This is a genomic window from Amycolatopsis sp. NBC_00348 (assembly GCF_036114655.1).
Taxonomy (GTDB): Bacteria; Actinomycetota; Actinomycetes; order Mycobacteriales; family Pseudonocardiaceae; genus Amycolatopsis.
This window is the reverse complement of record NZ_CP107994.1, coordinates 2143604-2258946: the sequence shown is the minus strand read 5'-3', so window position 1 is coordinate 2258946 and position 115343 is coordinate 2143604. Positions and strand designations below refer to the sequence as shown.

At 69.8% G+C, this 115343-nt stretch carries 109 protein-coding genes and 1 pseudogene (2 of these 110 running past the window's edge); 53 read left to right on the top strand and 57 right to left on the bottom strand.

Annotation, left to right across the window (positions count from 1 at the left end):
- Positions 1-361 carry the beginning of a hypothetical protein gene (locus OHS58_RS10160; protein WP_442875559.1) on the bottom strand. The gene continues 380 nt to the left of window position 1, outside the view, so only the first 361 of its 741 coding nucleotides appear in the window; the start codon lies at positions 359-361; its stop codon lies off the left edge, out of view.
- A gap of 476 nt (positions 362-837) precedes the next feature.
- On the opposite strand from OHS58_RS10160, the gene OHS58_RS10155 reads away from it, so the two are divergent.
- Positions 838-1218 (top strand): hypothetical protein, encoded by a 381-nt coding sequence (locus OHS58_RS10155; RefSeq protein WP_328648038.1) that lies wholly within the window; start codon positions 838-840, stop codon positions 1216-1218.
- Between the two features lie 474 nt (positions 1219-1692).
- Here the strand turns inward: OHS58_RS10155 and OHS58_RS10150 are convergent, their stop codons facing one another.
- The 7 genes from OHS58_RS10150 to OHS58_RS10120 form a co-directional block, all read right to left on the bottom strand.
- On the bottom strand, positions 1693-2475 hold the full coding sequence (locus OHS58_RS10150) for a helix-turn-helix domain-containing protein (RefSeq protein ID WP_328648037.1): 783 nt from the start codon (positions 2473-2475) through the stop codon (positions 1693-1695).
- A 267-nt stretch (positions 2476-2742) separates the two neighbouring features.
- On the bottom strand, positions 2743-3786 hold the full coding sequence (locus tag OHS58_RS10145; protein WP_328648036.1) for an FAD-dependent monooxygenase: 1044 nt from the start codon (positions 3784-3786) through the stop codon (positions 2743-2745).
- Positions 3787-3813: 27 nt separating this feature from the next.
- Complete coding sequence (locus OHS58_RS10140; protein ID WP_328648035.1) at positions 3814-5634, bottom strand: hypothetical protein; 1821 nt, start codon at positions 5632-5634, stop codon at positions 3814-3816.
- A 6-nt stretch (positions 5635-5640) separates the two neighbouring features.
- The gene (locus tag OHS58_RS10135; protein WP_328648034.1) at positions 5641-6981 is read right to left on the bottom strand and encodes a condensation domain-containing protein; all 1341 of its coding nucleotides are present in this window, start codon (positions 6979-6981) and stop codon (positions 5641-5643) included.
- On the bottom strand, positions 6978-8285 hold the full coding sequence (locus OHS58_RS10130) for a peptide ligase PGM1-related protein (protein ID WP_328648033.1): 1308 nt from the start codon (positions 8283-8285) through the stop codon (positions 6978-6980). Before OHS58_RS10130 ends, OHS58_RS10135 begins: the two co-directional genes overlap by 4 nt.
- A gap of 1 nt (position 8286) precedes the next feature.
- Positions 8287-8826, bottom strand: a complete 540-nt coding sequence (locus OHS58_RS10125; RefSeq protein WP_326950059.1) for a phosphopantetheine-binding protein — start codon at positions 8824-8826, stop codon at positions 8287-8289.
- A gap of 154 nt (positions 8827-8980) precedes the next feature.
- Positions 8981-10096: a cytochrome P450 gene (locus OHS58_RS10120; protein ID WP_326952950.1), complete on the bottom strand. Its 1116-nt coding sequence runs from the start codon at positions 10094-10096 to the stop codon at positions 8981-8983.
- 517 nt (positions 10097-10613) lie between these two features.
- On the opposite strand from OHS58_RS10120, the gene OHS58_RS10115 reads away from it, so the two are divergent.
- The 8 genes from OHS58_RS10115 to OHS58_RS10080 all read left to right on the top strand — a co-directional run bounded on the left by OHS58_RS10115 (position 10614) and on the right by OHS58_RS10080 (position 22827).
- Positions 10614-12218, top strand: coding sequence for an AMP-binding protein (locus OHS58_RS10115; RefSeq protein WP_328648032.1), 1605 nt, complete (start codon positions 10614-10616; stop codon positions 12216-12218).
- A gap of 1546 nt (positions 12219-13764) precedes the next feature.
- Positions 13765-14058, top strand: coding sequence for a phosphopantetheine-binding protein (locus OHS58_RS48725; protein ID WP_442788207.1), 294 nt, complete (start codon positions 13765-13767; stop codon positions 14056-14058).
- Entirely contained in the window at positions 14055-15713 is a 1659-nt protein-coding gene (locus tag OHS58_RS10105; RefSeq protein ID WP_328648031.1) for an amino acid adenylation domain-containing protein, read from the top strand. The genes OHS58_RS48725 and OHS58_RS10105 overlap by 4 nt, the downstream gene beginning before the upstream one ends.
- 17 nt (positions 15714-15730) lie before the next feature.
- The gene (locus OHS58_RS10100) at positions 15731-17014 is read left to right on the top strand and encodes an MFS transporter (RefSeq protein WP_328648030.1); all 1284 of its coding nucleotides are present in this window, start codon (positions 15731-15733) and stop codon (positions 17012-17014) included.
- Between the two features lie 120 nt (positions 17015-17134).
- Positions 17135-18283, top strand: coding sequence for a glycine amidinotransferase (locus OHS58_RS10095; protein ID WP_326950065.1), 1149 nt, complete (start codon positions 17135-17137; stop codon positions 18281-18283).
- Between the two features lie 12 nt (positions 18284-18295).
- A complete protein-coding gene (locus tag OHS58_RS10090) occupies positions 18296-19270 on the top strand; it encodes an aldo/keto reductase (protein WP_328648029.1) in 975 nt (324 codons plus the stop codon).
- Positions 19271-19338: 68 nt separating this feature from the next.
- Positions 19339-20262 (top strand): phytanoyl-CoA dioxygenase family protein, encoded by a 924-nt coding sequence (locus tag OHS58_RS10085; RefSeq protein ID WP_328648028.1) that lies wholly within the window; start codon positions 19339-19341, stop codon positions 20260-20262.
- 1860 nt (positions 20263-22122) lie between these two features.
- Complete coding sequence (locus OHS58_RS10080) at positions 22123-22827, top strand: FadR/GntR family transcriptional regulator (protein ID WP_326950068.1); 705 nt, start codon at positions 22123-22125, stop codon at positions 22825-22827.
- A gap of 4 nt (positions 22828-22831) precedes the next feature.
- Here the strand turns inward: OHS58_RS10080 and OHS58_RS10075 are convergent, their stop codons facing one another.
- Genes OHS58_RS10075 through OHS58_RS10060 form a run of 4 tightly spaced genes read right to left on the bottom strand, consistent with a single transcriptional unit; the run spans position 22832 to position 27788 of the window.
- Entirely contained in the window at positions 22832-23857 is a 1026-nt protein-coding gene (locus OHS58_RS10075) for an ABC transporter permease (RefSeq protein ID WP_326950069.1), read from the bottom strand.
- Positions 23847-25349, bottom strand: coding sequence for a sugar ABC transporter ATP-binding protein (locus OHS58_RS10070; protein WP_328648027.1), 1503 nt, complete (start codon positions 25347-25349; stop codon positions 23847-23849). Before OHS58_RS10070 ends, OHS58_RS10075 begins: the two co-directional genes overlap by 11 nt.
- A gap of 23 nt (positions 25350-25372) precedes the next feature.
- Entirely contained in the window at positions 25373-26419 is a 1047-nt protein-coding gene (locus tag OHS58_RS10065; RefSeq protein WP_328648026.1) for a sugar ABC transporter substrate-binding protein, read from the bottom strand.
- 46 nt (positions 26420-26465) lie between these two features.
- Positions 26466-27788, bottom strand: coding sequence for an enolase C-terminal domain-like protein (locus OHS58_RS10060; protein ID WP_442875527.1), 1323 nt, complete (start codon positions 27786-27788; stop codon positions 26466-26468).
- Between the two features lie 185 nt (positions 27789-27973).
- Here OHS58_RS10060 and OHS58_RS10055 point away from each other — a divergent pair, with 185 nt between their 5' ends.
- The 3 genes from OHS58_RS10055 to OHS58_RS10045 are packed head-to-tail and all read left to right on the top strand — an operon-like array spanning position 27974 to position 30804.
- Positions 27974-29071, top strand: a complete 1098-nt coding sequence (locus OHS58_RS10055; protein WP_328648024.1) for a substrate-binding domain-containing protein — start codon at positions 27974-27976, stop codon at positions 29069-29071.
- Between the two features lie 12 nt (positions 29072-29083).
- A complete protein-coding gene (locus OHS58_RS10050; protein ID WP_328648023.1) occupies positions 29084-30052 on the top strand; it encodes an ABC transporter permease in 969 nt (322 codons plus the stop codon).
- The gene (locus tag OHS58_RS10045; protein WP_326950075.1) at positions 30049-30804 is read left to right on the top strand and encodes an ATP-binding cassette domain-containing protein; all 756 of its coding nucleotides are present in this window, start codon (positions 30049-30051) and stop codon (positions 30802-30804) included. Before OHS58_RS10050 ends, OHS58_RS10045 begins: the two co-directional genes overlap by 4 nt.
- Before the next feature lie 7 nt (positions 30805-30811).
- Here the strand turns inward: OHS58_RS10045 and OHS58_RS10040 are convergent, their stop codons facing one another.
- Positions 30812-31132, bottom strand: a complete 321-nt coding sequence (locus OHS58_RS10040; RefSeq protein ID WP_328648022.1) for a hypothetical protein — start codon at positions 31130-31132, stop codon at positions 30812-30814.
- Between the two features lie 422 nt (positions 31133-31554).
- Complete coding sequence (locus tag OHS58_RS10035) at positions 31555-32355, bottom strand: helix-turn-helix transcriptional regulator (protein ID WP_326950077.1); 801 nt, start codon at positions 32353-32355, stop codon at positions 31555-31557.
- A 207-nt stretch (positions 32356-32562) separates the two neighbouring features.
- Between OHS58_RS10035 and OHS58_RS10030 the strand changes: the two genes are divergently transcribed.
- The 4 genes from OHS58_RS10030 (at position 32563) to OHS58_RS10015 (ending at position 37957) form a co-directional block, all read left to right on the top strand.
- Positions 32563-33441 (top strand): NmrA/HSCARG family protein, encoded by an 879-nt coding sequence (locus OHS58_RS10030; RefSeq protein ID WP_328648021.1) that lies wholly within the window; start codon positions 32563-32565, stop codon positions 33439-33441.
- Positions 33442-33537: 96 nt separating this feature from the next.
- A complete protein-coding gene (locus OHS58_RS10025; RefSeq protein WP_326952938.1) occupies positions 33538-34437 on the top strand; it encodes an NADP-dependent oxidoreductase in 900 nt (299 codons plus the stop codon).
- Between the two features lie 293 nt (positions 34438-34730).
- A complete protein-coding gene (locus OHS58_RS10020; RefSeq protein WP_328648020.1) occupies positions 34731-35015 on the top strand; it encodes a hypothetical protein in 285 nt (94 codons plus the stop codon).
- Positions 35016-35626: 611 nt separating this feature from the next.
- Positions 35627-37957 (top strand): beta-L-arabinofuranosidase domain-containing protein, encoded by a 2331-nt coding sequence (locus OHS58_RS10015; protein ID WP_328648019.1) that lies wholly within the window; start codon positions 35627-35629, stop codon positions 37955-37957.
- 481 nt (positions 37958-38438) lie between these two features.
- On the opposite strand, the pseudogene OHS58_RS48720 reads toward OHS58_RS10015, so the two are convergent.
- The 4 genes and pseudogenes from OHS58_RS48720 to OHS58_RS09995 all read right to left on the bottom strand — a co-directional run.
- Positions 38439-38855, bottom strand: a pseudogene (locus tag OHS58_RS48720) (protein kinase domain-containing protein); the annotation flags it as partial.
- 96 nt (positions 38856-38951) lie between these two features.
- Positions 38952-39863 carry a TIGR01777 family oxidoreductase gene (locus OHS58_RS10005; protein ID WP_328648017.1) on the bottom strand — a complete coding sequence of 304 codons (912 nt, stop codon included), beginning with the start codon at positions 39861-39863 and terminating at the stop codon, positions 38952-38954.
- 32 nt (positions 39864-39895) lie between these two features.
- Positions 39896-40543 carry a DUF998 domain-containing protein gene (locus OHS58_RS10000; RefSeq protein ID WP_328648016.1) on the bottom strand — a complete coding sequence of 216 codons (648 nt, stop codon included), beginning with the start codon at positions 40541-40543 and terminating at the stop codon, positions 39896-39898.
- A gap of 68 nt (positions 40544-40611) precedes the next feature.
- On the bottom strand, positions 40612-41691 hold the full coding sequence (locus OHS58_RS09995; protein ID WP_328648015.1) for a medium chain dehydrogenase/reductase family protein: 1080 nt from the start codon (positions 41689-41691) through the stop codon (positions 40612-40614).
- A gap of 109 nt (positions 41692-41800) precedes the next feature.
- Between OHS58_RS09995 and OHS58_RS09990 the strand changes: the two genes are divergently transcribed.
- The 4 genes from OHS58_RS09990 to OHS58_RS09975 all read left to right on the top strand — a co-directional run bounded on the left by OHS58_RS09990 (position 41801) and on the right by OHS58_RS09975 (position 46571).
- Entirely contained in the window at positions 41801-42496 is a 696-nt protein-coding gene (locus OHS58_RS09990; protein ID WP_328648014.1) for a TetR/AcrR family transcriptional regulator, read from the top strand.
- A gap of 58 nt (positions 42497-42554) precedes the next feature.
- Positions 42555-43256: a TetR/AcrR family transcriptional regulator gene (locus tag OHS58_RS09985; RefSeq protein ID WP_328648013.1), complete on the top strand. Its 702-nt coding sequence runs from the start codon at positions 42555-42557 to the stop codon at positions 43254-43256.
- Between the two features lie 1179 nt (positions 43257-44435).
- Positions 44436-45689 carry a sigma-70 family RNA polymerase sigma factor gene (locus OHS58_RS09980; RefSeq protein ID WP_328648012.1) on the top strand — a complete coding sequence of 418 codons (1254 nt, stop codon included), beginning with the start codon at positions 44436-44438 and terminating at the stop codon, positions 45687-45689.
- 702 nt (positions 45690-46391) lie between these two features.
- Positions 46392-46571: a hypothetical protein gene (locus tag OHS58_RS09975; protein ID WP_328648011.1), complete on the top strand. Its 180-nt coding sequence runs from the start codon at positions 46392-46394 to the stop codon at positions 46569-46571.
- Positions 46572-46769: 198 nt separating this feature from the next.
- Here OHS58_RS09975 and OHS58_RS09970 read toward each other — a convergent pair whose 3' ends face one another.
- Positions 46770-47138, bottom strand: coding sequence for a hypothetical protein (locus OHS58_RS09970; protein ID WP_328648010.1), 369 nt, complete (start codon positions 47136-47138; stop codon positions 46770-46772).
- A 346-nt stretch (positions 47139-47484) separates the two neighbouring features.
- On the opposite strand from OHS58_RS09970, the gene OHS58_RS09965 reads away from it, so the two are divergent.
- The 4 genes from OHS58_RS09965 (at position 47485) to OHS58_RS09950 (ending at position 51591) form a co-directional block, all read left to right on the top strand.
- Positions 47485-48120, top strand: coding sequence for a GntR family transcriptional regulator (locus OHS58_RS09965; RefSeq protein WP_328648009.1), 636 nt, complete (start codon positions 47485-47487; stop codon positions 48118-48120).
- Positions 48121-48252: 132 nt separating this feature from the next.
- Positions 48253-49674 carry an MFS transporter gene (locus OHS58_RS09960; RefSeq protein ID WP_326950090.1) on the top strand — a complete coding sequence of 474 codons (1422 nt, stop codon included), beginning with the start codon at positions 48253-48255 and terminating at the stop codon, positions 49672-49674.
- Positions 49675-49693: 19 nt separating this feature from the next.
- A complete protein-coding gene (locus tag OHS58_RS09955) occupies positions 49694-50593 on the top strand; it encodes an ABC transporter substrate-binding protein (RefSeq protein WP_328648008.1) in 900 nt (299 codons plus the stop codon).
- Positions 50590-51591, top strand: a complete 1002-nt coding sequence (locus OHS58_RS09950) for an ornithine cyclodeaminase family protein (RefSeq protein ID WP_328648007.1) — start codon at positions 50590-50592, stop codon at positions 51589-51591. Before OHS58_RS09955 ends, OHS58_RS09950 begins: the two co-directional genes overlap by 4 nt.
- 657 nt (positions 51592-52248) lie before the next feature.
- On the opposite strand, the gene OHS58_RS09945 is transcribed toward OHS58_RS09950, so the two are convergent.
- Positions 52249-52605, bottom strand: a complete 357-nt coding sequence (locus OHS58_RS09945) for a hypothetical protein (protein ID WP_328648006.1) — start codon at positions 52603-52605, stop codon at positions 52249-52251.
- An 86-nt stretch (positions 52606-52691) separates the two neighbouring features.
- On the opposite strand from OHS58_RS09945, the gene OHS58_RS09940 reads away from it, so the two are divergent.
- The 10 genes from OHS58_RS09940 to OHS58_RS09895 all read left to right on the top strand — a co-directional run bounded on the left by OHS58_RS09940 (position 52692) and on the right by OHS58_RS09895 (position 58993).
- Positions 52692-52988, top strand: coding sequence for a PadR family transcriptional regulator (locus OHS58_RS09940; protein WP_328648005.1), 297 nt, complete (start codon positions 52692-52694; stop codon positions 52986-52988).
- A gap of 326 nt (positions 52989-53314) precedes the next feature.
- Positions 53315-53509: an undecaprenyl diphosphate synthase family protein gene (locus OHS58_RS09935; RefSeq protein ID WP_328649786.1), complete on the top strand. Its 195-nt coding sequence runs from the start codon at positions 53315-53317 to the stop codon at positions 53507-53509.
- Positions 53510-53662: 153 nt separating this feature from the next.
- The gene (locus tag OHS58_RS09930; RefSeq protein ID WP_326952919.1) at positions 53663-54601 is read left to right on the top strand and encodes an ABC transporter ATP-binding protein; all 939 of its coding nucleotides are present in this window, start codon (positions 53663-53665) and stop codon (positions 54599-54601) included.
- Complete coding sequence (locus OHS58_RS09925; RefSeq protein ID WP_328648004.1) at positions 54598-55431, top strand: ABC transporter permease; 834 nt, start codon at positions 54598-54600, stop codon at positions 55429-55431. The genes OHS58_RS09930 and OHS58_RS09925 overlap by 4 nt, the downstream gene beginning before the upstream one ends.
- Before the next feature lie 68 nt (positions 55432-55499).
- The gene (locus OHS58_RS09920; protein ID WP_328648003.1) at positions 55500-56798 is read left to right on the top strand and encodes a sensor histidine kinase; all 1299 of its coding nucleotides are present in this window, start codon (positions 55500-55502) and stop codon (positions 56796-56798) included.
- Entirely contained in the window at positions 56795-57472 is a 678-nt protein-coding gene (locus OHS58_RS09915) for a response regulator transcription factor (RefSeq protein WP_328648002.1), read from the top strand. Before OHS58_RS09920 ends, OHS58_RS09915 begins: the two co-directional genes overlap by 4 nt.
- A gap of 117 nt (positions 57473-57589) precedes the next feature.
- Positions 57590-57916, top strand: coding sequence for an ArsR/SmtB family transcription factor (locus OHS58_RS09910; RefSeq protein ID WP_326952916.1), 327 nt, complete (start codon positions 57590-57592; stop codon positions 57914-57916).
- A gap of 44 nt (positions 57917-57960) precedes the next feature.
- Positions 57961-58401, top strand: a complete 441-nt coding sequence (locus tag OHS58_RS09905; protein WP_328648001.1) for an SRPBCC family protein — start codon at positions 57961-57963, stop codon at positions 58399-58401.
- Complete coding sequence (locus OHS58_RS09900) at positions 58398-58850, top strand: VOC family protein (protein ID WP_328648000.1); 453 nt, start codon at positions 58398-58400, stop codon at positions 58848-58850. The genes OHS58_RS09905 and OHS58_RS09900 overlap by 4 nt, the downstream gene beginning before the upstream one ends.
- Positions 58823-58993: a hypothetical protein gene (locus OHS58_RS09895; protein ID WP_328649986.1), complete on the top strand. Its 171-nt coding sequence runs from the start codon at positions 58823-58825 to the stop codon at positions 58991-58993. The genes OHS58_RS09900 and OHS58_RS09895 overlap by 28 nt, the downstream gene beginning before the upstream one ends.
- A 393-nt stretch (positions 58994-59386) precedes the next feature.
- On the opposite strand, the gene OHS58_RS09890 is transcribed toward OHS58_RS09895, so the two are convergent.
- The 11 genes from OHS58_RS09890 to dgoD all read right to left on the bottom strand — a co-directional run bounded on the left by OHS58_RS09890 (position 59387) and on the right by dgoD (position 72383).
- On the bottom strand, positions 59387-60964 hold the full coding sequence (locus tag OHS58_RS09890) for a hypothetical protein (RefSeq protein WP_328647999.1): 1578 nt from the start codon (positions 60962-60964) through the stop codon (positions 59387-59389).
- The gene (locus OHS58_RS09885) at positions 60964-61575 is read right to left on the bottom strand and encodes a bifunctional 4-hydroxy-2-oxoglutarate aldolase/2-dehydro-3-deoxy-phosphogluconate aldolase (RefSeq protein ID WP_328647998.1); all 612 of its coding nucleotides are present in this window, start codon (positions 61573-61575) and stop codon (positions 60964-60966) included. The genes OHS58_RS09890 and OHS58_RS09885 overlap by 1 nt, the downstream gene beginning before the upstream one ends.
- Complete coding sequence (locus tag OHS58_RS09880) at positions 61565-62335, bottom strand: IclR family transcriptional regulator (RefSeq protein WP_326950106.1); 771 nt, start codon at positions 62333-62335, stop codon at positions 61565-61567. Before OHS58_RS09880 ends, OHS58_RS09885 begins: the two co-directional genes overlap by 11 nt.
- 1 nt (position 62336) lies before the next feature.
- On the bottom strand, positions 62337-63269 hold the full coding sequence (locus tag OHS58_RS09875) for a sugar kinase (RefSeq protein ID WP_328647997.1): 933 nt from the start codon (positions 63267-63269) through the stop codon (positions 62337-62339).
- Positions 63266-64234: a Gfo/Idh/MocA family protein gene (locus OHS58_RS09870; RefSeq protein WP_328647996.1), complete on the bottom strand. Its 969-nt coding sequence runs from the start codon at positions 64232-64234 to the stop codon at positions 63266-63268. The genes OHS58_RS09875 and OHS58_RS09870 overlap by 4 nt, the downstream gene beginning before the upstream one ends.
- Positions 64231-65109, bottom strand: coding sequence for an SMP-30/gluconolactonase/LRE family protein (locus OHS58_RS09865; protein ID WP_328647995.1), 879 nt, complete (start codon positions 65107-65109; stop codon positions 64231-64233). Before OHS58_RS09865 ends, OHS58_RS09870 begins: the two co-directional genes overlap by 4 nt.
- Positions 65109-67460, bottom strand: a complete 2352-nt coding sequence (locus tag OHS58_RS09860) for an RICIN domain-containing protein (RefSeq protein ID WP_328647994.1) — start codon at positions 67458-67460, stop codon at positions 65109-65111. The genes OHS58_RS09865 and OHS58_RS09860 overlap by 1 nt, the downstream gene beginning before the upstream one ends.
- Before the next feature lie 9 nt (positions 67461-67469).
- Positions 67470-68474, bottom strand: a complete 1005-nt coding sequence (locus OHS58_RS09855; RefSeq protein WP_326952906.1) for an ABC transporter permease — start codon at positions 68472-68474, stop codon at positions 67470-67472.
- Positions 68471-69979: a sugar ABC transporter ATP-binding protein gene (locus tag OHS58_RS09850; RefSeq protein WP_328647993.1), complete on the bottom strand. Its 1509-nt coding sequence runs from the start codon at positions 69977-69979 to the stop codon at positions 68471-68473. Before OHS58_RS09850 ends, OHS58_RS09855 begins: the two co-directional genes overlap by 4 nt.
- On the bottom strand, positions 69976-71100 hold the full coding sequence (locus OHS58_RS09845; protein ID WP_328647992.1) for a substrate-binding domain-containing protein: 1125 nt from the start codon (positions 71098-71100) through the stop codon (positions 69976-69978). The genes OHS58_RS09850 and OHS58_RS09845 overlap by 4 nt, the downstream gene beginning before the upstream one ends.
- A gap of 134 nt (positions 71101-71234) precedes the next feature.
- Positions 71235-72383, bottom strand: a complete 1149-nt coding sequence (gene dgoD / locus OHS58_RS09840) for a galactonate dehydratase (protein ID WP_328647991.1) — start codon at positions 72381-72383, stop codon at positions 71235-71237.
- A gap of 38 nt (positions 72384-72421) precedes the next feature.
- On the opposite strand from dgoD, the gene OHS58_RS09835 reads away from it, so the two are divergent.
- From OHS58_RS09835 to OHS58_RS09825, 3 genes are read left to right on the top strand one after another with little or no spacing between them, the layout of a single operon-like run.
- Entirely contained in the window at positions 72422-73153 is a 732-nt protein-coding gene (locus tag OHS58_RS09835; protein ID WP_328647990.1) for a FadR/GntR family transcriptional regulator, read from the top strand.
- Position 73154: 1 nt separating this feature from the next.
- Positions 73155-73907 carry an SDR family oxidoreductase gene (locus tag OHS58_RS09830; RefSeq protein ID WP_328647989.1) on the top strand — a complete coding sequence of 251 codons (753 nt, stop codon included), beginning with the start codon at positions 73155-73157 and terminating at the stop codon, positions 73905-73907.
- On the top strand, positions 73908-74954 hold the full coding sequence (locus OHS58_RS09825; RefSeq protein ID WP_328647988.1) for an alcohol dehydrogenase catalytic domain-containing protein: 1047 nt from the start codon (positions 73908-73910) through the stop codon (positions 74952-74954).
- Between the two features lie 113 nt (positions 74955-75067).
- Here the strand turns inward: OHS58_RS09825 and OHS58_RS09820 are convergent, their stop codons facing one another.
- The gene (locus OHS58_RS09820) at positions 75068-75568 is read right to left on the bottom strand and encodes a MarR family winged helix-turn-helix transcriptional regulator (protein WP_326952899.1); all 501 of its coding nucleotides are present in this window, start codon (positions 75566-75568) and stop codon (positions 75068-75070) included.
- A gap of 59 nt (positions 75569-75627) precedes the next feature.
- Here OHS58_RS09820 and OHS58_RS09815 point away from each other — a divergent pair, with 59 nt between their 5' ends.
- From OHS58_RS09815 to OHS58_RS09805, 3 genes are all read left to right on the top strand, one after another.
- Positions 75628-76818, top strand: a complete 1191-nt coding sequence (locus OHS58_RS09815; RefSeq protein WP_328647987.1) for an FAD-dependent monooxygenase — start codon at positions 75628-75630, stop codon at positions 76816-76818.
- Positions 76819-76867: 49 nt separating this feature from the next.
- A complete protein-coding gene (locus tag OHS58_RS09810; protein WP_328647986.1) occupies positions 76868-77575 on the top strand; it encodes a GAF and ANTAR domain-containing protein in 708 nt (235 codons plus the stop codon).
- Between the two features lie 207 nt (positions 77576-77782).
- A complete protein-coding gene (locus OHS58_RS09805) occupies positions 77783-78130 on the top strand; it encodes an STAS domain-containing protein (protein ID WP_328647985.1) in 348 nt (115 codons plus the stop codon).
- Between the two features lie 99 nt (positions 78131-78229).
- Here the strand turns inward: OHS58_RS09805 and OHS58_RS09800 are convergent, their stop codons facing one another.
- The 8 genes from OHS58_RS09800 to OHS58_RS09765 all read right to left on the bottom strand — a co-directional run bounded on the left by OHS58_RS09800 (position 78230) and on the right by OHS58_RS09765 (position 85748).
- Positions 78230-78790, bottom strand: coding sequence for a hypothetical protein (locus OHS58_RS09800; protein ID WP_326950122.1), 561 nt, complete (start codon positions 78788-78790; stop codon positions 78230-78232).
- 86 nt (positions 78791-78876) lie between these two features.
- The gene (locus tag OHS58_RS09795; protein ID WP_328647984.1) at positions 78877-79578 is read right to left on the bottom strand and encodes an anti-sigma factor domain-containing protein; all 702 of its coding nucleotides are present in this window, start codon (positions 79576-79578) and stop codon (positions 78877-78879) included.
- Positions 79535-80149, bottom strand: coding sequence for an RNA polymerase sigma factor (locus OHS58_RS09790; RefSeq protein ID WP_328647983.1), 615 nt, complete (start codon positions 80147-80149; stop codon positions 79535-79537). The genes OHS58_RS09795 and OHS58_RS09790 overlap by 44 nt, the downstream gene beginning before the upstream one ends.
- Positions 80150-80534: 385 nt before the next feature.
- Positions 80535-81680, bottom strand: a complete 1146-nt coding sequence (locus OHS58_RS09785) for an alpha/beta hydrolase family protein (protein WP_328647982.1) — start codon at positions 81678-81680, stop codon at positions 80535-80537.
- 34 nt (positions 81681-81714) lie between these two features.
- Positions 81715-82671, bottom strand: coding sequence for a fumarylacetoacetate hydrolase family protein (locus OHS58_RS09780; RefSeq protein ID WP_328647981.1), 957 nt, complete (start codon positions 82669-82671; stop codon positions 81715-81717).
- A 7-nt stretch (positions 82672-82678) separates the two neighbouring features.
- Entirely contained in the window at positions 82679-83617 is a 939-nt protein-coding gene (locus OHS58_RS09775) for a VOC family protein (protein WP_328647980.1), read from the bottom strand.
- Positions 83618-83633: 16 nt separating this feature from the next.
- Positions 83634-84758 carry an FAD-dependent oxidoreductase gene (locus tag OHS58_RS09770; protein ID WP_328647979.1) on the bottom strand — a complete coding sequence of 375 codons (1125 nt, stop codon included), beginning with the start codon at positions 84756-84758 and terminating at the stop codon, positions 83634-83636.
- A 27-nt stretch (positions 84759-84785) separates the two neighbouring features.
- On the bottom strand, positions 84786-85748 hold the full coding sequence (locus OHS58_RS09765; protein ID WP_328647978.1) for a cyclase family protein: 963 nt from the start codon (positions 85746-85748) through the stop codon (positions 84786-84788).
- A gap of 84 nt (positions 85749-85832) precedes the next feature.
- Here OHS58_RS09765 and OHS58_RS09760 point away from each other — a divergent pair, with 84 nt between their 5' ends.
- The 4 genes from OHS58_RS09760 to OHS58_RS09745 all read left to right on the top strand — a co-directional run bounded on the left by OHS58_RS09760 (position 85833) and on the right by OHS58_RS09745 (position 89521).
- Positions 85833-86744: a LysR family transcriptional regulator gene (locus OHS58_RS09760; protein WP_328647977.1), complete on the top strand. Its 912-nt coding sequence runs from the start codon at positions 85833-85835 to the stop codon at positions 86742-86744.
- Between the two features lie 162 nt (positions 86745-86906).
- Positions 86907-88403 carry a cryptochrome/photolyase family protein gene (locus OHS58_RS09755; RefSeq protein ID WP_328647976.1) on the top strand — a complete coding sequence of 499 codons (1497 nt, stop codon included), beginning with the start codon at positions 86907-86909 and terminating at the stop codon, positions 88401-88403.
- Positions 88404-88581: 178 nt separating this feature from the next.
- Positions 88582-89034, top strand: a complete 453-nt coding sequence (locus OHS58_RS09750) for an ATP-binding protein (protein WP_328647975.1) — start codon at positions 88582-88584, stop codon at positions 89032-89034.
- Between the two features lies 1 nt (position 89035).
- Entirely contained in the window at positions 89036-89521 is a 486-nt protein-coding gene (locus OHS58_RS09745; protein ID WP_328647974.1) for an STAS domain-containing protein, read from the top strand.
- Between the two features lie 1765 nt (positions 89522-91286).
- Here the strand turns inward: OHS58_RS09745 and OHS58_RS09740 are convergent.
- Complete coding sequence (locus OHS58_RS09740; protein ID WP_328647973.1) at positions 91287-91439, bottom strand: hypothetical protein; 153 nt, start codon at positions 91437-91439, stop codon at positions 91287-91289.
- A 360-nt stretch (positions 91440-91799) separates the two neighbouring features.
- Between OHS58_RS09740 and OHS58_RS09735 the strand changes: the two genes are divergently transcribed.
- Positions 91800-92393, top strand: coding sequence for a hypothetical protein (locus OHS58_RS09735; protein WP_328647972.1), 594 nt, complete (start codon positions 91800-91802; stop codon positions 92391-92393).
- A 57-nt stretch (positions 92394-92450) separates the two neighbouring features.
- Here the strand turns inward: OHS58_RS09735 and OHS58_RS09730 are convergent, their stop codons facing one another.
- Together OHS58_RS09730 and OHS58_RS09725 are read right to left on the bottom strand one after the other, a co-directional pair.
- Entirely contained in the window at positions 92451-92885 is a 435-nt protein-coding gene (locus OHS58_RS09730) for a hypothetical protein (protein ID WP_328647971.1), read from the bottom strand.
- A complete protein-coding gene (locus OHS58_RS09725) occupies positions 92866-93069 on the bottom strand; it encodes a hypothetical protein (protein ID WP_328647970.1) in 204 nt (67 codons plus the stop codon). The genes OHS58_RS09730 and OHS58_RS09725 overlap by 20 nt, the downstream gene beginning before the upstream one ends.
- Positions 93070-93330: 261 nt before the next feature.
- Between OHS58_RS09725 and OHS58_RS09720 the strand changes: the two genes are divergently transcribed.
- Positions 93331-95994, top strand: coding sequence for a cation-translocating P-type ATPase (locus tag OHS58_RS09720; protein WP_328647969.1), 2664 nt, complete (start codon positions 93331-93333; stop codon positions 95992-95994).
- Positions 95995-96017: 23 nt separating this feature from the next.
- Here OHS58_RS09720 and OHS58_RS09715 read toward each other — a convergent pair whose 3' ends face one another.
- Entirely contained in the window at positions 96018-96908 is an 891-nt protein-coding gene (locus OHS58_RS09715) for a universal stress protein (protein ID WP_328647968.1), read from the bottom strand.
- Between the two features lie 227 nt (positions 96909-97135).
- On the opposite strand from OHS58_RS09715, the gene OHS58_RS09710 reads away from it, so the two are divergent.
- A complete protein-coding gene (locus OHS58_RS09710; protein WP_328647967.1) occupies positions 97136-97741 on the top strand; it encodes a DoxX family membrane protein in 606 nt (201 codons plus the stop codon).
- A 60-nt stretch (positions 97742-97801) separates the two neighbouring features.
- Positions 97802-98476: a CBS domain-containing protein gene (locus OHS58_RS09705; RefSeq protein ID WP_328647966.1), complete on the top strand. Its 675-nt coding sequence runs from the start codon at positions 97802-97804 to the stop codon at positions 98474-98476.
- A 374-nt stretch (positions 98477-98850) separates the two neighbouring features.
- On the opposite strand, the gene OHS58_RS09700 is transcribed toward OHS58_RS09705, so the two are convergent.
- Positions 98851-99027: a hypothetical protein gene (locus tag OHS58_RS09700; protein ID WP_328647965.1), complete on the bottom strand. Its 177-nt coding sequence runs from the start codon at positions 99025-99027 to the stop codon at positions 98851-98853.
- Positions 99028-99242: 215 nt separating this feature from the next.
- Between OHS58_RS09700 and OHS58_RS09695 the strand changes: the two genes are divergently transcribed.
- Positions 99243-99377: a hypothetical protein gene (locus OHS58_RS09695; protein ID WP_328647964.1), complete on the top strand. Its 135-nt coding sequence runs from the start codon at positions 99243-99245 to the stop codon at positions 99375-99377.
- Between the two features lie 16 nt (positions 99378-99393).
- Positions 99394-99918, top strand: coding sequence for a hypothetical protein (locus tag OHS58_RS09690; protein ID WP_328647963.1), 525 nt, complete (start codon positions 99394-99396; stop codon positions 99916-99918).
- On the opposite strand, the gene OHS58_RS09685 is transcribed toward OHS58_RS09690, so the two are convergent.
- On the bottom strand, positions 99839-100816 hold the full coding sequence (locus OHS58_RS09685) for an Acg family FMN-binding oxidoreductase (RefSeq protein ID WP_328647962.1): 978 nt from the start codon (positions 100814-100816) through the stop codon (positions 99839-99841). The two genes, OHS58_RS09690 and OHS58_RS09685, sit on opposite strands and share 80 nt — an antisense overlap.
- Positions 100817-100832: 16 nt before the next feature.
- Here OHS58_RS09685 and OHS58_RS09680 point away from each other — a divergent pair, with 16 nt between their 5' ends.
- A complete protein-coding gene (locus OHS58_RS09680) occupies positions 100833-101114 on the top strand; it encodes a hypothetical protein (protein ID WP_328647961.1) in 282 nt (93 codons plus the stop codon).
- A 1-nt stretch (position 101115) separates the two neighbouring features.
- Here OHS58_RS09680 and OHS58_RS09675 read toward each other — a convergent pair whose 3' ends face one another.
- The 3 genes from OHS58_RS09675 to OHS58_RS09665 all read right to left on the bottom strand — a co-directional run bounded on the left by OHS58_RS09675 (position 101116) and on the right by OHS58_RS09665 (position 105935).
- A complete protein-coding gene (locus OHS58_RS09675; protein WP_328647960.1) occupies positions 101116-101349 on the bottom strand; it encodes a hypothetical protein in 234 nt (77 codons plus the stop codon).
- A 17-nt stretch (positions 101350-101366) separates the two neighbouring features.
- Positions 101367-104054 carry a GNAT family N-acetyltransferase gene (locus tag OHS58_RS09670; protein WP_328647959.1) on the bottom strand — a complete coding sequence of 896 codons (2688 nt, stop codon included), beginning with the start codon at positions 104052-104054 and terminating at the stop codon, positions 101367-101369.
- Positions 104055-104183: 129 nt separating this feature from the next.
- A complete protein-coding gene (locus OHS58_RS09665; RefSeq protein ID WP_328649785.1) occupies positions 104184-105935 on the bottom strand; it encodes a sensor histidine kinase in 1752 nt (583 codons plus the stop codon).
- A gap of 133 nt (positions 105936-106068) precedes the next feature.
- On the opposite strand from OHS58_RS09665, the gene OHS58_RS09660 reads away from it, so the two are divergent.
- On the top strand, positions 106069-107046 hold the full coding sequence (locus tag OHS58_RS09660) for an Acg family FMN-binding oxidoreductase (protein ID WP_328647958.1): 978 nt from the start codon (positions 106069-106071) through the stop codon (positions 107044-107046).
- On the opposite strand, the gene OHS58_RS09655 is transcribed toward OHS58_RS09660, so the two are convergent.
- From OHS58_RS09655 to OHS58_RS09625, 7 genes are all read right to left on the bottom strand, one after another.
- The gene (locus OHS58_RS09655) at positions 107036-107680 is read right to left on the bottom strand and encodes a response regulator transcription factor (protein WP_326950149.1); all 645 of its coding nucleotides are present in this window, start codon (positions 107678-107680) and stop codon (positions 107036-107038) included. The two genes, OHS58_RS09660 and OHS58_RS09655, sit on opposite strands and share 11 nt — an antisense overlap.
- A gap of 197 nt (positions 107681-107877) precedes the next feature.
- A complete protein-coding gene (locus tag OHS58_RS09650) occupies positions 107878-108783 on the bottom strand; it encodes a universal stress protein (RefSeq protein WP_328647957.1) in 906 nt (301 codons plus the stop codon).
- The gene (locus OHS58_RS09645) at positions 108780-108917 is read right to left on the bottom strand and encodes a hypothetical protein (RefSeq protein ID WP_328647956.1); all 138 of its coding nucleotides are present in this window, start codon (positions 108915-108917) and stop codon (positions 108780-108782) included. Before OHS58_RS09645 ends, OHS58_RS09650 begins: the two co-directional genes overlap by 4 nt.
- A gap of 201 nt (positions 108918-109118) precedes the next feature.
- Entirely contained in the window at positions 109119-110030 is a 912-nt protein-coding gene (locus tag OHS58_RS09640) for a universal stress protein (protein ID WP_328647955.1), read from the bottom strand.
- A gap of 34 nt (positions 110031-110064) precedes the next feature.
- Complete coding sequence (locus tag OHS58_RS09635) at positions 110065-111483, bottom strand: DUF4389 domain-containing protein (protein ID WP_328647954.1); 1419 nt, start codon at positions 111481-111483, stop codon at positions 110065-110067.
- The gene (locus tag OHS58_RS09630) at positions 111480-112010 is read right to left on the bottom strand and encodes a flavodoxin domain-containing protein (protein ID WP_326950153.1); all 531 of its coding nucleotides are present in this window, start codon (positions 112008-112010) and stop codon (positions 111480-111482) included. Before OHS58_RS09630 ends, OHS58_RS09635 begins: the two co-directional genes overlap by 4 nt.
- Before the next feature lie 238 nt (positions 112011-112248).
- On the bottom strand, positions 112249-112845 hold the full coding sequence (locus OHS58_RS09625) for a hypothetical protein (protein ID WP_326950154.1): 597 nt from the start codon (positions 112843-112845) through the stop codon (positions 112249-112251).
- A gap of 288 nt (positions 112846-113133) precedes the next feature.
- Here OHS58_RS09625 and OHS58_RS09620 point away from each other — a divergent pair, with 288 nt between their 5' ends.
- Positions 113134-114357: a PP2C family protein-serine/threonine phosphatase gene (locus OHS58_RS09620; RefSeq protein WP_326950155.1), complete on the top strand. Its 1224-nt coding sequence runs from the start codon at positions 113134-113136 to the stop codon at positions 114355-114357.
- 38 nt (positions 114358-114395) lie between these two features.
- Here OHS58_RS09620 and OHS58_RS09615 read toward each other — a convergent pair whose 3' ends face one another.
- Positions 114396-115343, bottom strand: partial view of a low temperature requirement protein A gene (locus OHS58_RS09615; RefSeq protein WP_328647953.1) — the 3' portion only. 282 nt of this gene lie beyond the right edge of the window; 948 of the gene's 1230 nt are visible here — the last part of the coding sequence; the start codon falls outside the window, past its right edge; its stop codon occupies positions 114396-114398.

Here is a 115343-nt window from a genome sequence, read left to right as displayed (position 1 = left end):
GACCAACGGCATCGAACGCCGCCTTGCCGTACTCCCCCGCCACGAGTGGTTCCGCCACGTTCAGCGCCAGCGTGACTGCGCTCGCAAAGATCAACAGCCGGCGAGCCGGACGTAGCACATCAGGCAACGTGCCGGTGAGGGCCAGATGCCTGATACCCAGCAGAAGCCCGAGGATCGAGAGGTCGACCGCAGGCGCGACGAGCGGCGCCACCCAGGCCGGCACACCCAAACGGAGTGCGAGGCTGAGGACGTTGCCAAAGCCGAACAGGAACGTCAGCCCAACCACCGTCCCCATGATCACCAATACAGCTCGGACGACGACCGCCGAATCGGACAGCGAGCCGCGGGCAGGGACGGTCATCATGGCCGCCCACCCTGACCCTCGAGCCAGAAACTGCCCTCAACGACCAACGTCTCAACGCAAACCCACCGCTCAAGGGCCCGACCGCATGGGTGGCACCCCGCCGAAAACTCCAAGCTGCCCACCGCGCTCACCGCGCACTCCCCCGCGGCCGACGCTCCATCACCAGCTGCAAGTCGGCCCGGATCAGCAGTCCGTCGGGCAGGACGATTGGTGTGATTGCCGCCGGAATCTCACCGGGGGTATCAACTCCCACAAGCCAACACGCGATTAGCGAGTCTTTGCCAACCAGCCCAGACCCGGGGCAGGTGACCTGTGGCTTACCGACGGCACCCCCGCACGCTCTCAGAGGTCGTCATCCCGGCGGTAACCTCCGCCGCCTCGCCCCCGCACCAGCCCCGGTCACGGCCAGCGACGCCCGGCACGACCGCCAGACCCGCCTGTTCGGCGACCGAGGTCAGCCAGCATTCGCGCGGATGCGGGTCGCCGTGGTCGGGCTCGCCGGAGTCGGATCCATCGTCACCGGACTCCCTCGACTCGGCGTGGGGCACCTCGTCGTCGACGACGACGAGAGCAACCTGCCGCGGCTCATCGCGGTGGAGTTGGACGATGTCGACGCCCGCAAGACCGAGCTCGCCGGCCGCAACGCCCGCCGGGGCCAATCCCGGCGGCTGGATACAGTCGTGACGGCCTCGAAGTTGAGAACCGTGGCCTCCACCTGGCTTCATCTGGCGATCACCCGGCGACGGCAACCGGAAGCAACGGCACCGAGCCCGCCCCTCCGAAGAGGAACAGAAGCCTGTTACCTGCGGCGTTGCACGTTTTACCTGGTCAACCAATGTGCCGCACTTCCCTGACACGGAAGAGGTCACTGGTTCAATCCCAGTATCGCGCACCACCTGAAACTGCAGGTCAGAAGCCCTGTCCCTCCCCGGAGGGGCAGGGCTTCTACTCGTCAGTCGGCGATAATCCGGCGACGACACCCAGCGCCGGTACGGCCCTCCCGGACCGCAGGTGCGGGAACCAGGACACCAGCTTCGCCCGCTCCCCCGGATACAGCGACGCCAGTGACCGCAGCCAGCGCTCCTCCAGGACATCCTGTGGGGTTCCAAAGGCAGTCACCTGCCCTGACCAGTAGCTTTACGCGGCCCGTTCGTACTCGCTAATCAGGCCTCCGAGGAGTCGCTGTCGCTTGATCCGCTGAGAGCCGAGGTTCGCCATGGGGTAGGTCGGGCGGGGTGGGCGAAGCTCGCGGGACCGGTGCGGCCGTCGACCGTTGTAGTGCCGGAGGTACTCGGCAAGCGCGGCGCGCAGATGCCGCTCGCTCACGATCAACATGCGACGTCGGCCAGGACAGTGTCGAACGAGGCCGCGAACTGACCAGCCCGATCGCGGACAAGAAACCTGAACTCGCCGACTCGATCGCCGAGATCCATCACCAGGTTGCGGATCTGCTGCGTAGTCCACGCGCCGTCCGGATTCGTGGTCGTTCCCAGGATGTGGACGTAGCGGCTGCCGACCTCCAGCACGAAGAACACGTAGATCCGCTTCAGGGTGAACGCGCAGTCGACGTGGAAGAAGTCGCACGCCAGCGCCGTCGCCGCCTGCGTGCGCAAGAACTGCCGCCAGGTCGTGTTGTTCTGCCGGTCCGGAGCGGGTGGTATCCGCGCACGCTTCAGGATCCGCCGGATCGTCGAGGAACCGACCCGGTGACCAAGCTTGGCCAGCTCACCCTGAATTCTCTTGTATCCCCAGTGGTGATTCTCCCTGGCCATCCGTTCGATCAGCTCGGTGAGCGCCTCGTCGACGGGCGGACGGCCGGCTCGGTATGGGTAGGGCCACTTCCCGGCGACGAGGCGCCGGTGCCAGCGCAGGATCGTGCCCGGGGTGACCAACCGGTGTGCCCGCAGCCCGGTGGGCAGCAGCCGAACCAGCGCGGCGAGAACAGCCCGGTCAGCCCAGTTCAGGCGAGGTTTCGGGTTGCCTCGGCGCAGCACGGCCACCTCGTGGCGTAACACGAGCAGCTCGACGTCCTTCGACGCCGACGAGCGCCCAAGCAACACCAGCAGGCTCACCAGCCGGAGGAAGATCAGGTAGAGCAAACGCAGCGCCATGGCTGGCGATCATGCTCTGCCCATTGAACGCGCCCGCCACCGCAGGTCAGATCCACGAACCGACTTATGGAACCCCACAGGGCCTGGGCCGACCAACTACGCCCCGGCGACCTCCGGCTGACCGACCTCAAACGCACCATCCACGCCTGGACCCGGCTCGGCCGACCAGGCCGGGAGCGACTCGGCCTCACCGTGTACCCCAGCCGCCCGCACCGCGTCTGGCTCGACCAGCCCGACAACCACAACCATTGGGACATGCACGTCAAGTCAACGGACGCCGCGGGTCAACAGGCCGAAAGCGAACTCGTCGATGTCCTGACCCCAGTGGTCAGCGACGTTCTCAAACCATTCCTGGCTGGCCCGGGCCACCTGCTGCGCACTGGCGACGACCCGACGTCGCAGCGTCTCGTAGTCGGCCAGACCGGCCGAAATGTCGCCGTGCTCTTTCAGGCAGTACGCCAGAGTGCGTGCATCCGCCATCGCCAGATGTGTTCCGGACCCGACGGAATAGTGCGTGGTGTGCGCCGCATCCCCCAGCAGTACGATGTTGCCGTCCCGCCACGTACGGTTGGCAACTGTCGCGAAGTCGAGCCATCGCGAGTTTCCGAGAACGATTCGATGGCCTCTCAGCACCGCCCCGAACGTGTCCGAGATCCAATCGGCATCGGGCAGGCCCACGTCTTTCCACAGCGACCTGGGTATCTCCACGATAATCGACGAGGCGGATTCACCGTACGGGTATCCGTGCAAGTGCACGATCCCGCGCGGAGTACGGACGAAAGCGAATTGAAACGCCCTGAACTCGCGGTCGGTACCCAGCCAGATGTATTTGTTGCACCCCCACGACAGGTGCGTGCCGAAAGCGTCCGCGCGTGCCTTTCTGACCGCCGAGTTCGCACCGTCCGCGGCGACCACAACATCGTACCTTTCGGAAAGAAAATCGATCGACGCGGCGTCCCGATTCAGATGCAGCGTGACCCCGAGCGTTGCACAACGCTCCCGCAGAGTGTCCAACAGCCGTCGCCGACCCATCGCCGCAAAGCTGTGACCATGCGACGTGACCTGCCGGTCGTCGACACGGATATCGATGTCCGAGCAACACGACATTCGTGCCTCAGGCGCCGAAAACGACGACCCGTCGGTGCCGCCTACGTCACCGAGAAGACCAGCAGGCAACACAACACCGAAGCCGTCCCTTCCCCCAACGGGCCCGCGATCCCACAGGTCGATATGCCAGTGCGGATCCAACTTCTTCCCCACAGCGGCGAAGAAGAGACCACCCGGACCACCCCCGACAACAGCGATGCGCATCCTCTTCACCACGTCAACCTCCCGAGATTAGGAGCACGGGGTTACCACATCGATCGGACGCAGTAGCGTGCCGAGCATCCGCAGAGAGAACGTCGTCTCGAAATGTTCTCTACGCAGTCCAGCCAACCCGCGCAGCCGCAATCGCTCCACGACTGCCGGCGCCCTTCGGAGGCGCCCTCCCGCACCAAGATACGTGAGAGCCAGGTTCGAGACCTTCTCCTGGTGCAGCTCGCCCATGACCTCGACTAGGACCTCTTCGTTCCTCGTCCGGCACGGCAGGCGCGGCACCGCACCGCTGCCGGGAAACCATTCATCCGAAACCTGACACTGCGCCGTCCTCCATCGATAGACATCCGGTGCGCAAATCCTGCGGTCCGCGAAGACGTGCGCCGTGATGAACTCGTGTACATCGAATACAGCTGCGCCGTCGGCGAGAACGATATCGGCACGGACCCTGTCCTCCGTCACCGTCACGGTGGCGTCCAGGACGCCCGGGGCATCCACCAGGCACGACCGCAGTACATCGGTCTGCACCCACCTGTTCGCGACGAGCCGGCTGCCTACATGAAGCCGGTCCCTGTCGCGGAACAACTCCCGCGCGGTCGCCACCCGCATCGACAGCCGCCTGGCCAGCCGCACAAACCGATACACAATGAACGGCAATTCCAGCGCCAAATCACGGGAAATCACCTTGTCGTCCGCCAGGATATTCATTCGAACATCACTGTCGTTGAGTTGCTCCAAGATGAACACCGGGGACAGGCAGTCGACCATGTTCTGGCCAATGGAGCTGACAGCTTGTTTCTGCCCCTCCACAATTTCGGTCACCTCGGCCGCCATCTGTTGCAGTGGGATATAGTCAAAATATGTCGGAGCGGCACCGCCGATTCCGCGCCGCTGCAGGATCAGCGCATCGCGATCGATGTCGGACGAGAAGCCACACTCCATCAAGGCCATGTAGGCGTCCAATGAATTTCGGCGCATTTCCCGCAGTGCGGACAGGAACGTGTCCTCGGCTCGAATGCTGATCGATTCTCGAACATTGAAGGTCCGGCAGGCGATCTCCCTGCTTTCGAAGCTGTCCGTGTACACCACATTGGCCAGAAGTACATTCGACTGGCCGGACAACTGCGACATTGCCCACGCTACCGCGAACTTCGCGCAGACTGTGCTACCGACACCCGCGTCATCTCCGAGGACCTCGAGTTCAGTGCCCAGCCCCGGCACCGCCGTAGCGGCGCAGTAGTGGGAATGAGGTACCGTTGACCGGACAACGGGCACCACGGCCTGCGGCGCATGGGCCCACCCGGCCGTACGTTGCTCGTTGCCGGTCCGGCCGGTCTCCCCCGTCAACGTGAACTGACGACCGACCACCGGTAGCGGCGGATCCCACTCCGGGTCAAGGATCGCCGAGCTCAGATCCGTGCGCCACACCGCCATTCCGAACGCGTCCGCCAGGATATGTCGCAGATACAACCGCACCGACGACACGGCCCCGCCGTCGACGGCCAACACCATTTGCCACAAGTAGCGACCGTCCGATACCGCGCCGCCGATTTCCGGGGCGAACTCCGGCGAGCCGCTGTCGACGATGGTGACCGGTGGCGTGAAGTCGATCGGGTCCGTCACCATCCGCACCGGATCACCGGAGGAATCGATGCCGAAATTCGAGCGTAGAATCTCGTGGCGCGCGCATAGTCTCGCTACCCCGTCGAGCACGTCCGACGCACTGGACCGTACATCCAGGTCCCATTCCTCCCGCAGCACGACATCCTGACCGTCCTGCCCCATCCAGAACAGTGTCAGCCAGCCCTGGAGCTCGATGTCGGTGAGATGCTCGACCCGCACTACCGGCTACCTCTCCCACCGCAACTCGACAGGCCATTCACGTACGAGCGAGCCGAGGTGCGTGTTGAGCCACCGGAGAGTTCGGTCGATCTCGTTGAGAAGTGACGCGACGTGGGAATCCCCCAGAGCGTTGCACCAGTAGAGCCTGACGACCAACTCCTCGGCAGTGAGTGTGCATGCGCACTCGAGGTCGAACTCCAACGCGGACCCGGTGACCGGAATGTTCTCACTGCTCACACCCTCGATCGAGATCCGATGGTTCCGGTCGGATGCGTCGTCGACGCCGAAGACGACCTGCACGATCGGCGGTCGGCCGACCGGCCGCAACTCCGGCAGCGACGCCACGAGTTCCTCGAACGGGATCGACCGCACCATAATGCCCGACATCACGCTGTCGCTCGTCGACAACAAGAGATCCTCTGCTGTCATGTCCTCGTCGAAGGACAGTGCTACCGGAACCAGATTGACGAAATATCCGAATTGGTTCTCGACAGATTCGTCGCGAGTGCTCATCGCCAGTCCGACGATGTACTTGTCCTTCCCGGAGACCCGGTACAACACGCCGGACACTACCGTGAGCAGTGTGCTGAAGGGCGTTACGCCCATGCTTTGAGCGTGCTCCAGAAGCGCGCCGACCTGCCGGCGCGGAATGGAAATGACGGAGCTGCCCACGAGCGGACTCTCATCCGTCGGCGCCGGGAACTCGATGATGTCGGCCCGCCTCAGTTCCGCGAGGCGATGAGTCAGCGCCTCAACGTACTCCTTTGACCCCAGCCAGCGTCGCTCTTGTTCGACTCGGCGCATCGGCAGTGCGTAGGTGGCGGCAGTACTCCGTCTGCCCGCTGCACAGTCCCGGTACAGGCGAGTCAGTTCTGTGCACAGCATTCTGTGGCTTTCTCCGTCCGTCACGGCATGATGCAGCCGAACCGCCAGTACGGCACGCTGTGCGTCGAGCCGCAGCAGGGCAGCGCGGACGAGTGGGGGGTCCGAAAGGTCGAAGGGTGTATTTCGCTGTTCAGAGATCCAAGTGTCGATATCCGCCGCTGTCACCGGTCGCCGGCTCCAGTCCTCGACGTCCAAGGCGGATTCGTCGGTCGGCGCCTTGGTGTACTGAACGACGGAACCCTCAACCTGGAGCAGTCCGGTGCGCAGCACCTCGTGTTCCAGCAGCAGATCGCGAAAGGCTTCATCCAGCACCCGGATGTCGATCGGTCCGGACAGCAGATAAGCATACACGTTGACGTACATCGACTTGTCGGGCTTCAACGTCCAGCTGAGCCACATGCCTCGTTGTGCCGGGGATGCCGGCCGGTAGAACGCGCTGTCGGCCGGCGGCACGACGCTCATCTCCCGAACACCTTCTTGAGGGACCGATCGAGATCGTATGATCGGTCGACGTCCTCGGCCACCACGGAATAGATCAGGCCGCCTCGCCCATCGAACGCGGTGTTGAGAACGACACCTTCCCTGGATCGGTCGTCATACGCCAGCCCGGAGGCTTCCAGGCGCTGGCTGGCGTCGCTGAACGAGGTCACCGACCAACCAGATGGCCAGAGTCTCTCCATGACCAACCTGTCCTTGCCGAAGGCGTCGCCCACCACTCTCCGACCTATTCCGGCGTGGACGTGCGTCGACCCCGTGATGCGCGCATTCCATTCCGTGAAGATGACTTCGCGGTGGTCGTTGACAATGGCGTCGGGCGACACCGTTCCGCGATAGCCGAGCGCTTGCAGAGCATGCGCCAGACGGTCGGCCCCATCGAACAGATCCGCACGCACGGAGTCTTCGAGGTCTTGCGCCGGCAGTACCTGTCCGGCCATCAGCGGAGCCAGGAGCAGCTCTCCGTCACAGTCGAATCGAACGCCCTCATCGGTACACTCGAACTCGGCGATCAAAGTGGTACTTCCCGGATAGTACCGCTCGACAATCGAGCGGGCCCGTCCTCCGCTGCTCAGCCAGTCCCATCTTTGCGCGACGTACGCGTCGATCTCGGAATCGTGGGACAGCTCCACGACTCGCGGAGCTCCGATGGGCTGGATCCGCTTTCCCAGACTGACTATCTCATTTCCTCTGCCCGCCTGGATCAACTCGTGTTTGAACATGACCACGCCGTACTGTTCCAACAACCGGCGTGCTTCACGGATCATGTCGGTGCGCGTCGTGCAGATCGCACCGGGCGCGATCGGGACTCCGCAGCCGGCGGCAGCGGCGCGAAACAGAGCTTTGCTGGAGCCGTACCGGCCTCCGGACTGCCTGATGAATCCATAGCCCGGCAGTGCATGTTCAAGACCCAGAATCTCGGCCAGCACGCCGACCGCCGGATCGGGCCACACCGGCACCACCCGGTCGACCCCGGCCCGCTCGACGGCGGTCCGCAACGCCGCGACGACGTCTGGATGCAGCAGGGTTTCGCCGGAGACCTCTGCCGTGCCCGGCAGGTAGTCCTGTACCACGACAATTGTCCACGAGCGCGGCTCGACACGAAGCATCCGCCCCACATACCGCAGGAAGTCCCAGTCGGGAGGTTCGCCCAGCACGAGCACGTCACCGTGCTCGGCGAACCACGCTATACGCTGTACCCACCAACCGGTGGACGCGTCGTCGCTTCTGATCTCGTCGATGAAGTCGTTTCCGATGAGGAGTTTCGTCATGTCAGGGCGTGGCCTCAGCGGCGTCTTTCAGCAATTGTCCGACGTTTCGGATCGTTGGCTCCCGAAGCACATCTTCAACCTTCAGCCGTTGTCCGAACTCCTCGCGAACGAGGGTGATCATCCGCAACATCTGCAACGAGTCGCCCCCCAGCCGGACGAAGTTCTCGTCGAGGCCCACGTTGGATCGACGGAGGAGTGACTCCCAGATCCTGGTCAACCGCTCCTCGACATCCGTCCGGATGTCGGGTATTTCGTCGACCGGCGCCGTCGACTGCACATGGCGCTCGAGCGCTTCCCAGTCGATGTGGCCTGATTCGTCGCGCTGCAGCAGATCGACGACGTGTATCCGAGATGGGACATGTCCGGGTTGCAGGCGCTCCCGCAGGTACCGGTACAATTCTTCGGTATCGACGCCTTGCTCTACGACCGGCACCACATAGGCCTTGAGTTCGGAGGCCTGCCCGCTGCCGGAAGAGGACTTGACCGTCACCGCCGCCTGCGCCACGGTCGGATGGCGGCGAAGCTGGGTCTGGATCTCCACTGCGAGGGACGATCGGGCGTCGGAATGATCGACCATTCGGGGATTCCTTCCTTAATGCTCATCGATCAGCGCCAGGGGTACGCCGTCGACCCGGCTGGTGTCCCGTAGTCTCCGTTTCGCATACTTGACGTTGTTGTCGACGGATGCCGATCCACTAGCCACGGCTCACATGGGATATGGGCGGAGAAAAGCTCGTCGTCACATGCGGGCGGCGGCCGATTTGGGAGACCTTCAGGTGCTCCCTGCGCAGCATGGACACGGCGGCGGTGAGCCATTCGGTGGCGAACCGCGCACCGACGCAGGATCCTGGCCCACTCCCGAAGGCCAGCAGCTCTCGCGGAGAAGTATCCTGCCAGCGAGCAGGCTTGAACGAATGAGGGTCAGCCCAGAAGTCCGAGTGACGCTGAATCGCATACAAGAGTACGTGGAGATTATCGCCGGCCAAGGCGGAGATTGGCCCGATCGCCTGATCACTCGTCACATTGCGTCGGAGCCGCCACGAAGGGGGCCACAGCCGTAGGCACTCCAGCGCAATCCACTGGGGGTCGACTTCGTCAAGCTCCGAGCGCGGCAGCGGCCCGCGCAGAGATACTTGGTCCTGCGAGAACAACACTGTCAACAGCCAGGCCAGGGCGATGGACGTGGAAGCCACGAATGCCGCCGTCCGGCGCAGGTACAGGTCTCCGATTCTAGCCAGAAAGTCCGGCTCGTCTTCGAAGCCCAGATTCGCTGGAAAAAGTTCGGGCCAGGAGTTCGCTATACACTTTCCTGCTGCTACCGAGCAGTTCTCGAACAGTCGCTCGTTCCGGCGTTTCGTGATGGTGCCCAGGATCGTCGGCAGGAACACGCTCTCAAAGAAGGTGCGTACGACACGCTCGAGTTCTGGATCTTCCCCGCAACCCATGGGAACCTTGAGACCGTCAACCAGGCTCTGAACGCAGGTCGCATGCAGATCCCCGTCGGCAGAAAGGACACGCCGCAGGGCGATCTCTGCAGACTCCACCGGATCCTGCTCGTAGAGCCGCTGCACCACCCACCGGTTCAGTGCCCTCCGAGCCTCGTCAGGAAGTGGCCCCAGACCGCTACGCCAGAAGGGCGGCGTGCGCGCCACCGACTCCCCTCGTTCGGCCAACACCGAGCGAGCAAGTTCCGGATGACACACGACAATCTCGCCGGAGATGGTGCGATATGCCATCTTGCCGTAGCATTTTTTCTCGATCCTAACCATCTCTTTCCAGAGGTTGTCAGGATGGGAAAGCAGGCGCACCATCTAGTCGCTGACCCTTGCCAGTCGAAGCCTGCTCGCCCTAGGAGTATCGACAGGAAACAGTGGCACCAGATTCCAGCGCAGACTCTGGTCGCCCCCCATGATGGGAGCCATGAAACGAATCGACCGCATGACCCATTCCCCCATTTAACCTGGCACTGATATCTCTTTTTACTTTAGACTGAACAATTTTGTGTGTCAAGAGTGGCCCTCCTCTACGCATTAGTCCGACCTAGTGACTCTTCTCGTAACCTCGATGCGGTGAGTGATCTTCGCTGTCGGCAGGAGAGGCTGGTCCCGCGATGAAGTTGCGTGACAAGCCCGAGGGCGGCGGCTCGGCCGGATGGGGTCGCCTGCGGGTGCGGGTGGACAGGCCGATCCCGAACGGGTAGGACATCATCGAAGGTCCGCGCCGAAACGTGGGGTTCACGGCCGCTTCCCACGTGCTTGGATCGGGCTGGATGGCCAGATCGCAGTTCGCCGCACACACACCTCCTGTATCCCGTTGAGGATGGTAGCTATGGCCTATGGCCACTCCGCTCACGTCGATTCGTTCTCCCGAGACCACCTGCCGGCCCGGGAAACTTGGCCGGAGCTACTCGACACCTCGCCGTCGTACCCGGACGTCCTCAATTGTGCGAGCGTCCTCCTGACCGAAGCGGTGGAGCGGTTCGGGGCTGAGCAAGTGTGCATGGTGGACGATGCCGGGACGTGGACCTATGGCGAGCTCGCCGACACCGTCGACCGGCTCGCCCGGGTACTGACCGAGGTCTACGAATTGGTTCCGGGAAATCGCGTTCTACTCTACGGATCCAACTCGCCTTGGCTGGTCGCGTGCTGGTTCGCGACCGTGATGGCAGGCGGGGTGGCCGTGACGGTCGCGCCGGACCTCCGGAGCAAGGAGCTGGCCACGATCGCCGGGCTCAGTTCGGCTGGCCTTGCCCTGTGCGACGCAGGGGGCAGGTCCGAAGTGCTCGCGGCCGGTGTCGCCGGAATGACCCTCGCCTGCTTCGGCGACGACGACCCAGAGAACCTGTGTGGCTTGGCTCGCCGCGCGGAGCCCGGATTTGCCGGCGTTCCGACCGCGGCTGACGACGTTGCCCTCATCGCATTCACCTCGGGCACGACCGGTTCGCCCAAAGGATGCATGCACTTTCACCGAGACGTGCTGGCCGTCTGCGACACCTTCAGCACCCAGGTGCTGGCGCCGAGGTCGAGCGATGTGTTCGCCGGCACGCCACCACTAGGTTTCACCTACGGCCTGGGCGGCCTGGTACTGTTCCCCTTTCGGGCCGGAGCGCGCACCGTCTTCCCGAGTTACCCCGGGCCGGCCGGCCTGCTGGAGGCCATTCCCAAGCACCGCATCTCGGTACTGTTCACGGCACCATCGGCCTACCGCGCACTGCTCGACCACATCGCGGACGTGGATCTGAGCTCCCTGCGCCGATGCGTCTCGGCTGGTGAGCATCTACCCGTGCGGACCTGGCAATCATGGTACGAAGCAACCGGTCTCCGCATCATCGACGGGTTGGGCGCAACCGAACTGCTGCACATCTTCATCTCGGCCGCCGACGACGACATCCGGCCCGGCGCAACCGGACGGGTGGTCCCCGGCTGGCTGGCCAAGGTCGTGGACGAGAACGGGCAAGAGGTGCCCGACGGGACGCCGGGTCGGCTCGCCGTTCGCGGCCCGATCGGCTGCCGCTACCTGTATGGCGACCGTCAGTCCGAGTACGTCAAGTACGGCTGGAACATCACGGGCGACACCTACGTCCGGGACGCCGGCGGATACTTCTGGTACCAGGGCCGGTCGGACGACATGATCATCTCCGCCGGTCACAACATCTCCGCCGTCGAGGTCGAGTCCGTCCTGCTCACTCATCCGGCAGTCGCCGAGGCTGCGGTGGTCGGTAAACCCGACGATGAGCTCGGCCAGGTGGTGGCCGCCTACATTGTCATCCGGACCGGCCACCTTCCTGGCGCGGAGCTGGCGACGGAACTGCAGGACCACGTCAAGCGCTCCATCGCCGCCTACAAGCACCCGCGGCACATCGACTTCATCAAGAAGCTACCGCGGACCGCCACGAACAAGCTGCAGCGGTACAGGCTGCGGGAAGGCGAATGAGTTCACTCGCCGTCCGTCCCCTCCATCGCGTCGAGCTCACCGCCCGATGACCCGGACGCAGCCGCCGTGGCGGCGGTGTCTGCCGGCGTAGCACCGACGGTCGGCCTGGCCGGTGGGCGCCACGGCACCGGCAACGACGGCGTAGTTCGGCGCCGCCATGCGGGTCGTGACCCGGGTGAGGGTGGCTTCGGCGAGCGTAACGGATGCCCCGAAATCGCGCGGCGAGCCGGAAACAGGCTGCTCGACGCTGGAGAAACAAGCTGCTCGACGGCAGGTGGGACGGCGTACGAGAGGCTCCGACGCGGGCCGTCCGAGCCTGGTCGACAGTCGCGAAGTACCACCCGATTTCGTGCATGGCTGTGGCCACCCGGTGGAATGATCTTTTGCTGGAGCAATCCACCGTGGTCACGGAGTGGCGAGTCGAAGGCTTGTCATCGAGGTGGCTACGGCCCGTGGTGGCCGAGTTCGATTCGCCCCGGGGTCCACCGGCGACACGGCCGGTCGACTCCGGCAAGGCCATGAGCTGCGGGTGATGGCCACCCTGGTGGGCCCGCGTCGGTGTCACCGGTAGCCCTGTGATTGGTGGCATTGGTTCACTGCGTGGACCGGTCGCACTACGCGCACCGCAACGACATCTGCCCCTTGCCGGCAACCCATGGAGGTCGAGCGCGATACCGCGCGCACCTGAAGAAGTGGCGGGGCCCGGTCTGTCGTCACGGCCACTGCGAACCATCGACGCAGGACACACCGCCGCCGGATCGCTGCCCGGCCATCCCCCACCGACCGCGAAACATCTTTCACGGCTGTACTGTCGAGATGACCCCCGAACGAATTCCCTGGGCACCCGCCACCCTGTCGCCGACCACGCAGGACTTCGCTGACGACCTGCCATCCCGTCGTGCAGTTAATCAAAAACGAAGCACACTCAGGCGTCGCACTTCGTCAGCCGAAAGCAAGAGTGGCCTAACTGTAGTGGTAGTGGAAACGACCAGTGGGGTTCTTGCGCATAAGACGACCAAACCCCGCAGCACGAGCGATAAAACGAATCGACCGCATGGTCCACCTCCTCCCTCACCGTTCATATTACTGCTTAAGGAGCATTTTTGACGGTATAGCAGTCAACTTTGCATGTCAAGAGGATCACTCGCAGAGTAGTTGCGTTCCCGCACAGTCAATAGTCCATCACGATGATTTTCCGAACGACGCTCCGGCCGGAATGCGCGGCCCATTGGCGCTATGCGGCTACAGAAAGTGCTCCCCGTGGTGGCCGTGGTCACCCAGGGTGGCCAGAACGCAGCCGGTCCACGCCTGCAGGAACCTTCACGGACGTTTACGTCCCAGCATGGGCGCGATTGGCTCGCCCTTCTATCAACAGACCGAAATCCTGCTGGTCACGGGTATGCTCCTCGGGCAGACTCCGGGTACACTCCCCGGATAGACACATCGCTGGGGCTTGACGGATCGTCGAGTGTGGATCGACAGACAGTCGGACAGCGCGCTCGTCGTCGGCACACGGTAGCTGCGTAGCGACAGGGGGTACGTAACCGTGGTGTACAACCGCCAACAATTGGAGACGCTCGTCGGACAGGAGTTTGCCCGGGTGTTACGGGTGGACACGGTGCGCGGCGACGATGATTTCTTCTTGCTCGGAGGGCATTCCCTGCTCGTCGTACAACTGGCCCAAGCCATACAAGCCCAAGGCATAGATTTCGACTATGACTTCGTATTCCATGGGAGGAGTGTGCGGGGTGTCGTGGAGTGCATCCTTAACTCGTGTGACGCAACCGTCCAGCAGGCGTCCCCCCACCCCGCGCAGACTGATACCTCTCCGCGCCTGTGAGCACCGCAGAAGTCGATGCGTCGACGGTCACCGACGGATTTGCCGCTTCCGAGCCAAGAACCAAAATCGCGAGTATGGAATCTCTGACAGACCTGCTGCGCCGCCGTGCCGTCGAGGCGCCCGCCTCGATCGCCGTGGTCAGCGGCGACGACCAGGCGACCTACAGTGATCTGGACCGGGCGAGTGACGCCGCGGCACGTCGCCTGCTTCGTGCCGGGGTGCGCCCAGGCGAACTCGTCGGCTTGCTGGCGGATCGAGACATGGACACAATCGTTCTTCTCCTGGCCATTCTGAAGTGCGGCGCGGCGTATGTCCCCCTTGATCCGGGCTATCCCCGGCGTCGGTTGAACTTCATCGCCGAAGACGCCCAGATGACCCACATCGTGGGTGCACGGCGCACCGCGATAGCGGTGGGACTGCATGACCATCGGTTCACTGACTGCGACGCGGACGCCGCCGCCGACGATCCGACCTGTGTCGACCGATTCGACCGCCCGGCGGGTGACAGCGCAGCATACGTCATATACACCAGCGGTTCCACCGGAACACCCAAGGGGTGCGTGGTGACCCACCGCAACGTCCTCGCCATGCTCGACGGTGCACTGAACCTGTTCGACTTCTCACCGCACGACCGATGGGCGGTGGTCCACTCGTTCTGCTTCGACTTCTCGGTGTGGGAGCTTTGGGGGGCACTGTCCACGGGCGCGACCGCCGTACTGGCGCCGTGGAAGACGATCCTCGCCCCTGGGACGTTCGTCAGCTTCCTGAAGGAGAATCGGATAACGATCCTCAATCAGGTCCCCTCGGTCTTCCGCTACTTGGCGCAGGAGTGGATGGCGACCGATGATCGCCCGGCGGACGTTCGATACCTGATCTTCGGCGGCGAGAAGGTCTCCATGGATGTCGTCGACGCCTTCGTCGCGCGGCTCGGCCCCGCCGCTCCCTCGATGATCAACATGTACGGGATCACCGAGAACACGGTGCACTCGACCTTCAAACGGCTGGATGCGGGCACCCTGGCGGGTGCTGCGGCATCCCCGATCGGAGGTGGCCTGCCACATGTTGGCGTGCACGTACTGGATGCACGCCAACGGCCGACCGGTCGGGGGACGGTCGGCGAGTTGTGGCTGTCGGGTCCGAGCGTCATCACCGGCTACCTCAACCGGGAGGACCTGACCCGCGAACGCTTTCGGAAGCTGCCCGTCGGTGGCGGCGGCCAACCCACCCGCTGCTACCACACCGGCGACTTGGTCAGGGTGCTGCCCGATGGCGAGCTCGACTATGTGGGGCGAGTCGACCAGCAGGTCAAAGTACGTGGATATCGGATCGAACTGCAGGAGGTCGAGACCATTCTCCAGATGAACCCGTTGGTGCGCGAGGCAGCGGTCGTTGCGGTGGAGACCCACTTGGGAACAACCTTGGCCGCCATGATCGTGGCGGCCGAGCCGGTGGCCACCGACGTGGTCGCACGGGTCGCCGACGACCTGCGACAGACGGCACCTGCGTACATGGTCCCTGGACTCTATCGCGTAGTGGACCAGCTCCCGTTGACGTTGTCGGGCAAGCGGGACTCGGCAGCCATCATCGCCGAGTTCGCATCGGACGCGCCGTCGGCGACGTCGCCGAGCCCACTGCCCAGGTTGCAACAGCCATGAGCGATGGGAATGGTCGAATGACTCAGCTCGTTCCGTTGCGCCGCAACACCACGTTCCAGCTGCTGTGGGCGGGTAGTGCGATCTCCTCGGTGGGCACGGAACTGACCCGCCTGGCCACGCCACTGCTGGTGTTGGCGACGACGGGGTCCGCGGTGTTGGCAGCCGTGGTCGCCGGAACACGTAGTGCGGCGGCTCTCCTCGCACAGATCCCCGCCGGCGTGTGGGTGGATCGATGGGACCGCCGCAGAACGCTGGTAACCAGCCAGGCGGTTCAGGCCGGCACGGCCGCAGTCCTGGCAGTGGCGGTCCTTGGTGGCGAGAAATGGATCTGGGCGTTCGTTCCGCTCGCGGTGGTGGACGGGATCTGCAGCTGCTTCGTTGGGCCGGTTCGGACTACCGCAATCGGTAGCGTGGTGCCTCCGCCGCAGCTCCGCCAGGCATTCGCGCAGGAAGAGGCGCGCAGCCTCGCCGCCCGGCTCGTCGGGCCGCCCTTGGGCGGGCTCCTGTACAGTTTCGGGCGCACGATACCCTTCCTCGTCGACGCGGTCACGTTCCTCGCCGCCACAATCTGTGCCGTACTTGCCAAAGTACCCCGGCGCCCGGTTCTGACATCCGAACCTTCCTCCGCCAGCTCCGCCGAGGAAGCCAGGAAGCCGAGCATGCGAGCGGAACTCGGCGAAGCGTTCACCTGGATCTGGCGGCAGCGCGGTCTGCGCAACATCACCGGCGCGGTGCTGATCCTCAACCTGATCGGCGGCGCGTTCCTGCTTCCGGTCATCGTGCTCGTCCAGGAACGCGGCGGCAGTGACGTGGCCACGGGGATCGTGCTGGCCGGGATCGGGATCGGGGGGCTGGTGGGCGCGATCGCAGCGCCCCGCACCGGCAACATCCTGCCGCCCGGGAAGTTGCTGCTGGCAGTCCTGGGGACGTTCGGCGCCTGCCTTGCCACGATGGCGCTGCCGCTGGGACCCTGGTGGCCAACGATCCCGCTGATCTGTCTGTCGCTGGCAACACCGGCGCTCAATGTCGTGATGGGCGCAGTGTTCGTTCAACTGGTGCCCAAGGAAATGCTCGGCCGGATGGATGCCGTGCTCACCGTGTGCGAACGGTCGCTGGCACCTCTTGGCCCACCCCTCGGCGGCTTCCTCGCGGCGGCCATCGGCGGGGCGAACGCACTGATCATCCTCGGCTGCGTGCTCGTGCTGACCGCAGTCGTCGCCGCGCTCAGCCGCGAACTGCGCGATTTCACCGGCGATGATCGCCCCGTCGACGCCCCGGGCGAGGCGGCAGAGCACAGCTGACACCGACATCGTTCGGCGGCCAGAATGCATATGTGAACGCTGCCGTGATGTTGGTAACCATCATCGAGAAAACACGGGACGAACCTCCGGACACAGTCACCAGCATGCAAATGGAGAAATATGAAGCTCAATAGCTTTGACGAATGGTCCCCACTCAAAGAAGTTGTCCTGGGTTCTGCCCAGAACTACACCATGCATGAGCGAGACCTGTCCTTCGACATGTTCTTCTACGATCAGCTGGCCGATCAGAAGTCCTTCTACGACCACATGTACTACCCCCGGCTGACGCCCTTGTCCGGGCAAGCCGAGTCCGAAGCGCCCCCTCGCTTCCCCATCAAGAGGCAGTACGTCGAAGAGCTCAACGAAGACGTCGAGGGGATGGCAGACCTGTTGACAGGGTTGGGTGTCACGGTGCACCGTCCGCTGGCAGTGGACGACAATATCGAGGTCCGGACACCAGCCTGGACGGCGTCCGTAGTACCTCCGCTCAACGTCCGCGACAATACCCTGGTTCTCGGCGACGAGATCATCGAAACTCCCCCCATGCTGCGGTCGCGATATTTCGAGACCCAGTTCCTCAAGCCGATCTTCCACAAGTACTTCAACGAGGGGGCGCGCTGGACGGTGATGCCTCGACCGTTGATGACCGACTCGTCGTTCGATCCCTCCTATGTCAAGGGTGGCCTGGTCGAACTGGTGCGCGATCCCCAACCAGGCCCGCTCGACGTTGGTTTCGAGATGATGTTCGACGCCGCACAGTGCGTGCGACTGGGCAAACACATCCTGGTCAATATGACCACAGCGAACCACCGCATGGCCGGCGATTGGCTCCGTCGTCACCTGGCCGATCGCTTCACGATCCTGCCGGTCTACGCACTGGCCGACAGTCACATCGACAGCATGATTCTTCCACTTCGGCCTGGCCTGTTACTGGTGCGAACCCCGGCAATTTTCAACGCGCTCCCAGATGAGTTGCAGAAATGGGATGTCATTTATGCACCTGAACCTCAGGAGAACAACTTCCCGACGTACGACGACGACGACCTCGTACTCACCACCAAGTACATCGACCTCAACGTCCTGTCGGTCGGCCCGGACACGGTTCTGGCCAACGAGGCCAACCCGGAACTCGTCCGCACACTTGAAAGGCACGGTTTCACTGTCGGCACGTTCCGGCACCGGCATCGACGCCTCTTCGGCGGTGGGCTGCACTGCTTCACACTCGACACGGTTCGCGAAGGCTCCGAGGCCGCGGACTACCTCTCCTGAGCGGGTGCGAAATTGAGGACCACCATCCTGGGGTCAGGACTGTCCACGTCAGCTCTCGGGCTCGGCTGTGCCGGCCTTGCCGCTCGAGGAATCGCCGGCGCGCGCAGCGTCCGGCGGTATGTCGCTCGGGCGGTCGAGCTAGGTGTCACAATGCTGGACACCGCCGATGTCTACGGTGCCCAGCTCGGCGAAAACGAACGTCTCGTCGGCCGCGCAATCACACGGCGTAGCGATATCGTCGTGGCTACCAAGTTTGGGCTTCGTTTCGGACAGCAGGGCGCCATCCGCGTCGACAGCAGCGCCGAATGGGCGCGACAGGCCTGCCACGATTCTCTGCAGCGCTTGGGCACGGATTATTTGGATCTCTACTATCTGCACCGGCGGAACGCCGACATTCCGATCGAGGAAACGGTGAGCGCGATGGCAGAACTCGTGCGGCGCGGTGACGTCCGGCACATCGGTCTGTCCGAGGTCAATAGCCAGACCGTGCGCTCCGCGCACGCCATCCACCCCATCAGCGTGGTCCAGATCGAGTACTCTCTGCTTACCCGCTTCGCCGAACGGGAACTGCTGGGCGTGTGCCGGCAGTTGAACATTGGAATCGCCGCCTATCGTCCATTCGGCGCCGGTCTTCTCACGGGGCAGTTCTCCACACCATCAGCCTTGCGCCCGTCTGATTATCGCCGTCAAAGTCCACGGTGGAGCGAAGACAACCTGCGCATGAATCTCAAGCTGTCCGAGCGCGTCCGCTCGATCGCCGAGGCTGCGGGGTGCACGCCCGCCCAGTTGGCGTTGGCATGGCTGTGGAGCCGAGATCGGGACATCGTCCCGATCTCCGGTACCACGAAGTTCAAGCATCTTCGCGACAACGTCCAGGCCGCACAGCTGACCGTTCCGGCGGAGCTCCTCGCCCAGCTCGAGGACCTCGACCAGTACGTACTGGGAGATCGCTACTCCGCAGCACAGATGAAACTGCTCGACCTCTGACCCGATCTGATGAAGCGGGGTCGGTGCCAGGTACCGGAATTCCGTCGAAGGGATCATGGTGAAGCCCAATGATCGATCATAAGTACGTGTCGCATTTCAAGGCCTTCGGGTTCGTCGTACTCCGCGGGCTGCTGACCGAGGCCGAGGCGGCGCAGCTTCGCGCCGAATCCGTCGAGGCCCTGACGGGCGGGTACGGCGATCAAGTCTGGCAGGGCGGCACCGAGGCCGAGGTCGCCGCGGTGCCCGCTTATGTGATTCCCACCATGAACGCCGATACTCCGTTGGCCGCGAGTCTCGTGGCCGACGACCCCAGGTTCTGGCAGGCATCGCACTATCTGTTGGGAGGGCCAACCGTCCCGACCAACAGCGCAGCGGTGTGCTACCGCGCCAACACGAGGTGGCACGCCGACATGGCCGCCGATGTGCAGGGCGTCAAGTTCATGATTTACCTGGATGCGTGCTCTCCTGAATCGGGTCAACTCCAGGTGATGCCCGGATCGCACCTGATTCCGACAAAGGCCGCCTTCTGGGAGCACATGAGCCAGGACCCGGACCGGCAGGGCTTGCCGATAGGGTGGCGCGATTGGCCCGTACCCTCCTATTCGATTGGAACGGAGCCGGGCGACGTGGTCGCCTTTCACTCGGGTTTGTTGCATGCGTCCGCAGGAGGAAACCTCAGGTTGGCGTGGGACACCTCCTACTTCCTCAATCCCGCCCTGAGCGGCACTGAACAGGGCGAGATGGTACGGGACGCCATCTTGTTCACCGGTGACTACTCAGGACACTCCTACGACCACGAGAAGTGGACGACATGGCGGGACTGGGTCGCCTCGGCGGACACCGATCCACGAAGGACCGCCATCCGGCGGCTGGAGCGACTCGGCGTACTGGGAGTGGACGGGGCAGACGTCGGTACTCCCCACTGGCAACCCAGGCTTACCAATCCCGTCCCGTTCTTCTCCGGCGCGCCGTACAAGCCGCGACCAAATTAGGGCAGCCGTGAATCAGGGCGTCCCAGCCTCGATGATTCGCGCTTGACGTCGGTCCGTCCCGCCCGGCTGCCTTGGTCGGTGCTGATCGGTGGGGTGGGGTTCCGGCTGTCGCGGCGGTGGGCGTGGTCTCCTTGGTCTTCCGGCCGTCGGACGGCGGCTGGGCTGGGCCGGCCGCGGCGGGCAGGGCCCCGCGAAGTCGATCCTGTGGGTGCCGAAAACTTTGTCACATCATGCGACCTGCTGATATTCGTGGATCAGTCCACCGAGCCGATCACGCCGACGAACCCGCCCGACGCCAGCCATCCGCACGGGAACCAGCACCTGGTCGGGCGGTCGTCGGCCCAACGAGCGATGAGGTCGATGCCGGTTGAAGTGATCGACGTACTCGGGCCAGCACCTGCTCCAGATGACGCCCGTTGACGAGCGTCCACAGAGAGCCTCGAGGACCTAGCCCGCTGGTCGAGTTACTTCGGTGACCAGTTCAACACGTGGCCGGCGATCGCCCGACAATGGTTGGAGCTTTGGACGGGGCAGACCATCGCGCCCGACTTGATCAACAGGGTGGAGACCGAAGGTCACATCGCGCGAAGCGACGGCGCCGGCTTCCTCTCGGGTTGGGTTCGCCCGCTCGGCCCGATTTACATCCAGCACCTCAAAGCTGCGATCGGAAGCCGGCATCTGCCGTCGGCATGCGCTTACGCCAGTGAGTCTTCAGGACCTCCGGACGAGTGGGCCTTCCTCCTTCGGTCGACACGAGCAACCGATGGTCGGATCGCTCGATGCTGAAGGCGGTGCAGGGGCGCGGTGGAAGCAAGCTGCCGACCGATTGGCTCGTCCCCGTAATCTTGCTGTTCACGGGGGCAGGAGACCGACACGGGATGAATTGTCGTGACGGACGGTACGCGCAGACCCGAGTTCCGAGCCAGATCTGGTATCGCCGCCCAACTCGACCAGGCGTGCGGAGGGAACCGCGTTCACCACATTGAGCTTGGACTACACACCCTACGACTTGTCGTCATTTGGGCGGCACGTCGACGCTCGGCGGCGACGCGGACATCGTTGGTCGCCGCAGAATTCCGAAGAGTCGCCGCGCCGCCCTTACGCGGAGTGTCGCCGCCGAGCCCATCGGGCACTAGTCCATCTGTGTGATGTTCCGGCCGGCGACTCAACCAGCCTGTTTCCGATGGAGTGAACGCCGTGCAGCTGTCCTTACGCCAGAAGGCAGGAACGATGAAATCCTGGACCGCAAAGATCATGATCGCCGCGACACTCACGACTGCCGGGTTGTCCCTTCCCCTGGCGTCGCCGGCATCCGCAGCTCCCAACTACTGCAGCGCCTTGAAGTACAACAACGGGACGACGGCCTACTGCTACGCGTCAGCTTCGGGGACGCAGTTCCGAGCAGTTGCCCGCTGTCGGTACCTGACTCCCAGTGGCAGCTTCGACTACTCCAACTACTACGGACCTTGGCGGACACAGGGCGACCCCCTTTCATCCATCGCAGTTTGTGCTGCCGGGTGGAACTTCTTCGAGCCCAACGCCCAACTGAAATGATGATGCTCACCGGGACGGTCCAGTCGCCGGGATTGCGGAGCCGGCCGGCGTGAAGCTGCTGATCCGATACCAGACCCTGGTCGCGACGATCAACGGCGTGCCCGTGCCGGACGCGGACCCGGACAAGGCGGCGGCACTCCGCGAGTGGATCGCCACAGCGCCGGCTTGATGGAACATCACATGTCTCGGCAACCGTGAGCGAGCCAGTCGCCTTGTTCTCGTCGAATCAGGCGAAAACTCACTACTCTCGCGACATTCATCATATGGCTGTTAGGATCTCGGGCAGTTCACTGCCCGAGGAGCACCATGGCGAGGTCTCTGACCGACGACGCGATCGACCGGATCCGGGAGTTCGTCCGGTCCGGGCGGTTCCCCGCGGGCTCCCGGCTGCCGCCCGAGCACGAACTGGCCACCGAACTGGGCATCTCCCGCAGCCCCACCCGGGAAGCCGTGAAGGCACTGGAGCTGGCCCGGGTCCTCGAAGTCCGGCGCGGTGACGGCACCTACGTCACCAGCCTCGCGCCCAGCCTGCTGCTGGAAGGCCTGGGCAACGCGGTGTCGCTGATGGAAGGCAGCGTGCTCGAGCTGACCGAGGTGCGCCGCCTCCTGGAGCCCGCCGCGACCGGCGTCGCCGCCACCAGGATCACCGACGCCCAGCTCCGCACCGTCGCCGAACTGCTCGACGCGATGCAGGAGGCGGTCGAGGACGTCGAGCGCCTGACGGTGCTCGACGCCGCGTTCCACCGAGCGGTGGTCACCGCGTCGGGCAACGAAACCCTGACCGCGCTGCTGGACGGCATCTCCTCGCGCACGCTGCGGGCGAGGATCTGGCGCGGCACCGTCGACCGAGGCGTCACGCACGTGACCCTGGCGCAGCACAAGGCGATCTACGACGCCCTGGCCGGGCGCGACCCCGCCGTGGCCACCGCGGCCGCGCTGATGCACGTGGACACGTCCGAACGCTGGCTGCGCGCCCACCTGGCCGAGCTGCCGATCCTCGGCGAGCAGTAGCGGCTCAGCTCTGCCGCTTGCCGCTGGTGATCCGGGACATCACCAGCGCGACCAGGATGATCGTGCCGTTGAGCGCCCCGATCCACTGCGCGGGCACCCCGGCCAGCGTCAGCACGTTCTGGATCATGTACAGCAGCAGGATCCCGGTGAAAGCCCCGAAAAGCGTGCCTCGGCCGCCGTTCAGGCTGACCCCGCCGATCACCGCCGCGGCGAAGACGGTGAAGATGTAGCCGTTGCCCTGCCCCGCGGCCACGGACGCGAGCCGGCCCGAGAGCAGCAGCCCGCCGAGCGCGGCCAGCACACTCGCCCCGATCAGGACGATCCACACGACCCGATCGGTCCGGATGCCCGCCGCCTTCGCCGCGTCTTCGTTGCCGCCGATCGCGTAGAGGCTGCGGCCGAACCGGGTGTGGCCGAGCAGGACGACGCCGCCGGCGAACAGCAGCACGCAGATCCAGATGGACGCCGGAATCCCGGCCCACAACGTGGTTCCGAGGTAGAGCATCGCATCGGGCATGCCGAAGAACGTCTGGCCGCCGGAGATCCCGGTCAGCAGGCCGCGCAGCACGATCAGCATGCCGAGGGTGACCACGAACCCGCTCAGCCCGAACCGGACGATCAGCAGGGCGTTGAGCGCACCCACCAGCACTCCGACCACGAGCACCAGCGGCACCGCCGTCCACGCGGGCAGGAGGCCGAGCGAATGGCCGCCGTCGATCGTCAGCCAGGCCGCCACGCCGGGAGCCAGGCCGAACGTGGACTCCAGCGACAGGTCCATCCGGCCGACGACCAGGACCAGCGTCTGGGCCAGCACGAGCAGGGCGATCTCCGACATGGTCTGCAGGATGTTGATCACGTTGTCGTACTGGAGGAACACGGGGTTCACCAGCTGGCCGACCACGGCGATCGCGACGATCCCGGGTACCAGCGCGAAGTCGCGCACACGGGCCAGCGCGATCCGCCGCGGCGGCCGGGTGGCGGCGGGTTCGGTCCGTGCCTCGGCACGCACGGCGACAGGGCTATCCGGCATCGAGATCGACTCCTTCCATGGCGGCCACGACCTCGTGGTCCGGCCGGCCGGCGGGGATTTCCGCGGTGAGCCGCCCGCGGACCAGCACGAGCACGCGGTCGCAGAGGCGCAGGTCGTCCAGCTCGTCCGAGGCGATCAGCACCGCGGTGCCCCCGGCGGCGGCCTCGGCCACCTTGCCGAGCAGGAACTCCTTCGACCGCACGTCCACCCCCGCGGTCGGGGTGATCAGCACGAGCACCCGGGGATCGCCGGCCAGGGCCCGGGCCATGACGACCTTCTGCTGGTTGCCGCCGGAGAGCGCCGACACCGCCAGTTCCGGCCCGGGCGTCTTCACCTCCAGCCGGTCGATCAGCGCCCCGGCCAGCCGGTCGCGAAGACCGGCCCGGACGAAGACGCCGGGACCGAGCCGGTCCATGACGGACAGGGTGGTGTTGTCCGCGACCGACATCTCGGGCACGAGTCCCTGGTGGTGGCGGTCTTCCGGGACGAAGCCGATCCCGGCGGCGAGCGCCGCCGGGACGTCGCCGGGGCGAGGACGGTGTTCCCCGACGAGGATGGTTCCCGAACCGGCCTTTCGCAGCCCGGTCAGCGTTTCGGCGACCTCGGTCTTACCACTGCCGCCGGCCCCGGCCAGGCCGACGATCTCCCCCGGCGCGACGTCGAAGGAGACGTCCTCGTACGTGGGAGCGAGGCTCAGCCCGCGCACCCGGAGCACCGGCGGCACCCCGAGCCGGGCCGAGGACGCGCGTTCTTGGGCCACGACGGCGTTCTCCCCCGTCATCGCCGCGACGAGGGCGGCCTTCGGCAGCTCGGCGACGGGCGCGGTCAGGACGTGCCGGGCGTCGCGGAAGACCGTGACCGTGTCGCAGATCTCGTACACCTCCTGCAGGTGGTGGCTGATGAACAGGAACGTCACGCCCTGGCGCTGCAGGTCGGCGATGTGCCCGAACAGCCGGGTGATGGCGCCGCCGTCCAGCTGCGCGGTCGGCTCGTCGAGGATGACGAACCGCGCGCCGAAGGACAACGCCCGCGCGATCTCGACGAACTGCCGCTGCTCGACCCCGAGCTCACCCGCGGGCCGGCGGACGTCGACGTCGACCGACCAGCGTTCGAGCAGCTGGGTGGCCGCCCGACGCACCGCGGACCAGCGGACGAATCCGCGCACGGTCTCTTGCCGGTTCAGGAACAGGTTCTCCGCCACCGACAGGTCCGGGATGATCGTCGAGTGCTGGTACACGCAGGCGACCAGCGACCGCCAGGCGTCCCGCTCGGACCGTCCCGGCGCGGGCTCGCCGTTCATCTTCAACGAGCCGGAATCCGGTTGACCCAGGCCCGTGAGGACGGAGACGAGCGTCGACTTCCCGGCACCGTTGCGGCCGACGAGCGCGTGCGTCTGTCCCGGTAGGACGGTGAGGTCGGCGTGGTCCAGCGCGACGGTGGCGCCGTAGCGCTTGACCACCTGCCGCGCTTCGACGACCGGCACGGTACCCATGTCCACCTCCACTTCGAAGCCGGTCAGCTCTTGCTGTTGCCCCACAGGGACTTGTCGTCGACCTTGACGCTCGCGACCGGGCCGAAGGTGGCCCCGTCCGCGGTGACCAGCGGCGCGGCCAGCTGGTCCTCCGTCAGGCCGTCGCGGATGGCCACGATGGTGCTGTCGTGGTCGGTCTTGCCCGGCACCGGCTTCTTGCCCGCGATGGCGTCCTTGACGTACTGCAGCGCGTACTTGGCGAACAGGTCCGCGGGCTGGGAGACCGTCGCGTCCATCTCGCCGGCGCGGATCTTCTCGAGCTCCTCGGGAATCCCGTCGTTGGACACGATGAACACGTGCTTCGGGTCGGCGGCCGGCACGAGCAGGCCCCGTTGCTTCAGCAACTGCAACGTCCCCGCGAGAGCGAAGCTGGACTGCATGTAGACGCCCTTGATGTCCGGGTTCGCGGTCAGCCTGGTCTGGAGTTTCTGGGCCGCGGTGCCGGCGTCCCAGTTGGTGGCCTCACCGAAGACCGTGATGCCGGGGAAGTTCTGCTTCATGCAGTCGTTGAAGGCCTCGGTGCGGTCCCGCCCGTTGATCGACGCGAGGTCGCCCTGCAGCATCACGACCTTCCCCTGGCCGGCGAGCTTCGTGCCGAGGAACCGGCACGCCTTCTCCCCGTAGGCGCGGTTGTCCGCCCGCACGACCATGTAGACGTCACCCTGGTCGGGGCGGGTGTCGACGGACACGACCGGGATCTTCTTCCCGGCCAGCTGCTGCAGCGTCGGGATGATCGCCGCGGTGTCCTGCGGCGCCATGACGACACCTTTGACGCCCTGGCTGATCATCGTCTGCACGTTGGCGGTCAGGGTGGCGACGTCGTTCTGCGAGTTCGTGGTCTTGAGTTCCAGTCCCAGCTGACCGGCCAGCTGGGGCACGTACTTGATGTAGGCGTTCCAGAAGTCGGTGTCCGAGCGGGGGTAGTCGACGCCGATGACGGTGCCGCCGGACGCGGTGGTGCCCCCGCCGCTGCAACCGGCGAGCACGCCGGCCGCGACGAGCGCGGCCGAGCACAGGTAGCGGATCTTCATGACCTCTCCTCATTGACAGGCTGCGGAAGGACTCTCGGGCCGGTGGTCACGCGACCACCACCGCTCCCGCGCGCCAGACCGGACCGTCGGGGTACCGGTAGCGCGCCAGGGACTCGGGGTGCAGGCGGGCGCCGAGGCCCGGCCGGGACGGCGCCAGGTACCTCCCCCGCTCGACGCGTGCCGGGTCGACGAAGTGCTCGTGCAGGTGGTCCACGTATTCGATGACCCGGTCGGCCCGGGTCCCGCTCACCGCGACGAAGTCGAACATCGCCAGGTGCTGCACCATCTCGCAGAGCCCGACCCCACCGGCGTGCGGGCACACCGGCACGCCGAACTTCGCGGCCAGCAAGAGGATCGCGATGTTCTCGGTGACGCCGGCGACCCGGCTCGCGTCGAGCTGGAGGATGTCGATCGCCTCCGCCTGCAGCAGCTGCTTGAACATCACCGCGTTGTGCGTGTGCTCGCCGGTGGCGACCTTGATCGGCGCCACGGCACGGCGGATCGCGGCGTGGCCGAGCACGTCGTCGGGCGAGGTCGGTTCTTCGATCCAGTACGGGTCGAACTCCGCCAGCGGCCGCATCCACGCGATGGCCTGCTCGACGCCCCACGCCTGGTTGGCGTCGATCGCGATCCGCACGTCCGGGCCGACGGTCTCGCGCGCAAGCCGCAGCCGCCGGACGTCCTCGTCGAGATCGGCCCCGACCTTGAGCTTGATCTGGGTGAACCCGTCCGCGACCGCCGCCGATGCGAGCGCAGCCAGCTTCTCCGGCGAGTAACCGAGCCAGCCGGGAGTCGTGGTGTAGGCCGGATAGCCCGACGCGAGCAGGTCCGCCTGGCGAGCCGCCCGGCCCGGTTCGGCGCGCCGGAGGATGTCCAGCGCTTCGTCGCGGGTAAGCGCTTCCTTCAGGTACCGGAAGTCGACCAGGTCGACCAGCTCGGCCGGCGGCAGCTCGGCGAGCAGCCGCCAGACCGGCTTGCCTTCCCTGCGGGCCCGCAGATCCCACACGGCGTTGACGATCGCGGCCGCCGCCATGTGGATCGCGCCCTTGTCAGGACCCAGCCACCGGAGCTGGCTGTCGCCGGTCAGCCGGCGCGAGAAGCCGCCGAGATCGGCGAGGACCTCGTCCACCGGCATGCCCGCGACCAGGGGCACCAGCGCCCGGACGGCGGCGACCTGCACGTCGTTGCCGCGCCCGACGGTGAACGCGAGGCCGTACCCCTCCGCCCCCGCGCTCGTGCGGATGGTGACGTACGCGGCGGAGTAGTCGGGTTCCGGGTTCATCGCGTCCGAACCGTCCAGGTCCAGCGACGTCGGAAAGCGGACGTCGAGCGCCTCGATCGCGCTGATCACTTCGGGCAAGTCCGCCACCTCTCACCAAGCGAACGATGAGACAACATACGTATGGCTACGCTTTTGCCGCCGAAAAGTCCAGAAGCGGGGTCAGATCCGCGAGAACCTAGTCGAGACATCATACGTCTGCTACCGTCGTTGATGCCGCACCACGAGAGACCCGTCGTACGAAGCACTGCCGCTGCGATGAATGCGGGGTCACGATGAGAGCTGGAACCGGCACCACTTCCCGGAGGACCGCGCTCAGGTACCTGGGCGCGGGCGGCGCGACGATCACCGCGAGCACGCTGCTCGCGGCGTGCACCGGCGTCCAGGAAGCCCAGAACGGCGGTCACGCCGGCCCCTTCCCGGGCACGCCGGGCTGGCGGTTCGTGTTCGTCAACCACGTCACCACGAACTCGTTCTTCGTGCCGACGCGGACCGGGCTCGCCGACGCCGCGGCCCTGCTCGGGGTCCCCGAGCCACAGTGGACCGGCTCCGAAAACGGCAACGTCGCCCAGATGGCGAGCGCCATGGAGACCGCGATCACCGGCAAGGCCGACGGGATCGCGGTCGCGCTGACCGACGACAACGCGTTCGTCGACCTCACCAAGCGGGCACTGGGCCAGGGCATTCCCGTGCTCGCGTACAACGCCGACGCCGCCGGCAACTACCCGCTCACCTACGTCGGCCAGGACCTGTACCTGTCCGGTTTCCGGATGGGACAGCGCATCGGGCAGAAGGTCACCTCCGGCGACATCCTGGTCGGCATCTCCCAGCCGGGCGGCAACAACGTCCAGCCGCGGCTCGACGGCATCACGGACGCGCTCAAGCAGGCCGCGCCGGGCGTGCGCGTCCGGTCGGTCAACACCGGCGCCGAGCAGGCGGGCGAGCTCAACGCGATGACCGCCGCGTACACCGGGAACACCGGGGTCAAAGGGATCTACGCGGTCGACGCCGGCAGCACCGCCGCGTGCGCGAAGCTGATCGCCGACCGCGGCCTGTCCGGCAAGATCGGCGGCGGCGGGTTCGACCTGCTCGACGACACGGTCACCGGGGTGAAAAGCGGCGCGCTCGACTTCACCATCGACCAGTCCCCGTACCTGCAAGGGTTCCTGTCGGTGCTCTACCTCTACCTGTTCCGGCTGTCCGGCACGCTGGTCGCGCCGCCGGTCACCGACACCGGCCTCACGTTCGTCACGAAGGAGAACGTCGGCCCGTACGCGACGGCTCGCAGCAGGTTCGAAGGCGGCGACAACAAGGACGTGATCGCCATGCCGGGTTCGATCCCGCTGCCGCCGGCGTCGGTGCCGAGCCGGTAGCGGGCGATACCGGTGAGGTCATTGCTGCTCGGTGTGATGCGGGTCAAGGAGCTGAGCATCCTGCTGGTCACGATCGCCGCGGGGATCTACTTCACGGCGACCAGCGACGCGTTCAACTCCCTGGACAACTACCAGACGATCGCGCAGTACGTCGCGCCGTGGTCGATCATCGCCGCGGGGCAGGTGATGCTGCTGATCTGCGGGGAGATCGACCTGTCCGCGGGCTTCGTGTTCACCCTCTCCCCGTTCCTGCTGACGCTGTTCTCCGTCAACGGCTGGCCGCTGTGGCTCGCGCTGCTCGGCGCGATCGTGGTGAGCGCGCTGATCGGCGTGGTGAACGGGCTGATCCGGACGGTGCTGACGATCCCCTCGTTCATCACCACCCTCGGCATGGCGTTCCTGTTGCAGGGCCTGGTTCTCATCATCTCGAACGCCCGCCCGGTCGGTGCGCCGAAGGACGGCTGGGTGGTCGAGGTGTTCGGCGGGGCGCGCTGGAGCGAGTTCCTGTGGGCCGTCGGTGTGGTCGTCCTCATGCAGGTGGTGCTCTCGGCGACCCGGTTCGGCATCCACACCCAGGCCACCGGCGGGAACCCGGTCGGTGCCGCGGAGTCCGGCATCGCGGTCAACCGGGTGAAGGTGGTCAACTTCGCGGTCACCAGCACCCTGGCCGGGCTCGCCGGCATCCTGCAGGGCACCCGGGTCGGCTCGTACGACCCGACGAACGGCGGGTTCACCACGATGTTCTTCGCGGTGGCGGCGGCCGTGATCGGCGGCACGGCGCTGCTCGGCGGGTCCGGCACGGCGGTCGGCGCGTTCCTCGGCGCGCTGCTGCTCGGCATCGTGTTCGACGGGTTCAACCTCACCGGCGTCAGCGCGAACGCGTTCAACCTGGTGCTCGGCGCCGCCATCCTCGGTGCCATGGTGCTGAACGTGACGCTGATCGTCGCCCGCAACCGCGTCGGATCCCGGGAGCTGACATGACCGGCGAGGTCATCCGGATCGAGGGCGTCAGCAAGAGGTTCGGCCCGGTCGACGCGCTCACCGACGTCACCCTGCGCGTGCGGCGGGGCGAGATCCTCGGGCTCATCGGGGACAACGGTGCCGGCAAGTCGACGCTGATCAAGATCCTCACCGGTTACCACCAGCCGGACGGCGGGCGGATCCTGTTCGAGGACGAACCGATCACGCTGAAGTCGGTGGTGCACGCGAGGTCCCTGGGCATCGAGACGGTGTTCCAGGACCTGGCGATGGTCAACGACCTGCCCGTCTACCTGAACCTGCACCTGAACCGCGAACTGACGCACCGTCCGCTGCCGTTCCTGCGCCGCCGCGAGATGAAGCGCCGCGCCCGGGAGACCCTGGATTCGATCGGCATCAACATCCCGTCGGTGACCGCCGAAGTCGGCATGCTGTCCGGTGGCCAGCGGCAGGCAATCGCGGTGGCCCGGTCGGTGTACTCGAACGCGAAGCTGCTGCTGCTCGACGAGCCGCTCGCCGCGATGGGGGCCAAGGAGAGCGCGGTGATCCTGCGCCTGCTGCGGGAACTGAAGCAGCGGGGCGACATCGCGATCATCCTCATCGCCCACAACTACGGGCAGGTGATGGACGTCTGCGACCGGGTGAACCTGTTGCAGCACGGGGAAATCACCTTCGACCGGCGGTCCGCGGACACCTCGGTGGCCGAGCTCCTCGAGCTGGTGAACGCGGAGTACCGCCTCGACGGCGAGTCCTAGTTCCCGGTCACGGCAGCGGGTAGCGCACGCCGGTGAGCTGTTCGCACCGCTCCCACAGCGTCGCGCCCGCCACCTCGTCGCGGGCCGCGGCGAACACCTCGACCTGTTCCGGCCGGCCCTTGACGCCGTGCACTCCGGCGGGCCCGTACAGGTGGCCACCTCGCGCCTCGGGATCGACCGCGGCCCGCAGGGTGGGCAACGCGCCCTCGGCCGCGGTGTTGACGAGCGGCGCCGGCACCCACCGCAGGGGTGGCGCGGACAGCACCCGCATGAGACCCCCGCTGTCGCGGCCGAATTCGGTGGCCGCGGCACCGGCGTGCGCGGCCACCGCGATCGCGAGTGCTCCCGCGGCCGCCGCCGCTGGAGTTCGACCGTGAAAGCTTCGTCTGCGGGTAGGCGCGCCAGCGGCGGTAGCGCCGGTTCGCGAAGGCGAGGTCGTCGAGGTGCAGCCGCCCCATCTCGTGGCCACCGCTGGTCACCGTGACGATCCGCCCGGCCGGCGACTTCCCGCCCGCCGCACCGGTCCCCGGACGGGGAGACGCCCCGCCTGCACGTCACCCCCGTCCAAGACGTCGAACTCCTCGTGGCGGCCTCGGCGAGCGGCTCGTTCGCCGGACGCACGTCCGTGCAGGTCAACGAGCCTGGCGGGGCGAGCGCGCGTCGTGCACAGCGCGCGGGACCGGCTGACCGCATTGCGCGTCGAGGGCGCTCCGCCCGAGATCCGCCGGGTGCTGGTGCCAGGAACTGCGGCTACCCCGCCAACCTCTCCCCCGTGGGAGCTGCGGAGGACCGAGCCGATGAGCGATAGCCCCCGGGTGTCTGACCGACCAGCTCGGTGAAGGCGTCGATGAAGCTGCTGGGGTTCGACCAGCCCAGCCGGATCGCCGTGGCGGTGACCGAGGCGCCGTCGCTGAGCTCGACCAGCGCCCGTTGGATGCGCAGCAGGGTGCGCCACTGGTGGAAGCTCATCGACAGCTCGCTGCCGAACAGCCGGCTCAGGGTGCGTTCGCCGGCGCCGGTGCGGCGGCCCAGCTCGGCCAGGGTCGCCGGGCTTGCCGGGTCCACGTGGAGCAGGTCGGTGACCGCCTTGAGGCGCCGGTCGCTCGGCTCCGGGAGGCGCAGCGGCTCCTGTGCGGCGCGGGCGAGCTCGGCGAGTACGACGTCGATCAGCAGCCGCGCACGGGGGCTCTCCAGCGGCTCGCCCTCGCTCATCAGCGCCAGATAGGCCTCGCGCAGCAACGCGCTCGCCACGAAGACCGACGGCTCGGCCGGCAGCTGTCCGGTCAGCGTCACGGGCAGCGACAGCACCCGGATCTCCGTCTCGCCGTACGCCTTGCTGCTGTGCACCGCGAAGGGCGGCACCCACATGATCCGGCTGGCCGGCGCCACCCAGGTGCCCACCTGGGTGGCTGTGACCAGGGCCCCACGCGCGGCGTAGCGGAGCTGGCCGTGGTCGTGGAAGTGCGCGGTCACCTCGGAGCCATGGGCCAGCGGCGCCGACAACGGCGCATCGTCGGTGCAGAAGCTCGGCTCGCCGCTGGGGTCGGACACGCGATCGACGCTACCCGACACTGGCGGGTTATCGGGAGAACCTGGCGCGATACCGGTGGTAAGCCTGGGGTCGCAGACGCATCGTGGAGACATGGCACAACAGATCAAGCTCGAGGACGCCGCGCCCGCGTCGTCCTCCCCCGACCGCCGAGGTCAACACCGGACTCGTGCTCACTTCGCTCACGCCCTGAGTGAAGGGTGGCAGCGATGAGCGCACAGACGACCGGCACGATCGCGGTCTTCGGCGCGACGGGGCGACAGGGCGGGGCGGTGCTCGACGCGCTGCTGGCCCACAAGGCCCCGGTGCGAGCCCTGGTCCGCAACCCGCAGTCCGACCGGGCTCAGGCGCTGGCCGCCCGCGGCGTCGAGCTGGCGGCCATCCGGACCGACGACCCGGCGTCGTTGGCCGCCGCGCTGACGGCGGTCGAGGGGTTCTCCTTCATGACCCCGGAGGCGAACAGCCTCGAAGAGGTCGAGGCGGAGATCCGCGTCGGCACCGCGCTCGTCGACGCGGCGGTCGAGGCACGCGTCCCGCGTGTCGTGTTCAACTCGGTCTTCGGCGCGGACCGGGAGCGGGGTGTGCCACACCATGACTCGAAGCACTCGATCGAGGAGCACCTGAGGAAGTCCGGCCTCAGGGCCGCGATGGTTCGCCCAACCCCCTTCATGGAGGAAGTGGTACCGAGCCTGGAGCACGGCGAGATCGTGGTGAAGCTGCCGCTGCCGGAGGACGTCGCCCTGAAGATGATCTCGCTCAGGGACGTCGGCCGGGTTGCCGCCGCGCTCCTGCTCGACACCGCGGAGGCACCCGGCGGAGCCGTCGAGCTCGTCGGCGACGAGCTGACGGGCCCTCAGATCGCCGCGGCGTTCGGCGCGCGCGCCGGGCTCCCGGCACGGTACGAGGCCATCCCGTTGAGCGTGCTTCCCAGCGACCTCGACAGGGCGATGTTCCGCCAGTTCGCGAAGGCGGCGGAACACCCGTCGGACCTCGCGGTGGTGCGGGCGATCGAGCCGGCCACCCTCGACCTGGCCGCGTGGATCCGATCCACCGGCTGGACCGCGCCCGCGAACGTGGCGGGTTCCTGAGCCTCCGAGCCGGAACTGGCCGAAGTGCCGGTGCGGCCGCCGCCGGTCCCGGCCAAGTTGATCTTCCACCTAGAGCGACGAGCACTGGAGCAGGACATGAAGGCGATCACCTACACCGAGTTCGGCGGCCCGGAAGTCCTCCGCCTCCAGGAGGTCGACGAGCCGCACGCCGGACCCGGGCAGGTGCGGCTGAAGGTCGTGGCGGCAGGGGTCAACCCGCTCGACTCCAAGATCCGCAACGGGTGGCGGCCGCAGGTGACGCCGCCGTTCCCGGTGATCCCCGGCCTGGAGGCGGCCGGCGTCGTCGACGAGGTCGGCGAAGGCGTGACCGGCGTCGCGGTGGGTGACGAGGTCCTGGGCTGGACCGTCACCGGCGCGTACGCCGAGCACGCGCTGGCCGTCGACTTCGGCCCGAAGCCCGCAGACCTCGGCTGGGACCTCGCCGCGGCAGTGCCCGTCGCCGTCGAGACCTCGGTCCGTGTGCTCGACGCCCTCGGCGTCGGGGAAGGCGACACGCTCCTGCTGCACGGAGCCGCGGGTGTGACCGGCGCCGTCGGTGTTCAGCTCGCGGTCACCCGCGGCGCCACGGTCATCGGCACCGCCTCCCCCGGCAACCACGGCTACCTGCGCTCGCTGGGCGCGATCCCGGTCGCCTATGGCGCCGGCCTCGCCGACCGGGTCCGCGAGGCCGCACCGCAGGGCATCGACGCCGTGTACGACGCCGCGGGGGCAGGCGACCTGGAGGTGTCGATCGACCTGCGCGGCGGCACCGACCGGATCATCACCATCGCCGATACGAAGGCCGCCGAGCTGGGCGTCACCTTCTCCGGCCCCGGCGCCCCGTTCGGTTCCCGCCTCGGCGAGTACGCCCGCCTCACAGCCGACGGCAAGCTCACGGTGCGCGTCGCGCAGAGCCTTCCGCTGGAGGACGCCGCGAAGGCGCAGGAGCTGAGCGCGAGCGGTCACGCCGGCGGGAAGCTCGTCCTGCGGCCGTAGCTCAGCGCCCGGCCGGCCGGGGAGGCACGACGGCAGCGCGTCACGGTCCTGGCGCTACCGTTTCATCGAGGTCACCGAGGCCGTCCCACAGCACCTGCTGCCAGCCGAACGGCCTGCTACCACGCTTGTCACCGAGCGCGGGTGCTGACCGGCAGACCTTCCCGTCGTGTGATCAACGGCGGCAATCCGTCAAGCCGAGCACGTGCACGCCCGAGAGTCGGCGTACCGGCCGCGGTGTCATCGGCCCCGGAGCGGCACCGCGCCGGCCGGGTACGCGAACCGGTGCAGGAAAGGTGCTCGCAGTTTCCGCCGGCTCCCGTTCCGGCAAAAGGAGATCAAGAACGATCTGCGGTGCGCCGTCCAGTCGTTCGGACAGGTTCAACAGTTCTTCCTGCGTGGCTCCGTTCGCAACGGAGATTCTCGAAGCGGGCGGCTTTCGTTTCACCGGAAAGCACTACCGGTCGCGGCTGGACGGGAAGCTGGTCGTCATCGCCGAAACCGACCCGATCAAAGGCCGCCCATCCGACGCGTTCCTCAAGCAGGTCGCCGACGTTGCGGACGTCCTCCCACCGCCGTGACGACGTGGGCTGGTCCTGTGAACGCGGACCAGCCCCGACGGCGTCCGGCCTGGGGGCCTCGCACGAACTCGTAGCGCCTCCCGCGACCCTGCTTATCGTGCCCGGGCGCGCATGCCGCCGATCCTCACACCGTGCCCGCTCCAGCAACTCAGCGTCTACCTTCACATCTTCTGACTGCTCCGCCGAAGCGCTGGCCACTGCGGTCCTCGACAAGGCGGGCAGTCTGCTGCTGGGCGGGAGCGTCCGCACGCTCACCGACGGGCAACCGGCGTCTGCCCCGCGGCACCGGGTGAACCCGCGCCGACGCGCGGCGGGCGGGCGGGCGTCGACCACGAAGCAGCGACGGGGTGAGCTGGATCGACAGCCGGTCCCGCGGACCGTGCACGCCCGCCGGAGCGGAGGCGGGCGTGCGGTGGGCAGCGCCTGCTTCGGCCCGGGTAAGTTTCACCCGCCGCCGCGGACCTGTCCTGCCGTGGTCACCGCGCCTGAACAGCGAACGAGCCGGTAATCGTCGGCCCGCAGGAGCACGAGCGGCCGCGCAGTGTGTGACAGACACGAATGTCAGCGCTAACGTCCGCCTCCGTTCCCATGCCTGCCGAACGGAGAACCCGGTGACCTCATCCTTCACCCGGCGGCGGTTGCTGCAAGCCGCCGGCGCCGGCGCCCTCGTTTCCGCGGCCGGCTCCGCCTTCGGGTGGGCTCCCGCCGCCGCCGGCGCCGCCACCGGTCCGGTCCGATCGGAGGCCGGGGTGTCCGCGTTCCCGTTCGAGCTCGGTCAGGTGCGGCTGACCGCGAGCCGGTGGCTGGACAACCAGAACCGGACGCAGAACTACCTGCGGTTCGTCGATGTCGGCCGGCTGCTCTACAACTTCCGGGCCAACCACCGGCTCTCCACCGGCGGCGCCGCCACCAACGGGGGCTGGGACGCGCCGAACTTCCCGTTCCGCGGCCACGTGCAGGGGCATTTCCTCACGGCGTGGGCGCAGCTGTGGGCGGTCACCGGGGACACGACGTGCCGGGACAAGGCCACCTCCATGGTCGCCGAACTGGCCAAGTGCCAGGCCAACAACGGCGCCGCCGGGTTCACCGCCGGGTACCTGTCCGGCTTCCCCGAGTCGGACTTCGACAACCTCGAGGCCGGGCGCCTGTCGAACGGCAACGTGCCGTACTACTGCATCCACAAGACGATGGCGGGCCTGCTCGACGTCTGGCGGTACGTCGACAGCACCCAAGCCCGTGACGTGCTGCTGAGCCTGGCGGCGTGGGTCGACCGGCGTACCGGCCGGCTCAGCTACGCGCAGCAGCAATCCGTGCTGGGCACCGAGTTCGGCGGCATGAACGCGGTGCTGACCGACCTCTACCAGTACACCGGCGACGCACGATGGCTGACCGTCGCGCAGCGGTTCGACCACGCCGCCGTGTTCGACCCGCTGGCGGCGAACCGGGATCAGCTCAGCGGCCTGCACGCCAACACCCAGATTCCCAAGTGGATCGGCGCGGCGCGGGAGTACAAGGCCACGGGCACCACGCGCTACCGCGACATCGCCACCAACGCGTGGAACATCACCGTCGGCGCGCACACCTACGCCATCGGCGGCAACAGCCAGGCCGAGCACTTCCGCGCGCCCAACGCCATCGCCGGGTACCTCAACCAGGACACGTGCGAGAGCTGCAACACCTACAACATGCTCAAGCTGACCCGGGAACTGATCGCGCTCTACCCGGATCGCGCCGACCTGGCCGACTACTACGAGCGGGCACTGCTCAACCAGATGATCGGCCAGCAGAACCCGGCCGACAGCCACGGCCACGTCACCTACTTCAGCTCCCTCAACCCGGGCGGCCGGCGCGGTCTCGGCCCGGCGTGGGGCGGCGGCACGTGGAGCACCGACTACAACTCGTTCTGGTGCTGCCAGGGCAGCGGGCTGGAAACCCAGACGAAGCTGGCGGACTCGATCTACTTCTACAGCGACACGACGTTGATCGTGAACCTGTTCCTGCCTTCGGTGCTCACCTGGACCCAGCGCGGCATCACCGTCACGCAGACGACGTCGTACCCGGCCAGTGACATCACCACGCTGACGGTCGGCGGGAGCGTGAGTGGCACCTGGGCCATGCGCATCCGCATTCCGGCCTGGGCCACCGGAGCGACCATCTCCGTCAACGGCGTCGCGCAGAACGTGACCGCCACGCCCGGCAGTTACGCGACGTTGTCGCGGTCGTGGGCCTCGGGGGACACGGTCACCGTCCGGCTGCCCATGAAGGTCGTCCTGAAGGCGGCCGACGACAACGCGAACGTCGCCGCGGTGACCTACGGCCCGGTGGTCCTCGCCGGCAACTACGGCAGCAGCACGCTCGGCGCGTTGCCGTCCCTCGACCCGAACTCGGTCACGCGGACGAGCACCACCGCGCTCGCTTTCAGCGCGAAGGCCAACGGCTCGTCGGTCAACCTGGTGCCGTTCCACGACGCGCAGGGCTTCAACTACACGGTCTACTGGAACACCGGGGGCGGCTCCGGCGGGACGACGAGCCGGCTGGTCAACGTGGGCAGCGGGCTGGTGCTGGGCATCGAGAACATGTCCACCGCGGACGGCGGCCGCGCGCTGCAGTGGTCGGACAGCGGCACAGCGGACCACAACTGGGACGTCATCACGGACGGGACAACCGTCCGGTTCCGCAACGCCAACAGCGGCAAGGTGCTCGGCGTCCTGGACATGTCGACGGCGGACAACGCCCGCGTCCTGCAGTGGTCGGACAACGGCACGGCCGACCACCGCTGGACCGTCCTCGACCAGGGCGACGGGACGGCGAAGATCCGCAACGTCAACAGCGGCAAGCTGCTGACCATCGAGAACAACTCGACGGCCACCGGCGCGTTCGCCGTCCAAGGCCCCGACAACGGCGCGGCCGCCACCCGCTGGCGAATCGTGCGCAACGGCTGAAGCCGCGCAGGCGGCGAAGCGCCGATCCCGGCCGGACGGCCCGCACCGCGCGTCCATCGCCACCGACCCGCAAACCGCGCGGCGAAAGGGAATGAGTGGGTCGGATTGCGCGCGTGCTGCGCGGAGCCACACCGCACGGCAGTGGTCGTCAGTTCGCCGAAAGGAACAGGCGCAGACGGTCGACCCGGCCTTCGCGGTGCGACATCAACCAAACCACGGTCGGCGGGCAGTGCCGCGGATGCCGATGGGCCTCTACAGCTCGCAGTCTCCGGTCGCCGACGCCCGCCGCCACGGCGTCCACATCCGCGAACCGGACATCAACGCCAGCCTCGCCCACGCCACCCTCGAACCCGGCCCCGCCGGCACCGGCGGCGTCGCGCTGTGCCTCGGACTCGCGAACGGCCACCGGGACGTCCTCGCGGTGGATCGCCGGCACCGGCTCGCGCAGCACCCACAGCACCCGCTCGCCCTGCCGCTCCCCCAGCTTGCCCGGGTGCGGCGAACCGCCCGTCAGCGCGAAGTGCACCACCGCGCCCAGGCCGTACATGTCGTTCGCCTCGTCGAACACCTCGGTGCGCGCCGCCTCGGGCGCGCGGAACTCGATGGCGTGCAACGGATCACGGGGGAACGTGTGCCGCAGCACCAGGCCGCCGTCGACCAGGACCGGCTCGCCCGAGGCGCGGAACAGCACGTTGTGCGGGCTCACACCGCCGTGGACGACGCCCGCCTTGTGCATGCCGGCCAGCGCCGTCGCCAGCGTCCGGCCCAGGACGACCGCGTCCGCCGCGGACAGCGGACCGCCGCGGGTGACCAGCTCGGCCAGCGACTGCGGGCACTGCTCACGCCGCAGCACCTGGCTGCCGTCCGAGCGGGTCTCGACCGCGTCGATCGCCAGCACCGACGGGATGTGCCGCACCGCCGCCTGCTCGCGGTCGAACGCCGCCTTCGTGCGCTTGTCGAGAAGGGGTCGATGACGTCTGAAGCGCGGCGGTCGTCATGACTTTTCCTTCGGAGGGTTCAACGCCGCCGTCAACGCCGCGTCCAACTGCGGGTACGCGTAGACGTAACCGCCATCGAGTGCCCGGCGGGGAACGGCGCGCTGGCCCGTGGTCACCATGTCCGCCATCTCGCCGAGCGCCATCCTGAGCGCGAATCCGGGCATCGGCACCACGGCGGGCCGGTGCAGTGCCCGTCCCAGCGCCTTCGAGAACTCCCGCTGGGTGACCGGTTCGGGTGCCGTGCCGTTGTAGGCGCCGCTCCACGACGCGTCGTCGATCGCCTTGATGTACAACCCCACGATGTCGTCGAGGTGGATCCACGGCACAGCGAACGCACCTCCCGCGATCGGCCCACCCAAACCGGCGCGGTAGGTCGCGAGCAGTGACTTCAGGGTCCCGCCCGAGGCGTCGAGGACGACACCGGTGCGCATCCTCACCACGCGGACACCGAACTCGGCCGCCTTGGCCGCTTCGCGCTCCCACTCGAGGGAAACCTTCGAGAGGAACGTCTCCCCCGCCGGCGCCTCCTCGGTGACCTCCTCATCGCCGCGCGGACCGTAGTAGGCGACGCCCGAGCTGGAGACGAGGACCCGGGGCCGTTCCGATTCGGGAGTGGCCCGCAGGCCTTCGACCAGGTTGCGGGTGCCGGACACGCGCGAGCGCCGGACACGGTCCTTGACCTCGTCGGTCAGGCGCTGGCCGAGGGGTTCGCCCGCCAGGTGGACGACGGCGTCCCGGCCGGCGAGCGCCTCGATCGGGGCGGGTCCGGAAAGCGGATCCCACTGTGACACGGACGGGACGGTGCTCGCGGAACGGGAAAGCGTCGTCACGTCGTCGCCGCGCGCTCGCAGGCGCGCGACGAGCCGGCCGCCGATGAGACCGGACGCGCCGGACACGATGATCTTCATGGTACTGGATTCCTTGCGGGTGAAGGGAAAGGTCAGCTGTCAGCACGCGATGGCCGGGAGAGCAGGGCGCGAAACGGTTGGGTGACGTGCAGGAGAAACCCGCCGACCAGGAGCTGCCACAGCACGAAGGCGTACACGGCGGTCCGTTCCGGGATGCCTGGTGGAACCACACCGAACGTCGCCAACCACGTCAAGGCGGCAACGATGCCCGCGGCACCCAGCACGACGCCCGCCACGCCGACGGCCCTGGGGATCCTCAGCTGGCGCCGTTGACGGCTGAGGACGATCGCCAGCACGTTGCCGCCGAGGATCGCCATCGTCGCGCCCGCGTAGTGCAGCCACAACGTGCCCTGCGCCACCGCATCGGGGGAACTGTGCGTGGCTCCGGTCAGCACGAAGCCCGCGGTGGTCGCCGCGCCGATGCCGAGCACCACCGCTCGCGTCCGGCCCCGAACCACCCGGCCGACCAGCAGCACGGCACAGGCCAGCAGCAGTCCCTGGGCGACGAACCCCCAGTTCATCAGTGCGTGCAACGGAGAACAGACTGTCCGCCCGTCGTACAGAGCACATTGCGGGTTTCCCAAGTCGCTGATGTAGTTCGCGCTGTAGCTGTAGACCGGTGTTGACCAGGCGCGAGCGGTGACGGTCTCGCTGATCGCGTACACCAGCGCACTGAGCACGAGCGTGACGGCAACCCCCGCCGGCGCCGCTGACGTTCTGGTCCGCTGCCGCGTGACTACGGGCTCTTTCACGGCACGAGGACGATCTTGCCGAGGGTGGTCCGGCCGGAGGACTCGGAGAGTTCCATGGCCGTCGCCACTTCGGTGAGCGGATAGCGGGCGGCGATCTTCGCGGTGAGCACCCCGTCGCGCAGAAGCCCGAAGACGTGGGTGAGATCGGTGCGGATCCGGATCCGGATGCGGAACGCCTCGCGCTTCGCCGAGTCCGGCTTGCCCGCGCCCGCCCACACGTCGAAGAAGCTCGCGTGCTTGCGGGTGGGCAAGTAGTTCCAGAACGTCAGTTTCGTCAGCACGTGCAGGAAGCTGAGCACCACGGGAGTACTGTCGTCGAGCTTGCTCGCGATGCTGTAACAGATGAGGGTCCCGGTGCTGTTGAGCAATCGGTAGGAGCGGGAGATGCTCGCCCCGCCGAGGTGGTCGAACACGGCGTCCACACCGTCGGGAACGAGTTCGCGGATCCGGGCGGACACGTCGGGATCCCGGTAGTCGACCGGCTCGACACCCAGTTCACGCAGGGCCTCGTGGTGACGGGGGCTCGCCGTGCCGATCACCCGCGCTCCCGCGTGGCGGGCGAGCTGGGCGAGCAGGGTGCCGACGCCTCCGCCGACGCCCAGCACGAGCACGGTCTGCCCGGCTTTCACCTTCGCGACGTGGTGCAGCATCTGGTAGGCGGTCAGCCCGTTGACCGTCAGTGTCTCCGCCTCGTCGGCGCTCACGCCGTCGGGGACCGGCACCAGGTCGGCGGCGGGCAGCAGGACGGCGGTGGCCCAGGCGCCGGTCTTGGTCAGGGCAGCGAATCGCTTGCCGATCAGGGCGCGGTCCACGTCCGGGCCGACCGCCTCGACGACGCCGACGAGGTCGTACCCGGGCACGAACGGGAATTCCGGCTGGCCGTAGTAGCGGCCGCGGCGCATCGCGCTCTCGGCGAAGGAAACCGCAGTGGATTCGACGCGCATCAGGGCCTGGCCGGCCGCGGGCGCCGGCAGTGAGCGCTGGAGCACCTGGAACCCGGACGGGTCGACCTTGCCCGGCAGCACCACTTCGGTGGTGGTCACGGTGGCCTCGATGGGGATGTTCGTCTCGGTCATGGCTGACTCCTGAAGGTAGTGCGACGCTCAGTTGCTCTGTTAATGGTCGTAACTATGCATTGCTATGTCATACTGCGTCAACCCATAGCATGAGACGAGGTGCTGCACGATGCCCGAGCAGGAGCCGACCCGGCGCGAGCGATACCGGCTCCAGACGGTGGCCGAGATCAAGGCCGCCGCCATGGACCAGCTGCGCGAGGGTGGCGCGGAGGCGGTGTCGCTCAACGCGATCGCGCGCAGCATGGCGATGTCCGCGCCGGCGCTGTACCGCTACTTCGCCGGCCGCGACGAACTCCTGGCCGACCTGGCGGTCGATATCCACCTGGCCCTCGCGGATGCCCTCGAAGCCGCCTCCGCCCGGGAGAGGTGCGCTTCGGCGCGGGTCGGCGCGGTCGCCGACGCCTACCGTGACTGGGCGCTGGCCCAGCCTCACGCCTACCACCTGGCCTATGAGACGACCTACGGCTCGGCCCGCGATCAGGCCGCCGACCGCATCGCGTCAGCCGCGCAACGGTGCATGGACGTGTTCCTGGGCGTCGTGGCCGAAGCCGGGGAGCCACCCGCTTTGCCGCTCCCGGCCGCACTGGACCAGCAGATCCGGCGCTGGAACGGCGGCGACCAGCGCTCCCTCCCGGCCGGCATCCTGCACTTCGGGCTGGTCTGGTGGAGTCGGCTGCACGGCCTGATCAGCCTCGAACTGGGCGGGCACCTGGCCGCCACCGGGATCGACACCGCGTTGCTCTACCGGACCGAGATCGAAGCGATGCTGGGCAGCCTGCGCCACCGGTACGGCGCCACAGCGTGACTACCCATAACAGATTGGACTACCCGTCGACCTAGATACGGTCCGTTACGATGCGATGATGACCAACCAGCCGCCGGCGCTGAACCGGCGTGAACGTCTCCGGGCCCAGACGTTCCAGGAGATCGAGGACTCCTCGTTCGCGATCATCGACGCCGAGGGCGTACACGCGCTGACCATCGCCGCGCTGGCCCGCAGCATGGCGATGTCCGCTCCGGCGGTGTACCGCTACTTCCCCTCACGGGACGCGCTGATCGCGCACCTGGTCACCTTGTCCTACCAGCAGCTCGCCACCGCGATGAGCCAGGCCGCCGAGGGCACCCGGCGAGCACCGCGCACACGAGTACGGCTCCTGATCGCCGCCTACCGCGACTGGGCACTGAGCCACCGACGACGCTACGGAATGCTCTTCGCCGAGCGCACTGACGACGTGCCCGGGAAGACACCCGCACAGACTCCGCTGGACCAGGCGATGGCCCTGCTCGTCGACCTGCTGGTGGCCATCCAGGACACCGCACCGGCCGAAAGCACCACCGGTGACCGCACCCTCGACGGGCAGCTGCGGCAATGGGCGCAGGCGCAGGAGAGGCCGGACACCGCACCCCGCGCCGCGATCGCCGCCATCGTGATCTGGACGCGGATCCACGGGATCGTCAGTCTCGAGCTCACCGGGATCTTCGACAACCGCACCATCGAGGCGCAGCGGTTGATCGACCTGGAGATCGACAACGCCATCCACTTCCTGACGGCCACCATTCCCTGATCCGTGCCGCCGAACCTGTTGCAGACGGAGTTGGTGAAGCGCAAGTTCCGCTCGCGTCCTCGACTTCGGTATACCCGGACAGTGTGTACGCGCCGAGCGAGGCCTGTTCCGTAGAGCACCTACGCCATCGACTGCTGGGCTCGATGCCGCCAGGGCACGCTGACGTGGTCGGCGGCTCTGGTAGCGCTCAGCGCCCGGCGGCGACGCTCCCCTTGTAGCGGGCAGTCGCGCCCGTCGTCGATCGCTGGGGGCCGGTGACCACAGCTCCTTGAGCGGCAACTACGACACGGCAACGGCGGGCGGACCGCCCGCCGTAGCCGTGACTTCGCCGCCGCCGGCCGCTTCCGGCCACGCGCGTTCAGCGGGTGCAGGTGGCGCCGCGGACGGCCTTCGGCAGGCTTTCGTAGACCCCGCGCGCAGTGGCGGCGCGGACGAGAAAGCAGTTGCCGTTCCGCCTGTTGTAGCTGAGCGGCCACGGGGACGAACAGGGCCACGAGTACGGCGGCGAGCGCGAAGCTGATGCCGTCGACGAGCACGACCGTCGGTGCGCCGAGGACAGTGACCAAGACCCCGGCCGCCAGGGCGCCTACGAACAGGCCGGTCTGGCTCACGCTGCCGTGCAGCCCGGCGGCGCGTTCCAGGGGTATCGCCCGAGACCTGCAGTGCCGGGCACCAGGACCTGCCCAGCGCAGTCGGCGAGGCCCCGAACCGCGCCGGCGGCGGCCACCAAACCGGCGAGCGCACCCAAGGGGACAAGGTCGACGGCGTAAAGCGCCGGAATGGCGCATATCGCGACGGCTGCGGCGGCGTTGCCCAGTACGTAGATTCGCCGGGCTCCGAGTTGAGGTGAGCACCAGCCAGGGGATCGCCAACGCCGACATCGACGTGCCCAGCACCGAGATGAGCTGAGCGGCCAACAGGCCGGACAACGGCCGCCGACGTCGCGCCAACGAACACGTGCGCGGTGGTCACCGCACTGCGTCTCTACCCGCCCGGTCACGACGGGCAACGACACGGCGGAAACCGCGCCGGAGTGCTCGGTCACCTGACAAGACACGGGTCAGGGGCCCTCGCCGCGGAAGAAACGGGACTTCCACGGCCGAGACCTTGCGCGGGGGCTCCCGTTGTACGACGATCGCGGATCGTTGTGCACGTGCAAGCGCACGAGCGAGGCTGGGGGTGACCGAGGTGGCACCGGCGACCGCTGGGACGGTGGACGTCCCGAGTGACGCGGTCTTGATCCGGGCGGTGCGCGGCGGGGACAACGCCGCGTACGGCCGGCTCTATGACCGGCACCTGGTCGCGGCCCGCCGGGTGGCGGCCACGATCGCGTCGGGCGAGGCGGAGCGGGACGACCTCGTCGCCGAAGGATTCACCCGCGTGCTGCGGATCCTGCGGTCGGGAGAGGGCCCGGACGAGGAATTCCGGTCGTATCTGCTCACGACCATCCGGAACACGCTGATCAGCTGGCGGCGGCGCGACTCCGTGCTCTCGCTGGTCGCCGAGGTGCCGGACGTTCTGCCGAGCGAAGGCAGTGACGAGCCGGTGGACAGCCGGATGCACGGCACCGTCGCCGCGGGGGCGTTCGCGAGCTTGCCGGAACGGTGGCGGGCGGTGCTGTGGCGAACCGAGATCGAGGGCGAGTCGCTGGCCAAGATCGCCGAAGAATTCGGGATGACGCCCAACGGCGTCGCCGCGCTGGCCTACCGCGCCCGGGAAGGACTGCGGCAGGCGTACCTGGGCCAGCACCTCCCCGAGGTGCGGCGGCGCACCTGCCGGGTCGTCTCCGGCCAGCTCGCCCGCTGGGTGCGCGACGCCGTCGGCGACCGCAAGGCGCACCGGATCACGACCCATCTGGATCGCTGCCCGGACTGCCGGAAGCTGGCCGCCGGCCTCCGGGAGCTCAATCAGGAACTGCCCGTCGCCGTCGCGCCGCTCATCTTGGGTATCCCGGTCGTAACGCACTGGCTGACGGCTTCCGGCTCCGTCGCCTCGTCCGGAGCGGCTGCGAGCACCGGGGCCTCCGCGCTTTCGTGGGCCACGGCGACGAAGATGGCGGCCGCGAGCGCGGCGCTCGTCACGACGGTCGCGATCGGCGCGAGCACGTCCGACATCGCGCCCGCGCCTCCGGCGACTGGTGCCGAAGGCTCGACCTCGCAACCGGTGGGAACGCGGCCCGCGGTGGACGTACCGGCCGGCGGTGAACGGCGGTCCTCGTCGGAGGCGCAGCTCACCTCGGTGCCACCCACGCCGGAGTCGTCGTCCGTGGGCGACGCGGCGGCAGGGCGACAGACCGGGACCACCAGCGCCGGTGGGACAGCCGCGACGGACAAGCAAGCAGCGAAGCGGGCAGCAAAGCAGGCTGCGAAAGAATCAAAGCAGGCTGCGAAAGAATCGAAAAAGGCGGAGAAACCCAAGCAACCTCGGCGGTAGCCACTCCCGAGCAAGGTGCGCCCGGCGCCGGTGAGTTTCGCCAGAGACCTGGGACCGGCTTTGCCGACCTGCGCTCGATGCCCCCGGCGGGCCGGACGCCGCCCCTTGTATCAACCTCGTCCTCGGGTTTCCTGGGCCATCGCCGTGGCCCTGCACCGCATCCTGTCCCCCATCAGTAACCGCCCGCCAAATCCTGCTGGCCTGTGTGGACGGTGAACGGCACACACTGCGCTGGAATTACCGCGCGCGGTGCTGGCCGAACCCAGCCACTCGGCGTTGTTCTTGGGCGCGTCGATTCCGGAAGCCGCTCGTCAAGACGCCGGCGACCGGACGGTCGAGCCCGGCTGGCCGATGAAGCCAGGAAAGGTTCCGCACCCGGCATCGTCCGCGATGCCGTGGCTCTGCCGACCGCCGGCTTGAGAAGACCTGGTCTTCAGCCCCCTACCGTCTCTGACGCGTGCCCCAGGTGCTCTTCGGGTAGTCCCCCTCCATGACCGAAACAGACGACGGACCCATCACCCCCGACGTACCCCGCACTCCCGGCAGCCCTGACGTCGACTTGGACGTCGACGTACCGGGAGCCGAACGCAAAGAGCCCGACTCCCAGGATGTCGAGGAGAGTGCCGGGGAGACGGAACCACCCAGCTGAGCGAACGTTGCCGGCGCAACACCGGTGAGAGCCTCGTGACTCAAGTTTGGTGGTTGCGACGAATGATCGGCGGCCTCCCGCCGCACGCTGTCGGTGTCCTCACCGACAGCGCCGAGCCGGTCCGCCAAGGCGGAGTGGCCGGGTGCCCAGTCCGCGACCGCGCGGTCACCGGCACCTCGGTCGCGCTCGGCGTCAACTCGTCCCTCCCGGTCGCGCTCAGGAGGTGCCTGTGACCAGCGACAGCGTCATGCCCTCTGGTCTTCGGGCGCGCCACTGGCGTGGAGGGGCAGTGTCGACGGGCACGCGCTGCCGGCCGACAGCATGACCCGCGCCACCTCCCGAGACGGTTGACGCGATGCGGCGCACCCGTGGCGGGCCCGCCGGGTCAACCGTCTCGGGAGGTGGGGTGCGGGGTCTCACGCGAGGTGAGATCAGACCACGGTGGCGAGGTAGCGCATGACGCGGGAGGTCCGCGCGGCTTTCATACGAAGGACCACGCCGCCCGAGACCTCAAGGTAAGGGCGAAGGTCACTTTTGTTGACCGGGTCGCCAGGGTTTTCCGACGGCGCAATTTCGGCGAACCACAGCTCAGCGCCGCTGACCTCGTTGTCCTGGAGACACTCGTCGAGTGCCATCCAGTCCACCTCGGGGAAGCGCGTGTGGAAGTCCTCGATCTCACCGTCTTCACTCAGTGCGACGTAGGGCAGGTACATCAGCGTGTCGGTGTTCGCCTCAACGTCTTTACGTGCGTCGTTGAAGTTGGCCGCATTGACACTGACCCACCACTTGTGTTCAGCCACTGGGGGAATCTCCTCGTTGTGCTCATCGGGAATCGTGGACATAGACCTTCGATCAGCCACCAACTCTACGCAACTGATCGACTACCACTTTGCCCCGACCTGATCACCCCCACCCTCGCCGCGATCACGACCGGCCTCATGGCGACCGTGCTGCCGGCCCGCATCAACCCCGCCAATGGCGACACCAGACTCGCCAACGGCGGCCACTCCGAACCCGTCCTGGTCGACGCCTCAGGCGGTCGAACCGGATCACTCGTGCGGGACCTTTCTCCTGGCCAACGCAACCACGAACGACGCTGCACCTGGACCGGCAGCGCGAGTTCACCGGTTCCCCTATCCTCGTTTCGTGGTCGCCAAGTCGAATTCGGTCGTGACGGTGCTGCGTGCGGAGATCATCGACGGCACGATCGCCGCGGGGACGCGCCTGAAGGAAGAGGCCATCGCCACCCGCTTCGGGGTCTCCCGCGTCCCGATCCGCGAAGCCCTGCTCCAGCTCGAGAGCGAAGGCTTCATCAACACCGAGAAGTACAAGGGCGCGACCGTCTCCGCCCGGTCCCAGCACGACGTCGTCGAGCTGATGCAGGTCCGGCGCGGCCTGGAAGTCCTCGCCGCCACCCTCGCGGCGGAAGCCCGGGGCGGGGATCAGGCCGAGCACCTGCGGGCGGTCGTGGCGCGCGGGCGCCAGGCCGGCGAGGACGGCGCCGTGAATGAGCTCCCACCGCTGATCATGGAGTTCCACGAGGTGGTCGCCCGCGCGTCGGGCAACGCCGAGCTGGCCCGCATGCTCGACGAGCTGCTGCGCCGGATCTCGTGGGGATTCGAGCTCGAGATCGAGGACCGCATCGACACGTCGTGGGCCGACCACGCCGCGATCGCCACCGCGATCCTCGGCGGGTCCCCGGTCCAGGCGGGCTACCTGATGGGCGAGCACATCCTCAAGGACGAGATGATCTACCGCCGTCAGAGCATCTCGTCAGACTGACTCGTATACAAAAGATCTCCACAGCTCGACTAGTTCACGTCGCTGGCACGCGTGGTAACGTCGCGGCAATAAGTCTCGTATACAAAACAGGGGTTCGTTGCTTGGCCGTCTCTCCCGATGGGAGCTCAGCCCATGACCTCGACCCACACCCCGGAGCGCGCCACCCCCGGCACCCTCGCCCTGCACCTCGACCGCATCGGCTTCAGCCGCGCCCAGTTCTGGGTGCTCATGCTCATCCTCGCCGGGATGTTCTTCGACACCCTCGAACAGAACTCCGTCGGCGCGATGGGCGCCAACCTCAAGCTCGCGCTCGGGATCACCGACACCCAGCTGACCGCGATCAACACCGCCACCGTGCTCGGCGGGCTCGTCGGCAGGCTCGCCGGCGGGTGGCTCGCCGACCGGTACGGCCGCCGCGCGGCGCTGTCGCTGAACCTGCTGCTCTACACCCTCGGCGGGCTGCTCAGCGCGGCCGCCGTGAACTACGAGATGATGCTGGCCAGCCGTTTCGTCGTCGGCATCGGACTGGGCGGCGAGTTCACCATCGGCATCGCGATGCTCGCCGAGATGGTCGCCACCCGGCACCGGGGCGCGCTGGTCGCGACGCTCAACATCGGCTCCGGCGGCGTCGGCAACTTCCTGTCCTACGGGCTGTTCTTCCTGCTCCTCGGCCCGCTCGCCCCGGCACTCGGCGGCGACCACCTCGTGTGGCGCTGGACCTTCCTGTTCCTCGCGCTCCCCGCGCTGCTGGTGGTCCTCTACCGGCGCCGCCTCCCGGAGACGCCGCGGTTCCTGCTCGCCAAGGGCCGCGTCGAGGACGCCAACCACTCGCTCGCGATCTTGGCTTCCCGCTCTCTGAAGCGCACCGCGGCGACGCCGGTCGGCGGCCCGCTGACCATGGCGGACGTGCCCGCTCGCCAGCTCAAGTCCTCCCCCGCGGCCGTGTTCGCCCGCGCCGTCCTGCCCCGCACGCTCTCGATCGGCGCCGCGTCCTGGATGGCCTTCGGCGCGCAGGTCACCCTCAACTTCCTGATGCCGACGCTGCTCGTGGAGCGCGGATACTCCATTTCGGACAGCCTGCTCTTCACCATGATCATGAACGTCGGGTCGCTGCTCGGCGCCTGCGCCGCCGCGTTGCTGGCCGGACGGGTCGGCCGGCGCTCTGCCGTCGGCGGCGCGGGCGCGCTCGGCTGCGTCACCGCCGCGGCGTTCGCGGCCTTCGGGGACTCGACGGTCCTGATCCTCGTTCTCGGCGCCCTGTTCCAGTTCTTCACGATGATCACCAACACGACGCTCGCGGTCTGGTCGCCCGAGCTGTACCCGACGTCGATCCGCGCGACCGGCACCTCGATCGTCAACGGCATCGGCAACATCGCCGGCGCGGTCATGCCGTTCCTCGCCGTCGCCCTCTTCGCCGCGTTCGGCCTCGCCGGGGTCTTCGGCATGGTCGCGGTGATGTACGCCCTGCTCGTCCTGGCTTCCCGGTTCGCGCCCGAGACCCGGGACCGGACGCTGGAAGAGATCAACGAAGACGTCCCCGCCGCCGTCGCCTGACCCGAAAAGGAGAAATCCCTTGGACACCCTGCGCATCTCCGCGACCGCCAACGGTCTCAACTACCTGCCCGAGTACCTCGCCGGCACGACCGGCCTGTTCCGCGACGCGGGCCTGGCGGTGACCGCCCGCGCCTGCGACCCGTGGACCGGGGTGCTGGACGACCTGGCTTCCGGCGACGCCGACCTCGCGCTGGGCGGGCTGTGGGTGCCCGGCATGTACACCGGCAGCAGCCGCGCGCTGACCGTGGTCTGCCAGCTCAACCACCAAGCGCCCAAGGCCATCGTGCACCGCGGCGCGCCCGAAAGCTTCACCCTGGCCGACCTGACCGGCAAGGTCGTCCTCGCACCCGGCATCGGCGGCAGCGCGCCCTACGCGGTCACCGCCGGGCTGATCCGGGAGGCGGGCACCGACCCGGACGACGTCACCTTCGTCCGGGACCTCTCGACACCGATGCTGGTCGAGCTGTTCGGCGCCGGGCTGGGCGACGCGATCATCCTCGACCTCGTCTCGGCACTCGAACTCGAAGCCACCGGCCAGGGACGGATCGTGTTCCGCAACCTCGACCAGGGCGGGATCATGCCCAACAGCGTCTACTACTGCCGCACCGACCGGGTCGAGGAGCTGCGAGAGCGGTTCACCCGTTTCGTCGGCTGCATCGACGCGGCCATGAAGAACCTTCCCTCGACACCGGCGGCGACGATCGACGGGATCCTCACCGCGCGCTGGCCGGGCAAGGAACTCGGGATCCTGCGCGACGCCACCCGGCAGATGACGGCGAGCGCGGTCTGGGAAACGGTCGCGATCGACCCCGCGGGCAGCGACCGGTGGATGCGGATGCTCGCCGAAAGCGCGATGCTCACCCGGGTCCCGGCCTACGACGACCTGGCCGACGACAGCTTCATGAAGGCCTACCGGTGACCGCGGTCCTGCCGGACGACGACCTGGCCGGGCTCGTCGACCTCGGCGACCTGATCGACGCCGTCCGCACCGCGCACCTCGACCTGGCTCTCGGGCTCGCCGAACAGCCGATCCCGGCGATCAGCACCACGGCAGGCGCCACCATCGTGCTCCCGATGGTGGCGACCTCCCACCGCCTCGGGCTGACCGTCGTCAAGGTCCTCACCGACGCACCCGGCAACCGGGACGGCGACGGTCCGGCCCAGCAGTCCACCGTGGTGGTGCTGGACTCCCGGACCGGCGCCCGCCTGGCCGTCATGAACGGCGGGACCGGCACCCGGATGCGGACCGCGGCCGCCAGCGCCGTGGCCACGGACACGCTGGCCCGCAACGATTCCCGCGTACTCGGACTCGTCGGCGCCGGGCCCCTCGCGGTCGAGCACGTCGCCGCCATCCGCACGGTCCGGGCGATCGACACCGTCGTCGTCTGGTCCCGCTCCGCGGCCCGGGTCGCCGAGTTCCGCCGCGCGCTGCTCCGGCGGGAACACGCGGACGGCGTTCCGGCCCTCGACGTGATCACGGCTTCGGGGGCGCGCCAGGTTGTCGAAACAGCCGACGTGCTCTGCACCCTGACGCCGTCCCGGGTCCCCGTCGTCGAAGGCGCGTGGTTCCGGCCGGGGCTGCACGTCAACGCCGTCGGCGCGCCACCCCGGCCCGACCACCGGGAGATCGACTCCGAGGGCATGGCCCGCGCGGACGTCTTCGTCGACAGCACCGCCATCCAGCTGCACAAGTCCGGCGAAGCCCTGCTGTCGCTGCGCGACGGCACGACGACCGAGGAGGACTTCCAGCACGAACTCGGCGCGGTACTGGCCGGACTGGCACCCGGACGGACGGGCCACGAGCAGATCACCCTGTTCAACTCGGTCGGCATCGCCCTGCAAGACCTCGCCTACGCCGCCCTAGCCCTGCAGCCGTATCCGACGGAACACAGCGCCCGACGGTCTCACACTGACTGAATTGGGAGGAACGGCCGTAACGCGTCCCGACCGCGAGACTGGTGCTGCCACTCCTTCGGCTGAGCACAACTCCCCGACGCTGCTGTCCTGGCTGGGATGCGAGTACCTGGTCCCGGCACGCGTGATCCGGCCGGCCCGGTGACCATGGTGAAACGGGTCGCCCACGCCCTTGAGCAGGCACACCCAGAATTTCGCTCTCGGCGTCGGGCGGCCCACACGCGCGCGATCTACACGGCCCGCTACCTCACCGATCCGGTCTACCGGCGCGTGCCCCCGCACCCAGCCGGTCACATGTCGATGTTGCGGATAGGCGTGGAATCACCGTGGCGCGGCTAGCTTGAGTTTCAACCCGTTCGACGGGGGCGTGGGTTGCTCGACTTGGTGTTCTTGCTGCGCCTAGGTTTTCGGGTGTTCGTACTGGTGACGGTATGGACGTCATGGCGTGACGCGGGCCGTTGGTTGGGTGTTCCGGCGGGACGGCCGGGGCCGGGCTGTGAAGGTTTCGGACACCGGCCGGACAGGCGAGCGGTGGACGCAGGTTCCGAAACCCTCGGCGGACCCGCGCTGGGGTGAGCCGGTGGGCTGGTCGGGGTTTCTCCCAGGAGCGGCGCAGATCCGCTGTGAGATCACGGGCCAGGCGGAGCTGGGTGTAGGCGGTCAGCAGCAGCCAGGTCCAGCGGTCGGCCGCCTCGGGCGAGCGAAGTTTCGGGATGGTCCAGGGTTCGGGAGTGCCAAAGCCACACGGGTTTCGCCGGTCGCGCCGGAGGGCAGGCGCTCGACCTGCAGCCGGATCACGGTGCCTTCGATGATCGGCAGGGCACCGTCGTGGCCGGCCCAGGCGATGCGGTGGGTCAGCCGCGGGTGAAGTCGGTCCCAGGCCCGGATCAGCGCGGGACCGTAGAGCCGGGTCGTGGTGTCGGTGACGACGTCGGATTGCCCCCAGGTGGCCGAATCACCGAAGGCGAACTCGTCGCCGTGGCGGCGGGGCCTGCCCAACGTGGCGGGCAGCACCATCGAATCGGCGCAGACGGGGCACCAGTCCGACTGATCCCCCATTACTACGTTGCGCGTACTACTCGACGCGTAGCAGTGTGCCGTGGATGCCGAACGACGCCCAGATCCTCGTGCTCTACGCGCTGACCGACGGCCCGCTGCACGGCTACGCCATCAACACCGCGATCGGCGACCTGACCGGAGAACGGCTGGGGCCGGGCAGCCTCTACGGCGCCCTCGCCCGCCTGGAGGCGAAAGGGCTGATCGAAGCCCTCGACGGGGAAGGGCGTCAGCGCCCGGTGCAGATCACCGATCAGGGACGCACCGTCCTGGAGCGCGAACTGCGCGCCATGGCCAGGGTCGCCGACGCCGGACTCCGGCGGCTCGGCATCCGGCCGGCATGACCGTCGCCCAGTGGCTGGTCCGGCTCTACCCGCGAGCGTTTCGGGACCGCTGGGGGCCGACCTGACGGCGGAGGTCCGGAACCACCCCCGGTCGTGGCCGAACCTGCTCACGAGCGCGGCCGACGTGTGGCTGCACCCCGCCGTCCGGCCCGCTCGCTCGGTCGCCCAGCGCCAGGCCCGGGTGGCCGCGATGGCGGTGATCGTGACCGGTATCGGCTGGTTCGCCGCACACCTGACGGTCGAGGACACCCGCGGCCCGCCACCGCTCCCCTCTACGACCTGTACACCCGACGCCTGCGCAAGCAGGCTACGGCGGCCGCCAGGAGATCGTCGACGGCCTCCGCGACCTCCTCATCGAACGCGCGACCTCGGGCAGCACGCTCACGCAGGTCGCGGACACTCTGACCGTCGATGACGTCACCGCCCACTTCTGCGACGCCTACTGGCCGGCCTTCCGCGAGATCGACTTCCTCCGTGCCCTGCGCGACTACGCGGGGCGGCAACGCCGGTTCGGTGCCTGACGTCGCACAGCCGGCGGTGCGGCGCTGTCGTACCGCGGTACTACTCGCCGCGCCGGATTGCCTCCCGCGGTACCACGTCGCGGCCCGAGTCCCCTCCTACCGTTGAGGAAGTACGGCCCGGGGCGACCGGTCCGCGGATCCAGGGGATGAACGATGATCGAGGCACACCAGCTGACCAAGCGGTACGGGGAGAAGACGGCGGTCGACCACCTCGACTTCACCGTCCGGCCGGGCACCGTCACCGGGTTCCTGGGGCCCAACGGCGCGGGCAAGTCCACCACGATGCGGATGATCGTCGGACTGGACGCGCCGACCAGCGGTTCGGTCAAGGTCAACGGCCGCCGCTACGCCGAGCACACCTCGCCGCTGCAGGAGGTCGGGGTCCTGCTCGAAGCGAAATCCGTCCACAGTGGACGTTCGGCGTTCGACCACCTGCTCGCCCAGGCCCAAACCCACGGCATTCCGCGACGGCGGGTCGACGACGTGATCGAGATGACCGGACTGCAGTCCGTGGCGAAGAAGCGCGCGGGGAGCTTCTCCCTCGGCATGGGCCAGCGGCTCGGGATCGCCGCGGCCCTGCTCGGCGACCCGGCCACGATCATGCTCGACGAGCCGGTCAACGGCCTGGACCCCGAGGGCGTCCTCTGGATCCGCAACCTGCTCAGCGGGCTCGCGGCCGACGGGCGCACCGTGTTCGTCTCCTCGCACCTGATGAGCGAGATGGCGCTGGTCGCGGAGCACCTCATCGTCGTCGGCCGGGGCCGGCTGCTCGCCGACACCACCGTGCACGACCTCGTCCGCGACGCCGGCGGCGACACCGTCCAGGTGGCCACCGCGGACCCGGCGCGCCTGCGCGAGGTCCTGGCCGGTCCCGGCGTCGAGATCGCCGGCCGCACCGGTTCCGAGGAGCTGCAGGTGAAGGGCCTCTCGGCGCGCGTCATCGGCACCAAGGCCGCCGAACACGGCATCACACTGTTCGAGCTGTCCGCTCGGACCGTCTCCCTCGAGGAGGCCTTCATGGACCTGACCCGCGACGCCGTCGAGTACCACGGCGTCACCACCGGCATCGACGCGCTCGGGAGGGCGGCATGACCACCTTGACCCCGGAAGCCCCCGCCCGCACCGTCCGCCCGGTCTACCGGGTCACCGGGCGCCACGTCCTGCGCTCGGAGTGGACCAAGCTCTGGTCCCTGCGCTCCACCTGGATCACCCTGGGCCTCGGCCTGGTGTTCCTGGTCGCGTTCGGGCTGATCTCCGCCGCGCGGTACAAGTCGAACATCGGCTCGGGCCAGCCGATGGACCCGGACTTCGCCGGCGCCACCGCGTTGAGCCTGTCGCTCTTCGGCACGAACTTCGCGCAGCTGGCGCTGGGTGTGCTCGGCGTGCTCGTGACCGCCGGCGAGTACTCCACCGGCATGATCCGCTCGACGCTGACCGGGGTCCCGCGCCGGCTGCCGGTGCTGTGGTCCAAGTCGGCCGTGTTCGGCGTCGTCGCGCTGCTCGTCGGCACGGTCGGCGCGTTCCTCGCCTTCGTCTTCGGCAACGCCATCGTGACCGGGACGCCCGCGGCGATGTCGCTGTCGGACCCGGGCGTGCTGCGCAGCCTGCTGGGCACCGGGCTCTACCTGGGTCTGGTCGGCGTGATCGGGGTGGCGCTCGGTGCGCTCCTGCGCTCGGTCGCCGGTGGCATCTCGGTCCTCGTCGCCGCGCTGATGCTGATCCCGGGCCTGATCTCGCTGCTGCCGAAGTCGTGGCAGGGCGACATCAGCCCGTACCTGCCCAGCAACGCGGGGCAGGCGATGTTCGCGCTGACCCGCGACGCCACCACGCTGGCGCCGACGGCCGGGATGCTGGTCTTCGTCGGCTGGACGGTCCTCGCGCTGGGCGGCGCCGCCTACCGGCTGGCGCGGTCCGACGCCTGATGCCTCACCGCCGGTGCGGCCTTGGTGCCGCGCCGGCGGTTTTCCGCGACGATGAGCAGGTGAGACCCGTGCCCGACGACCAAGCCGCGACGCCGTCGTGGACCGGATCCCCGCTGGTCGCCCGGTTGACGGGGTACGGCCAGCGGCTGCGGCAGTGGGACCGGCGCCACCCGTGGGTCCTGGACCTGGCGGTGATCGCCGGGCTGTTCCTGCTGTTCTGCGCGCCGGACCTGGTCCCGGACGGCGACGACGGGCACGGTCCCGAGGAGCTGCTGCTCACGTTCACCCACCTGCCGACGGCCGGCACGCTGGCGCTGCAGGCCGGGTTGCTGCTGCCGCTGTTCTGGCGGCGCCGGGCCCCCTCGGTCGCGCTGGCCCTGACCGCGGCGGCGTTCGTCGTCCAGTGGTCGCTCGACGTCTTCCTGCGCGCCGACGTCGCCCTGCTCGTCGCGCTCTACAGCGTCACCCTGCACGCCCGGCTGCGACACCTGCCCTGGGCGGGTGCCGGGGTGGTCACGCTCCTGCTCCCCGTGGCGGCCCGGGTCTCGCGCGCGGTGTCCTTCTGGGAGGCCTTGTTCTTCCTGCTCACCGCCGTCACTGCGGCCGTCGCGCTCGGGCTGGCCGTCCGGATCCGCCGGGCCCAGCTGGCGAGCCTGCGCGACCGCGCGCGGCAGCTGGAGATCGAGCGGGACCAGCGCAGCAAGCTGGCCGCCGTCACCGAACGCACCCGGATGGCCCGCGAGATGCACGACATCATCGGCCACAACCTGTCCGTCATCATCACCCTGGCCGACGGCGGCGCCTACGCGGCCGACCGCACCCCCGAACGCAGCAAGCAAGCACTCGAGCTGGTCGGCGACACCGGCCGCCAGGCCCTGGGTGAACTGCGGCGCATGCTGGGTGTCCTGCGGGAGAAAGCCGACGCCCCGGAGCTGACCCCGCAACCGGGAATCGGCGACGTCGAGGCGTTGTGCACGCGGATCCGCGCCGCCGGACCGGAGATCCTCCTCCGGTCCGCCGGTGAGCTGGACACCCTCGATCGCGGGGTGCAGCTGATGACCTACCGGATCGTCCAAGAGGCACTCACCAACACGCTCAAGCACGCCGGTCCGCGCACCCGGGTCGACGTGCTGATCGCCGTCGAGGGTCCGGCGCTGCGCATCCGCGTCCAGGACACCGGCCCGCCCGACGCCGTCACGCCGCCCGAGCCGCCTGTCGAGGAGGGGCACGGGATCGCCGGGATGCGGGAACGCGCGGCCCTCTACGGCGGCACGGTCTCCGTCGGCCCCACCGCCGGCGGCGGGTGGGCCGTACAGGCCGTCCTGGACCTCACCCCGATCCCCGTCTCGCCCGGCGGTGCGCTGTGACGACCGTCCTCATCGTCGACGACCAGCCCCTGCAACGGTTCGGCTTCCGGATGCTGCTCGACGCGACGCCCGACACCGACGTCGTCGGCGAAGCCGCGCACGGTGCCGAAGCCGTGCGCCGGACCGCGGAACTGCGGCCCGACGTCGTCCTCATGGACATCCGCATGCCCGGCATGGACGGCATCGAAGCCACCCGGCAGATCCTCGCCACCGGCGGCCGATCCCGCGTCCTCGTCCTCACCACCTTCGACCTGGACGAATACGCCCACGCCGCACTCCGCGCCGGAGCCAGCGGGTTCCTCCTCAAAGACGCCCACCCCGAAGAACTGCTCGCCGGCATCAGGGCGGTCGCGGGCGGCGACGCCGTCATCGCACCCGCGCTGACCCGGCGGCTCCTCGACACCTATGCCCAGCGGCTCCCGGCCGACGCGCCCGATCCGCCGACCCGGACGGATCCGCGCTGGCTGTCCTTGACCGAACGGGAGCAGGAAATCCTCGTGGCCATCGGCAACGGGTGGACCAACGGCGAGATCGCCGAACGCCTGGTGCTGTCCGAGTCCACGGTCAAAACCCACGTCGGCCGGGTGCTGGCGAAGCTGGGCGCCCGGGACCGCGTCCAGGCGGTGATCTTCGCCTACGACCTGGGCCTGACAGAGCCGAGGCCCCCGACCTGACCGGCGGGTTTCATGTCGGCGACGCCAGGTCCGTGGTCGAAGTGGCGGACGAGGCCGCTTGACGCGGCCCTGAACAGCCTATATAAACCACATGGTTACAGAACCAGGAGGTTATGCATGGGCACGAGCAGCACCCTGGACGCGACGTTCGCCGCACTCGCGGACCCCACCCGGCGGGCCATCCTCGCCCGGCTCGCGACCGGCGACGCCACCGTCACGGAGCTGGCCGTCCCGTTCGCGATGAGCCAGCCCGCCGTGTCGAAACACCTCCGCGTGCTCGAGCGGGCCGGACTGGTGAAACGCGGCCGGGACGCCCAGCGGCGGCCGTGCCACCTGGTGGCCGAACCACTCAAGGCCGCCACAGCCTGGCTGGCCGGCTACCGCGACTACTGGGAAGCCAGCTACCAGCAACTCGACGACCTCCTGAAAGACCTGCAACCATGACCCTCCCGGGACTTCAGGTCATTGAGACGGGCACCGCCGGGCTCGTGCTCACCCGGAAATTCGCCGCTCCCGCCGACCTCGTCTTCGCCGCTCTCACCCAGCCCGAGCTGCTACGCCGCTGGCACGGCGCCCACGGCTGGCACCTGACCGGCTGCGACGTCGACCTCCGCCCCGGGGGCGCCTGGCGCTTCGTCTCCCACGGCCCCGACGGCGCGGAAATGGAGATGTACGGCGTGTTCCGCGAAGTCGAGCCACCCGGTCGTCTCGTACAGACCGAGATCCACCGCGGCTGGCCCGAAGGCGCCGCGCTCGTCACCACCGTCCTGACCGAGACCGGCGGCCACACCACGATGACCGTCACCGCGCAGTACCCGTCAAAGGAAATCCGCGACCAGGTCGTGCGCAGCCCGATGCGGCGCGGCGCCGGCGAAGCGTACGACCGCCTCGCATCCTTGCTCGACCACGAGAAACGAGACCACTCATGAACGACCCCGTCACCGAAATCCCCGCCGACCCGACTGCTGTCGCCGCCGATCCCGGCAACCCGCCCGTGCTCCCCGGCGCGTACCTGCTCGAACTCGTCTCCGTGCCGGTCACGGACATCGACCGCGCCATCGTCTTCTACCGCGACGCACTCGGCTTCGCCCTCGACGTGGACGTCCGCCCGGTGGACGGCGTGCGCATCGTCCAGCTCACCCCGCCCGGTTCGGCCTGCTCGATCTCCCTCACCGAAGGCGTGCAGACCATGACCATGCCGCCGGGCACGGTCCGCGGGCTGCACCTGGTGGTCGCCGACATCGAGCAGGCACGCGCCCAGCTCGTCGAACGTGGCGTCGAGGTCGGCGCCGTCGAGGACATGGGCGGCGTGTTCTACGCCTACTTCGCCGACCCCGACGGCAACACCTGGTGCCTGCAGCACATGCCCTGGCGCTGACCACGGTCTCCGCCGTCCGCGCCATCGTCGAGAACCTCACTTCGGTCGCGGCCGCCAGAGCCAGCTCCCCGGCGTCGGGACGGATCGCGTCCGGCCAGTACGGCGGCAGCCCGAAGAAGCGCCCGGGACCTTCCCGGACGTAGCCGGGGTGACCGGGGCAGCACGCCGCCCAGACCGTGGATCGCCAGGGTGACGGCGTAGGCCGGCTGGTCCACAAGGTACCGATCCGGCCGTAACCGGTCGTCGAAACTTCCGCGCCGACGCCGGCACCGCGCCGGGGTCGGGCAACACATCGGCAAGCCGGGCCGCTCCGACAGCTTCCTACCGGGTGCCGGTGTCGGCGTTGTCCCCGAACGCGAGCGCGGCGCCGACCGTCGCGGGTGGACGCGCGTGCGACGCGAACGGCGGGCTCACCACCGCGATCCGGGTCTCGTGGACGCGTTCTTGCTCCGGCGGAGCCGACGCCGTTCTGCCTCTGTTTCGCCGACACGCACGCTGACCGCCGCTCCCCGTCCGGTATCGGTACCGGGCTCGACTCACAAAGCGTGTACGGACACGTTCCCGAACGAGGTCTTCCCCGTCGCCGTCGAACTCTGCAGGCCTACGAAGCTCTCCGCCGGGACCAGCGTCGGGTCCACCACCGACAGCACCTCCCGGCCGCTGTCGTAGAGGGTCAGCTTCGAGCCCTGGACGGCGAAGCGCAGTGCGTGCGTCTCCTCCGGCTTGATGTCCGCCGCCGCGCCCGTGCCCGCCAGTTTCGTGTTGACGCCGGCGTCCACGACGCCGATCGCGTACTTCTGGCCCCAGGACGCGATGCCCGCGTAGTAGTAGCTGTCGCGGGTGGTGAACCTCGTCATCAGGACCGCGTCGCGGTCGTTCAGCGCCGTGCTGTGCGGAGTCACCTCGGCCGCCAGGTCGTAGTCCAGCGTGCGGATCGGCACGTTGCCCTGCAACGTCTGGGTCGCGACCGCGTTGCCCAGCGTCGTCGCGCGGCCGCCGCTGACCTGGAACGACGCGCCGTTCGGGATCTCCGTGCCTTGGGTCATCGTCCACTTCGCCGGGTCCACTGTCTGCAGCCCGGTGCGCCGGATCGCCAGCTCGATCGTCTCGTTCCAGCCGGGGCGGTTGTTCTTGGCGTTGAAGAAGACGTGGTCGGCGCCGTTGTGGGTGACGACGAACTGGCGGTACACCATCGCGTCCTCGGGGCCGCCGGCCACGCCGAGGTCCAGCTCCAGGTTCGCCCGCGTCAGCTCCCAGTGGATCCCGTCGCGGGAGAGCAGCTTCCCGCCGCGGGACGGGTAGTCGGCCTGCCAGCCGACGACGCGCATCTCGTAGCCGCCGTCGGCGGTGCGGCGGATGTTCGGGCCGCCGATGCCGAGGGACGCCCAGCCGCCGTCGCGCATCGGGCGCAGGATCGGGTTGCCCGCGTACTTCGTCCACGGCCCGGCCGGGTTCTTCGCGGTGGCGTAGCAGATGTACTCCGGTTCCCCGCCCGCCGACGCGATCTTCCCGGCGGTGTACCAGATCTTCCACGTGCGCTCGGCCGCGTCGTAGTACAGCGCGGAGTTGTAGATGTAGTCGTCCTCCCACGGCATCGTCGATTCGAGGATGACGCCGTGCTTGGTCCACGGCCCGGCCGGCGCACTCGCGGTCGCGTAGTGGACGCGGCCCTTGCCCGCGGCGTCGATGCCGAAGTACGTCATGTGCCAGGTGCCGTCGAGGTAGACGACGCTGGGCTGGTTGAGGTTGTTGTGGTCGGTGTCGATCGAGCGGCTGAGCACCGGGTCCGGCGTCTTGGTCCAGGTGACGCCGTCCTCGCTGGTGGCGTACCCGACGTAGTACAGCGAGCCGTACCACATCTTGAACCGCGGGCCGCCGCCCTGGTTGTAGACCAGGCACGGGTCCTGCAGCAGCGAGGTCTCCCACGACAACGTCTGGGTCATCACCGTCCCGCGGCGCTCCCAGCCGCTGATCGGGCCGAACGTGTCGCGCAGGAGCTCGGCACCGGCCCGGGGCCGGGACGCCGGTCCGGCCGCGGCCACACCCGGGAGCAGCGGCACCGCGGCCAACGCCGCGCCGGCACCGAGGAAGACACGACGAGAGTGCTGGGACATCATTGTTCTCCGTTCTCGTGGGTCGAAACCGAGCGGACGGCCGCCGCGGTGAAGGAACTGCCGAAGGAGACGGCGCGGGCTCCCGCGCCGAGGAACGCCGCCGCGTTGCCGGCGTCGACCCCGCCGGTCGCGACGAACCGCACGCCGGGGAAGGGCGCCCGCAACGCGGAGATCCAGCCGGGTGTCAGCACGCTCGCGGGAAACACCTTCTGCCAGCGGAAACCGGCGGCGAGCGCGGCCCCCACCTCGGTGCCGGTGGCGACGCCGGGCAGGTGCGGCAGGCCGTGCCCGACGCTCGTCCGGGCCACGCGCGCGTCGAAGCCCGGCGCGACGGTGAACCCGGCGCCCAGGCTCCGCACGGCGTCGAGCGCGTCGAGCGTGGTGACGGTCCCCGCGCCGACGCACGCGCCCGGCTCGTCGCGCGCCCACGCGACGGCGGCCGCCAGCGACGGCGCGGATTCCTCACCGTGCCACGGGACTTCGATCAGCTCGACGCCCAGCGACCGGGCGTCGCGGCAGAGCCGCACGGTGGCGGCGGGATCGTGGCCGCGCAGGATCACCATGACCGGCAGTGTGGTGAAGCGCCGGGCGAAGAAGTCGTCAGCCGGCATGGCGGCGCACCCCCGAAGTGCCGTCCCAGCCGAGGTTCTGCGAGATCTCCGAGGCCAGTTCCCACAGCAGCGGCAGGTGCCGGCGAAGGCGCTCCAGCGGTTCGATCGCGCACAACGCCGTGATCGACACGCCGGCGTGCACGGCGCCGGTGTGGTCGCGCACCGGGACCGCGATGCAGGCCAGGAAGCTTTCGTACTCGCCGTCGTCGACGGCGTAACCCTGCTTGCGCACCCGGGCCAGCTCGGCGGCGAAGTCGCCGGGGCCGGTGATCGTCGAGGCGGTGAACTTCTCGAACGTCGTGGTCGCCAGGATAGCGTCACGCCGGTCGGGCGCGAGGCCGGCCAGGATGGCCTTCGCGACGCCCGCGGTGTGCACCGGGACCGGCGCGCCGATCCGCGAGGCCATCCGGACCGCGCCGTGGCCTTCGACCTTGTCGACGTAGACGATGTCGGTGCCGGCGAGCTCGGCCAGGTGGATCGTGTGGCCGGCTTCGCGGGCGAGCCGTTCCAGCCGGGGCCGGGCGGCGGTGCGCAGGTCCATCGCGTCGAGGCACTCCAGTGCCATCCCGATCAGGCCGAACCCGATGCCCCAGGTGAGGTCGTCGAGCCGGCGCACCAGCCGGTGCCGCTCCATCGTCTGCAGCAGCCGCAGCACGGTAGAGCGGTGCACGTCGAGTTCCTGCGCGAGCTCGGAGAGCCGGCGTGGCCCGCGGGCGCAGGCGTCGAGGATGACGGCGGCCCGGTCGACGGACTGGGACATCTCAGCTCCCTGGGGTCGGCGCGACGGCGGCCCGGATCAGGTCGGCGGGCGGGCGTGGGAGGGGGAAGTGGTCGGACAGCGACGTCAGCGCGGCGCCGGCCAGCAGGTGCCCGAGGCGCAGCCGGGCCGGGTGCGGCAGGCCGGTCAGCATCCCGTGCAGCCAGCCGGCGGCGAACGCGTCGCCCGCGCCGACCGGCTCGACGACGTCCACCGGCAGCGCGGGCTCGGTGCACGAGGTGTCCGCCGCGAAGCTCGTCGCCGCGGTGCCGCCGTCCTTGACGACCACGACACGCGGCTCGGGCAGCAGCTCGCGCACGTCGGCGGCGGTCTCGGCGCCCCACAGCGCCGCCGCTTCGTCGAGCCCGGTGAACACGACGTCCGCGCGGCGCGCCAGTCCACGAAGGACAGTCGCGGCTTCGCCGGTGTCCGGCCAGAGCGCGGGACGGTGGTTGACGTCGAAGCTGGTCACGACGTCGCGATCGAGCGCGTACCCGACCGCGTCGCGGCACGACGCCGACAGCGCGGGCGTGACCCCGGACAGGTGCAGGTGCCGCGGCCGCGCGGTCAGCGCCCGGTCGACGTCGGCGCGGCCGAGCCGGGAGGCCGCCGAGCCGTCGCGGTAGTAGGTGACCGCGGAGCCGCCCGGGTGCGGGTCCTTGACGAAGAAGCCGGTCCGTCCGGGGCGGCGCCGGGTCAGCGAGACGTCGACGCCGGCCGCGGCGACGTCGTCGAGCAGCCGGGCGCCGAGGGCGTCGTCGCCGACCAGGCTCACCCAGGACGCCGTGGTGCCGAGCTGGACGAGCGCCCGGGCCACGTTGGACTCCGCGCCCGCGGTGGTGAGGGTGAACCGCGTCGCGTGGCGCAGCGGTTCGCCGTCGGCGGGCAGCAGCTGGGCCATGCTTTCGCCGAAGCAGACGACGTCCGGCCGCGTCACGGGACCTCCACGAAGCCGCCGCCGCGCTCCAGGGACTCCGTGGCGGCGAGCACCACGGCGAGGTCGGCGCGGCCTTCCCGGCCGGGCACCACGGGTTCGGCGCCGGTGCGGATCGCGGCGAGCCAGTCCTCGACCATCAGGCGGTGGCTGTCGTAGTAGTTCTCCTTGCCCGTGTGCTCGCTCCCCGCCGGGGTCCAGACGTGGCAGCCGCCTTCGTCGGTTTCGTAGTCGACGACGACGTCGAGCCGGCCGCCGGTGCCGAGCACGGTGGCCTCGGCCTGGGCGGCGGTCCCTGGGACCGACCAGGTGAGCAGGGATTGGGCGGTGACGCCGCTCGCCATCCGCAGTGTGAGGGCGACGGTGTCGTCGTCCCCGGCGGCCGCGACCGCCGCGACGGGTCCGCCGAGGCGGCGCAGCAGGCTCACCTGGTGGGTGCCCTGGTCGAGCAGGATGCCGCCGGACGGGCCGCCGCCGTGGCGCCAGCCGTCGCGCACCCACACCCCGCTCACCTGGTACGCGCGGGTGGAGCGCAGCGCGACGACGTCGCCGATCCGGCCCGCGGCCAAGGCCGTCCGGGCGTCGAGCACCGCACGCAGGTGCGGGTAGTTCTCGGCGACGGCCAGGACGAGCCCGGCGTCGTCGGCCGCCGCGACCATGGCGTGGGCGTCGGACAGCGTGGTGGCGAACGGCTTCTCGACGAGGACGTGACACCCGGCCTCGAGCGCCTCGAGCACCACGGCCGCGTGCAGGTGGTGGGGCACGCGGACGTCGACCGCGTCGATCCCGGCTTCCCGCCGTGCTTCGGCCAGCGAGGTGAACGGCCGGGCGCCGGTCAGCTCGGCGACCGCGGCGGCGCGCGCCGGGTCGGGGTCGATCGCGGCGGCGAGGCCGCCGAGGGCCGGGTAGACGGTGCGGGCGACGATCTCGCCCATCGCCCCGCACCCGGCCAGTGCCACTCGGGTCACGGACGTTCTCCTTCCGGGCGGTACCGGTCCGCGGGCAGTCCGGTGGCGTCGGTTTCGACGGCGAAGAGCTTGCCCGCGTGGGGTTCCGCGGCGGACTGCTCGGGCGTGAAACCTTCCTGGGACGTCGTGACGAACAACGTCGTCAGGTCGGGGCCGCCGAAGCAGCAGCTGCTCACCTGGGTGGCCGGGACGTCAACGCGGGCGAGCACCTCGCCGCGCGGGCTGAACCGGACGACGGCCGAGCCGTCCCACAGCGCCACCCAGAGCGCGCCTTCGGCGTCGATGGTCATCCCGTCCGGTGCGCCCAGCCCCGGGTCGACGGCGAACGCGGGCTCACGGCGGCCGTCCGCGGTCACCAGGTCGACGCGCTGGGTGGGCGTGTCGATGTAGTACAACTCGTCCGGGTTCCGCCAGGCGAGGCCGTTCGAGATCGTCACGTCCGCCAGCACCCGGACGGCTTCGGTCCCCTCCAGGCGGTACAGCGACGCCGCACCCGGCGCGCGGTCCCGGGCCATGCTGCCCGCCCAGAACCGGCCACGGGGGTCGGCCGCGCCGTCGTTCATCCGGGCATGGCGGCCGCGTTCGGGCTCGGCGAGTTTCCGCAGCGAGCCGTCCGTGCCCAGCCGGGCGAAGCCGAACTCGCTCGCCACGACCCAGCCGTCGGCCGGGTCGGCGCACGGCACGACCGCGCCGGCCGCCTCCCCCAGCGAATACGTCGCCACCACGGAAAGACGAGGAGAATCCCAGCTCGCGCGGCGGACGAGCCCCGCGTCGAGGTCGACCCACAGCAGCTCGCCGCGGACGTCGTCCCAGAGCGGGCCCTCCGCGTGGTCGGCGCGCTCGTCGAACGCGACCTGAGCTTGATAGGTACGCATCAGCCGATCCGGAAGGAGGTGTAGGAATGGGCGGGAAATGCCCGGGTCACCGAGCCAGCTGACAGGTCCACAGTGGACTCTTCCGGGAGGGTGTTCCGCGGGTTGCCGGCGGTGTTCACGGCGTTCGGCCGTCCTTCCAGGACGCTCACCGCCGCCTTGCCCCGGGTCCCGTCGAGGCGCAGGGTGTAGGTCAGCGGCGCGTCCGACGCGTTGACGACGTCGATCGACAGCTTGGGGCCGCCCGCCAGCGCGGTGACGTCGAACAGCTCGTCGCCGCCGGTGACATCGGTGCGCAGGACGCCGGGCCGCCACGACGCCGCCTTCATCCGGTGGACGTAGTACGGCGGCTGGCCCCAGACCTGGTTCTGGTTCAGGAACACCAGGCCCTGGTCCCAGCCGTTGTCGTTCTGGCCGTCCACCTGCAGCGCGTTGGCCGAGGAGACGACGTCGACCTTCGGCCGGCGTTGCAGGGCGTTGATCGCGTAGGCGTTGCCGATGGCCCGGGCGAGGTCGTGGCTGTCGGCGTTCAGCTCGAAGACGACGACCTTGTAGTCCGCACCCGGGGCGATCCGGCCGAGCTGGTCGACGTAGCTGTCGAGCGCCCGGAGCTGGGACGGCACGCCGGCGGCGTCCTGGGTCCACAGGTGGATGTCGAACTGGACCTGGGACCCGTACTGCTTCGCCAGGTTGAGGATCTTCTGGTGCGCGGCCAGGGTGTTCACCTTGCCGCCGCCGGTGAAGTGGAACGGGTCGGTGATCACGTCGCTGTAGGTGAAGTCGCCGACGACGAGCTTGATCGTCGGGTCGTAGGCCCAGATGACGTCGGCCAGGGCCTTGAACTTCGTCCAGTACGTCTCGTCGACGGCGTTCTCGTTGCCGAGTTCGAGACGGTGCACGGTGTACGGCGCGGGATGGCCGTCAGCGACGCGTTTCGCGCCCCACGCTGTGGTCTTGGCCCCGTACAGGTACTGCATCAGGTCGGCGATGTCCTGCGGGGTCTCGTCGATGTTCAGCGACGGGACGGCGTCGATGCCCATCGCCTCGCCGAGGCGCAGGAAGTCGAAGATGCCCCAGCCGTTGGACTCGTACGGGTACCAGAAGCCCCGCGTGACCGGCCGCGTGACCGGGTCGCCGATCATCGTCTTCCACTTGTAGTCCGAGACGTCGCCGCAGCCGCTGTTGGCGCAGCCACCGAACCGGATCGCCCGCAGGCCCTGCTGCACCATCGCGTCGGCGACGTCCTTGCGGACGGGCAGGCCCTGGAACCGGCCCCACGCGCCGGGCTGCAGGAACGCGTACCCGACGTCGGCGCTGCCGGGCGCGGTGAGGTCGACGGTGAACCGCGCGTGCGCGTCGGTCGCCGACGGCGTCATCGCGAAGGAGTAGGTCCGCCAGCCGGCGCCCTGCGCATGAATCGACGTCCGGGCGTAGGTCTTGGTGCCGTCCGCGTTCTGCAGGGCGAGGCTCACGGGCTGCGTCGTCCGCAGGGTGATCTTGCCTTCGTACGGCTTGCCGCCCACGACCCCGATGCCCTGCCGGTTGAGGCCGCTGTTCTCGACACCGACGCTGCCGCGACCGGAGACGAAGGTGATCCGCTGGTCCTGGCGGCCCTTGAACGGCGCGCTTGTGTCGAGGGCGTACGTCCCCCGCGATCCCCCGGACGCGATGGGTCGCCACATCCCGCTGACGCCGGCGTCGTGCTCGGGTTCCTGGAACGCCTCACCGAACAGCAGCTGGCTGTAGATGCCGCCGTAGATCTCGTGGTTGACGTCCTCCAGACCGGTCGCGACGTCGGTGCGCGGCGCCTGGCTCACGACGTCGGCGTGCACGGTGACGACGCGCTGAACCGTGGTCGGGACCAGCTTCCACGTCTGCCCGGCGCGGCCGCCGACCGGGCTCCACAGCTGCGTTTCGGTGCCGGCCGCCGTCTGACCGTCCTTGGTGGACAGGGTACGGTTTCCGGTGCCCTGGTTGGCGATGGTGACCGTGCCGCCACCCGCGTCGGCGACGCGCCAGTGCTGGTCGGGGTAGCTGCCCAGGTAGTCCCACAGGTGCACGACGGCGCCGTCGTCGGCGTGACCGTCCACTGTCGACAAGGCCTTTCCGGTCCCGTCGTTGACGATCTCGGAGTAGCCGTCACCGAGGTCGACCTGCCGCCACAGCTGGTTGCGGTTCCCGGCGTAGGGGTCGACGGTGACGACCGGGTCGGTCCCGGTGCGCGTCAGGCCCAGCGCGTTGCCGCTCTGCGCCTCGACGATGGTGAACGTGGTGTCCGCGGCTTCGGCGCGGACGGCAGTGGGGACGGTCGCGGCCAGCGCGAGCGCCAGCGCCGCGGACAGGAGACGTCTCATGGTGGCTCCTCAGCTCTGGTTCCGCTCGGACCGGCGGGCCCGCAACCGGTCGGTGACGACGGCGACGGCGAGCACCGCGCCGAGCACGATCTGCTGGTAGTAGGGCGAAACGTGCAGGATCACCAAGCCGCTGTTGATGCAGACCAGCAGGATCGCGCCGAACGCGACGCCGATCACCCGGCCCACTCCCCCGCTCAGGCTGATCCCGCCGATGACCGCGGCCGCGATCGCGTTGAGCTCCCAGCCGGTGGCGACACTGGGCTGGCCGACGGTGAGCCGCGCGGTGACCAGGACGCCGACCGCCGAGGCGAGGACGCTGCTGACGACGTAGGCCAGCACCACGCGCCGCCGCGTCCGGATCCCCGCGAGGCGGGACGCTTCGGCGTTGCCACCGACCGCGTAGAGCTGACGGCCGACGTGGGTGCGTTCGAGGAAGAACCACGCGAGCACACACGCTCCGACGAACAGCAGCGCCGGCACCGGGATCGCGGCGATCCGGTACTGCGCGACGCTCGTGAAGGTCGCGCCGACGCCGTCGATCGGGAAGCCCTGGGTCAGCGCGAGCGCCGCACCGCGGGCCGCGACGAGCGTGACCAGCGTCGTCACGAACGGCGGTACACCCAGGATGGTCACCGAAAAGCCGTGCACCAGCCCGATCGCCGCGCCGGTCACCAGCGTGACGGCGATGGCGACGACGTCGGGCAGGCCCGCGTGGACGTTCAGCCACGCCGACCACACCCCCGACAGCGCCACCACCGAGCCGACCGACAGGTCGATGCCGCCGGTGATGATGACGAAGCTGACGCCGAGCGCGAGCAGGCCGTACTGGGCCAGGTCGACGCCCATGGTCTGCAGGTTCGACAGGCCGGCGAAGTTGGCGTTGCCGAGTGCGAACACGGCGAACACCACCACGACGGCGCCGACGACGCCGATCTCCTTGCCGCGCAGGAACGAGGGACCGCCCCGCTCGGGCACGGTGTCCGGCGGGGCCGGTTCGGTTTGCGTGGCGGTCACGAGGCCGCTCCTTCCGGGACGTCGTTGGCGGCGGTCATCAGGGCCTGCTTGCTGTAGGCCGAACGCGGGACGGTCGCGGCGAGCCGGCCGCCGGCGAGCACGACGGTCCGGTGCGTCAGCCGCATCAGCTCCTCCAGCTCGGAGGAGGCGATCACGACGGCCATGCCCTGCGCGGCGAAGGACTCGACCAGGTGGTAGATCTCGGCCTTCGCGCCGACGTCGACGCCGCGGGTGGGCTCGTCGAGCAGCAGCAGCTTCGGGCGGGTGGCGAACCAGCGGCCGAAGATCGCGCGCTGCTGGTTGCCACCCGAGAGCGTGCCGATCGGCTGTTCCTGGGTGGCGCAGCGGACCCGCACCGAGCGCCGCACTTCGTCGGTGAACGCCTTTTCGGCGCGTGGGCGGAGGTAGAAGCCGTGCTTCGCCAGCCGGGGCAGCGAGGCGAGCGAGATGTTCCAGCGGACCGGGGCGTCGAGCAACAGCCCTTGGTGCTTCCGGTCTTCCGGGACCAGGCCGACGCCCGCGCGGACGGCGTCGGCGGGGTGCTTCGGCGCGTACGGGCGGCCGAGTAGGCGCATCGAGCCCGCGGTGACCGGGGTGGCACCCATCAGGGCGTGCACCAGGCGGCTGCGCCCGGAGCCCATCAGGCCGGCGACGCCGAGGATCTCGCCGCGGCGCACCTCGAAGTCGACGGGCCCGATCCCGGCGGCTTCCAGGGCCCGCACGGTCAGCACCGGCTCGTCACCCGGCGGCGGCGGGTCGCCGTCGACCAGGACCTCCGCTTCGTCGCCGGCCATCGCGCGGATCATCGCCTCGTGCGTCGCCTGCTCCGGCGTCAGGTCCGCGACGAGCCGGCCGTTGCGCAGCACGAGGACGCGGTCGGCGATCTCGCGCACCTCGTCGAGCCGGTGGCCGATGAAGAGCACGACCTTGCCCTGCGCGGCCAGGTCCCGCGCGCACTGCAGCACGCGGCGCGCCTCGACCGGGCCGAGCGCCGAGGTCGGCTCGTCGAGCACCAGCACCGACGGGTCCCGGCCCAGCGCCTTCGCGATCTCCACGAGCTGGCGTTGCGCCACCGACAGCCGGACGACCGGCCGGCGCACCGGGATGTCGGCGTTGATGCGGGCGAGCATCGCGCGGGCGGCACGTTCGGTCCCGCGGCGGTCGAACACGACACGTCCGCTGCCGGCGCGCCGGCCCAGCATGAGGTTCTCCGCCGCCGACAGCTCGGGCACGAGCGGGAACTCCTGCGACACGGTCGCGACGCCGAGGTCCTGGGCGTGGGCCGGGTCGCCGTTGCGCAACGGCGTACCGCCGATGGTCACCCGGCCTTCGTCGGCGGCGGTGGCGCCGGTCAGCACCCGGATCAGCGTCGACTTGCCGGCGCCGTTCTCGCCGAGCACGGCGACGACCTCGCCGCCGCGCAACGCGAGCCGGTCGACGTTGAGCACTTCGACGGTGCCGTACCGCTTGCGCAGACCGGCCGCCTCGACGTGGACGGCGGTCACTGCGTGACCCCCAGCTTCTTGAGGTCGTCCAGGTAGGTCTGCAGGTTGTCGCCGGTGACCAGGCCGATGCCGGAGCTGAGCGTGCTGACGCCGTCCTTCTCGGCCAGGTACGGCCGCAGGAGCTGGTCCGTCGCGTCCTTGCCGAGCACCTTCAGCGCGGTCAGCAGGTACACGCCGAGGTAGCCCTGCTGGTAGGGCCGCTGCAGCACCATCGCCTGGACGACGCCGTCGCGCACGAACTCCACGGTCTTCGGCTCGGCGTCGTCGGCGACGACCTTCACCGCGCCGGCCTTGCCCGCCGCCTTGACCGCCTGCCCGGCCGCCGGGCCGTCGTAGGACCACACGGTGTAGATCCCGGCGAGGTCCGGATTCGCCTGCAGCACGGTCTGCGCGTTCGACAACGCTTTCGACGGGTCGGAATCGTCGTTGAGCGTGTCGACGACCTGGATACCGGATCCCTCGATCGCTTTCTTGAATCCGGCAATGCGCTGCGTCGCGTTCGCGGCGGTCAGCGAACCGGTGAGGATGGCGACCTTTCCGGAACCGCCGAGCAGCGTTTTCATCGATTCGCCGGCCTTTTGCCCGGCGTCGGTGTTGGGGGTGCCGAGGTAGGTGACCGGATCCGGCGTCCCGGACAGCGGGGAGTCGATCGCGACGACGCCGATCCCGGCCTTCTGCGCGGCGCCGACCGAGCCGACGACGGCCTTGGGGTCGACGGCCGAGACCGTGTAGCCGTCCACCTTGTCCGAGCGCAGGGTGTCCAGGATGGACAACTGGGCGCTGAGGTCACCGCCCGCCGGAGCCTGGAAGTTCGCTTGCACACCAAGCTCTTTCGCTGCGTTCTCCATGCCGGTGCGACCTTCGGTCCAGTACGCCGACGGGCTGTTGATCACCATGGCGACGCGCACGCCGCCGGCGCCCTTGGCCTGCACAGCTTGCTTGATCTTACTGGCGAGTTCGCCCAGCTTCGCGTCGTTGAACTCGGTCGAGCCGGCCAGTTTCGCGGCCGCCTGGCCGGACTGCTGTTTCGCGTCGCCGGTCGCCGACGTGCAGCCGGAAAGGGTGAGTGCCGTCGCGGCGGCGAGTGCGGTCGTGGTGATGAGGACGCGGCTGACGGTCATGGCGAACTCCTTTGTTGCGCGATTTGCACACCCGTGTGCGCAGTGAGCACGTCTAGCGCGGAAGACTGCGCCGGGCCCCCTTTCCTGTCAAGATTTCCGGGCCGAATCGGTGGCTTTGTTGCGCCCTCTGCACATCACCATTCCGCGAACGAGCCGTCCGCGTGCGTCCACACGGGCGTGCGCCAGCGCATCCCGTGCTCGTGGGCCTTCCGGACGGCGTCTTCGTCGATCTCCACGCCGAGGCCGGGACCGGGCGGGCGTTCGACGTACCCGCCGGTGAACGTGAAGACCTCCCGGTCGACGACGTAGTCGAGCAGCTCGGCGGTGCGGTTGTAGTGGATCCCCAGCGACTGTTCCTGGATCAGGAAGTTGGGGGTGGCGAAGTCGACCTGCAGGCACGCGGCCAGCGCCAGGGGCCCGAGTGGACGGTGCGGCGCGAGGACCGCGCCGAACGTCTCGGCGAGGGCGGCGATCCGGCGCACCTCCGAAATGCCCCCGGCGTGGGCCAGGTCGGGCTGCACCACCCGGACGCCGGCCTCCAGCACCGGGAGGAAGTCGCCGCGGGAGAAGAGGCGTTCGCCGGTGGCGATCGGGCGGCTGGTGCTCTCGACGAGCCGTCGCAGGTTCGTGTGGTTGTGCTCCGGCACCACGGGTTCCTCGATGAACAGCGGGTCGAACGGTTCCAGCGCTTCGATCAAGCGTGGTGCGGCGGCCGCGCTCACCCGGCCGTGGAAGTCGACGGCGAAGTCGCGGTCCGGGCCGAGCGCTTCCCGCACCTGCCGAGCCCGGTCGACCGCTGCCGCGACGTCGCGCGCGCTCGGGATCGGCGGGAACTGCGCGGTGGCGTTCATCTTCACCGCCGTCATCCCGGCCTCGCGCTGCGCGGTGGCCGCGGCGGCGACGTCGTGCGGCGAGTCGCCGCCGATCCAGCCGTACACCCGGACGCGGTCGCGCACCGGACCGCCGAGCAGCTCGTACACCGGCACGCCCAGCCGCCGGCCGGCGATGTCCCACAGGGCCTGGTCGAGCGCCGCGATCGCCGACGACCGTTCCGGGCCGCCGCGGTAGAACCCGCCCTTGGTGAGCCGCTGCCAGAGGTCTTCGATGCGGCGGGGGTCCTCGCCGACGACCCGCTCGGCCAGGGCCGTGACCGCCGCCGCGGTGACGTCGGCCGAACCTTCGAGCCCGCCCTCGCCCCAGCCGTGGATCCCGGCGTCCGTCGAGACCTTGACGAACATCCACCGCGGCGCGACGAGAAAAGTCTCGACGTCGGTCACCCGCATACCCGCTCCTTCGCTAGAGTATGATTTATCATACTCAAATGGGAGGCGAAGTGAACCCGCTGAGCGGACCGGGCGGCCTGCACGCACAGGTGGTCGACGCGATCGGCAGCCGGATCGCCACGGGCGAGCTGGCCCCCGGATCGGTGCTGTCCACGGAACGGATCGAGCAGGAGCACGGGGTGTCGCGCTCGGTGGTGCGGGAGGTCCTGCGCACGCTCACCGGGCTCGGGATGGTCCAGCCGCGCCACCGCGTCGGCACCACCGTGCTGCCCGTCGCGGCGTGGAACCTGCTCGACCCGCGCGTGATCACCTGGCGCGCGGCCGGACCCGACTCCCGGCGCCAGCTCGGCGAGCTGCTCACCCTGCGCGAGGCCCTCGAACCGATGGCCGCGCGCAGCGCCGCGGCCGGCCGGGACGACGAGACCACGGCGACCCTGCGCGAAGCGCTGGCCGGGATGACGACCGCGTTCGAGGACGGCAAACCGCACGACTTCGCCACCGCGGACACCGCGTTCCACGAAGCCCTGCTGCGCGGCGCGCACAACGACGTGCTCAGCCAGCTCGTGCAGACCGTGCTGGCCACCCTGCACGCCCGGTACACCGGGCACCGCTCGTTCAACGACGAGACGGCGGTGTCGCTCGACCGGCACCGCGAGCTGGTCGACGCGGTGGCGGCCGGCGACCAGGCCGCGGCGGAGGCGGCGTCCCGCGCGCTCGTGCGCGAGGCGCGGGCCGAGGTCCTCGGCACTGCTTCCGAAGAGGAGAACTGACGTGACGTCCTTCGACCTGACCGGGAAGCTCGCGCTGGTCACCGGCTCTCGACGCGGCATCGGCCGGGCCATCGCCGAGGCCTACCTCGCCGCCGGTGCCCGCGTGGTGCTCAACAGCCCGGACGCCGATCAGCTCGCCACGGCGGCCGCCGAGCTGGGCGACGGCGTCCTCACCTGCGCCTTCGACGTCTCCGACAGCGACGCGGCGGAGGCGGCCCTCGAGCAGCTGGTGGCCGAGCACGGCTGCCCGGACATCCTGGTGAACAACGCCGGGATCCAGATCCGCGGCCCGCTCACCGAGCTGCCGGTCGAGGACTGGCGCCGGGTCGTCGACGTCGACCTGACGAGCGCGTTCGTCGTCGGCCGGACACTGGCGCGCGGGATGATCGCGCGCGGCAGCGGGAAGATCGTCAACATCTGCTCGGTGCAGACGCACCTGGTCCGGCCGACGACGGCGCCGTACGCCGCGGCCAAGACCGGGCTCGCCGGGCTGACCCGGTCGATGTGCGCGGAGTGGGCTGGCCACGGGATCCAGGTGAACGGCCTGGCGCCGGGTTACCTCGACACCGAGCTCAACGCGTCCCTGGTGGCGGACCCCGAGTTCTCGGCGTGGATCACCCAGCGCACCCCGGCCGGCCGGTGGGGCCGCCCCGAGGACGTCACCGGCCCGGCGGTGTGGCTCGCGTCGGCCGCGTCGGACTTCGTGAACGGCCAGGTCGTCTACGTCGACGGCGGCCTGACGGCGGTGATCTGAGTGACCGTGCTCCCGATGGGCCGGGCCGTGATGGTGCTCGGCGCGGGCCGGCTGTCCACACAGGACTTCCCGGACGTCTCCCCCGGCGCGGGCGACGCGGTGGTCGACGTCTCCTACGGCGGCGTCTGCGGCTCCGACGTCCACTACTGGCAGCGGGGCGAGGTCGGCGAGTCCGTGCTGGCCGACCCGATGGTGCTGGGCCATGAGGTCGTCGGCACGGTCCGCACCGCGGCCGCCGACGGCTCGGGCCCGGCCGCCGGCACGCCGGTCGCCGTTCACCCGGCCCAGACCTGCGGGGAGTGCCCGCGCTGCCGCGAAGGCCGGGACAACCTGTGCCCGCACCTGCGCTACCTGGGCAGCGCGGCCCGCCGCCCGCACACCCACGGCGGTTTCGCCGAGCGGCTGCTGGTGCCCGGCCATCGTCTCGTCCCGGTGCCGGCGGGGCTCCCGTTGCGCACGGCGGCACTGGCCGAACCGGCGTCCGTCGCCCGGCACGCACTGACCCGCATGACCGCGCTGGCCGGCGGGGTGCGCGGCCGCCACGTCCTGGTGACCGGCGCGGGCCCGATCGGCCTGCTGGTGGTCGCCCTGGCGCACCTCGAGGGTGCGGCGGCGGTGACGGTCACCGATCTGCACCCCCAGCCCCTGGCGGTGGCGCGGCGAGTCGGCGCGACCGGCACCCTGACCGCCGGCGAGCCCTTGCCTCAGGTGGACGTCGCGTTCGAGTCGTCGGGCGCCCCGGTGGCGGTGGCGACGGCACTGGGCGCCCTGCTCCCCGGCGGCACCCTGGTCCAGGTGGGCCAGCTGCCCGGTGACGGCGTCGCGGGGCCGTGGCACCTCACGGTCCCCCGCGAGCTGACGTTCGCCGGCTCCAGCCGGTTCGCGGGCGGGATGGCCGAAACCCTGGCCACGATCGCGGCGCACCCGGCGTTGTTCGCCCCGATCGTCTCCGCGGAGTACACAGTGGACGAAGCGGAGGAGGCGCTGGCCGTCGCGAGCCGTCCGGAGCGGTCGAGCAAGGTCCTGCTGCGGTTCGGGACCCCCTGAGCGATGCCGCCCCGGCTCCGCCGTCCTGACCGACGTGGCCGGACATCGGTACGCTCCTCCGAGCCGGGCGACACGCACCCCGACCGGCCGGCCACCGCACACTCCCGCTTCGCTCAGCGCTGCCTCGTGTGGCCGAGGCGGTGATTGGCCGCCGCGGCGGCAGCGGTGATCTTCGCCAGGAAACCGATGGCGACGCGGAGCTCGTCGGCGTCGGCAGCAACCAGGGTCTGCGCGATCTCGACGCCGGCGAACGCCAGGAACTCACGCGCCCGATCGCGTGCCGCCGGAGTCGGCCGCAGGGTCACCCGCCGGCGGTCGGCGCTCTCGCGGCTGCGGTGAACGTGGCCCGCGGTCTCGAGGCGGTTCAGCAGCACGGTCGTCGCGCCCGTGGTCATGCCGATGAGCCGGGACAGCTCCGCCGGCGAAAGCGGCGCGCCCGCCTCGTCCGCCCAGACGATCTGCCCCAGCGCGTTGGCATCAGACCCCGGTAGCCGCATCCAGGCCGCCAGGTGCTGGTTCAGCTCGGTGAAACCGACCGCCCAGTCGCGGAGGCGGTGCATCACCTCGACCTGGGCCGCCGTCCACTCCACCGACAGCGGGTCGACGTCCACCATGCAAACTCCTTCACTCCATAGTAGCTTTACTATAAAGCAATCAAGGCAGAGGAGCAGTCATGACCACGCGACACGCCGTGATCTCCGGGGCGAGCATCGCCGGCCTCTCCGCCGCCTTCTGGCTGCGCCGCACCGGCTGGGACGTGACCGTGCTGGAACGGTCCGGCGCGTTCCGCGACGGCGGGCAGAACGTCGACGTCCGCGGCGTCGCCCGCGACGTGCTCGAACGGATGGGGCTCACCGAGGCGATCAGGGCGCAGAACACCACCGAGACCGGCACGGTTCTGGTCGACGCCTCGGGCAAGGTGACCGCGGAACTGCCCTCCGGTCCGGACGGCGCGACCGCCGAACTCGAGGTGCTGCGCGGCGATTTCGCCCGCACGATCCTGCAGCACCTGCCCGCGGGAGTCGACATCGGCTACGGCGACCCCATCGCCGAGGTCGTGGACAGCACCGACGCGGTCACGGTGACCACCGCATCCGGGCGTGTCCTGCGCGCTGACCTGCTGGTCATCGCCGAAGGGGTCCGCTCCGCCACCCGCGACCAGCTCTTCGGCGACCAGGTCGACCGCCGCGACCTCGGCATCGCCATGGTCTTCGGCACGATCCCCCGCACCACCGGCGACGACGACCGGTGGCGCTGGTTCACCACCGTCGGCGGCCGGCAGGTCCACCTGCGGCCCGACAACCACGGCACCACCCGCGCCATCCTCGCCTACGCCCGGGCCGAAGACCTCGGCCGGCTCTCCCGCGCCGATGCCCTGGCCCGCGTCCGCGACCGCTTCGCCGACGCCGGCTGGGAAACCTCCCGGATCCTCGACGGCTTCGACCGCTCCGAGGACGTCTACATCGACAACCTCACCCAGATCCGCATGCCCACCTGGCACCGCGGGCGGGTGTGCCTCGCCGGGGACGCCGGCTGGTGCGTCACCCCGATGGGTGGCGGCGGCGCCTCACTCGCGCTCGTCAGCGGATACGTCCTCGCCGCCTCCCTGACCACCGAACCCGACCGGCTCGATGCCGCGCTCACCGTCTACGAGCAGTGGATGCGTCCCCTCGTCGACGACGTCCAGAACCTCCCCCGGTGGATCGTGCCCTTCGCCTACCCCCAGACCCGCTTCGGCCTGACCCTGCGCCGCCTGCTCGACAAAGCTCTCACCTCGCCGAAGCTCGCACCGCTGACGGCCAAGCTCACCCGGGTCGCCGAGACCGACCGGGCGTTGCCGCCCATCGCGGCGGCACACGCCTGATCGGCCGCTGCTCCCGCTTGACCGGCCGCCGTACGGGGTAGCCAGAAGGATGAGCCCGACAAGAGACGGCCCTGCCGCCGCAGGTGGGCTGGCCGCGATCCTCAGCGAGGTCGCCCGCACCCTGCAGGCCGAGCCCGACGTCGAATCGACGCTGGAAGCGATCACCCGTGCCGCCGTGGAGCACATCGGCGGCGACGCGGCCGGTCTGAGCCTGCGGGAGAACGGCGTGATCCGCACCATGGCGCCGACCGACGAGCTCGTGGTCACAGTGGACAAGCTGCAGGCCCGCTTCCAGGAAGGACCATGCCTGGGCGCCATCGCCGAGCACCAGACCTACCGCACCGGGGACCTGGAGCACGAGCGGCGCTGGCCACGGTTCGGCCCGGCCGCGGTCAGTCTGGGAGTGCGGTCGATGCTGGCGTACCGGTTGTTCGTCACCGACACCACCCTGGGCGCCCTCAACCTGTACTCATCTCGACCGGACGCCTTCAGCGCCGAGGCGGAAAGCGAAGGGCTGCTGTTCGCCAGCCACGCCGCTGTCGCACTCGTCGGAGCCCAGACCGAACACCACCTGCAGGCCGCGATCCGCCACCGCGACACGATCGGAATCGCCAAGGGCATCCTCGTGGAACGCCACCGGATCAGCGTCGAGGACGCCTTCTCCATGCTGGTGCGCACCTCACAGCACGCCAACCTCAAACTCCACGCCGTCGCGACGTGGCTGGTCGAGCAGAGCGGCCAGGACACGGCTCGCTGACCACCTTCGGCGCGATCTCCCGAAACGACGGTGGCCTTCCGTTCTCCCGCAGCACGATCGTCTGAGTCTCGCCGAGGAGTCCACTGTGGAATACGGCTCGGCGTGTGTGTCGAGCCGGCCGGAGGCATCGCTTCCCGCGGCCGGGCTGCACCGACGCCTTGTCTCGCGCCGAAGTGCCACTCTCCGGAAGCAGGAGGTCACAATCAGGTGCGCGGCAGCGACGAGCTGGACCTGGCCGCCGACCCGCTGCTCGGCGCGACCCTGGCCCTGGCCGATGCCGCGGCCAAACCGGTCGTGGTCGACCTGACCGAAGTGACGTTCTGCGGCTCGTGCGTCCTCGGGCAGTTGCCGGCCGCCGGGCGGCGGATCACCGGCGACGGCCGGCAGATGGTGGTGGCCACCAGCCAGTACGTGGTGCTGCGACCGTTGACCCTGCTGGGACTGGACCGCGACATCACGATCGTGCCGGACGTCGAGACAGCCGTGCGCCGGCTCACCCAGTCCCTGGTCGCCGCCGTCGACCCGGCAACAGACACCACTCCCGATCCTGCCTGACACCCCGACGCCACCCATCCGCGGCGGATCCGGGCGAATGGCTGGTGGGGTGACCGAAACTCCGGCCGCCCCACCGGCCATTCGCCGTCCCGCCGATCCCTACTTGCGGATCATCGGGTTGCCGTAGCCGATGACCAACCCTCGCGTGAACGCGGTGACGCCGAACGTCTTGTTCAGCAGGGCCGCCGCGGGCGCGGTGAGCGCCAGGGTGACACCGTCGGGTGTGGCCGCGCCGATCGTGAACAGGTCGGCACGCGCCCCGAAGTCGATCCGGCCGCTGAGCACACCGCGCTTGAGGTCGATCGTGTAGCCGGTCAGGTAGAGGCATTTGCCGCCGGCGCGCAGCACCAGGCCGCCGACGTGCTCGATCGTCCCGTCGTTCGGGTTGCCGACGATCGTGAAGCCGAACACCGTCTTGCCCGCGGGATGGCTGACCCTGGCCAGCACCGGCGAAACCTTCACGCCCAGCGACGTGAGTGCCGCCCCGGCCGCGGCGTCCAAGGTCAGATCCGTGCGCCCCTTGCCGAAGTGGTACCAGTGGTGGTGCGAGACGGTGTGCGACGAAGCGCTCACCGACTGGGCCGCCTGGGCGGGCGCGGCGACGGCACCGGCCATGACCGCCGCGGCCGCGATGGACACCCCCAACATGCGAAGACGCATGAGATGACTCCGTTCTCGTTGCTTCCCGGACACCAGGGGTACGCGGGAAGACGACCGAACGGATGCAGGAAAAGGAAACCGGCCGCTCAGGTGCCGAAAGTGCCTTGCAGCATGCTGACGCCGTGCTCCTGCTGCCCCAGCTGCTGCACGGAGACGTCGACGACGGGGTAGCCACTCAGCGCGATGTTCGGCGGAACGGCGACATCGGCTTCGCTGCCGGCCGTCACCCCCAGCGGGATCATGGTCTTGGCGCCGTCGTAGAGCCAGATCTCGTACAGCCCGGCCGGCGCGGGCATGCCGGTCAGCTCGACCTTGAGCCGCAACGAGCCCGCGCCCGTGTCGATGAGCTGGACCTTCCCGGCCGCGCCGGCCGGCGCGGACTGCTGCGGGTTCAGCCGGGTTTCCGCGACGATCCGGGCGTCCGCGCCACCCGTGCCGACGGCGATCAGGGTGCCGGCCACGCCGACCGCGGCCGCGGCGGCCGCGATGATCGCGTACCGGACTCCGCGCGAAAGTCCCCGCGTGCCAACCGGTTCGCCGCCCGGGCGCACCTGTCCCCCGTCGGTCGCCTGGCCCGTTTCGGCCGCGATCCGCTCCCAGACCGCTTCCCGCACCGGGGGCAACGACGTCTCCGTCTTCGTCTCCCGGCCGAGCCCGGCGACCTCGCGCAGCGCGGCGAGCTCTTCCCGGCAGTCGGCGCAGTGATCGAGGTGGGCGGTGTCGGCCGGGCCGGGACGTTCTTCGTCAAGGGCGAGCAGCACGAGACGATCGGGGTCCGGGTGCGACATCGTTCACCTCCTCCGGCGTGCGGTCGAGCTGGGAACGCAGGTTCTGCATCCCGCGGCGGAGGTGGCTCTTCACCGTGCCCAGGGGCAGTCCGGTCCGCTCGGCTATCTGAGTGTGGGTCAGATCAGCATAGAAGGCGAGCTGGAGCACTTCCCGCTGCGCGTCCGGCAACCGGGTCAGCCCGTCGGCGACGACCAGGCGGTCCACGACGCGGTCCGGCGAATCGGCGACGACCTCCTCGGCCGGGGCGACGGCGGCCATCGCGTCGCTGTCCCGCTGCCGGCGACCCCGCGCCCGCAGCAGGTCGACGATCCGGTGGCGGGCGATCCCGAGCAGCCAGGCCGGCAACCCGGCCTTGTCCGGGTCGTAGGTCTGCCGGCCGCTCCACGCGGAGACGAAGGTGGCCTGCACGACGTCGTCGACGTCGGCGGAGTCGCGCAGACCGGCCCGGGCCAGCCGTTGCACCGCGGGGCCGTAGCGGTCGAACACCGCGCGCAGGGTCCCCGGCTCGCCGGCGGCGAAGCGCCGGCCGAGATCGTCGGCCGGGTCGTTCGGCGCGCCATCGTCGGACACGGACGACACCCTAGCCGCAGGCGGCGGCGAGGCGACACCTTCGGTCATCAGCATCGTCGGCTCCCGGCTGGTGCTCGTGGACCGGGCAGCGAGAGTGCCGGCTGTAGGGACTACGTCCGGCGATGGCGCTGCGGATGCGCGGGCGACGGGATCCGGAAAGAACGCCCCGCACTGCATCCGGCCGGCCGGTCCGGGGCGAACCACCAGCACGCAGCTTCCAGCTCGTCCACGCCGCCCTGCCGGCCGGGCGCGGCGGGTGCGGTCGTGTCCACAGTGGACGACGACTTCGCAGATCGCCGGGCGGCTGCCGGTGCACATCTCCTCGTGCGGGCACGCGCTGCCGGCCTGCGCACCGGCCGAGTTCCGCCACCGGGTGCCGCATCGGTCAGCGCGTCGCCGCGAACACGTCGCTCACCCAGTCGGCGATGTAGGTGCTGACGTGGCCGAGGTGGTCCAGCCCGATGTGCTCGCTGGCGCCTTCCCCGGCGGTGAACACGCGCAGCTTCCGCTCGGGACTGTGCACGGCCTGGTCGTAGGAGCGGTGCGCGTACTCCAGCGGGATCTGCCGGTCGCGCTCGCCGTGGCAGACGAGGAACGGCACGGTGATGTGCTCGACGACGCCGTCGAGGTTCACCTGGTCGGCGAAGGTGATGAACTCGTCGAGGTTCTCGTGACCCCACACCCACAGGACGTGCTCCCAGTAGTGCGGGACCGGGCGCTCGCCTTCGCGTTCCAGGCGCCGCCGCTGCACGGCGCCCCAGTCGTGGTTCGCTCCCCACGCGACAACCAGGGCGAGCCGCTTCTCGAACGCCGCGGCCCGTGGGGCGTAGTAACCGCCGAGCGACCAGCCCACCAGCCCGATCCGGGCCGGGTCGACGTCGTCGCGGGACTCGAGGTAGTCGACGCACGCGCTCGCCCAGGCCTCGGTGTCGACCCGAGCGGTGAGTCCCTGCACGCGCAGCGCCTCACCGGAACCCGGGCAGTCGACCATCAGGCACGAGATCCCGCGCGCGGCCAGCTCGGCCCAGTGCCCGGAGGCGTACATGTGCTCTTTCGTCGAGTCCAGCCCGTTCCACAGGATCATCACCGGGGCGTTCTCGCCCGCGGCGCTGAAGTAGGCGGGCAGCGTGGTGCCTTCGTACGGGACCTCGACGCGGCTGAGACCGGGATCCTTGAGGTCGAACGCCTTCTGCTGCAGCTCGAGCACGCGGCGGTAGCTGTCGAGCCGTCCCGCGGCCGACGCGCTCTGCAGGCGTTCGGCCTGGGCGAGGTAGTTGGTGGCGCGCGCGTAGAGCTGTCCGGCGGTGCGGCGGTGCCCCTCCTTCTCGGCCTCTTCCGCCTGCCTGACGAGCTGGTCGGTCAACGCGGTCCAGGCGTGCAGGAAGTCGGGAGTGCCGGCGTCCTCGCCGCGGGTGGCGGCTTCACGGATGGGACGGCAGGCCCGGTCGACCTCGTCGATGAGCCCACCGCTGTTGAGGGTCGCGACGACCCCCAGGCTCCACGGGTAGTTCGCGGGGAAGTACTCGAACACGTTCGTCCTCTCGTCGGGAAAGTGCTGCGGACTGTCATCGCGTTCGCCGTCCCGAACGCGAGCGGGCGGCGGGAACCGGCGGCAGCGTGGTGCCGGCGATGACGGTGTTGCGGATCGTGCCCAGTCCCTCGACGGTCATCTCGACGACGTCACCCGGCGCCAGGGCCGGAATGTCCCGGCCGCGGCCCCACAGCTCGGCCAGGCAGCCACCGTTGCCGCAGGTCCCGGAGCCGAGGACGTCACCGGCGCGAACCCACGTACCGCGTGAGGCGTAGGAGACGAGTTCGGCGAACGGCCAGCCCATGTTGGACAGCAGGTCGTGCCCGATCCGCGCACCGTTGGCCGAGACGCTCATCTCGAGGGTGAGGAAGCCGTCCTCGTCGTGGTGCGCCGCCAGTTCGTCGGCGGTCACCAGCCACGGCCCGAGCGTCGTGGCGGAGTCCTTGCCCTTGGCCGGGCCGAGCTGGACCTTCATCTCGCGACGCTGCAGGTCGCGGGCGGACCAGTCGTTGAGGATCGTGTAGCCGAAGATCGCCTGCCGCGCCTGCTCGGGAGTCAGGGACGCGCCGTCGCGGCCGACGACCGCGGCGACCTCCAGCTCGAAGTCGAACAGCTCACAACCGGGCGGCACCGGCACGTCGTCGTGGGCGCCGAGCAGGGCGTAGGGGTTGGTGAAGTAGAACGTCGGCGCCTCGTACCACTCCGGGGGCACCCCGGCCCCGCCGGACACGCTCGCGACGACGCCTTCGACGTGTTCCTCGAAGGCCACGAAGTCGCGGACGGTGGGCGGAGCCAGGGGCGGCAGCAACCGCACGCCGGCCAACGGCACGGCCGGACGGCGCAGGGCTTCCGCGCCCGCGTCGAGCGCGGCGGGCAGCCCGGTGCGCACGACGTCGAGCACGGTGGTGTTCTCCGGCAACGGGTGCAGGCCGTCCTCGCCGGCCACACCGGCGTGGACGGCTCCGTTGTTCTCGTAGGTGGCGAATCGCATGACCGCCTCACACCGGCGGTGCGACGAACAGGCCCTTGTCGGGGTCGTTGAACGACTTCCGCGCGACGAACTCGTTCATCGCGTTCGCGGTCCCCCACTGGTCGGAGACCTCCGGCTTGCCGAAGTCGTAGAGGTGCGGGTGCCAGGTGTCCTCGTCGACCTCGTCCAGTTCGGTGGTGTATTCGAGGGTGTTGCCGTGCGGGTCGAGGAAGTAGCTGAAGGTGTTGTTCCCGGCCAGGTGCCGGCCGGGGCCCCAGATCTTCTCCACTCCGGCGCGCAACAGCCGGCCGGTGCCCCGCATGTACTCGTCGAGCCCACGCAGTTCGAAGGACGCGTGGTGCAGCGACGGGTGCGGGCCGCGGGCGATCGCGAGGCTGTGGTGCCAGGCGTTGATGCGCAGGAACCACATCATCTCGCCCATGCGCGGGTGCATGAGCGTGTCCGAGAGGCGGAACCCGAGGTGGCGTTCGTAGAACGCGCGGGTGCCTTCCGGGTCGGCGGAGTTGATGACCACATGCGACAGTCGCACGGGGACGGACTCCCCGGCCTCGATCCTGCGGTGCGCGCGGACCGTGACATCGGCGCTGACCTCGATCGTGCGGCCCTCGTTGTCGAAGAACCGGAACCCGTGACCGCCGCCGGGGGTGTCCAGGGTCTTCGGCTCGTGCACGAGGGTGACGCCGGACGTGGCCAGCCGCGCGGCGAGGGTGTCGACGTCCGCGGGAGTGGCGGCGCCGAAGGCGATCAGGTCGATCCGCTTGTCCTCGGCCTGGCGCAGCCGGACGACGTACTGCTCGGGTGAGCCCTCCGCGGCGAGGAAGGCGATGCCGGTGTCGGCGTGTTCGGTGCTCAGGCCCCAGGCGCCGGTGAAGAAGTCCTGCTGCCGGGCGAAGTCGGGCACGGCGAGGTCGACGTGCCGCAGGTGGGTGATCAGGCGATCGGTCACGGAGTCCTCCGGAGGGTCAGGCGGGCTGGGAGACGAGTTCGGCGATCCGGCGCATCAGGCCCGGGACGTCGCCCTGCTCGCGGTCGAGCAGCCACTGCCCCAGCTGGTTGGACGCCTCGACGACGGCATTGGCGCGGGCGTGGCGGCGGTCGGTGAACGCGGTCCACAGCTGCTCGTCCACGCGGTCGTGCTTGTCGAGCAGCTCGGTCAGGACCGCGGCGTCCTCCAGCGCCTGGGCGCCGCCCTGGGCGAGGGTCGGTGGGCAGGAGTGCACGGCGTCGCCGACCAGCACGACCCGGCCGCGGTGCCAGGGCGGCGGCAGGACGTGGGTCTCGAACCACGTGTAGTGGATACGTTCCGGGTCATCGAGCGCGGCACGGATCTCGTCCCACGGCCCGTGGTAGGCCGACGCGAGCTCCCGCATCGTCTCGAGGCGTTCTCCGGCGCTGAGCGCGCCGCGGTTCCGGGCGTCCTCGACCAGGTAGGCGTAGAGCGAATCCTCCCCGGTCGGGCAGTACCCGGCGATGTAGCACGGGCCGCCGTAACAAAGATCGGTCCGCGTGACCGACGCCGGACGCGGGCCGAAAGCCCGCCAGATCCCCATACCGGTGGCCCGGATGCCGGTCTCGACGCCGATCAGGCGCCGGACCGTCGAGCGGATGCCGTCGGCCCCGACGACGAGGTCGTACCGGCCGGTCGATCCGTCGGAGAAGCTCACGTCGACACCGGCTGGATCGCACTCCAGCGCGGTGACGGCGAGCCCGAACCGCACTTCGGCGCCGGCCTCCCCGGCCCGCTCCAAGAGGATCCGCGCCAAGGCGGGCCGCGGCATCCCCATGGCGGCCGGCAGGTCGGGTCCGCCGGTGCGGGCATCGGGCATCTCCACGAGCAGCGTGCCATCCGGGGCACGCAAGCCGACACTGTCGAAGCTGTAGCCCTCCTCCCGCACCCGCTCCCACACGCCGAGGCGGTGCAGTTCACGCAAGGCGTTGCCCTGCAGGGTGATTCCCGATCCGAGGACAGCGACGTCGGGCATGACGTCGATCAGGTCGACGGCGATCCCGCGCGCGGCGAGGTGGATCGCGGTGGCCGATCCGGCCAATCCCCCGCCGACGACGAGGACGTTGTTCACGGCTGGCACGACGACTCCTTTGTCCTCAGCGGACGGTCACTTGACGGCGATGGGGGCGACCGGCGCGCCGACGGCGCCGGTGACCGGCAGCGGGGCGGCGGTCAGCCAGAACTCGTGGACGCCGTCCGCCGCGCAGTCTTCGGCGAGGGCGTCGAGGTCCCACATCTCCCCGAGGAACAGGCCGATGTGCGGGATGGCGACCTGGTGCAGCGGCTGGAAGGCGACGTCGAACTCGTTCGGCCGCACTTCCACGCCCCAGGTGTCGGTGGCGATCCCGGCGATGTCGGTGTCGTGCAGCCACTGCGCGGTGGTGAAGGACAGGCCGGGTGAGTCCCCGCCCGCGTAGTCGCCCCAGCCTTCGCGCCGCGCCCGGGCGAGCCGGCCGGTCCGCACAAGGACCAGGTCGCCGCGACCGACCCGGGCCGTGTCGCCGTGGGCGGCGATCGTGGCTTCGAGGTGGTCGACGGTGATCGCGAACCCGTCCGGCAGCTCGCCGTCCGCGCCGACTGCCCGTCCCACGTCGAGCAGCACACCGCGGCCCGCGATGAGCCCGGCCGTCGTCTCGATGCCGGTGACCTGATCCCCTTCGCTGGTCACGACGTCACCGGCGCGGCGACCGTTGTACGCGCGGCCGTGGTCGAAGATGTGCCCGAGCCCGTCCCACTGCGTCGAGGCCTGCAACGGCATGAACACGACGTCGTCGGCGCCGCCGAGCCCGTGCGGGAAACCTTGCGTGCCGCGCTCGGCGTCCACGCCGGTGTCGAGCATGGTGTGCACCGGGTTCGTGCGCCGGCGCCAGCCCTTCTGCGGGCCGTTCGCGTCGAAGCTCTGGGCCAGGGAGAAGCTCACGCCGCGCCGGACCAAGGTGGCGCCTTCCACGCGCTTGGCCGCGTCCAGGTGGTTCAGCGTGCCGAGCACGTCGTCCGGCCCCCAGCGGCCCCGGTTCGAGCATCGTTTCGCCGCCGCTGCGATCGCGCCTTCGGGATCGTTTCGTTCCACGTCGTTCACTGTGCGGCCTCGATCGCCATCCGGGAAGACGAATCAGCTGATGCGCCACATCAGCGTCATGGATATCCTGCGGCGGTGAACCTCGCCACGCTGGACCTGAACCTGCTGGTCACGCTGGACGCGCTGCTGCAGCAGCGCAGCGTCACCCGCGCGGCCGAGCAGGTGGGCCTGAGCCAGCCGGCGGTCTCCGCGCAGCTCGGGCGGCTGCGCCGGCACTTCCACGACGAGCTGCTCACCCGGGTCGGCAACACGTCCCGCCTCACGCCGCTGGCGGTCCAGCTGAAAGAACGCGTCCGGGTCGCCCTGGCCGGGGTGGACCGGGTCTTCACCGCGGCGGCCGACTTCGACCCGGCCGCCACCACCCGGGAGTTCTCGTTCGTGGTCAGCGACTACGGCGCCGCCGTGCTCGGCCCGGCCCTCGCCGCGCTGCTCGATACCGCGGCACCCGGCGCGCAGCTGCGCATGCTGGCCAACACCCCGCGGCTGGTCGACACCGCCGAACAGGTCCTGACGGGGATCGACCTGTTGCTGCTGCCGCACGGCTTCGTCCACGGGCTGCGGCACCAGGACCTCTACACCGACGAGTGGGTCTGCCTCGTCGCCGCCGACAACCCCGAGGTCGGGGACTCCCTCACGGCCGGGCAGCTCGAAACGATGCCGTGGGTGGTCACCTACCACGGACCGACCGCGTCGACGCCGGCCGCTCGGCAGATGCGCATGCTGGGCATCGAGCCGCGCGTGCAGATCGTCACCGAGTCCTTTCTCGCGATTCCCGGACTGGTCGCCGGTTCCGGCCGCGTGGCGCTGTTGCAACGGCGGTTGGCGGACCGGATCCCGGCGACCCTCGGCGTCCGGGCACTGGAGTGCCCGTTCGAGGTGAGCCCGCTGCTCGAGGCGATGTGGTGGCACCCGATCCACGACGACGATCCCGAACACCGCTACCTGCGCAACCTCGTCGCCACAGCAGCGACGCAGATCTCCGCCTGACCGGGACACCATCCGCGACGGCGGTGACCGGCCCGTGACTGGAGACAGCTTCCTGCGTTCCGGTGCTCTCGCATCCGGCGGCCGCGCCGCTCGCGCCGTTTGGCGGGCTTGTCCGAACCGGTTGGAGCGCGCGGCCGAGCGGTGCGCGTTAGGGTTCGCCGTATGCGAGGACAGGCGGCCTTGTGGCTGTTCGCCGATCAGCTCGGGCCCCACTTCCACAGCACACCGGAGCACCACGACCGGGAGGTGCTGCTGATCCGGTCGGCCACCGCGTTCGGCGCGAAACCGTTCCACCGGCAGAAGCTGCACCTGGTCCAGGCCGCCCTGTACCGGCTGGCCGAGGACCTCGGCGACCGCGTCACCCTGCTCGACGCCCCGGACTACCGGACCGGGCTGCGCCGCTTCGGGCGGCCGGTGGTGGTGCACGAGCCGAACTCCCACGCCGCGGACGCACTCGTCCGCCGATTGCGCGACGAAGGCGTCGTCGAGGCCATCCTGCCCACACCGGGGTTCGTCCGGTCCAAAGAGGACTTCGCGGAGTGGGCGTCCGGGCGGAAGCGGTTCGTCATGGAGGACTTCTACCGCGACCAGCGCAGCCGGTTCGAGGTACTCCTGGAACCGGACGGCTCGCCCGCGGGCGGGCACTGGAACTACGACCGCGACAACCGCGAGCCGCCGCCGAAGACCACCCGCCTCGACGTCCCCGCGCCGTGGCAGCCGCGGGAGAATCCGATCGACGACCGGGTCCGCGCCGAACTCGACCAGGCCGAGCGTGCCGGGACGATCCACCCCGTCGGCGTCGACGGCCCGCGCCGGTTCGCCGTCGGGCACGACGAGGCGCAGCGCGCGCTGCGCCGCTTCCTCGACCACCGCCTGGCCGCGTTCGGCCCGCACCAGGACGCGATGCTCACCCACGACTGGGCGATGGCGCACGCCCTGTTGTCGGTCCCGCTCAACCTCGGGCTGCTGGACCCGCTGGACGTCGTGCGCCAGGCCGAGGCGCGGTGGCGCGACGGGACGGCGCCGCTCGAAGGCGTCGAGGGCTTCGTCCGCCAGGTGCTCGGCTGGCGCGAGTGGGTGTGGCACCTGTACTGGCACCTGGGCCCGGATTACTTGCGCCGCAACGCGTTGCAGGCTCGCCGCAAGCTACCGGACTGGTGGTGGCAGCTGGACGCGGACGCCGTCGAAGCGGCCTGCCTGCGGACCGCGCTGGCCGGTGTCCGCGACCGGGGCTACGCCCACCACATCGAACGGCTGATGGTGCTCGGGAACCACGCGTTGCAGCGCGGGTACGACCCGGCCGAGCTGAACGCCTGGTTCGCCACGGCGTTCGTCGACGGCTTCCCGTGGGTGATGCCCGCCAACGTGATCGGCATGAGCCAGTACGCCGACGGCGGCATCGTCGGGACCAAGCCGTACGCCGCCGGCGGTGCGTACATCCACCGGATGAGCGACCACTGCGGCGGCTGCGTCTACGACCCGAAGCAGCGGACGGGGCCGCGCGCGTGCCCGTTCACCGCGGGATATTGGGCGTTCCTCGACCGCAACGCCGAGCGGCTGCGCGGGAACCACCGGATGCGGCAGCCGCTGAACGGCCTGCGCCGGCTGGCCGACCTCGACGAGGTCGTCGCCCGGGAAGCCGAGCGCGACCACTTCTGAGCGAACCGCCGGCAAACGCCGCTGCTCAGCTGCAGCTCCGCCGGATGCGGGCGATCAAGCCCGACCGGCCTGCCGGAGACGTCCGCGACGCGGACGTTTGGTCACCTCCGACCAGTGGGTACCTGCGCCACATGGCGCGACAAGCCCGTGTCGGCCATGACGAAGGTGGGTGGGACGGATGTCCGCGCAACCGGGGGAATCCGAGCACAGCACGTCCAGCACGAGCGACGCGATCTACGACCTCGACACGACCGCCACCAGGGAGATTCGCCGGCACGTCCGCGACCTGCTCGCGAGCTACCGCGGGATCCCGGTCGACGACGCGGTCCTCGTGATCGACGAACTGGTCAGCAACGCCCACCAGCACGGGCAGTCGCCGCGCACCTGCCGCCTCACGTTCGGCGGCCGGGGCCGACACCTCCGCGTCGAAGTGGATGACGCCTCCCCGCACCAGCCCCGCATCCGCACCGCGGACGAGACCGGTGGTCGCGGGCTGATGCTGGTCGACCGGCTCGCCCCGGCGTGGGGAGTGACCCACCACGCCCACACCAAGACCGTCTGGGCCGAACTCGCCTTGGACCGCGCGGGCAACGCTCCGCACTTGGCCACGACCCAAGACTGGTCCCGCTGACGTGTCCTCCGATCGCGTCGGATACCGCAGCGGTGAGGCGCGGCGCGTCCTCGCCCGCCCGATACCGCTCGCAACCGCGAGCCGGCCGCCGGCCGAGGCGCCACCGCCCGGGCTGGGCATCGTCGACCGTGCCGTGAACGGCACCTGTGTGGTCACAGTGACCGGCGAAATCGACGGGGAAACCGCGGCGCACCTGCGGACAGCGGTCACCACTGCGATCGACAGCACCTCCGGTGACGCCTGCGTCCTGGATCTGACGCAGGTCGGCTTCCTCGACTCGGCCGGGCTCGCCGCACTCCTCGCGGCCAACACACACGCAGATGCGCACCGGAAACCGTTGCGCATCGTCGTGGATTCCAACAGCCCCGTCATCCGCCCCATCGAAGTCACCGGTCTCGATGTCGTGCTGCGGCTGTACCACACCGTCGGCGAAGCACTCGACGCCGGAAACCGGACCGATCACGCCGTCCGACGTCCGGACGCGTAGCCCGGGCGCGACACCGAACACAGCCGGCTGAGTCGTCACCACAGGGCTCGTAGGGGTACCATGGGTCTGGCTCGGAGGCATTCGTACGCGGTCGCTCAACCCGCGTCGTCTCCGCTGGCCGGCTGACTTGTGTCAGCTGTCGAGGACAGTGTTGCCGGCCGGGATCCCCCGGTGCCGCTCGCAGTCCCGCAGGTCCTGCACACCGCTCGTCGCTTCCGGCTTGACCGGGGAGGCGGCAGCCACCGACCTGCATCGTTTCTCGAAAGGATTATGTATCAGTACTCCCACAACGGACAGTTCGCTGTTCAGCCACCCTGTCGTCCAGCAATCCCGGGCCCAGCTTCATCCCACAGCGCAGAATGATCGCTACGGGAGCTTGTTCCTCGCGCCGCCCCCATCCGTCGGCGTGTCATCGGAGGACTGGACCGAGCCGGCGCCCAGGCCAGTACGCAACCAGCCCGGCAAGCGTTCGGGCCGCCCCGCCGGTCGTCGCCAGAGCCGCTAGCACAGCCAGGAGCCGTGACCGCAACAACGGAAGCGCCGAGTAGCGGCTCGCCTCCAACGCACTTCGTCACGTCCGCCCACAGCTCCGGGTGAGCCCGAGCAGCGGCCTGGACCGCTGCGGATCGCCGCTCAGCCACGACTCGAACCCGCCGTGCCTGCCTGCCGCGCGCCGGGAACCCTCTGACGAGACGTGTTGCGTGACACCCACCACGCCGGGAGGCTGAAGGAGCCGCGCCGGAGGTGCGGGATGAGGCAGGCGCCTTGATCCGGCCGATTCGGCCTTCGGTGGGTGCCCGACTCAAGCTGATGGCGGGTGGCGAGTCCGGTGGTGTCGCCGAGCGGCATCCACAGCGCCGGCCTCAGGTGGCTGTGGCTCGCTTGCTTCCGACGCAGGCGCGGACGATTCTCTTGGGCCAGGACGATTCCGCCTGCTTGCCGTTGGCCGAGATGGCCCGCGCGGTTGTCACCCGACGGTGCTGGACACGACCCGGCCGGCTAGAACCGCGAACGCGCTTGAGGGGTTTGCCGTACCTACTGAGCCAAGTTCGCCCCGGACCCGGGCGACGGTCGGCCGGATTTCCACCCTTCTGGTCAGGCTGGCGTACCAGTACCGTCATGGGATGGACCAGCCAGAGCGAGACCTGGCGAGGTTTCAGTCTCCGAGCCGGCGTGAGGCTGCGGCTGACGCCCGTGACAACGAGTCCGATGAGCGTGATCGGCGGGACGAGGTGGCCCGCGTCAGGGATCGGGCCGATGAACTGAGGACCAAGGTTGCCGAGCAGATCCGGCGACGCGTCGAGCTGGTGGCGCGGTCCCGGGAGATGCTGGATCGCCTGCTGCGGCGGCTGGACCGGATCGAGGCGGTACTCGACGCACCCACCACGCGGGCACATCGGAAACGGGCCGAGGTCGAGTCGACCGAGACCGGCAAGCCATCACTCGGCCCAGCGAGTGGGGACGAGGAGGTTCCGGCGGCGCGCGTGCGGGTGCCGAGGCCGCGGCGGGCTCGCCCGGCGGCCGGTCCGAGCGGAAGCCGGTCGCCCAGGGTCGAGTCCAAGCTCCTGAAGGGACACTCCTCAGCACCGTCTGTGAGCTGATGGCAGTACGTCGACAGCATCACCGGTACTCATGATCGGCGACGAGGCGCACCTTGTCGGATTCGCACAGTCCACTTCGACCTGTAGCCACGTCGGCTCGACGACGTGGTCATCCTCCACGCGGCGACCGTCCCGGCTCAGGGCCGGTCTGCGCGCCTGCGCGATCACCGGGTGTCGAGTTCGTCCGTCAAAGCCGCGTCGATCTTCGCGGAGGCTCGGCGCAGCGTCCGGCGAGCCACCGAGAGCAGGGCCACGGTGGCGACGAGCCCGACCATCGCCCACGCAGTGCCGCTGTCGTCGGCCGGGACCACGGCCAAGACGACCAAAGCATACAGAAGAAAGCGATTCCGATCAGCTGCGCGAATCGGCCGCTGGCGGGACACGCGATTCTGCATGGCTGGGAATACGTGTCCAGGAATACTCATCGGCCAACCTCCCGAACGGTGTGGATCAACCATTAGAGCTACTCACACGACGTCATTGCAACTCGTCGCGACCGTGATCCACTCGAACGAGTGAACAGTGAAGCGAGCCACCACCCGGAAGGCGTCTTCTAGTTTTCCCTATGCCAACAACACATTCATGTTTGACGCCGTTGCCGTCCACAGCACTGAGCAGGTGGCTGCTACGAGGTTCTTGATCGCGACAACGTTGTCGACAACGAAACGTTCGGAACGATGATCGTTTCAAGCCGGCAGGCCGCGTCGATCTGGCCACCGATCTCCCACAGTCAGATCGTAATCTCCCCTGAACGCCGCCGGTGCCGACCGGCCCTACTTCGTCTCCGTACCGGCCACGGCCCGGAAAACGACTTCGACGTGCTGATCCTCGACGTCATGATGCCCGGCGTCGACAGCCTCGGCGTCTGCCGCGTCCTGCGCGCCGAAGGCGACCAGGCACTCGACGCCGGCGCCGACGACCACCTGCCCAAGCCCGTCGAACTCGACGAACTCCTCGCCCGCCTGCGCGCGCTGCTCGGCACCGTCACGATCCGCAGCGACACCTGCCGCAGTACGTCCACGATCGGGATGATCAGCGTGCTCCGTCGCCGGCTCTCGTCGTCATGCGCCCGCATGCCGGCCTCCCGTCCTCGTCGTTTCGTGCTGAGTGCGCCCGGCTTCGGCGCGGTCCCGAATCCCCATGAGCATCTTCCGGCTCATCACGAAGCTGACCGCCTCGACCGGCTCGATCAGCACGCCCGCCCAGCGGCGCGAGTAGCCGTATCGTTCGCGCATCACCAGCCGCGTCGAGCCGTCCGGTCGGTCGCGTAGGACGAAGGCCCAGGTGCAGTCGTAGGGCGCCGCGGCCTTTCCCATCGGCACAGCGCCTCACAGCACCAGGGCCCGACCTTCCTCGATGCCGGCGACGGCCATCGAGACGTCCGGGTGGAGCTTCACCTCGTCGCCCACCTCGACGTGCTGCCATGCGGCGACGATGCGCTCGGCGCTGTGGATGTCGCAGCCCACCAGGTTTTCCAGGACGTCGTAGCTGTAGAACCCGCCGCGTGCCTGGCCCAGCTGGGCGAGCCACGGCCACACTTGTGACGCGGGCGCGGTGATCGTGATGGCACGGGTCGCCACGAGATCGGGCTCAGCGATGAGATCGTCCCCGGCCAGGGCCGCGATGACTTCGTGATGGTCGGCGCCCCAACGCAGCTGCCACTTCCTGAGGGCCGGCACCGCGAGCAACAACACACCGAGCGCGCCGGCCACCCACAGCCGGTTTTTCCTTGCTGTCACCGCATCATCGTGATGAGGCGTCATGGTCGTCTCCTTTGGCGGCCTCGACTCCGGACAACAACGACGGCAGCGTCAAGCTCACGACCGCGACGGCCGTGGCCACGGCGGCGAGCGCGCCGGACATGAGGTAGGGCGCCCGGGCGGCCTGGCGCAGGACCGGTCCGTCGGGTCTGCCGGTCCGGGTACCCCGGCGTTCGGCAAGAGTCATGACCGGACTCTGCGACCGGACGCCCTGGTGGCTGAAGAGTCCTTGGTCCCTCGGGAACAGGTCTCCCGGTCCTTTCTGCGTCAGGCGACGCGTCGACGCCACCGTCGGCCGAGGAACACGAGGTCTTCCGTCCACGGCTGCGGAGCAGTTCGGCCCTGTGCCCGGCGACGCGACGACCCGGACAATCGGGATGAAATGTTCGCCACACCATTGATGGGACACGATCATGCGAGTGCCGACACCTCTCAGGCCGTGCGCCCCGTGATCGACACCGCCATCCGGCCGCCGGCGCACACGATCGAAGCGGCCGAGACGATCACCCTGCTCGAGACCGACGAGCAAACCGGTTTGACCGAAGCCGAGGCCACCGCACGGAATGTCCACAACGGACTGAACGTGCTCCCGACCGGCCGGGCCACCTCCGCGCTCGGCCGGTTCTTCCGCCAGTTCAACGATCCGCTCGTCTACGTCCTGCTCGTCTCGGCCGGCGTGACCCTGAGTCTCGGCCAGTTCGTCGACTCGAGCGTGATCTTCGCCGTCGTGCTGCTCAACGCGGTCGTCGGACTGCTCCAGGAATCGCGGGCCGAGCACGCGCTCGCCGCGCTGGCCGGCATGGTGGCCACCGGGGTCCGGGTGGTGCGCGACGGTGTCACCGTCTGGATCCGGGCGGAAAAGCTGGCCGTCGGAGATCTCGTCCACCTCCGCGCCGGGGACAAGGTCGCGGCCGACTACCTGCTGCTGTCGGCGCACGAGCTGCAGATCGACGAATCCGCGCTCACCGGTGAGGCCGCGCCCGTCACGAAGACCCCCGGCGCGCTCCCCCGGGCCACCGCGCTCGCCGATCGGCGCAACATCGCGCACGCGGGCACCGTCGTGACCCGGGGCGAGGGCGCGGCCGTCGTCGTGGCGATCGGCGCGGGCACCGAGCTGGGGCTGATCAACCAGCTCATGACCGCCACCGGCGTGCCGACCACACCGTTGACGCGCAAGCTGTCCGGGTTCAGCCGCCGGCTCTCGGTCGGCATCGTGGCGCTGGCGGTCGTCTTGTTCGTCATCGGGTTGCTGCGGGGCTACCGGGCCGGGGAGATGTTCACCGCGGCGGTGACGATGGCGGTCGGCGCGATTCCCGAAGGCCTGCCGGCCGCGGTGTCCATCGTGCTGGCGATCGGCGTCGTCCGGATGGCCCGGCGCGGCGCGATCGTCCGGCGGCTGCCGTCCGTGGAGACGCTAGGCGGCACCACCGTCATCTGCACCGACAAGACCGGCACCCTCACCACCAACCGGATGACCGTGACCACCGTCGTCGCCGGCGGCCGCACCCACGAGTGGGCCGGCGACGCCCCGCTCCCGCCGGCGCTGCGGGAGTGCCTGCTCACCGGGGTGCTGTGCAACGAAGCGCAACCGGCCGGCGGCACCGATGCGGCAGTCGGCGATCCGACCGAGACCGCCCTGCTCATCGCGGCGCGGGAAGCCGGGCTGGACATCGGCGCGGAACGGTCCGCCCGGCCGCGCGTCGACGTGCTGCCCTTCGAGTCCGGGCGGAACCTCATGGCGACGGTGCACCGAACCGCCGACGGCCGGTTGACCGGATACCTGAAGGGGGCACCCGAAACGGTCCTCGCACTGTGCCACGACCAGCTGCGGGAAGACGGGACCGCCGAGCCGCCGGCGACGAGCGCGCAACGCGAGACCGCGGAAACCTTCGCCCGCCGAGGTTTGCGGGTACTGGCCTTCGCGACGTTCACCCCCGCGCGCGACGACGCCTTTCCCGGCGAGGCGTCGCCGGAAGGACTGACCCTCGTCGGTTTCCAGGCCATGCACGATCCGCCGCGCCCGGCCGCGGTGGCATCCGTAGCGGCGTGCCGGCGGGCCGGGATCGCGGTCAAGATGATCACCGGCGACCACGGCGAAACCGCACGCGCGATCGCCCGGACCTTCGCGCTGGCCGACGGGGAACCGAAAGTCCTCACCGGGGCCGAAATCGCCGTCACGCCGGACGACGCCCTCGCCGGCGTGGACGTCTTCGCCCGCGTTTCCCCGGAGCAGAAACTGCGGCTGGTCACCCTCCTGCAGGAGTGCGGCGACGTGGTCGCGATGACCGGCGACGGCGTGAACGACGCGCCCGCCCTGCGCAAGGCCGACATCGGGATCGCGATGGGGCGCAGCGGGACCGAAGTCGCCAAGGAAGCCGCCGACATGGTGCTGGCGAACGACGACTTCGCGACCATCGAGGCCGCCGTCGAAGAAGGCCGGGCCGTGTTCGACAACATCCGCAAGTTCATGGCGTGGACGCTGCCGACCAACATCGCCGAAGGGCTGGTCATCCTGGTCGCGATCGTGCTCGGCGCGCAGCTGCCGATGCTCCCGGTCCAGGTGCTGTGGATCAACATGACCACCGCGGTCTTCCTCGGCCTCTCGCTGGCCTTCGAACCGAAGGAAACGGGCATCATGGCCCGCCGGCCCCGCCCGCCGGGGCAGGCGCTGATGACCACCGACCTGCTCAGGCGGATCTCGCTCGTCTCGGTCATCCTCGTCGCGGGTTCGTTCGCGGTGTTCACCTGGCAGCTGCGCGCCGGCGCGTCCGTCACCGGCGCACGCTCGGTCACGATCACCGTGTTCGTGTTCGCACAGATCGCGTACCTGTTCAGCTGCCGGTCCCTCGACCGGTTCCGGCCGACGGGCTGGAACCCCTGGGTGCTCGGCGGCGTCGCCGTCATGATCGCGCTGCAGGCGTCGATCCTCTACGTCCCGCTGATGAACGAGCTGTTCCACACCGCGCCGCTGACCGTCGGGGGGTGGCTACTGGTGCTCGGCCTCGCCGTCACCACGTTCCTGGTCGCCGAGGTCGACAAGTTCCTCTGGCGCCCCGGACGCCGGCACCGCGCCGACCGGCCGGAACCCCTGGTTCCGGCGGCGACGCGGTGAGCGGCCTTCGAGGTCTGCTCAGCTCACGGTGTGGGTGACTGGACGACCAGAAGCGGGCAGGTGGCGTGGTGGATCAGCGCCTGGCTCGTCGACCCCGTCAGCATGCCGGAGAAGCCACCGAGGCCGCGGCTCCCGACCACGAGCAGCTGGGCGTCGGCGGAGTGGTCGAGCAGGCAGCGCACCGGGTGGTCCCGCGCGACGACGCGCCGAACCGTGACGTCCGGGTACTTCTCCTGCCAGCCGGCGAGCCGTTCCGCCAGGAGTTCGCGTTCGTTGCCCTCGAGGGCGTCGAAGTCGTCGAGCAGCTGCTGGCCGAGGGTGTGTGCGGTGCCCGCGGAGACCGACAGCCAGCTGTGCACGGCGACCAGGTCCGCTCCCCGCGACGATGCCTCGTCGAAGGCCACCGCGATCGCGGGCTCGTTCGCCGGGGAGCCGTCCATGCCGAGCACCACCGGGCCGTTCTCACGGCCGCCGCCACGGACCACCACGATCGGGCACCGGCCCCGCGCGACCATCGCCACCACCGTGGAACCGGTCAGCATGCCGCTGAACCCGCCCAGACCCCGGGAGCCGAGCGCGACCAGGCGGGCGTCCGCCGATGCCTTGAGCAGTTCGGTCACCGGGCTACCCGTCGCCAGGTCGGTGTGGATTTCCAGGTCGGGGTGGCCTGACCGGATGGCGGTCTCGGCGTCGGCGAGCCACTGGCGGCCCTGCGTTTCCAGGACCTCGGAGAATCCGTCCGGTGGCCGGACGCCGGCGCCGTAGGACAGCGCGGGCACCGCCACAGCGTGCACGACCCGCACCGGCAGATGCCGGCGCGCGGCCTCGTCGCCCGCCCAGCGCGCGGCTTGCAGCGCCGAAGCCGAACCGTCCACGCCGACGATGATCTGCTGCCTGGTTGTGTTGTCGGCCATGAGAGGAACTCCTCGAGTGTCGCGAACTGGTGGAACCCGAGCCTGTTCCTCCGGGAAAGCCGGGCACCAGAGGATTCCACCGCGTTTCCCGGTGACTTTCTTCCCTGCTTTCCCGCGCGCGACCGGCCGGACGGTGCACCAAAGTCACCGTGTTCCGAGGATTTCGGCACCAGTGCCCGGCCCGCACGACGGCCCATGCTCTGGGCACAACCGAAAAGGAGCCCACGATGTCCGTCCAGGACCGCGGCCCGTCCCCGACCACCCCCTTCATCCCCAGCCAGACAGCGCGGACAGCCGAGCGGCGCCAGCCGGGCTCCGCCGCTCGCGGCCCGGCGCTGGCCGTCCTGCGCATCGTGATGGGCCTGACGTTCCTCTGGGCCTTCCTCGACAAACTGTTCGGACTCGGCTACTCCACCAGCCCGGCACAGGCCTGGATCAGCGGCGGCTCCCCGACCAAGGGCTTCCTCGGCCACGTCCAAGTCGGCCCCATGCAGTCGACGCTGCGCGACTGGGCCGGCGCCGGCTGGGCCGACTGGCTGTTCATGCTCGCCCTGCTCGGCCTCGGCGTCGCCCTCCTGCTCGGCGTGGCCCTGCGCCCGGCCGCCGCCGCCGGCACCATCCTGCTCGCACTCATGTGGATCGCCGAATGGCCACTCGCCCGGTCCACTTCGGCCGGTACGGCGACGTCGTCGACCAACCCGCTGATCGACTACCACCTCGTGTACCTCGTCGTGCTCATCGCCTTGGCCGCCTTCGCCGCGGGTGACACCTGGGGCCTCGGCCACCGCTGGGCGAAGCTGGACCTCGTCCGCCGCACCCCCTGGCTCCGCTGAGCACGACCCCTTTCATCCACAAAGGACACTGCGACACCATAGGAGAACACCGTGCAAGCCATGACAACGGTCGGCGACGTGATGACCCGCGAGGTGATCACCGTCGCGCCGGAACTGCCGTTCAAGGACCTCGTCCAGGTGATCGTCACCCACGGCGTCAGCGCCGTGCCGGTGGTGACCCCGGACGGCGCCGTGATCGGCGTGGTGACCGAGGCGGACCTGCTCTGCCGCCAAGCGCACGAAGACGACGTACCCGGTGCCGGCTGCCCGCACTTCGCCGGTCATCTGACCAAAGAGGACTGGCGCAAGGCCGCCGGTCAGACCGCGGCGACACTGATGTCCACGGCATCCGACACCACCTCGCCCACCGCCACCTTGCCCGCGGCAGCGCGTTTGCTCACGCGGAGCGGGGTCCGCCGGTTGTTCGTGCTGCAGGACGAAAAGCTGGTCGGCGTCATCGCTCGACGCGACGTGCTCCGGAGCTTCCTGCGCACCGACGACGACCTGCGGTCCGACGTCGACCGCACCGTGTTCGACGAAGCCTTGCACGCCAACCGGGACAACGTGCGCGCGAGCGTCGAGCACGGGGTGGTCCTGCTGACCGGCCGGCTCGAGTACGAGGCCGACGTGGCGACCGCGGAACGCATGACCCGCGCGGTCGCCGGCGTCGTGGACGTCCGCAACCGGATGGACTTCGTCTGGACCGGCCACCGCGCGCACAGCACCGCGACCTGAACACGCTCGAAAGGGGACACATCATGCGGTTGGGTGTCGCGGGTGCGCTGGTCGGTGGCGAGTACCGGAAGGGCGACGTCGAGGTGGACCGGGAAACCGGACGGGTGAGCGCGATCGGGGTCGCGGCCGCCGGAACCGGCTTGGCTGTGCCCGGCCTGATCGACCTGCAGGTCAACGGGTTCGCCGGCGTCGACGATCGCCGCGATCACGACGGCGGACCTGGCCCGGTCGTGCCCGGGCGGCGCACGGATCCTGGGCGTCCACCTGGAGGGGCCGTTCCTGTCCCCGAAACGGGCCGGAACCCACCCTGCGGAGCTGCTGCGCGCCCCGGACATCGAGCTGACCGAACGGCTGCTGGCCGCCGGGTCGGTCACTCAGGTGACGCTGGCGCCGGAGCTGCCCGGGGCGCTGGAACTGGTCGTGTTCCTGGTGCGCAGCGGGGTCCGCGTCTCCTGCGGGCACAGCGACGCGACGGCCGCCGAGGCGGATGCCGCGTTCGACCGCGGCGCCCGGCTGGTCACCCACCTCTTCGACGCGATGCGGCCGTTCACCCACCGCGACCCCGGCATCGTGGGCGCGGCACTGACCCGCGACGACGTCGCGGTCGGGGTGATCGCCGATCCCAGTCACCTCTCGCCCGAAGCGATCCGGCTCGCCTTCCGGGCGGCACGTGGCCGGGTCGTCCTCGTCACCGACGACCTCGCCGCGGGCGGGTGCCCGGACGGGACCTACCGGATGGGCTCGGTCGAGTTCACGGTGACCGGCGGTGTCGCCCGCCGGGTTCCTGCCCGACCGCGGCATCGGTCTCCTACACCCCGGCGACCGAGCCGACGTGCTCGTCCTCGACGACTCGCCGGGCGTCCGCGACGTCCTCCACGAGGCCGAATCCCTCGGCCCCTGATCCGCCACAGAGACGCATGCTCGCCGACGAAGATGGGCAGGGAGAAGCGATGCCGACGATCAGGAATAGGGAACACGCGAGGCGTAGCGGCCGTGGGGCACTCATCACGATCAAGGTCGTCCACACCCTCGTCTGGCTGTCCGTCGAGTCGTGCGTGGCCTACCTGCTGTACGCGGGATTCGCGAAGCGCAGCGACCGGCGCGCCGCGATCGCCGGCGCCGTGGTCACCATCGAATGCACGGTCTTCATCGCCAACGGGCTGCGCTGCCCCCTGACCGACGTCGCCGAGTCACTCGGCGACGACCACGGCTCGGTCACCGACATCTACCTACCGCCCTGGCTCGCCAGAAACCTGCCGGCCATCCACGTCCCCCTGGTGATCCTGACGATCGTCCTGCACCTCGGGAACCTTCGCCGGCGAGCGAGCCGGACGACGGACGCCGCCACCCCGGCGCGCACGTTCAGGGCTGCCCCAGGACCTCCTCCACCGCCCGGCGTGGCCCGGCCGGATCCGGTTCACTGCTGTACCCGACGCGCATGAGGACCTGCGGGAATCCGCTCAGTGTCAGATCAGCGCGCAGGGCGGCCCTGACCGGCTCGAGGTGCAACGGCTGCGTGAGCACGGCGGCCACCAGCCCCAGGTCGACCGCGGTCAGCCAGGCGCGTTCCATCGCGTACCCGGCCCGGACGTGGTCGGCGCGGGTGTCGTCGGCGGTGACGAAGACCAGCAGGGACTCCGCGGCCAGGCGTGCCTCGATCTCCGCGGTGTCGGGCAGCTCGGTGGCGCGGCGGATCAGCCCGGCCCAGGGCACCGATCCCGCCGGCACCCGGCTCGCGGGAAGGCCGACCCCGTGCCGGTGGGCTTGCTCGTCGCGGATCGTCCACAGCGACAGTTCCCGCTGATAAGCACCGTCGGCCTTGAAATGCTCCGCGGCGACGTGCAGCAGCCTGGCCACCACGGCGACCTCCCGGCCGGGCCGGACCAGGCGGGCCTCGACACCCGGCACCGCGCCCGTCTCGCCGATCAGCCGCAACGCGACCGCCGGAACCGGGGCGTCCTCGAAGGGCGCGCGGTGACTGGCACGACGGGCGATCGCGCCGAACCGGTGCAAGTCCGCCACGGTGGGCGCCGCCGCGGTCCCGGCGGCAATGCGGGCCACGACGCCGGGCCGCGCCGGGCCGGGCAGGAGTTCGACGCCCGGCGACCGGCCGAGCGTCCGGATCGCGACTTCGAGGTTGGCCACGGCGGCACCGCAGGACGCGGCCCGGTCCCGGCCGAGCGGGTCGTGCTGGGGAAGGCGCAGCTCGGTGCGTTCACGCACGACGAGTTCGTCCGGTCCGATGTCGAGCAGCCACGGCTGGAGGTTGTGCACCGACGGTGCCCGCGTCATCGACCGCACGAGCACCTCGGTCTCGGTCGTCGTCCAGTCCCCGGCCATCGCCGCTCCCTCCACAATGGATGATCCGATCAGCCGCTTCGCCGCGAGAACGGCAAGCGGCGGCAAAGTCCTTGCCGGAGCGAGGTGCATCGCCGACGCTACGGTCTCGCTGCCGGCCCGGATATCGGCGTTCGGCCACTTGCCGAGGGACTTTCGTCACCTGGCCACCACGCTGGAACCGGCACCGGTCCGGGTCGTCGGGACTTCCGGCATCTCGGCGTGGAAGGCAGTGTCGAAGCAGGCGACGACCGGGACGTCCGGCAGCAACCGGCGCACCTCCCGCGACAGCGGCTGGTGATTCAGCGCGAGCGAGGTGAGTTGTTCGAGGCTTGCGAGCAGTTCGCCGGCGCTTTCTGCTCCCCACCGTGGACGAACCGGACGGCGATCGCGTCCACATCGGACCAGCGACGGATCGACTGGGCGACCGCGCCGGGGTCGGCCAGGTCCCACGCGGTCCAGCCGACTGCGGTGCCGTCGGCGACCAGCGAAACCTTCATGCTCGGCGAACCGGGGTTCAGGGTCAGCACTCGCACGGCATTCCTCCGGTGTCTCAGTCCCGCAACCGGCGCAGGAACGGGTCGGTGAGCGCGGGCCGTTCGAACCGGGCACGGACGTCGAGCGCCACGCAGCCCTCCTCACGGTCTTGCGGGGGTTCCGGGTGGCGGAGCCCCCGGCCCGGGGCGGAGCCCCGGTTGTCACGGACCCGCACCGGGTTGAGGTCCAGTTCGGCCAGCTCGGGGACGAGCTCGGCCAGCCGGCTGACCTTGAATAGCAGCTCGCGCACGGCCGCCCGGTCGAGCTGGCCCGACCAGAGCGCTTTCGCCGAGCGCAGGCCGTCGAGCAGCAGATCGGCGTCGGCCCCGGTGAGCGGGGCGAGCCTGGCGGCGTGGTCGGCGATCAGGTCGGTGTCGACGCCCCCCAAGCCGAACATGACCAATGGACCGAACACCGGGTCCGAGCGCACGCCGACCAGCACCTCCCGGCCGGGTTCGGCCATCGGCTGCACGGTGACCCCGCGCAGGGCGGAGCCGAACCGGGACCGCAGGGTGCGGAACGCGTCGAGGATCTCAGCACCGCGCACGTTCAGCAGTACGCCGCCGCCCGCCGACTTGTGCAGCAGCCCTTCGGCGTCGGCCTTCAGCACGACCGCCGAGGCCGGGTCGAAGACCACGGCATCCATCGAGTCGCCGGTCTTGACGTACGTCGTTTCCACCATCGGGATGCCGGCCAGGCGCAGCAGTTCGACGGCGTCCGCCGGCGACAGCCAGCCTTCGCGTCCGGCGGCGAACGCGCGCAGCGCGTCGGGATCTTCCAGCGGGGTCAGGGATCCGCCGGTGTCGGGCCGGTTCAGCCACTGCTCGTAGCGGACGAGCCGGGCCAGGACGGCGGCGGCCGCGGCCGGGTCGTCGTAGCACGCCGTCACCCCGGTGCCGGGCACCAGCGGGGCGACGCGGGCGCGCTGCCCGGGCCGCACCGCGAAGACGGTCTTGAACTCGGGCAGGAGCACGGCGGCGAGCGCGGTCCCGGGGTCGCCGACCGCGGTCGGTACGGTCGCGGCGATCACCGCGTCCACGCCGTCGTCGGCCAGCACGGCGCGCAGGGCGTCGGCGAACACCTCCGCGGGGACGGCCGCGGTCGTGTCGACCGGGTTCCGCACCGCGGCTTCGGCCGGCAACAGCTTCGCGAGCCGTGCCCGGGTGTCGTCGGACAGCTCCGCCATCACCAGGCCTTCGCGTTCGCAGGCGTCCGCGGCCAGTACCCCGGCCCCGCCGGCGTTGCTGACCACGGCCACGCGCGGACCGCCCGGCAGCAGCTGCCAGGACAGCCCGGCGATGACGTCGACCAGCTCGGCGACGGTGTCGACGGCGATGATCCCGGCCTGTTCGAACAGCGCGTCACGCGTGACGGCGGGGGTCGCGGCGGCGGCGGTGTGCGACGCGGCGGCACGCTGCGCGGTCCCGCCGCTGCCCGAGCGGACGGCGAGTACCGGACGGGTACGGGCCAGTTGCCGGGCGACGCGGCTGAACTTGCGGGGGTTGCCGAAGGATTCGAGGTAGAGCACGGCGATTTCGGTCCGGCGGTCGGCCGTCCACCACGTCAGCAGGTCGTTGCCGCTGACGTCGTACTTGTCGCCGGTCGAGACCAGGCTCGACAGGCCGAGGCCCAGGTCGTTCAGCGACTCCGCGAGCGCGATCCCCACGCCGCCGGACTGGGTCACCACGCCGATGTTGCCGGGTTCGACCTTCCCGGCCAGGAACGTCAGGTTCAGCGGGCGATCGGGGTCGGTGGAGACGATGCCGAGGCAGTTGGGGCCGACCAGCCGCATGCCGTAGCGGCTGACGGCTTCGCGGACCCGGGTCCCCGCCGGGGTCCCGGTCAGCCCGGAAGAGATCACGAGCACGGCGCGCACGCCCCGCTCGCCGCACGCCTCGACGGCGTCGGCCGCGGCCGCGGCGGGCAGGCAGATCACGGCGAGTTCGGGCGTCCGGGACAGCTCGGCGACGCTCGCCGCGCACGGCACGCCGAGGATCTCGCCGGCGTGCGGGTTCACCACCTCGACCGGACCCGGGTAGCCGGACGCGACCAGGTTGGCCAGGACCGCGTGCCCGACCGATCCGGGCCGCCGTCCCGCACCGATCACCGCGATCGAGGCGGGCTTGAGCACGTGGGCCAGGCTGGCCGCGTCGGCGACGGAGTCGCGCTTCAGCACCGCGTCCAGGTAGGCGGTGTCCTCCTCGAGGACCATCACGACGTCCCGCTCGGGGCCGCCGACGCTCGCCTCGAACCGCAGCCCGAGGTCGGCGAAGACGTGGATGATCTTGGCGTTCTCGGCGAGCACTTCGGCGACGAAGCGCTTCAGGCCCGTCTGCCGGGCGTGGGAGACGAGGTGTTCCATCAGCAGGGTCGCGACGCCCTGGGTGCGTACGGCCGCATCCACGACGAGCGCGACTTCGGCGTCGGCGGAGTCCTTCAGGACTTCGTAGTTCGCCACGCCGACGAGCTCACCGCGCAGGTAGCAGCCCACGGCGTAGTGGCCAGGACCCGGCTCCGCGGCGATCTCCCCGGCGAGTTTGTCCAATATGGACGGTCGAGCGCCGAAGAACCGGAAGTAGGTGTCCTGCTCGGTGAGCCGGGTGTGCAGGCCCAGCACCTCGGCGGTGTCGGCCGGGTGCAACGGGCGCACCAGCACCACGTCGCCGTCCGCGAGCAGGGCTCGGGAGCCCAGGTCCACACTCATGCTGTCCCTCCTCGGGTGGGCGCCAGGACGGTCTGGCGTCGCCTGTCAAGGAGACCTCGGACCGGGGGCGCCGCGACGCGGCCGGACTACCCGAACTCCGAGGACCTTCGTCACCGAAGTGCGCTGGGATCAGCCGAGCGGCGCCGACCACTCCAGCTTCACGCCGCCCTCGGGCCCGGGTTCGCGGGTGAACTGCCCGCCCGCGGCTTCCGCGCGGTCGCGCAAATTGCCGAGACCGCTCGGCGAGATGTCGGCGGGGATCCCCTTGCCGTCGTCGATCACCACGATGCGCAGCACGTTGTCCTTCACCGCGACCGACACCGACAACGTCGAGGCCTCCGCGTGCCGGACGGCGTTGCTGACCGCCTCGCGCACCACCGCTTCGACGTGCTCGGCCAGCTGTGCGGGCACCGTGTCGAGCGTGCCGGACATGCTGATCGTCGGGTGCACCGGTGCGTCGTCGGTGAGTTCGGCGATCGCGTCGTGCAGCCGGTGCCGCAGCCGCATCCCGGTCTCCCCCGCCGCGCCGCCGTGCAGGTCGAAGATGGCGGTGCGGATCTCCTGCACGATCTCGTGCATCTGCTCGATGCTGTCCCCGAGCCGCTTCTGCAGCTCCGGTGACTTCGTGCGTCGCTGCGTGCTCTGCAACGACAGGCCCACCGCGAACAGCCGCTGGATCACGTGGTCGTGCAGGTCACGGGCGATCCGGTCACGGTCGCCGAGCACGTCCAGCTCGCGGGCGGCCCGCTGCTGCGCCGCCAGCTGCAGCGCCAGCGCGGCCTGATCGGCGAAGGACGCGACGACCGAGAGCTGAGTGGCACCGAACGGCGGCGCACCCGTCTCCCGGACCGTGATGAGCACGCCGCTCGTGCGGTCACCGGCTCGCAGCGGCACGACCAGTGCCGGCCCGAAGCGGTATTCGCCGAGCGCGAGTTCAGGGACGCTGCGCGGCGTCCGGTCCCGGTACACCGCGCCGGGCACACTGCCTTCGAGGTCGATGTGCAGGCCCGACAGCTCGGCCGCCCGGGCCCCGGCGCAGACGGTGACGGTGAGGTCGTCGGCGTCGTTGCCCCAGTCTTCGTCGACGTCGAGCCGGCCGGAGTTCGGCAGGGCGAGCATCGTGACGTCGGAGCCGGTCAGCTCCAGGGCGCGGGTCGCGATCGTGTCGAGCGCTTCGGCCGGGTCGGTGCCGCCCAGCAGTTCGGTCGTCACCTCGCTGGTCGCGGCCAGCCACTGCTGCCGCACGCGTGCCTGCTCGTAGAGGTGGGCGTTCTCGATCGCGATGCCGGCCGCGGCCGCCAGTGCCTGCACGACGACTTCGTCGTCGTCGGTGAACGGCTCGCCGTTCTTCTTCTCGGTCAGGTACAGCCGGCCGAACACCTCGTCACGCACCCGGACCGGCACGCCGAGGAACGAGTGCATCGGCGGGTGGTGTGCCGGGAAACCGGCCGACGCCGGATGGGCCGAGATCTCCTCGAGCCGCAACGGTTTCGCTTCTTCGATGACCACGCCCAGGACACCGTGCCCCTCGGGCAGGTGGCCGATCAGCCGGCGGGCCTCGTCGTCGATCCCGAGGTAGATGAACTGGGACAGGGAGCCGTCGTCGGCGAGCACGCCCAGCGCACCGTACTTCGCCTCGCCGAGCTCGATCGCGGCCTGCACGATGCGCCGCAGCGTGGCGTCCAGCTCCAGCCCGGACGCGACGGCCAGCACCGCGTCCAGCAGGCCGTCCATCTTGTCGCGGGTGCCGATCAGCAGCTCGATCCGATCCTGCAGATCGCGCAGGACCTCGCGCAGCCGCAGCCCCGACAGCGTCCCGGCCGTCCGCCGGGAGCCGTAGTCGGGCTGCTGTCCGGATTCGTTCACCGACACCGTGCCCACGACCTTCACCTTGTCCACTCCAGCCTCACCGCTGGTGACTTTCTCCCCTTTCCGCCGTCCGGTGGCACGAGAGACCGTCACTGGAAGCTGTCCGGAACCACAGTGTGCCGCCCGACGGCACCGAGAGGGAACCATGACACCACCCATCACCTCGATCGGCCTGCTGGATCCCGATCAGGTGAAGTCCGTGCTCGGGGCGGCGGTGCTCGCACCGTCGACGCGCAACACGCAGCCCTGGCGGTTCCGCTGCACGACCGCGGGGATCGAGCTGCACGCCGATCCGGACCGCGCGTTGCCGGTGGCCGACGCCGACCAGCGGGAACTGCTGCTCTCCTGCGGGGCCGCGTTGTTCAACCTGCGCACCGCGATCCACGCGCTGGGCGCGCACCCGGCCACGACGCTGCTGCCCCGCCGTGACAACCCGACGTTGCTCGCGGTGGTCCGGCCGTTCGCGGCCCGCAAGCCCGACCGGCGGCTCGTCCGGCTGGCCGACGCGATCCCCCGGCGCCACACGAACCGCGCCCCGTTCGAGGTGGCCGTGATCCCGGACACGGTGGTCGCCGAGCTGCGCCACGCCGCCGAGGCCGAGCAGGCTTGGCTGCCCCGGCTGGACGCGAACCAGCTGAACCGGCTGCGCGACCTGGTTCACAAGAGCCACCACGCTCAGGTGACCGATCCCGCGTTCCTCGCCGAGTGGCGGCAGTGGACCGCTCGCCCCCGGGACAGCCGCGACGGCATTCCCGACGGGATGCCTTCGGATGACAGCGACTGGATCTCGGGCGACTTCGGCTCGCCACGGCGGGGCCTGGCCGACGACTCCGATCCACTGGTCGTGGTCGTCGGCTCCTTCGAGGACAAGCAGGCCGACCGGATCCGGGCCGGCCAGGCGATGCAGCGGGTCCTGCTGACGGCCACCGCCGCCGGATTCGACGCGTCGTTCGTCTCGCAGCCGGTCGAGGTCCCCGCGGTCCGGGCGGAGCTGCGCACCCTGCTGGGCGGCGGGCTGTGGCCGCAGGTCGTGCTGCGCCTCGGCCACGGCACGCCGGCGTCGTGGACGCCGCGCCGTTCGCTGGACGACGTCCTGCTGGAACCGGACCGGCTCAGCGCCTAGTTCCGTGCTGGCGCAGCTCGGTGGCGAGGACGGCGGCCTGGGTGCGGCGCTCCATGCCCAGCTTGGTCAGCAGGCGCGAGACGTAGTTCTTGACGGTCTTCTCGGCCAGGAACATCCGTTCGGAGATCTGCCGGTTGGTCAGGCCTTCGCCGATCAGCTCCAGCAGCTTCCGCTCCTGGTCGGACAGGTCGGACAACGGGCCTTTCTTCGTCTGGCTCTCGCGCAGCTTGGCCATCAGCGCGGCCGTCGCGTGCGCGTCGAGCAGCGACTTGCCCGCGCCGACGTCCCGCACGGCCGAGACCAGGTCCATGCCCTTGATGTCCTTGATGACGAACCCGCTGGCCCCGGCCATCACCGCGTCGAGCATCGCCTGCTCGTCGGTGTAGGACGTCAGCATCAAGACCTTCAGCTCCGGCAGCTTGGAACGCAGCTCACGGGCCAGCTCGATGCCGTTGCCGTCGGGCAGGCGGACGTCGAGCACCGCGACGTCGGGGTCGAGCGCCGGGATCCGGGCCAAGGCCTGCGAGACGCTGCCGGCCTGGCCGATCACGGTCAGCTCTTCGTCCTCGTCCAGCAGGTCGGCAACGCCGCGGCGGACGACCTCGTGGTCGTCGACGAGAAAGACGCGGAGCATCTCCGACCTCCTGTGACGGGAAACATCTTCGACGGGGCCAGCGTACGACCGTGAGAGTCTTCGGGAAGACGACCAAAGACCTCCAACCGGCGCCGGAGGTCACTTCGGGGCGACGCACTCGGCGGGCCGCGAAGTAGTTCGCGGCCCGCCGAGTGTGTCCACCGGTCAGTGCGATACCGCCGGGCATCGAGCCGCGGTCATGCCTTCCGCTCCGGGCGGACGACGAGCACCGGGCACCGGGCGTGCTGAACCAGCGCTTGGCTGGTCGAGCCGAGGAGCATGCCGGTGAAGCCGCCGCGGCCGTGACTGCCGACGACGACCAGTTGCGCGGTCTCGCTCGCCTCGAGCAGCATGTGGCGGGGCCGGTCGCGCACCAGCAGGGGCCGGACCTCGACGTCGGGGTACTTCTCCCGCCAGCCCGCGAGCCGCTCTGCCATCAGCCGCTGCTCCCCCTCTTCGAGGGTCTCGGGCTGGGTGAGGATCCGGGCGGTGCCGTGGGTGTCCTCGTAGGTGACGTCGTTCCACGCGTGGACCGCGACCAGCGGGACACCGCGCAGGGAGGCCTCCTCGAACGCGACGCCGAGCGCGGGCTCACTGTTGGCGCTGCCGTCGACGCCGACCACGACCGGGCCCGAGTCCGGAACCATCGAGGTGTCCTCGCGGCCGCGGATGAGGGCGACCGGACTGTGCGCGTGGCTCGCGACCGTGGCCGCGGTCGCGCCGACCAGCATGCCGGTGAACCCGCCGGCGCCGCTCCGGCCGACGACGAGCATCCGGGCGTGCCGGGACTCGTCGATGAGCATCGGCACGTGCGGGGCGTTCGGCAGTTCCGTCGTGATGACGAGGTCCTTGTCGATGGACGTCGCGAGGCCGCGGGCGTCGGCGATGATCCGTTCACCGTCGGCCTGGATCGCGTCGAACAACGCACCGGCGCCGGCGCCAGGCAGGCCACCGCCGTAGTAGAGGCTGGTGAGCTGCAGCCCGTGCACGATCCGCAGCTGCAGGTGACGCAGGGACGCGGTCTTGGCGGCCCACGCGAGCGCGGCCGTGGAACCGGCGGAGCCGTCCACGCCTACGGTGATCCTCGGGTCGATGGTGTTCATCGGTTCTGCTCCTGACCTGCATAAGCGGTGTCGGCGGTGGGCACGGCCAGCGCCGGCAGCTGGGCGACGTGCCGGTCGGGGTCGTCGTCGTCGACCACGGGGAGCGCTGTGAGGCCGTGCGTGGACAGCAGCATCGCGTGTTCCTGCCTTTCGTCTCACTTCCCAACCTAGGAAGGCGGCACCCCGGGCACAGCTGGCGTCGGTCACCGGTCGCGGGGACTTACGTCCCTTCGACCGGATGCGTCCACAAAGGACGAAGATCCTTGCGCAGGTCGTGCCATGCCCGGGCACCCGGCTGGTCAGCGCGAGCGGCGCCGGTCACTCACGCAGGGTGCTCACGACCCGGTCCCGGCCAGCTGGGGTCGCACGACGGCCACCGGGCACGGCGAGTGCACGATGAGCGCCTGGCTCGTCGAGCCCGTCAGCATGCCGGTGAACCCACCGAGACCGCGGCAACCGACCACGATGAGCTGAGCGTCTTCCCCGCGCTCCAGCAGCGTGCGCACCGGCCGCCCGCGGGTGACGTCGAGCTCGATCGGGATGTCCGGGTACTTCTCCTGCCAGCCGGCCATCTGCGCGGTGAGCTTCGCGCGTTCGGTGCGCTCGATGGCGGCCGCGTCCACGTGCAGCGGATAGAGCCGCGGCACGTCGTCGGCGAGGATGTCGGTCCAGGCGTGCACCAAGGTCAGCCCGGTTCCCCGCAGCTGGGCCTCCTCACAGGCGAACGCCAACGCGGCTTCGCTGTCGAGCGAGCCGTCGGCGCCGACGAGCACCGGACCGGTGACCGGCGGCGGGCTGTGCGGCGTCCGGCCGCGAACCACGACGATCGGGCAGTGCGCGTGCGCCACCACCGACACGGCGGTCGACCCGACGAGCAGACCGGTGAAGCCGCCGAGCCCGCGCGAGCCCAGCACCACCAGCTCGGCGTGCTGCGACTCCTGGATCAGCGCGGTGACCGGGTTCCATTCCCGGGCGGCCGTGGTGATCTCGAGGCCCGGGTGCTCGGCGAGTACGGCGGCCCGCGCGTCGGTGAGCCACTCTTCGGCCCGTTCCGCCAGGCCTTCCCGCACCTCGTCCAGCGATCCGAACGCGATCGGGGAGCGCACATTCGGCAGGGTGTAGACCTGCACCAGCCGCAGCGGGCGGCCCCGGCGGCGGGCCTCGGTGCCGGCCCACACGGCTGCCTGCACCGCCGAGGACGAACCGTCGATCCCGGCGACGATCGCGCCGTCGATGAATCCGTACATGGGTTTCCTTCCTTCAACGGTCACAGTGGACGGATCAGACGTGGCTCGGCAGCTCGGGCGGAACCGGGGTGACCGGCGGACCGGCACGGTGTGCTCGGTGCGCGGCGAACCCGATGAGCAGGGCGCCACCTGCCAGCAGAACGGCGCCGGCGAGCAGCAGGCCGAGGGCGATCCAGCCGATCGCGGGCGCGGTCGCTCCGGCTTCGGCGCGCACGGAGATCCCGCGCGAGCCGTCGGCGTTCATCACGACGGCGGTCCACTGCCCGTCACCGACCGGCCAGGAGACGGTCTGGGTGCCTGAGCCGGATGCGGTCGCCGTCCACACACCGGCGTCACCGGGCGGGGTGGCCGGCGCTCCGCCGGGGTGCACTCGATCACCGGAGCGGTTGTCGGCCACGCTGCCCAAGGTCGTGAACTCGGTCGCGGCCAGGTAGCCGGCGACGGCTTCGGAGCGGCCGATGCCCACGAAGAGCGGGTGGCCGTCGACGGCGGTCGCGCGGATCCGGACATCCCCGACGGCCGTGACGACGTCCGGCGCGCCGGAAATCCGCACCGGGTCGGTCAGGACCGCGTAGCTGTCCGACGCCAGCGTCGTGGAGCCGGTGAGGTAACCGTCGGCGTCGCGTTGCGTGCGGTCGGCCCACAGCAGCGCGCCGCCGCCGGTCAGCAGGCCCATCGCGCCGAGCAGCAGCACCGCGCCGGAGACCGCGGCGACGATCCGCCCGCCGGTCCAGGTGGACGCGTGCGCCGGCTGAGGTTGCGGGTGCGGCGGTTCGGCAGCGGCCTCGGTGCCGCCCATGTCCAGGCGGAACGGCGGGTACTCGTCGGTCATCAGCGACACGTAGGCCGCGACTCGCAGCACCCAGCGGTCCATGCCGAGCACGAAGTCGAAGATCGGCCGCGGGTAGCGACCGGTGAACAGCAGCACCACCCCGGCGACCAGCACCAGCACGCCGACGAGACCACCGGCGGCCCAGTCGAAGCCACCATCGCTGCCGTCGCCGTTGCCGAACATCAGCCAGCTGCCGCCACCGGCGAACACGCCGATGATCACGAAGTGCGGGATGGCCAGCAGCCACCACTTCACGAGCACCAGCCCACGCGAAAGCCGCTCCGGATAAGCGATTTCGAGCCGCGCCGGGTAATCGGGGACGTCGGCGAAGGTGAACGGCGGGTAGCGGTCGGTGCCCAGCCCGGCGTAGGAGTAGTACTGCACCCGCCAGCTCCAGCGCAGCACACCGGAGGTGAACGCGAAGAGCGAGCGCGGGTAGCGGCCGGTCACCAGGATCGCGAAGAACGCCGCGATGGTGACGAAGGGGTAGGCGAACCACAGGAACGCCAGCACGACGTAGTGCGGGATCGCGAGGAGCCACTTGACCAGCCACAGTCCGCGCGACAGCGGTTCGTCCAGGGTGGCTTCGACCCGGACCGGGTAGCTGCGTGGCGCCGTCATGACCGGCTCCCGGCAACCTCGGTCACCGCGAGGGTGGCGCCGATTTCGCGGCCCCAGGACCGGATCGACGGCCAGTCGCGGTAGTCGCCGTCCTTGACGCGCAACGCGGCGACCATCGCCCGCTCCGAGAGGTGCAAGGCGTGGTGGTCGATCTTCCCGCCGAACAGCCGGTGCCCGCGAGCCCCGAGCCGCATCACCACGTCGGCGGCGCCGGCCGGCTCGTCGGCCTGCTGGTCCCGTTCGCCGACGGGGCCGCTGGAGAACACCCAGACCGGTAGCCTGCGGAGTTCGTCCACGAAGGTTTCGGCGAGCTTCACAGCCGGCTCGAGCCAGTGTCCCATGTAGACGGCGGAACCGAGGACCACGGCGTCGTAGCCCTCGACCGAAGTCACCAGGCTCGCGTCGCGGGTCTCTATCTGTGACCGCACGCCGGCGTAGGTCAGCGCCGCGCCGGACGCGGTGGCGATGTTCTCGGCGATTTCCCTGGTGGCGCCATGTCGGCTGGCCACCGTCACGAGGATTCTCATGCTTCCACCCTCACGCGGCGGCGGCTCCCGGTTCAGGGGCCAATGTCCCCTGGGACTTGCCGAAAGTCACTGAGTCCGGCCTGCGGCTCGGGCCCGGTTCTCCTTGCTGTGCCGTCCACGATCGTCGTCAGCCACGCCGCACGGGCAGTCGACGATCCTCCCGTAGTAGCGCACAAGCGCGTGGATGGCGGGGCTCTCCCGACACCTCCGCCCGATCCCGAGGTGGTCAGGGCCGCGCTCAAGCGCCTGGACGCGGCTCGGACCCCTTGATCCGTTCGACGAGCTCGTCGCGGAACTCCCGCACCGCCTGAAACTCCGGTTCATCGCCGGTCGCTCGCTTCAACGCGCCTTCCAGGATCTTCAGCCCCTGGCCTTCGTCGCCGCGCGCATCCGCCTGCCTCGCGGCGTTCTCCAAGGCTTTGGCGAGCTTGCTCCGCGCCTCGGGTTCCTGGGCGGCCTTATTGATCCGGATCCAGTTACCGCCCGGATCGACGACGGTGAAGCCGGTGTACCGGTCGTTGCGCAGCCGCGGCCGGGTCATCCGCGGGATGCCGGAGACGAGCAGTTTTCCGTGCACGGAACGCATCCCCGCCGCGAAGGCCTCGAACAGCTCGCCCGTGTCGGCCACGATGACCAGGCACGTGCTGTACGACTGCGCCGGGTCGTAGTCGTCCATCCCGAAGAAGTGCAGATTGATGTCCTCCCGCCGCACCGCGACGTGCGGGTTCGGCCGCGTCTGCCGATAGGTGATCTCGAAGCCGAGCATCTCGTAGAACGACGCGATCTCATCGATGGAAGGACAGGGCAGGAGCGGAATGGTCAGTTCGTTGGTCACCGCCCGAACGTAAGCCCGGACCTGCCGAAACGACACGGAGCTATTTGCTCATGCGAACAGCATTACAGCCGATGTCCGCTCCGTTCGGCCACGTGCGTCCACCCGCGAGCACGACGTCCTGACTGTTGGGAATCGACCGACGGCCGCACTCGTTCCCAGGCGGGCGGCAGCCGGTGCACCGTGCCCCGGTGTCGGCTGCACGCGTAGGCCTGAGAACGCAACATGCCGTACGAAGGCGCCGAGCCCCGCGCCCAGTCGGCGCCTGGGCCGGTCCTCTACCCTGCGGGGGTGGTAGCCGAGGATCGTTCATGGCACACGGTCTTCGCGGAGATCGTCAACCGGTCGCACCTGGCGACCGCCGGTGACCTGCCCGCCATCCTCGACGACGTGACCGCCCTGGTCGGGCTGTCGGCGCGGCTGTACCTGGTCGACCTCGGCCAGCGGGAGCTGCACCCGGTCCGGCCGGCGGACGGCCCGGCGTTGTCGGTCGACGCCACCCTGGCGGGGCGGGCGTTCGGCCGGCTCGAGATCGTCGTCGCGGCCGCCGACGGGGAGCCGTCGCACCTGTGGCTGCCGGTGCTCGACGGCACCGAACGCCTCGGCGCGCTGCGGCTCACCCTCCCCGACGGGACCGACCCGCGGGACAAGGTCCTGCGCGGCAACTGCTGGACGCTGGCCGGACAGATCGCGCACCTCGTGCTGAGCAAGCAGCTCTACAGCGACCTGTTCCACCGGGTGCGTCGCGGCAAGCCGCTGTCGGTGGCCGCGGAGCTGCTCTGGCAGCTGCTGCCACCGAAGGTGTTCGCCACCGACCGGGTGGTGATCGCGGCCGCGATGGAGCCCTACGACGAGGTCGGGGGCGACGGTTTCGACTACGCCGTGGACGGCGACCGCGCCTCGGTGGCGATCTTCGACTCGGTGGGCCACGACCTGCACGCCGGGCTGATCACCTCGATGGCGCTGGCGGCCACGCGCAACGCCCGCCGCGGCGGCGCCGACCTGATCGAGGCGGCCGAGCTGGCGGACCACACCATCGCCGGCCACCGCCCGGCCGACTCGATGTCGTACGCGACGGCGTTCCTAGCCCACCTGGACCTGGGCACCGGCGAGCTGCACTACCTCAACGCCGGGCACCCGCCGCCGGCCGTGCTGCGCGACGGGCGGGTGGTGCGGCTGCTGGACACCGTGAGCCGCACCCCGCTGGGCCTCGGGGACTTCCAGCGCCGCGAGCCCGTCGTCGAGCGTGAACAGCTCCAGCCCGGCGACCGGGTGCTGTTCTACACCGACGGCGTCACGGAGGCTCGCAGCCCGGCGGGTGAGCAGTTCGGCCTGGAACGGCTGGCCGACCTCACCGAACGCCACGAAGCGGCGGGCCTGCCCGCCCCGGAGACCCTGCGCCGGGTGGTCCGAGCGGTGCTGGACCACCAGGACGGCCGGCTCCAGGACGACGCCACCCTGCTGATCCTGGAGTGGACGACCACCGACCAGGACACCCTGCTCCCCACCCTCTGACCTCCGCTCGGCCATCGGCAAAGCAGCCGGGCGTGCGGTTACTCCGTGGTCCGAGGTGTCTTCCGCACCGCCGATGGCGTCGGACCGGGCCCGCCGTGGCGGCGGCCCACCGTTCCCCGCACGGCCAGGGCGAGGCACAGCAGCGCCAGTCCCGCCACGAGCAGCAGCGCGTGGTGGTGCCCGAACGCGGCCGCAACCAGCACGATCGGAACGGCGGCGACGGGCCACGGCCAGATCGCCCGCCAGGAATGACTGCTGCCGCCGAGAACGAGAGCCGATCCGACCAGGAACAGGGCGACCCCGGTGGCCAGGATCCAGCCGGCGCCCGACGGGAGCGCCGCCTCCGGGTGCAGCACGAGTTCTTCGACACCGACGCCGGTCAGCACGACGCCCAGGGCGAGCGGCAGGTGGCCGTAGACGAACAGGTCGTGCCGTTCGTCGGCGGGCGCCCCGTCCCGGGTTTCGTCGTCGCGCCGGCGCAGCGCGGCCGCCCCGACGGCGGCGGCCGTGTCGAAGTAGATCCACCACATCGCGGCGGCGATGACGAACCCGGCGACACCGACGGCGACCGCGGCCGGAGTCCATTCGGCGTCGTGCACGCCGATGGCCGCACCGCCCACGGCCTCCCCCAGGACGAGGATCACGAAGAGCCCGAACCGCTCCGGCAGGTGCTCCAGGTGCAGCGGGAGGTGGTTGTCGCGCCAGGTCGCGACGACCGGGCCGACGGCGTCGACGGCGACCGCCACGCCCCACAGCCAGTACCGCGCCGGTCCCTCGACGGCCAGCGACACGGCCCACAACAGGGAACTCACGGCGAGGGTGGCGAGGTAGACGCCGATGGTGCTCCGGGCGTCGGGGACGTGCCGCCACGCCCGGACGTGGAGCACCAGCAGGATCACCCGGCCGGCGAGGAAGCACACCGCGAACGGCGTGGAGAACGACGACGTCGCGGACGCGGCGCTCGCGGCGCACCCGGCGATGGACAG

Bases quoted from the DNA above. Each gene is read 5' to 3' on its own strand.
- OHS58_RS10155 (WP_328648038.1), top strand. From the start codon at position 838: ATGCGGGTCGCCGTGGTCGGGCTCGCCGGAGTCGGATCCATCGTCACC.
- OHS58_RS10150 (WP_328648037.1), bottom strand. From the start codon at position 2,475: ATGGCGCTGCGTTTGCTCTACCTGATCTTCCTCCGGCTGGTGAGCCTG.
- OHS58_RS10145 (WP_328648036.1), bottom strand. From the start codon at position 3,786: ATGCGCATCGCTGTTGTCGGGGGTGGTCCGGGTGGTCTCTTCTTCGCC.
- OHS58_RS10135 (WP_328648034.1), bottom strand. From the start codon at position 6,981: ATGAGCGTCGTGCCGCCGGCCGACAGCGCGTTCTACCGGCCGGCATCC.
- OHS58_RS10130 (WP_328648033.1), bottom strand. From the start codon at position 8,285: ATGACGAAACTCCTCATCGGAAACGACTTCATCGACGAGATCAGAAGC.
- OHS58_RS10120 (WP_326952950.1), bottom strand. From the start codon at position 10,096: ATGGTGCGCCTGCTTTCCCATCCTGACAACCTCTGGAAAGAGATGGTT.
- OHS58_RS10115 (WP_328648032.1), top strand. From the start codon at position 10,614: ATGGCCTATGGCCACTCCGCTCACGTCGATTCGTTCTCCCGAGACCAC.
- OHS58_RS10100 (WP_328648030.1), top strand. From the start codon at position 15,731: ATGACTCAGCTCGTTCCGTTGCGCCGCAACACCACGTTCCAGCTGCTG.
- OHS58_RS10095 (WP_326950065.1), top strand. From the start codon at position 17,135: ATGAAGCTCAATAGCTTTGACGAATGGTCCCCACTCAAAGAAGTTGTC.
- OHS58_RS10085 (WP_328648028.1), top strand. From the start codon at position 19,339: ATGATCGATCATAAGTACGTGTCGCATTTCAAGGCCTTCGGGTTCGTC.
- OHS58_RS10080 (WP_326950068.1), top strand. From the start codon at position 22,123: ATGGCGAGGTCTCTGACCGACGACGCGATCGACCGGATCCGGGAGTTC.
- OHS58_RS10075 (WP_326950069.1), bottom strand. From the start codon at position 23,857: ATGCCGGATAGCCCTGTCGCCGTGCGTGCCGAGGCACGGACCGAACCC.
- OHS58_RS10070 (WP_328648027.1), bottom strand. From the start codon at position 25,349: ATGGGTACCGTGCCGGTCGTCGAAGCGCGGCAGGTGGTCAAGCGCTAC.
- OHS58_RS10065 (WP_328648026.1), bottom strand. From the start codon at position 26,419: ATGAAGATCCGCTACCTGTGCTCGGCCGCGCTCGTCGCGGCCGGCGTG.
- OHS58_RS10055 (WP_328648024.1), top strand. From the start codon at position 27,974: ATGAGAGCTGGAACCGGCACCACTTCCCGGAGGACCGCGCTCAGGTAC.
- OHS58_RS10045 (WP_326950075.1), top strand. From the start codon at position 30,049: ATGACCGGCGAGGTCATCCGGATCGAGGGCGTCAGCAAGAGGTTCGGC.
- OHS58_RS10030 (WP_328648021.1), top strand. From the start codon at position 32,563: ATGAGCGCACAGACGACCGGCACGATCGCGGTCTTCGGCGCGACGGGG.
- OHS58_RS10025 (WP_326952938.1), top strand. From the start codon at position 33,538: ATGAAGGCGATCACCTACACCGAGTTCGGCGGCCCGGAAGTCCTCCGC.
- OHS58_RS10005 (WP_328648017.1), bottom strand. From the start codon at position 39,863: ATGAAGATCATCGTGTCCGGCGCGTCCGGTCTCATCGGCGGCCGGCTC.
- OHS58_RS09995 (WP_328648015.1), bottom strand. From the start codon at position 41,691: ATGACCGAGACGAACATCCCCATCGAGGCCACCGTGACCACCACCGAA.
- OHS58_RS09990 (WP_328648014.1), top strand. From the start codon at position 41,801: ATGCCCGAGCAGGAGCCGACCCGGCGCGAGCGATACCGGCTCCAGACG.
- OHS58_RS09985 (WP_328648013.1), top strand. From the start codon at position 42,555: ATGACCAACCAGCCGCCGGCGCTGAACCGGCGTGAACGTCTCCGGGCC.
- OHS58_RS09960 (WP_326950090.1), top strand. From the start codon at position 48,253: ATGACCTCGACCCACACCCCGGAGCGCGCCACCCCCGGCACCCTCGCC.
- OHS58_RS09945 (WP_328648006.1), bottom strand. From the start codon at position 52,605: ATGGTGCTGCCCGCCACGTTGGGCAGGCCCCGCCGCCACGGCGACGAG.
- OHS58_RS09940 (WP_328648005.1), top strand. From the start codon at position 52,692: ATGCCGAACGACGCCCAGATCCTCGTGCTCTACGCGCTGACCGACGGC.
- OHS58_RS09930 (WP_326952919.1), top strand. From the start codon at position 53,663: ATGATCGAGGCACACCAGCTGACCAAGCGGTACGGGGAGAAGACGGCG.
- OHS58_RS09925 (WP_328648004.1), top strand. From the start codon at position 54,598: ATGACCACCTTGACCCCGGAAGCCCCCGCCCGCACCGTCCGCCCGGTC.
- OHS58_RS09910 (WP_326952916.1), top strand. From the start codon at position 57,590: ATGGGCACGAGCAGCACCCTGGACGCGACGTTCGCCGCACTCGCGGAC.
- OHS58_RS09900 (WP_328648000.1), top strand. From the start codon at position 58,398: ATGAACGACCCCGTCACCGAAATCCCCGCCGACCCGACTGCTGTCGCC.
- OHS58_RS09890 (WP_328647999.1), bottom strand. From the start codon at position 60,964: ATGTCCCAGCACTCTCGTCGTGTCTTCCTCGGTGCCGGCGCGGCGTTG.
- OHS58_RS09885 (WP_328647998.1), bottom strand. From the start codon at position 61,575: ATGCCGGCTGACGACTTCTTCGCCCGGCGCTTCACCACACTGCCGGTC.
- OHS58_RS09880 (WP_326950106.1), bottom strand. From the start codon at position 62,335: ATGTCCCAGTCCGTCGACCGGGCCGCCGTCATCCTCGACGCCTGCGCC.
- OHS58_RS09865 (WP_328647995.1), bottom strand. From the start codon at position 65,109: ATGCGTACCTATCAAGCTCAGGTCGCGTTCGACGAGCGCGCCGACCAC.
- OHS58_RS09860 (WP_328647994.1), bottom strand. From the start codon at position 67,460: ATGAGACGTCTCCTGTCCGCGGCGCTGGCGCTCGCGCTGGCCGCGACC.
- OHS58_RS09845 (WP_328647992.1), bottom strand. From the start codon at position 71,100: ATGACCGTCAGCCGCGTCCTCATCACCACGACCGCACTCGCCGCCGCG.
- dgoD (WP_328647991.1), bottom strand. From the start codon at position 72,383: ATGCGGGTGACCGACGTCGAGACTTTTCTCGTCGCGCCGCGGTGGATG.
- OHS58_RS09835 (WP_328647990.1), top strand. From the start codon at position 72,422: ATGGGAGGCGAAGTGAACCCGCTGAGCGGACCGGGCGGCCTGCACGCA.
- OHS58_RS09820 (WP_326952899.1), bottom strand. From the start codon at position 75,568: ATGGTGGACGTCGACCCGCTGTCGGTGGAGTGGACGGCGGCCCAGGTC.
- OHS58_RS09815 (WP_328647987.1), top strand. From the start codon at position 75,628: ATGACCACGCGACACGCCGTGATCTCCGGGGCGAGCATCGCCGGCCTC.
- OHS58_RS09810 (WP_328647986.1), top strand. From the start codon at position 76,868: ATGAGCCCGACAAGAGACGGCCCTGCCGCCGCAGGTGGGCTGGCCGCG.
- OHS58_RS09800 (WP_326950122.1), bottom strand. From the start codon at position 78,790: ATGCGTCTTCGCATGTTGGGGGTGTCCATCGCGGCCGCGGCGGTCATG.
- OHS58_RS09795 (WP_328647984.1), bottom strand. From the start codon at position 79,578: ATGTCGCACCCGGACCCCGATCGTCTCGTGCTGCTCGCCCTTGACGAA.
- OHS58_RS09780 (WP_328647981.1), bottom strand. From the start codon at position 82,671: ATGCGATTCGCCACCTACGAGAACAACGGAGCCGTCCACGCCGGTGTG.
- OHS58_RS09755 (WP_328647976.1), top strand. From the start codon at position 86,907: ATGCGAGGACAGGCGGCCTTGTGGCTGTTCGCCGATCAGCTCGGGCCC.
- OHS58_RS09750 (WP_328647975.1), top strand. From the start codon at position 88,582: ATGTCCGCGCAACCGGGGGAATCCGAGCACAGCACGTCCAGCACGAGC.
- OHS58_RS09735 (WP_328647972.1), top strand. From the start codon at position 91,800: ATGATCGTTTCAAGCCGGCAGGCCGCGTCGATCTGGCCACCGATCTCC.
- OHS58_RS09730 (WP_328647971.1), bottom strand. From the start codon at position 92,885: ATGACGCCTCATCACGATGATGCGGTGACAGCAAGGAAAAACCGGCTG.
- OHS58_RS09725 (WP_328647970.1), bottom strand. From the start codon at position 93,069: ATGACTCTTGCCGAACGCCGGGGTACCCGGACCGGCAGACCCGACGGA.
- OHS58_RS09715 (WP_328647968.1), bottom strand. From the start codon at position 96,908: ATGGCCGACAACACAACCAGGCAGCAGATCATCGTCGGCGTGGACGGT.
- OHS58_RS09710 (WP_328647967.1), top strand. From the start codon at position 97,136: ATGTCCGTCCAGGACCGCGGCCCGTCCCCGACCACCCCCTTCATCCCC.
- OHS58_RS09705 (WP_328647966.1), top strand. From the start codon at position 97,802: ATGACAACGGTCGGCGACGTGATGACCCGCGAGGTGATCACCGTCGCG.
- OHS58_RS09690 (WP_328647963.1), top strand. From the start codon at position 99,394: ATGCTCGCCGACGAAGATGGGCAGGGAGAAGCGATGCCGACGATCAGG.
- OHS58_RS09685 (WP_328647962.1), bottom strand. From the start codon at position 100,816: ATGGCCGGGGACTGGACGACGACCGAGACCGAGGTGCTCGTGCGGTCG.
- OHS58_RS09680 (WP_328647961.1), top strand. From the start codon at position 100,833: ATGGATGATCCGATCAGCCGCTTCGCCGCGAGAACGGCAAGCGGCGGC.
- OHS58_RS09670 (WP_328647959.1), bottom strand. From the start codon at position 104,054: ATGAGTGTGGACCTGGGCTCCCGAGCCCTGCTCGCGGACGGCGACGTG.
- OHS58_RS09660 (WP_328647958.1), top strand. From the start codon at position 106,069: ATGACACCACCCATCACCTCGATCGGCCTGCTGGATCCCGATCAGGTG.
- OHS58_RS09655 (WP_326950149.1), bottom strand. From the start codon at position 107,680: ATGCTCCGCGTCTTTCTCGTCGACGACCACGAGGTCGTCCGCCGCGGC.
- OHS58_RS09650 (WP_328647957.1), bottom strand. From the start codon at position 108,783: ATGAACACCATCGACCCGAGGATCACCGTAGGCGTGGACGGCTCCGCC.
- OHS58_RS09645 (WP_328647956.1), bottom strand. From the start codon at position 108,917: ATGCTGCTGTCCACGCACGGCCTCACAGCGCTCCCCGTGGTCGACGAC.
- OHS58_RS09640 (WP_328647955.1), bottom strand. From the start codon at position 110,030: ATGTACGGATTCATCGACGGCGCGATCGTCGCCGGGATCGACGGTTCG.
- OHS58_RS09635 (WP_328647954.1), bottom strand. From the start codon at position 111,483: ATGACGGCGCCACGCAGCTACCCGGTCCGGGTCGAAGCCACCCTGGAC.
- OHS58_RS09630 (WP_326950153.1), bottom strand. From the start codon at position 112,010: ATGAGAATCCTCGTGACGGTGGCCAGCCGACATGGCGCCACCAGGGAA.